General features: G+C 71.8%; 105 protein-coding genes, 1 rRNA gene, 3 pseudogenes and 1 riboswitch. Of the genes and pseudogenes, 47 read left to right on the top strand and 62 right to left on the bottom strand.

The annotated features are described in order from the left end of the window. Positions 1–91: 91 nt before the first annotated feature. Positions 92–564 (top strand): annotated as a pseudogene (locus ACIHAA_RS29425) (DUF6891 domain-containing protein); the annotation flags it as partial. Between the two features lie 130 nt (positions 565–694). Here ACIHAA_RS29425 and ACIHAA_RS29420 read toward each other — a convergent pair. Further along, the gene (locus ACIHAA_RS29420) at positions 695–1069 is read right to left on the bottom strand and encodes a fic family toxin-antitoxin system, toxin component (RefSeq protein WP_399822441.1); all 375 of its coding nucleotides are present in this window, start codon (positions 1067–1069) and stop codon (positions 695–697) included. Between the two features lie 4 nt (positions 1070–1073). Then, positions 1074–1337 carry an antitoxin gene (locus ACIHAA_RS29415; protein ID WP_399822439.1) on the bottom strand — a complete coding sequence of 88 codons (264 nt, stop codon included), beginning with the start codon at positions 1335–1337 and terminating at the stop codon, positions 1074–1076. A 275-nt stretch (positions 1338–1612) separates the two neighbouring features. Between ACIHAA_RS29415 and ACIHAA_RS29410 the strand changes: the two genes are divergently transcribed. From ACIHAA_RS29410 to mug, 7 genes are all read left to right on the top strand, one after another. Further along, positions 1613–2452 carry an ABC transporter ATP-binding protein gene (locus ACIHAA_RS29410; RefSeq protein WP_399822437.1) on the top strand — a complete coding sequence of 280 codons (840 nt, stop codon included), beginning with the start codon at positions 1613–1615 and terminating at the stop codon, positions 2450–2452. A 7-nt stretch (positions 2453–2459) separates the two neighbouring features. Next, positions 2460–5042, top strand: coding sequence for an ABC transporter permease (locus tag ACIHAA_RS29405; RefSeq protein ID WP_399822435.1), 2583 nt, complete (start codon positions 2460–2462; stop codon positions 5040–5042). Between the two features lie 287 nt (positions 5043–5329). Next, positions 5330–6655, top strand: a complete 1326-nt coding sequence (locus ACIHAA_RS29400) for a hemolysin family protein (RefSeq protein WP_399822433.1) — start codon at positions 5330–5332, stop codon at positions 6653–6655. Further along, positions 6652–7665, top strand: coding sequence for a hemolysin family protein (locus ACIHAA_RS29395; protein ID WP_399822431.1), 1014 nt, complete (start codon positions 6652–6654; stop codon positions 7663–7665). Before ACIHAA_RS29400 ends, ACIHAA_RS29395 begins: the two co-directional genes overlap by 4 nt. 61 nt (positions 7666–7726) lie before the next feature. Next, complete coding sequence (locus ACIHAA_RS29390; RefSeq protein WP_399822429.1) at positions 7727–8545, top strand: SGNH/GDSL hydrolase family protein; 819 nt, start codon at positions 7727–7729, stop codon at positions 8543–8545. A 73-nt stretch (positions 8546–8618) separates the two neighbouring features. After that, positions 8619–10061, top strand: coding sequence for an adenylosuccinate lyase (gene purB / locus ACIHAA_RS29385; RefSeq protein ID WP_399822427.1), 1443 nt, complete (start codon positions 8619–8621; stop codon positions 10059–10061). Next, positions 10058–10639, top strand: a complete 582-nt coding sequence (gene mug / locus ACIHAA_RS29380) for a G/U mismatch-specific DNA glycosylase (RefSeq protein ID WP_399822451.1) — start codon at positions 10058–10060, stop codon at positions 10637–10639. Before purB ends, mug begins: the two co-directional genes overlap by 4 nt. Here mug and ACIHAA_RS29375 read toward each other — a convergent pair. After that, positions 10617–11060: a hypothetical protein gene (locus ACIHAA_RS29375; protein WP_399822425.1), complete on the bottom strand. Its 444-nt coding sequence runs from the start codon at positions 11058–11060 to the stop codon at positions 10617–10619. The genes mug and ACIHAA_RS29375 overlap by 23 nt on opposite strands. 257 nt (positions 11061–11317) lie before the next feature. On the opposite strand from ACIHAA_RS29375, the gene ACIHAA_RS29370 reads away from it, so the two are divergent. Beyond that, positions 11318–12475: an ROK family transcriptional regulator gene (locus ACIHAA_RS29370; RefSeq protein ID WP_399822423.1), complete on the top strand. Its 1158-nt coding sequence runs from the start codon at positions 11318–11320 to the stop codon at positions 12473–12475. 59 nt (positions 12476–12534) lie between these two features. Here ACIHAA_RS29370 and ACIHAA_RS29365 read toward each other — a convergent pair whose 3' ends face one another. Together ACIHAA_RS29365 and ACIHAA_RS29360 are read right to left on the bottom strand one after the other, a co-directional pair. After that, positions 12535–13296, bottom strand: coding sequence for a GntR family transcriptional regulator (locus tag ACIHAA_RS29365; protein WP_399822421.1), 762 nt, complete (start codon positions 13294–13296; stop codon positions 12535–12537). Between the two features lie 715 nt (positions 13297–14011). Next, the gene (locus ACIHAA_RS29360; protein ID WP_399822419.1) at positions 14012–14383 is read right to left on the bottom strand and encodes a Scr1 family TA system antitoxin-like transcriptional regulator; all 372 of its coding nucleotides are present in this window, start codon (positions 14381–14383) and stop codon (positions 14012–14014) included. A 370-nt stretch (positions 14384–14753) separates the two neighbouring features. Here ACIHAA_RS29360 and ACIHAA_RS29355 point away from each other — a divergent pair, with 370 nt between their 5' ends. Further along, the gene (locus tag ACIHAA_RS29355; protein ID WP_399822417.1) at positions 14754–16178 is read left to right on the top strand and encodes a GNAT family N-acetyltransferase; all 1425 of its coding nucleotides are present in this window, start codon (positions 14754–14756) and stop codon (positions 16176–16178) included. A 140-nt stretch (positions 16179–16318) separates the two neighbouring features. Here ACIHAA_RS29355 and ACIHAA_RS29350 read toward each other — a convergent pair whose 3' ends face one another. Continuing rightward, positions 16319–17536 (bottom strand): trans-sulfuration enzyme family protein, encoded by a 1218-nt coding sequence (locus tag ACIHAA_RS29350; protein WP_399822415.1) that lies wholly within the window; start codon positions 17534–17536, stop codon positions 16319–16321. 60 nt (positions 17537–17596) lie between these two features. On the opposite strand from ACIHAA_RS29350, the gene ACIHAA_RS29345 reads away from it, so the two are divergent. Next, positions 17597–18100 (top strand): Lrp/AsnC family transcriptional regulator, encoded by a 504-nt coding sequence (locus ACIHAA_RS29345; RefSeq protein ID WP_399822413.1) that lies wholly within the window; start codon positions 17597–17599, stop codon positions 18098–18100. Between the two features lie 55 nt (positions 18101–18155). After that, on the top strand, positions 18156–19850 hold the full coding sequence (locus tag ACIHAA_RS29340; RefSeq protein WP_399822411.1) for a DUF885 domain-containing protein: 1695 nt from the start codon (positions 18156–18158) through the stop codon (positions 19848–19850). 87 nt (positions 19851–19937) lie between these two features. Here the strand turns inward: ACIHAA_RS29340 and ACIHAA_RS29335 are convergent, their stop codons facing one another. From ACIHAA_RS29335 to ACIHAA_RS29325, 3 genes are all read right to left on the bottom strand, one after another. Continuing rightward, positions 19938–22931: an AAA family ATPase gene (locus ACIHAA_RS29335; RefSeq protein WP_399822409.1), complete on the bottom strand. Its 2994-nt coding sequence runs from the start codon at positions 22929–22931 to the stop codon at positions 19938–19940. A gap of 31 nt (positions 22932–22962) precedes the next feature. Beyond that, entirely contained in the window at positions 22963–24123 is a 1161-nt protein-coding gene (locus ACIHAA_RS29330; RefSeq protein WP_399822407.1) for an exonuclease SbcCD subunit D, read from the bottom strand. 122 nt (positions 24124–24245) lie between these two features. Beyond that, entirely contained in the window at positions 24246–24884 is a 639-nt protein-coding gene (locus ACIHAA_RS29325) for a YigZ family protein (RefSeq protein WP_399822405.1), read from the bottom strand. Between the two features lie 259 nt (positions 24885–25143). On the opposite strand from ACIHAA_RS29325, the gene ACIHAA_RS29320 reads away from it, so the two are divergent. Continuing rightward, positions 25144–27135 carry an amino acid transporter gene (locus ACIHAA_RS29320; protein WP_399822403.1) on the top strand — a complete coding sequence of 664 codons (1992 nt, stop codon included), beginning with the start codon at positions 25144–25146 and terminating at the stop codon, positions 27133–27135. A 3-nt stretch (positions 27136–27138) separates the two neighbouring features. On the opposite strand, the gene ACIHAA_RS29315 is transcribed toward ACIHAA_RS29320, so the two are convergent. Together ACIHAA_RS29315 and ACIHAA_RS29310 are read right to left on the bottom strand one after the other, a co-directional pair. Then, the gene (locus ACIHAA_RS29315) at positions 27139–27681 is read right to left on the bottom strand and encodes a SixA phosphatase family protein (protein ID WP_399822401.1); all 543 of its coding nucleotides are present in this window, start codon (positions 27679–27681) and stop codon (positions 27139–27141) included. After that, positions 27678–28370 carry a hypothetical protein gene (locus ACIHAA_RS29310; RefSeq protein ID WP_399822399.1) on the bottom strand — a complete coding sequence of 231 codons (693 nt, stop codon included), beginning with the start codon at positions 28368–28370 and terminating at the stop codon, positions 27678–27680. Before ACIHAA_RS29310 ends, ACIHAA_RS29315 begins: the two co-directional genes overlap by 4 nt. A 184-nt stretch (positions 28371–28554) precedes the next feature. Here ACIHAA_RS29310 and ACIHAA_RS29305 point away from each other — a divergent pair, with 184 nt between their 5' ends. Further along, positions 28555–28962, top strand: a complete 408-nt coding sequence (locus ACIHAA_RS29305) for a CoA-binding protein (RefSeq protein ID WP_399822397.1) — start codon at positions 28555–28557, stop codon at positions 28960–28962. A gap of 433 nt (positions 28963–29395) precedes the next feature. Next, positions 29396–29578, top strand: coding sequence for a hypothetical protein (locus ACIHAA_RS29300; protein WP_399822395.1), 183 nt, complete (start codon positions 29396–29398; stop codon positions 29576–29578). Positions 29579–29656: 78 nt separating this feature from the next. Here the strand turns inward: ACIHAA_RS29300 and ACIHAA_RS29295 are convergent, their stop codons facing one another. The 5 genes from ACIHAA_RS29295 to ACIHAA_RS29275 all read right to left on the bottom strand — a co-directional run bounded on the left by ACIHAA_RS29295 (position 29657) and on the right by ACIHAA_RS29275 (position 33845). Next, positions 29657–30517: an ABC transporter permease gene (locus ACIHAA_RS29295; protein WP_399822393.1), complete on the bottom strand. Its 861-nt coding sequence runs from the start codon at positions 30515–30517 to the stop codon at positions 29657–29659. After that, entirely contained in the window at positions 30477–31331 is an 855-nt protein-coding gene (locus tag ACIHAA_RS29290) for an ABC transporter ATP-binding protein (protein ID WP_399822391.1), read from the bottom strand. Before ACIHAA_RS29290 ends, ACIHAA_RS29295 begins: the two co-directional genes overlap by 41 nt. Then, positions 31328–31783, bottom strand: coding sequence for a MarR family winged helix-turn-helix transcriptional regulator (locus tag ACIHAA_RS29285; protein ID WP_399822389.1), 456 nt, complete (start codon positions 31781–31783; stop codon positions 31328–31330). The genes ACIHAA_RS29290 and ACIHAA_RS29285 overlap by 4 nt, the downstream gene beginning before the upstream one ends. 197 nt (positions 31784–31980) lie before the next feature. Further along, positions 31981–32991, bottom strand: a complete 1011-nt coding sequence (locus ACIHAA_RS29280) for a cation diffusion facilitator family transporter (RefSeq protein WP_399822387.1) — start codon at positions 32989–32991, stop codon at positions 31981–31983. Between the two features lie 179 nt (positions 32992–33170). After that, on the bottom strand, positions 33171–33845 hold the full coding sequence (locus ACIHAA_RS29275) for a TetR/AcrR family transcriptional regulator (protein ID WP_399822385.1): 675 nt from the start codon (positions 33843–33845) through the stop codon (positions 33171–33173). 169 nt (positions 33846–34014) lie between these two features. On the opposite strand from ACIHAA_RS29275, the gene ACIHAA_RS29270 reads away from it, so the two are divergent. The 4 genes from ACIHAA_RS29270 (at position 34015) to ppk2 (ending at position 37148) form a co-directional block, all read left to right on the top strand. Next, positions 34015–34569 carry an NAD(P)H-dependent oxidoreductase gene (locus ACIHAA_RS29270; protein ID WP_399822383.1) on the top strand — a complete coding sequence of 185 codons (555 nt, stop codon included), beginning with the start codon at positions 34015–34017 and terminating at the stop codon, positions 34567–34569. A 262-nt stretch (positions 34570–34831) separates the two neighbouring features. Continuing rightward, on the top strand, positions 34832–35986 hold the full coding sequence (locus tag ACIHAA_RS29265; RefSeq protein WP_399822381.1) for an anion permease: 1155 nt from the start codon (positions 34832–34834) through the stop codon (positions 35984–35986). 19 nt (positions 35987–36005) lie between these two features. Further along, the gene (locus tag ACIHAA_RS29260; RefSeq protein ID WP_399822379.1) at positions 36006–36239 is read left to right on the top strand and encodes a hypothetical protein; all 234 of its coding nucleotides are present in this window, start codon (positions 36006–36008) and stop codon (positions 36237–36239) included. Positions 36240–36260: 21 nt separating this feature from the next. After that, complete coding sequence (ppk2, locus tag ACIHAA_RS29255) at positions 36261–37148, top strand: polyphosphate kinase 2 (RefSeq protein WP_399822377.1); 888 nt, start codon at positions 36261–36263, stop codon at positions 37146–37148. Positions 37149–37198: 50 nt separating this feature from the next. Here ppk2 and ACIHAA_RS29250 read toward each other — a convergent pair whose 3' ends face one another. Further along, positions 37199–37564, bottom strand: a complete 366-nt coding sequence (locus ACIHAA_RS29250; RefSeq protein ID WP_399822375.1) for a hypothetical protein — start codon at positions 37562–37564, stop codon at positions 37199–37201. Positions 37565–37596: 32 nt separating this feature from the next. Here ACIHAA_RS29250 and ACIHAA_RS29245 point away from each other — a divergent pair, with 32 nt between their 5' ends. Beyond that, positions 37597–37851, top strand: coding sequence for a TetR/AcrR family transcriptional regulator C-terminal domain-containing protein (locus tag ACIHAA_RS29245; RefSeq protein WP_399822373.1), 255 nt, complete (start codon positions 37597–37599; stop codon positions 37849–37851). A 99-nt stretch (positions 37852–37950) separates the two neighbouring features. Here ACIHAA_RS29245 and ACIHAA_RS29240 read toward each other — a convergent pair whose 3' ends face one another. Both ACIHAA_RS29240 and ACIHAA_RS29235 read right to left on the bottom strand, forming a co-directional pair. Beyond that, complete coding sequence (locus tag ACIHAA_RS29240; protein ID WP_399822371.1) at positions 37951–38523, bottom strand: helix-turn-helix domain-containing protein; 573 nt, start codon at positions 38521–38523, stop codon at positions 37951–37953. 124 nt (positions 38524–38647) lie between these two features. After that, positions 38648–39412 (bottom strand): acyltransferase, encoded by a 765-nt coding sequence (locus tag ACIHAA_RS29235; protein ID WP_399822368.1) that lies wholly within the window; start codon positions 39410–39412, stop codon positions 38648–38650. Positions 39413–39519: 107 nt separating this feature from the next. On the opposite strand from ACIHAA_RS29235, the gene ACIHAA_RS29230 reads away from it, so the two are divergent. After that, entirely contained in the window at positions 39520–40053 is a 534-nt protein-coding gene (locus ACIHAA_RS29230) for a gamma carbonic anhydrase family protein (protein ID WP_399822366.1), read from the top strand. Positions 40054–40075: 22 nt separating this feature from the next. Here the strand turns inward: ACIHAA_RS29230 and ACIHAA_RS29225 are convergent, their stop codons facing one another. The 4 genes from ACIHAA_RS29225 to tuf all read right to left on the bottom strand — a co-directional run bounded on the left by ACIHAA_RS29225 (position 40076) and on the right by tuf (position 43585). Next, positions 40076–40726 (bottom strand): DedA family protein, encoded by a 651-nt coding sequence (locus ACIHAA_RS29225; RefSeq protein WP_399822364.1) that lies wholly within the window; start codon positions 40724–40726, stop codon positions 40076–40078. Positions 40727–40932: 206 nt separating this feature from the next. Further along, positions 40933–41385: a DUF4442 domain-containing protein gene (locus tag ACIHAA_RS29220; RefSeq protein WP_399822362.1), complete on the bottom strand. Its 453-nt coding sequence runs from the start codon at positions 41383–41385 to the stop codon at positions 40933–40935. A gap of 88 nt (positions 41386–41473) precedes the next feature. Continuing rightward, entirely contained in the window at positions 41474–42319 is an 846-nt protein-coding gene (locus ACIHAA_RS29215; protein ID WP_399822360.1) for a spermidine synthase, read from the bottom strand. A gap of 96 nt (positions 42320–42415) precedes the next feature. Next, entirely contained in the window at positions 42416–43585 is a 1170-nt protein-coding gene (gene tuf / locus ACIHAA_RS29210; RefSeq protein ID WP_399822358.1) for an elongation factor Tu, read from the bottom strand. Between the two features lie 404 nt (positions 43586–43989). Here tuf and ACIHAA_RS29205 point away from each other — a divergent pair, with 404 nt between their 5' ends. After that, a complete protein-coding gene (locus tag ACIHAA_RS29205; RefSeq protein ID WP_399822356.1) occupies positions 43990–44823 on the top strand; it encodes a TVP38/TMEM64 family protein in 834 nt (277 codons plus the stop codon). Here the strand turns inward: ACIHAA_RS29205 and ACIHAA_RS29200 are convergent. Next, positions 44820–45989 carry a thiolase family protein gene (locus tag ACIHAA_RS29200; protein WP_399822354.1) on the bottom strand — a complete coding sequence of 390 codons (1170 nt, stop codon included), beginning with the start codon at positions 45987–45989 and terminating at the stop codon, positions 44820–44822. The two genes, ACIHAA_RS29205 and ACIHAA_RS29200, sit on opposite strands and share 4 nt — an antisense overlap. A gap of 109 nt (positions 45990–46098) precedes the next feature. Here ACIHAA_RS29200 and ACIHAA_RS29195 point away from each other — a divergent pair. Then, positions 46099–46563 (top strand): annotated as a pseudogene (locus ACIHAA_RS29195) (winged helix-turn-helix transcriptional regulator); the annotation flags it as partial. Between the two features lie 149 nt (positions 46564–46712). Further along, positions 46713–47591, top strand: a complete 879-nt coding sequence (locus tag ACIHAA_RS29190; protein ID WP_399822352.1) for an undecaprenyl-diphosphate phosphatase — start codon at positions 46713–46715, stop codon at positions 47589–47591. Positions 47592–47709: 118 nt separating this feature from the next. Here ACIHAA_RS29190 and ACIHAA_RS29185 read toward each other — a convergent pair whose 3' ends face one another. After that, complete coding sequence (locus ACIHAA_RS29185; protein WP_399822350.1) at positions 47710–48507, bottom strand: SAM-dependent methyltransferase; 798 nt, start codon at positions 48505–48507, stop codon at positions 47710–47712. A gap of 238 nt (positions 48508–48745) precedes the next feature. Between ACIHAA_RS29185 and ACIHAA_RS29180 the strand changes: the two genes are divergently transcribed. The 3 genes from ACIHAA_RS29180 to lnt all read left to right on the top strand — a co-directional run bounded on the left by ACIHAA_RS29180 (position 48746) and on the right by lnt (position 51422). Beyond that, positions 48746–48925, top strand: coding sequence for a hypothetical protein (locus tag ACIHAA_RS29180; RefSeq protein WP_399822348.1), 180 nt, complete (start codon positions 48746–48748; stop codon positions 48923–48925). 181 nt (positions 48926–49106) lie between these two features. Next, positions 49107–49733 carry a hypothetical protein gene (locus ACIHAA_RS29175; RefSeq protein WP_399822346.1) on the top strand — a complete coding sequence of 209 codons (627 nt, stop codon included), beginning with the start codon at positions 49107–49109 and terminating at the stop codon, positions 49731–49733. Positions 49734–49823: 90 nt separating this feature from the next. Further along, entirely contained in the window at positions 49824–51422 is a 1599-nt protein-coding gene (gene lnt / locus ACIHAA_RS29170) for an apolipoprotein N-acyltransferase (protein WP_399822344.1), read from the top strand. On the opposite strand, the gene ACIHAA_RS29165 is transcribed toward lnt, so the two are convergent. Beyond that, on the bottom strand, positions 51340–52251 hold the full coding sequence (locus tag ACIHAA_RS29165; RefSeq protein WP_399822342.1) for a Gfo/Idh/MocA family protein: 912 nt from the start codon (positions 52249–52251) through the stop codon (positions 51340–51342). The genes lnt and ACIHAA_RS29165 overlap by 83 nt on opposite strands. Before the next feature lie 175 nt (positions 52252–52426). On the opposite strand from ACIHAA_RS29165, the gene ACIHAA_RS29160 reads away from it, so the two are divergent. Beyond that, a complete protein-coding gene (locus ACIHAA_RS29160; protein ID WP_399822340.1) occupies positions 52427–52939 on the top strand; it encodes a DinB family protein in 513 nt (170 codons plus the stop codon). Between the two features lie 601 nt (positions 52940–53540). On the opposite strand, the gene ACIHAA_RS29155 is transcribed toward ACIHAA_RS29160, so the two are convergent. The 8 genes from ACIHAA_RS29155 to ACIHAA_RS29120 form a co-directional block, all read right to left on the bottom strand. Beyond that, positions 53541–54098, bottom strand: coding sequence for a hypothetical protein (locus ACIHAA_RS29155; RefSeq protein WP_399822338.1), 558 nt, complete (start codon positions 54096–54098; stop codon positions 53541–53543). Between the two features lie 195 nt (positions 54099–54293). Beyond that, complete coding sequence (ung, locus tag ACIHAA_RS29150; protein WP_399822336.1) at positions 54294–54977, bottom strand: uracil-DNA glycosylase; 684 nt, start codon at positions 54975–54977, stop codon at positions 54294–54296. A gap of 90 nt (positions 54978–55067) precedes the next feature. Further along, entirely contained in the window at positions 55068–56654 is a 1587-nt protein-coding gene (locus ACIHAA_RS29145) for an ABC transporter substrate-binding protein (RefSeq protein ID WP_399822334.1), read from the bottom strand. Positions 56655–56839: 185 nt separating this feature from the next. Next, positions 56840–57598 carry an SDR family oxidoreductase gene (locus ACIHAA_RS29140; protein ID WP_399822332.1) on the bottom strand — a complete coding sequence of 253 codons (759 nt, stop codon included), beginning with the start codon at positions 57596–57598 and terminating at the stop codon, positions 56840–56842. Between the two features lie 18 nt (positions 57599–57616). Then, a complete protein-coding gene (gene fabG / locus ACIHAA_RS29135) occupies positions 57617–58378 on the bottom strand; it encodes a 3-oxoacyl-ACP reductase FabG (RefSeq protein ID WP_399822330.1) in 762 nt (253 codons plus the stop codon). Positions 58379–58539: 161 nt separating this feature from the next. Continuing rightward, a complete protein-coding gene (locus ACIHAA_RS29130) occupies positions 58540–58923 on the bottom strand; it encodes a DUF3037 domain-containing protein (protein WP_399822449.1) in 384 nt (127 codons plus the stop codon). A gap of 11 nt (positions 58924–58934) precedes the next feature. Then, entirely contained in the window at positions 58935–59708 is a 774-nt protein-coding gene (locus tag ACIHAA_RS29125) for a HipA family kinase (protein WP_399822328.1), read from the bottom strand. A gap of 138 nt (positions 59709–59846) precedes the next feature. Beyond that, a complete protein-coding gene (locus tag ACIHAA_RS29120; RefSeq protein ID WP_399822326.1) occupies positions 59847–60500 on the bottom strand; it encodes a TetR/AcrR family transcriptional regulator in 654 nt (217 codons plus the stop codon). A gap of 222 nt (positions 60501–60722) precedes the next feature. Between ACIHAA_RS29120 and ACIHAA_RS29115 the strand changes: the two genes are divergently transcribed. From ACIHAA_RS29115 to ACIHAA_RS29105, 3 genes are all read left to right on the top strand, one after another. After that, complete coding sequence (locus ACIHAA_RS29115) at positions 60723–63953, top strand: bifunctional cytochrome P450/NADPH--P450 reductase (protein ID WP_399822324.1); 3231 nt, start codon at positions 60723–60725, stop codon at positions 63951–63953. Positions 63954–64301: 348 nt separating this feature from the next. Then, entirely contained in the window at positions 64302–65075 is a 774-nt protein-coding gene (locus ACIHAA_RS29110) for a peptidoglycan-binding protein (protein ID WP_399822322.1), read from the top strand. Then, the gene (locus tag ACIHAA_RS29105) at positions 65072–65887 is read left to right on the top strand and encodes a helix-turn-helix domain-containing protein (protein WP_399822320.1); all 816 of its coding nucleotides are present in this window, start codon (positions 65072–65074) and stop codon (positions 65885–65887) included. The genes ACIHAA_RS29110 and ACIHAA_RS29105 overlap by 4 nt, the downstream gene beginning before the upstream one ends. A gap of 56 nt (positions 65888–65943) precedes the next feature. Here ACIHAA_RS29105 and ACIHAA_RS29100 read toward each other — a convergent pair whose 3' ends face one another. Beyond that, positions 65944–66999, bottom strand: coding sequence for a collagen-like protein (locus tag ACIHAA_RS29100; protein ID WP_399822318.1), 1056 nt, complete (start codon positions 66997–66999; stop codon positions 65944–65946). Between the two features lie 643 nt (positions 67000–67642). On the opposite strand from ACIHAA_RS29100, the gene ACIHAA_RS29095 reads away from it, so the two are divergent. Beyond that, positions 67643–68158 carry a Rieske 2Fe-2S domain-containing protein gene (locus ACIHAA_RS29095; RefSeq protein ID WP_399822316.1) on the top strand — a complete coding sequence of 172 codons (516 nt, stop codon included), beginning with the start codon at positions 67643–67645 and terminating at the stop codon, positions 68156–68158. Positions 68159–68171: 13 nt separating this feature from the next. On the opposite strand, the gene ACIHAA_RS29090 is transcribed toward ACIHAA_RS29095, so the two are convergent. Next, positions 68172–68822 carry a cysteine hydrolase gene (locus ACIHAA_RS29090; protein ID WP_399822314.1) on the bottom strand — a complete coding sequence of 217 codons (651 nt, stop codon included), beginning with the start codon at positions 68820–68822 and terminating at the stop codon, positions 68172–68174. 163 nt (positions 68823–68985) lie between these two features. Between ACIHAA_RS29090 and ACIHAA_RS29085 the strand changes: the two genes are divergently transcribed. Next, complete coding sequence (locus ACIHAA_RS29085) at positions 68986–69465, top strand: pyridoxamine 5'-phosphate oxidase family protein (RefSeq protein ID WP_399822312.1); 480 nt, start codon at positions 68986–68988, stop codon at positions 69463–69465. Positions 69466–69563: 98 nt separating this feature from the next. On the opposite strand, the gene ACIHAA_RS29080 is transcribed toward ACIHAA_RS29085, so the two are convergent. Beyond that, positions 69564–70826, bottom strand: coding sequence for an MFS transporter (locus tag ACIHAA_RS29080; protein ID WP_399822310.1), 1263 nt, complete (start codon positions 70824–70826; stop codon positions 69564–69566). 126 nt (positions 70827–70952) lie between these two features. On the opposite strand from ACIHAA_RS29080, the gene ACIHAA_RS29075 reads away from it, so the two are divergent. Then, positions 70953–71891, top strand: a complete 939-nt coding sequence (locus ACIHAA_RS29075) for a LysR family transcriptional regulator (protein WP_399822309.1) — start codon at positions 70953–70955, stop codon at positions 71889–71891. 51 nt (positions 71892–71942) lie between these two features. On the opposite strand, the gene ACIHAA_RS29070 is transcribed toward ACIHAA_RS29075, so the two are convergent. Beyond that, positions 71943–73274 (bottom strand): aminotransferase class I/II-fold pyridoxal phosphate-dependent enzyme, encoded by a 1332-nt coding sequence (locus ACIHAA_RS29070; RefSeq protein ID WP_399822307.1) that lies wholly within the window; start codon positions 73272–73274, stop codon positions 71943–71945. Between the two features lie 36 nt (positions 73275–73310). On the opposite strand from ACIHAA_RS29070, the gene ACIHAA_RS29065 reads away from it, so the two are divergent. The 4 genes from ACIHAA_RS29065 to ACIHAA_RS29050 all read left to right on the top strand — a co-directional run bounded on the left by ACIHAA_RS29065 (position 73311) and on the right by ACIHAA_RS29050 (position 78239). After that, positions 73311–74003: a pyridoxamine 5'-phosphate oxidase family protein gene (locus ACIHAA_RS29065; protein ID WP_399822305.1), complete on the top strand. Its 693-nt coding sequence runs from the start codon at positions 73311–73313 to the stop codon at positions 74001–74003. A gap of 178 nt (positions 74004–74181) precedes the next feature. After that, positions 74182–75333 carry a tyrosine-type recombinase/integrase gene (locus tag ACIHAA_RS29060; RefSeq protein ID WP_399822302.1) on the top strand — a complete coding sequence of 384 codons (1152 nt, stop codon included), beginning with the start codon at positions 74182–74184 and terminating at the stop codon, positions 75331–75333. After that, a complete protein-coding gene (locus ACIHAA_RS29055) occupies positions 75320–77554 on the top strand; it encodes a tyrosine-type recombinase/integrase (protein ID WP_399822300.1) in 2235 nt (744 codons plus the stop codon). The genes ACIHAA_RS29060 and ACIHAA_RS29055 overlap by 14 nt, the downstream gene beginning before the upstream one ends. Positions 77555–77648: 94 nt before the next feature. Further along, positions 77649–78239 (top strand): hypothetical protein, encoded by a 591-nt coding sequence (locus tag ACIHAA_RS29050; protein WP_399822298.1) that lies wholly within the window; start codon positions 77649–77651, stop codon positions 78237–78239. Positions 78240–78260: 21 nt separating this feature from the next. Here the strand turns inward: ACIHAA_RS29050 and ACIHAA_RS29045 are convergent, their stop codons facing one another. Together ACIHAA_RS29045 and ACIHAA_RS29040 are read right to left on the bottom strand one after the other, a co-directional pair. Then, positions 78261–80750 (bottom strand): tyrosine-type recombinase/integrase, encoded by a 2490-nt coding sequence (locus tag ACIHAA_RS29045; RefSeq protein WP_399822296.1) that lies wholly within the window; start codon positions 80748–80750, stop codon positions 78261–78263. Beyond that, complete coding sequence (locus tag ACIHAA_RS29040; protein ID WP_399822295.1) at positions 80747–81928, bottom strand: tyrosine-type recombinase/integrase; 1182 nt, start codon at positions 81926–81928, stop codon at positions 80747–80749. The genes ACIHAA_RS29045 and ACIHAA_RS29040 overlap by 4 nt, the downstream gene beginning before the upstream one ends. 154 nt (positions 81929–82082) lie before the next feature. On the opposite strand from ACIHAA_RS29040, the gene ACIHAA_RS29035 reads away from it, so the two are divergent. Then, positions 82083–82319, top strand: coding sequence for a recombinase (locus ACIHAA_RS29035; RefSeq protein ID WP_399822293.1), 237 nt, complete (start codon positions 82083–82085; stop codon positions 82317–82319). Here the strand turns inward: ACIHAA_RS29035 and ACIHAA_RS29030 are convergent. Continuing rightward, a complete protein-coding gene (locus tag ACIHAA_RS29030) occupies positions 82306–82782 on the bottom strand; it encodes a DUF3307 domain-containing protein (protein WP_399822291.1) in 477 nt (158 codons plus the stop codon). The two genes, ACIHAA_RS29035 and ACIHAA_RS29030, sit on opposite strands and share 14 nt — an antisense overlap. A 47-nt stretch (positions 82783–82829) precedes the next feature. Here ACIHAA_RS29030 and ACIHAA_RS29025 point away from each other — a divergent pair, with 47 nt between their 5' ends. Both ACIHAA_RS29025 and ACIHAA_RS29020 read left to right on the top strand, forming a co-directional pair. After that, on the top strand, positions 82830–83288 hold the full coding sequence (locus ACIHAA_RS29025) for a hypothetical protein (protein ID WP_399822289.1): 459 nt from the start codon (positions 82830–82832) through the stop codon (positions 83286–83288). A 22-nt stretch (positions 83289–83310) separates the two neighbouring features. Next, a complete protein-coding gene (locus tag ACIHAA_RS29020) occupies positions 83311–83904 on the top strand; it encodes an FMN-binding negative transcriptional regulator (RefSeq protein ID WP_399822287.1) in 594 nt (197 codons plus the stop codon). Positions 83905–84050: 146 nt separating this feature from the next. Here the strand turns inward: ACIHAA_RS29020 and ACIHAA_RS29015 are convergent, their stop codons facing one another. From ACIHAA_RS29015 to ACIHAA_RS29005, 3 genes are all read right to left on the bottom strand, one after another. Next, the gene (locus tag ACIHAA_RS29015) at positions 84051–85001 is read right to left on the bottom strand and encodes a DMT family transporter (RefSeq protein ID WP_399822285.1); all 951 of its coding nucleotides are present in this window, start codon (positions 84999–85001) and stop codon (positions 84051–84053) included. A gap of 175 nt (positions 85002–85176) precedes the next feature. Then, the gene (locus tag ACIHAA_RS29010; protein ID WP_399822283.1) at positions 85177–86181 is read right to left on the bottom strand and encodes an EamA family transporter; all 1005 of its coding nucleotides are present in this window, start codon (positions 86179–86181) and stop codon (positions 85177–85179) included. Between the two features lie 303 nt (positions 86182–86484). After that, positions 86485–87054 carry a Clp protease N-terminal domain-containing protein gene (locus ACIHAA_RS29005; RefSeq protein WP_399822447.1) on the bottom strand — a complete coding sequence of 190 codons (570 nt, stop codon included), beginning with the start codon at positions 87052–87054 and terminating at the stop codon, positions 86485–86487. Positions 87055–87308: 254 nt separating this feature from the next. Between ACIHAA_RS29005 and ACIHAA_RS29000 the strand changes: the two genes are divergently transcribed. Next, positions 87309–87737: an SRPBCC family protein gene (locus ACIHAA_RS29000; RefSeq protein WP_399822281.1), complete on the top strand. Its 429-nt coding sequence runs from the start codon at positions 87309–87311 to the stop codon at positions 87735–87737. A gap of 225 nt (positions 87738–87962) precedes the next feature. On the opposite strand, the gene ACIHAA_RS28995 is transcribed toward ACIHAA_RS29000, so the two are convergent. The 4 genes from ACIHAA_RS28995 to ACIHAA_RS28980 all read right to left on the bottom strand — a co-directional run bounded on the left by ACIHAA_RS28995 (position 87963) and on the right by ACIHAA_RS28980 (position 90404). Further along, complete coding sequence (locus tag ACIHAA_RS28995) at positions 87963–88607, bottom strand: PadR family transcriptional regulator (RefSeq protein WP_399822279.1); 645 nt, start codon at positions 88605–88607, stop codon at positions 87963–87965. A gap of 150 nt (positions 88608–88757) precedes the next feature. Continuing rightward, positions 88758–88982: a helix-turn-helix domain-containing protein gene (locus ACIHAA_RS28990; RefSeq protein ID WP_399822277.1), complete on the bottom strand. Its 225-nt coding sequence runs from the start codon at positions 88980–88982 to the stop codon at positions 88758–88760. Beyond that, positions 88982–89410, bottom strand: coding sequence for a DUF2975 domain-containing protein (locus tag ACIHAA_RS28985; protein WP_399822445.1), 429 nt, complete (start codon positions 89408–89410; stop codon positions 88982–88984). The genes ACIHAA_RS28990 and ACIHAA_RS28985 overlap by 1 nt, the downstream gene beginning before the upstream one ends. Further along, positions 89403–90404 carry a helix-turn-helix transcriptional regulator gene (locus tag ACIHAA_RS28980; protein ID WP_399822275.1) on the bottom strand — a complete coding sequence of 334 codons (1002 nt, stop codon included), beginning with the start codon at positions 90402–90404 and terminating at the stop codon, positions 89403–89405. Before ACIHAA_RS28980 ends, ACIHAA_RS28985 begins: the two co-directional genes overlap by 8 nt. 93 nt (positions 90405–90497) lie before the next feature. On the opposite strand from ACIHAA_RS28980, the gene ACIHAA_RS28975 reads away from it, so the two are divergent. After that, positions 90498–90896 (top strand): VOC family protein, encoded by a 399-nt coding sequence (locus ACIHAA_RS28975; protein WP_399822273.1) that lies wholly within the window; start codon positions 90498–90500, stop codon positions 90894–90896. Positions 90897–91227: 331 nt separating this feature from the next. Next, the gene (locus tag ACIHAA_RS28970; protein WP_399822271.1) at positions 91228–92037 is read left to right on the top strand and encodes a PhzF family phenazine biosynthesis protein; all 810 of its coding nucleotides are present in this window, start codon (positions 91228–91230) and stop codon (positions 92035–92037) included. 65 nt (positions 92038–92102) lie between these two features. Here ACIHAA_RS28970 and ACIHAA_RS28965 read toward each other — a convergent pair whose 3' ends face one another. Together ACIHAA_RS28965 and ACIHAA_RS28960 are read right to left on the bottom strand one after the other, a co-directional pair. Further along, the gene (locus ACIHAA_RS28965) at positions 92103–92903 is read right to left on the bottom strand and encodes a CPBP family intramembrane glutamic endopeptidase (RefSeq protein WP_399822443.1); all 801 of its coding nucleotides are present in this window, start codon (positions 92901–92903) and stop codon (positions 92103–92105) included. Positions 92904–93119: 216 nt separating this feature from the next. Next, positions 93120–94637: a glutamate-cysteine ligase family protein gene (locus ACIHAA_RS28960; RefSeq protein ID WP_399822269.1), complete on the bottom strand. Its 1518-nt coding sequence runs from the start codon at positions 94635–94637 to the stop codon at positions 93120–93122. Between the two features lie 545 nt (positions 94638–95182). Between ACIHAA_RS28960 and ACIHAA_RS28955 the strand changes: the two genes are divergently transcribed. Further along, complete coding sequence (locus ACIHAA_RS28955; RefSeq protein WP_399822267.1) at positions 95183–95767, top strand: hypothetical protein; 585 nt, start codon at positions 95183–95185, stop codon at positions 95765–95767. Positions 95768–96173: 406 nt separating this feature from the next. Then, positions 96174–96368 carry a DUF5999 family protein gene (locus ACIHAA_RS28950; protein WP_399822265.1) on the top strand — a complete coding sequence of 65 codons (195 nt, stop codon included), beginning with the start codon at positions 96174–96176 and terminating at the stop codon, positions 96366–96368. A gap of 120 nt (positions 96369–96488) precedes the next feature. Here the strand turns inward: ACIHAA_RS28950 and gcvP are convergent, their stop codons facing one another. Beyond that, entirely contained in the window at positions 96489–99374 is a 2886-nt protein-coding gene (gcvP, locus tag ACIHAA_RS28945) for an aminomethyl-transferring glycine dehydrogenase (protein WP_399822263.1), read from the bottom strand. 177 nt (positions 99375–99551) lie between these two features. Next, positions 99552–99647: riboswitch (glycine riboswitch) on the bottom strand. A gap of 114 nt (positions 99648–99761) precedes the next feature. On the opposite strand from gcvP, the gene ACIHAA_RS28940 reads away from it, so the two are divergent. Then, positions 99762–100133, top strand: a complete 372-nt coding sequence (locus tag ACIHAA_RS28940) for a PRC-barrel domain-containing protein (protein ID WP_399822262.1) — start codon at positions 99762–99764, stop codon at positions 100131–100133. Here the strand turns inward: ACIHAA_RS28940 and ACIHAA_RS28935 are convergent. The 11 genes and pseudogenes from ACIHAA_RS28935 to rrf form a co-directional block, all read right to left on the bottom strand. After that, positions 100055–101521: pseudogene (locus ACIHAA_RS28935) on the bottom strand (DNA polymerase IV). The gene ACIHAA_RS28940 and the pseudogene ACIHAA_RS28935 sit on opposite strands and share 79 nt — an antisense overlap. Before the next feature lie 54 nt (positions 101522–101575). Then, positions 101576–102247 carry a MerR family transcriptional regulator gene (locus ACIHAA_RS28930; RefSeq protein WP_399822260.1) on the bottom strand — a complete coding sequence of 224 codons (672 nt, stop codon included), beginning with the start codon at positions 102245–102247 and terminating at the stop codon, positions 101576–101578. A gap of 259 nt (positions 102248–102506) precedes the next feature. Beyond that, positions 102507–102980 (bottom strand): bifunctional nuclease family protein, encoded by a 474-nt coding sequence (locus tag ACIHAA_RS28925; RefSeq protein WP_067026588.1) that lies wholly within the window; start codon positions 102978–102980, stop codon positions 102507–102509. An 84-nt stretch (positions 102981–103064) separates the two neighbouring features. Continuing rightward, complete coding sequence (locus tag ACIHAA_RS28920) at positions 103065–103820, bottom strand: MerR family transcriptional regulator (protein ID WP_399822258.1); 756 nt, start codon at positions 103818–103820, stop codon at positions 103065–103067. Between the two features lie 43 nt (positions 103821–103863). After that, positions 103864–104733 carry an FHA domain-containing protein gene (locus tag ACIHAA_RS28915; RefSeq protein ID WP_399822256.1) on the bottom strand — a complete coding sequence of 290 codons (870 nt, stop codon included), beginning with the start codon at positions 104731–104733 and terminating at the stop codon, positions 103864–103866. A gap of 61 nt (positions 104734–104794) precedes the next feature. Then, on the bottom strand, positions 104795–105850 hold the full coding sequence (locus tag ACIHAA_RS28910) for a DUF881 domain-containing protein (RefSeq protein WP_399822254.1): 1056 nt from the start codon (positions 105848–105850) through the stop codon (positions 104795–104797). Between the two features lie 5 nt (positions 105851–105855). Continuing rightward, complete coding sequence (locus ACIHAA_RS28905) at positions 105856–106188, bottom strand: small basic family protein (protein ID WP_003988855.1); 333 nt, start codon at positions 106186–106188, stop codon at positions 105856–105858. After that, positions 106185–107084, bottom strand: a complete 900-nt coding sequence (locus tag ACIHAA_RS28900) for a DUF881 domain-containing protein (RefSeq protein WP_399822251.1) — start codon at positions 107082–107084, stop codon at positions 106185–106187. Before ACIHAA_RS28900 ends, ACIHAA_RS28905 begins: the two co-directional genes overlap by 4 nt. Positions 107085–107181: 97 nt before the next feature. After that, positions 107182–109677, bottom strand: coding sequence for a sugar phosphate nucleotidyltransferase (locus ACIHAA_RS28895; RefSeq protein ID WP_399822249.1), 2496 nt, complete (start codon positions 109675–109677; stop codon positions 107182–107184). 113 nt (positions 109678–109790) lie between these two features. Next, positions 109791–110399: a CDP-alcohol phosphatidyltransferase family protein gene (locus ACIHAA_RS28890; protein WP_399822247.1), complete on the bottom strand. Its 609-nt coding sequence runs from the start codon at positions 110397–110399 to the stop codon at positions 109791–109793. A 143-nt stretch (positions 110400–110542) separates the two neighbouring features. Then, positions 110543–110637: ribosomal RNA gene (rrf, locus tag ACIHAA_RS28885) — 5S ribosomal RNA — on the bottom strand; the annotation flags it as partial.

Genomic DNA, 110637 nt, shown 5'->3' with positions numbered 1-110637 from the left:
CCGCACCGACAAGCTGGCGATCGCCTACCAGGCCGCACTCCACCTCGCGGGCATCCTCATCTGGACCCGGCGCTGACCAAAGAGACAGAACCTAGCCGAGGAGTACCTGGTCACCAAGGACCGACGGCCCGTTTCGCGCGAGCAGGCACAGGCGCTCGCCGACCGGCTGTGGCTGGAAAGGGTCGCGGAGCGGGCCGCCTGGCAGGGTGAGACCGACTCCGAGCGGCTCACTCGCGCGTTCACGGCCCTGCGGGCGGCCGGTGTCACCGCCCGCGAGAACCTCACCTGCTGCCGCAGCTGCGGTGAGTCCGAGATCGGCGGGGAGGGCGGCCCCGGCGCCCGCGGCTTCGTCTACTTCCACGCCAGTGCACCGACTCCGCCGCGTCCGGCCGCGGACTGACGCTCCTCCACGGCGGCTTCGACGGCTCACCCGGGACCACCGCGGCCGTCGGCCATGAGGTCGTGGCCGCTCTCGCATCGGTCGGCCTCCCCACCGAGTGGGACGGCGACCCCGGCCACGCCATCACCGTCACCCCCCTGGACTGGCGCCGCCGCCTGGTCGGTTGGGGACCAGCGACCGGGGCGGGGACTGCGGGCGCGGGGAGTGGAGGGCGCGGGGAGTGGAGGGCGCGGGGAGTGGAGGGCGCGGGGAGTGGAGGGCGCGGGTGCGGGCCCCTTACAGGCTCCAGGCCCATCACAGGCTCCACTGCCGCAGTTCCCGTGCGATGTCGTCCACCGAGGCCGCGCCGCTCTTGACCAGTCGGGCCAGGTCGCGGACCTGTTCCGGGGAGGTGACGACCTTGACTCCGCTGGCGACGAGGTAGGCGTAGGCGACCGCGGAGGCGAACAGCGCGTTGGAGCGCTCCAGGGCCGGTATGTGGAGCAGGAGTTGGAGCAGGGCGGCGGCGCGGGTGTGCGGGGTGTCGTAGACGGGGAGGCCGAAGATCTCCGCCTCGTGCCGGCTGACCGCGGCGACCAGTGCTCCCCAGTCGGTGACCTGGGGGTCTCCGGGTGTCTTCTGTTCGGCGACCATCAGCAGCCAGGCGAGGTCGATTCTGAGGTGGCTCAACGGCTCAGTGGCGACCTTCGCTCCGGACCTCCCGCGGGCCCCCGGGCCGCCCGTCGGGGGCGGAGCCGAACTCCTCGGCGAAGACGGACTCGTACTGCTTCATGAAGTCGGCGGCGGCCTCGACGAAGGTGTGGCCGACCTCGCCGGTGTCCTGGCGGACCAGTTCCTCGATATAGCGATTGACGCTCATACCGCGCTCCAGGGCCCGTTCGCGGGCGGCACGGGCGGTGCCCTCGTCCACTCTCACGTTCAGCTGGGTCTTGGCCATGTCTCGACGCTAGCGCCGTGTCGCTAGCACCGGCAAGGGGGCGCGGGGTCGCACGCGAGGCAGGGCGGGCGCCCCCCGTGAGCCGGTGCCCCGGGCACGGGCGCCCGGCCTCCCTGGTCGGAGCCGCCCGAGTCGCCGGGGCCGACGGAATCGCCGGAGAAAGCAGACCCGGCCACCCGAGGGGATACCGGGTGTGCCGTGCGTCACACTACGCTCGTGCGGGACAGGACGGGACGGGCGAAGGCGCCGGGACGTCCACGACCGAGGAGGCGGCCTTGTCCACTGCTGCTGCGGAGCGCTCCCCGGGCCGCGGGGGTGCGGACGGCACCGCCGCCCGGGCCCGGGGGCTGACGAAGGCGTACGGCTCGGGCGAGACGACGGTGCTCGCCCTCGACTCGGTCGATGTGGACATCGCCCGGGGCCGCTTCACCGCGGTCATGGGCCCCTCGGGCTCCGGGAAGTCGACCCTGATGCACTGCCTGGCGGGGCTCGACACCGTCTCGGCGGGTCAGGTGTGGCTCGGCGACACCGAGATCACGGGGTTGAGGGACCGCGAGCTGACCAGGCTGCGCCGGGACCGGGTGGGCTTCATGTTCCAGTCCTTCAATCTGATCCCGACGCTGAGCGCGGCGGAGAACATCACGCTGCCGATGGACATCGCGGGCCGCAAGCCCGACCGGGAGTGGCTGGACCGGGTGATCGACACCCTCGGGCTGCGCGACCGCCTGGCGCACCGGCCCGCGCAGCTCTCCGGCGGCCAGCAGCAGCGGGTCGCCTGCGCCCGGGCGCTCGCCTCCCGCCCGGAGCTGATCTTCGCGGACGAACCGACGGGCAACCTGGACTCGCGGGCGGGCCTGGAGGTGCTGGGCTTTCTGCGGGAGGCGGTCGACGAACTGGGTCAGACCGTCGTCATGGTGACGCACGACCCGGGCGCGGCGGCCCACTCCGACCTGGTGCTGTTCCTGGCCGACGGGCGGATCGTGGACCGGATGGAGCGACCCACGGCGGAAGCGGTGCTGGAACGCCTGCGTCTCTTCGCGGGCGGGCCCCGCCCGGAGCCCGCCCCCGGTGCGGTCCCGGCGGGCGCGGACGACACGGGTCTGCGCGAGGGCTGAGGCTGCCGTGCTGAAGGCGACACTGCGCAGTTTTCTGGCGCACAAGGGGCGGCTGGCGCTCTCGGCCCTGGCCGTGGTGCTGTCCGTGGCGTTCGTGGCGGGAAGCCTGATCTTCTCGGACACGGTCCGCCGTACGTTCGACCAGCTGTTCGCCTCCACAGCGGCCGATGTGACCGTGAGCCCCCGGCAGGACCTGTCCTCGCCGATCGCGTCCGGAGCCGTCCCGACCCTGCCCGCCTCGCTCGCCGGGCGGATCTCCCGGGTCGACGGGGTCGCCGCGGCCCATGTGGACGTGGCCGTCCGGAACATCACGGTGGTGGACCGCCACAACCAGCCGGTGGGCCCGACCAGCGGCGCGCCCACACTCGCCGAGAACTGGTACGTCACCGGACGCACCCCCGTGAAGCTGGCCTCGGGGCACGCTCCGCACGGCCCCGGCGAGGCACTGATCGACGCGGACACGGCGCGGCACAAGCGGGTGCGGATCGGCGACCCGCTGCGTGTGCTCGCCCCGCCCGGCTCCTTCACGGTCCGGGTGGCCGGGATCGCCGCCTTCACCACCACCAATCCGGGATCCGCCCTGGTCTTCCTGGACACCCCGACCGCCCAGACCCGGCTGCTGGGCCGCCCCGGCACGGCCACCGCCATCTCCGTCGACGCGGCGCCCGGTGTGACCGACGCCCAGCTCAAGCAGCGGATCGCGGCCGCGCTGCACTCCCCCTCCGGCGGCCCCGCGCCCTACGAGCTGCGGACGGCGGGCGAGCAGGCGAAGTCCGACACCGACCGGCTCGGCACGTTCCTCGCCGTGATCAAGTACGTGATGCTGGGATTTGCCGGGATCGCCGTACTCGTCGGTGTGTTCCTCATCGTCAACACGTTCTCGATGCTCATCGCGCAGCGCACCCGGGAACTGGGGCTGCTGCGGGCGCTGGGCGCCGACCGGCGGCAGGTGCGCCGGTCGGTGCTGACGGAGGCGGTGCTGCTGGGCCTGGTGTCCTCGACGCTCGGCCTTGCCGCGGGGATCGGGCTCGCGGCGGGGCTGATCCGGCTGATGGGCGCCTTCGGCATGAACCTGAAGTCCACGGAGATGGTGATCGGCCCGGCGACACCGCTCGCGGCCTATGCCGTCGGGGTCGGGGTCACCTTCGTCGCCGCGTATCTCCCGGCCCGGCGGGCCGCCGCCGTCTCCCCCATGGCCGCTCTCGTGGACGCCGAGGTCGCCGGTGCGGGGCGGCCGCTGAGGGTCCGCGCGGCGGCGGGCACGGCCGTCGGCACGCTCGGCCTGGCCGCGCTGGGCGGCTGTGCGGGATCGGACCGCACCGCGACCGCCACCGCCCTGCTCGGTCTGGGAGTGGTCCTCACCCTCGTCGCCACCGTGATCGCGGGCCCGCTGCTGGTGCGTCCCGTGATCCGGGTGCTGGGCGGGGCCTTCCCCGCACTGTTCGGCTCCGTGGGGCGGATGGGGCAGCGCAACGCCCTGCGCAACCCGCGCCGTACCGGTGCCACCGCCTCCGCCCTGATGGTCGGCATCGCCCTCGTCACCGGGATGTCGGTGGCGAGCGCCTCCCTGTCGAAGTCGTTCGACCAGCAGATCGACAAGACCCTGGGCGCCGACTTCGTGGTGCAGAACGCCAACTTCCAGCCCTTCCCCGCGGAGATCACCGACCGGGTCCGGGCGACGGACGGCGCGGGGCTGGTGGTGCGTCAGCGGCTCACCGCCGTGGCGGTGCGGCTGCCGGACGGGAAGACCGTCCGGACCACGGCCGGGGGCTACGACCCCGGCCTGGACGCCGTGGCCCACATCAACTACGTCCGCGGAGACACCGCCTCCGCGCTCGCGGCCGGTGCCATGGCCATGGACGCGACCTTCGCCCGGGAGCACGGGGTGCGGGTGGGCGGGGCGCTTCCGGTCCGCTTCCCGGACGGCAGCGGGGCGGACCTGAGGGTCGGCGCGCTCACCGACCAGGGCACCTCGGGCGGATTCGGCACGGAGGGCGGACTCTTCTTCGGGATGGCCGCCTTCGAGAAGCACGTGCCCGGCGCGCAGGACTCCGCGCTGTATGTGAACGCCGCCTCCGGCACACCCAAGGACCTGCTCAGATCGCGTCTGGACCGGACGCTCGGCCCCTACCCCCAGGTCCAGGTCCGGGACCAGGCCGACTACAAGAAGCTCGTCCACGACCAGATCGCGGTGCTGCTCTACCTGGTCTCGGCGCTGCTCGGGCTTGCGATCGTCATCGCCGTGCTGGGAGTGGTCAACACCCTGGCGCTCTCGGTGGTGGAGCGCACCCGGGAGATCGGGCTGCTACGGGCCATCGGGCTGTCCCGGCGGCAGCTGCGCCGGATGATCCGGCTGGAGTCGGTGGTGATCGCCGTGTTCGGGGCGGTCCTCGGGCTGGCGCTGGGGCTGGTGTGGGGGCTGTGCGTCCAGCGGGTGCTGGCCTTGCAGGGCGTCAAGGCGCTGGCGATCCCCTGGACCGTCGTCGGAGCGGTGGTGGCGGGCTCGGCGGTCGTGGGCGTGGTGGCCGCGCTGCTGCCCGCCCTGCGCGCCTCGCGGATGAATGTGCTGGCGGCGATCGCGCACGAGTGACCCGCACGCATGACCGGGGCACCGTCAAGGCCGGGCGGGCCGGGTCCGGCGTGATGTGATCGCGGGATGAGCGAGCAGCGGATCCGCGAGGCCGGACCCGGGTCCGCGACACCGCCCACCGAGGGACTTTGCCGATCCTTTACCATGGAGGGGATGAACGGTTCCTCCCCGGGGTCAACCCGTCCCACCATGGAGAAGTGTGAGCATCCACCGCCGGGTGAGCCCGGCCGTACCCGCCCCCGCGCGGCCGTCGCGCCCCCCGACGGTCCCGGGACGGAGGTGACCCGATGACCGAGGTCCTCCTCCTGGTGGTGGCGATCCTGCTCTCGCTCGCCTGCGGTGTCTTCGTCGCCGCGGAGTTCTCCCTGACCACCGTCGAGCACAGCGAGCTGGAGCAGGCCGTACGGCGCGGTGAGCGCGGCGCGTCCGGCGCCCGCAGGGCCGTACGCAATCTGACCTTCCAGCTCTCCGGCGCCCAGCTCGGCATCACGGTCACCAATCTGGTGGTCGGCATGCTCTCCGAGCCGTCCATCGCCAAACTGATCGCGGGGCCGCTCGCCTCGCTGGGACTGTCCCCCTCCGTGTCCCGGTCCGTGGCCCTGGTCATCGGCACGGCCCTGTCGACGGTGTTCCTGATGGTGGTCGGCGAGCTGGTGCCCAAGAACTGGGCGATCTCCTCGCCGCTGGCGGTGGCCAAGCGGGTGGGCACCCCGCTGCGCTGGTTCAGCTCCGCCTTCCGCCCCTTCATCACCCATCTCAACGACACGGCCAACCACATGGTCCGCCGCCTCGGCCTGGAACCGGCCGAGGAGCTGGCCTCCGCGCGCAGCCCCCAGGAGCTGGTGGCCCTCGCCCGGCACTCCGCCAAGGCGGGCGCCCTGGAGGCGGACACCGCCGAGCTGTTCGTCCGCACCCTCAATCTCGCCGACCTGAGCGCCGAGAACGTGATGACACCCCGGGTCCAGGTGATCGCCCTGGACCTCCAGGCCACCTGCGAGGACGTGGCCAACGCGACCCGCGCCACGGGCCTGTCCCGCTTCCCCGTCTACCGCGGCAGCCTGGACTCGGTCGTCGGCATCGCCCACATCAAGGACGTCGTGTCGGTGCCCGCCGACGCCCGGCCGCACCGCTCGGTCACGCAGGTGATGCGCGAGCCGCTCTTCGCCCCGGAGTCGCTGACCGTCGACCGGCTGCTCGACCGGCTCTCCGGCAAGAACACCATGGCCGTCGTCATCGACGAGTACGGCGGCACCGCCGGGGTCGCCACCCTGGAGGACATCGTCGAGGAGGTCGTCGGTGAGGTGCGGGACGAGCACGACCCGCACGAGACGCCCGACCTGGCCCCGGCGGGCACGGACACCGCCGGGCGCGCGCTGTACTCGGCGGACGGCTCGGCCCGCATGGACCAGCTCGCCCGGGTCGGACTGCGGGTGCCGGACGGCCCGTACGAGACGGTCGCCGGGCTGATCGCCGCGGAACTGGGCCGCATACCGGCCGAGGGCGACAGCGTCGAGGTGGCCGGATGGCGCCTCGACGTGGTGGACGCGACGGGACGCCGGGCCGCCCGGGTGCTGCTGCACGCCCCGGCCGCCGGACGGGAGGAGGAGCGATGACCCTGGTCCAGCTGCTGATCGGCCTGCTGACGCTGGTCGCGAACGCCTTCTTCGTGGGCGCCGAGTTCGCGCTGATCTCCGTGCGGCGCAGCCAGATCGAGCCGCACGCCGAGGCCGGCGACCGGCGGGCCCGGAGCGTGGTGTGGGGTCTGGAGCATGTGTCGGCGCTGCTCGCGGCCGCGCAGCTCGGGATCACCCTGTGCACCCTGGTCCTCGGTGTCGTCGCCGAGCCCGCCATCGAGCATCTGCTCGAACCGCTGTTCCATCTGGTCGGCGTCCCGCCCAGCGCGGGCCGGGTGGTGTCGTTCGTGATCGCGCTGGCCCTGGCGACATATCTGCACATGCTGCTCGGCGAGATGGTGCCGAAGAACGTCGCGCTGGCCGAGCCGGTGCGCCTGGCCCTGCTGCTCGGGCCGCCCCTGGTCGCGCTGGCACGGGCCCTGCGGCCGGTGATCTTCACGGTGAACACCTTCGCCAACGGGCTGCTCGCGCTGCTGCACGTGGAGACCAAGAACGAGGTCACCGCCACCTTCTCGGACGACGAACTGGCGCGGCTGGTCACGGACTCCGGCGAGGCCGGGCTCCTCGACGACCGCGCCCGGGAGCGGCTGCACGACGCGCTGGAACTGGGCCGACGGCCCGTGCGCGATGTGGTGGTGCCGCTGGAGCAGGTGGTGTACGCGCGCCTGGGCATCACTCCGGAGCAGTTGGAGCGCCTCTCGGCCGAGTCCGGGTTCTCGCGGTTCCCGGTGGTGGACGAGGGGCGGAGGATCGCCGGATATCTGCATGTCAAGGACGCCCTGGACGCCTCTCCGCGCCGTGAGCCGTTCCGGCAGCAGGACATGCGGCCCATCGCGCGGGTGCGGGAGAGCACACCGCTGGACGACGTCCTCACGGCGATGCGCGGCAGCCGTACGCATCTGGCGGCGGTCCAGGGCGCCGACGGCCGCCTGGCGGGCCTGGTCACGATGGAGGACGTGCTGCGGGAGCTGTTCGGCAGGCGCCCCTAGACGGGGAAGGGGCGGCCCGACCGACCGGCGGGTATGTCCGCGGGATACCATCGTCGGCGCCATGCAGACGAATCCCACCCACACCAGCCTGGTCGCGGTCGGCGACTCCTTCACCGAGGGCATGTCGGATCTGCTGCCCGACGGCTCCTACCGCGGCTGGGCCGATGTCCTCGCGGCCCGGATGGCCGCCCGCACCCCCGGGTTCCGGTACGCCAATCTGGCGGTGCGCGGCAAGCTGATCGGGCAGATCGTCGAGGAGCAGGTGGAGCTCGCCGCCGCGATGCGGCCCGATGTCATCACCCTGGTCGGCGGTCTCAACGACACCCTGCGGCCCAAGTGCGACATGGACCGGGTGCGGGGTCTGCTGACCGAGGCCGTGGAGCGCCTGGCCCCCGCCTGCACACAGCTCGTCCTGATGCGCAGCCCGGGCCGCCAGGGCCCGGTGCTGGAACGCTTCCGGCCGCGCATGGAGGAGCTGTTCGCCTGTGTCGACGAGCTCGCCGAACGGCACGGCGCCCTGGTGGTCGACCTCTACGGCGCGCCCTCGCTGGCCGATCCGCGGCTGTGGGGCGTGGACCGGCTGCATCTGACGGCCGAGGGACACCGCCGGGTGGCGGAGGCCGTGTGGCAGACACTCGGCTACGAGGCCGAGGACGCCGAGTGGCGTACGCCGCTGCCGCCGGGCGCGCCCCCCGGCTGGCTCGCCCGGCGCACCGCGGACGCCCGCTTCACCCGGCAGTATCTGCTGCCCTGGATAGGGCGGCGGCTGACGGGCCGCTCCTCGGGCGACGGCCGCCCGGCCAAGCGTCCGGAACTGCTCCCGTACGAGGGACCGGTCGGCCGGGCACCGGAGCCCGAGTTCGGGCGCCGCCCCGCCTGACGGCCCTCTCGTAGGTTCCGCCGAACCACCCGGTGGCACCGGCCTGCACAAACCGCCAGTAAACTCGGTGCACGTGACTGCTGCGCCCGCAAAGCCCCGTATCCCGAACGTCCTCGCCGGACGCTACGCCTCCGCCGAGCTCGCCACGCTCTGGTCCCCCGAGCAGAAGGTGAGGCTGGAGCGGCAGCTCTGGCTCGCCGTGCTCCGGGCCCAGCGGGACCTGGGGGTCGAGGTGCCGGACGCGGCCATCGCCGACTACGAGCGGGTGCTCGACCAGGTCGACCTGGCCTCGATCGCCGAGCGCGAGAAGGTCACCCGGCACGATGTGAAGGCGCGGATCGAGGAGTTCAACGCCCTCGCCGGACATGAGCACGTGCACAAGGGCATGACCTCCCGCGATCTGACGGAGAACGTCGAGCAGCTTCAGATCCGGCTCTCCCTGGAGCTGATGCGCGACCGCACGGTGGCCGTGCTGGCGCGCCTCGGAAGGCTCGCGGCCGAGTACGGCGAGCTGGTCATGGCGGGCCGCTCCCACAATGTGGCCGCGCAGGCCACCACCCTCGGGAAGCGCTTCGCGACGGCCGCCGACGAGCTGCTGGTGGCCCACGGCCGGGTCGAGGAACTGCTCGGACGCTACCCGCTGCGCGGCATCAAGGGCCCCGTCGGCACCGCGCAGGACATGCTCGACCTGCTGGGCGGGGACGCGGCGAAGCTCGCGGAGCTGGAGCAGCGGATCGCGGGCCACCTCGGCTTCGGGCAGGCCTTCACCTCGGTCGGCCAGGTCTACCCGCGCTCGCTCGACTACGAGGTGGTCACCGCGCTGGTGCAGCTGGCCGCGGCGCCCTCGTCGCTCGCGAAGACCGTCCGGCTGATGGCCGGGCACGAGCTGGTGACCGAGGGCTTCAAGCCCGGGCAGGTCGGCTCGTCCGCGATGCCGCACAAGATGAACACCCGTTCCTGCGAGCGTGTCAACGGCCTGATGGTCATCCTGCGCGGCTATGCCTCGATGACCGGCGAGCTGGCGGGCGACCAGTGGAACGAGGGCGATGTGTCCTGCTCGGTGGTGCGCCGGGTCGCGCTGCCGGACGCGTTCTTCGCGCTGGACGGCCTGCTGGAGACGTTTCTGACGGTGCTCGACGAGTTCGGCGCCTTCCCCGCCGTGGTGGCGCGTGAACTGGACCGCTATCTGCCGTTCCTCGCCACCACCAAGGTGCTGATGGCGTCGGTGCGGGCGGGCGTCGGCCGGGAGGTGGCCCACGAGGCCATCAAGGAGAACGCGGTGGCCTGCGCGCTCGCGATGCGCGAGCAGGGCGGCGAGCGCAACGAACTGCTGGACCGGCTGGCCGCCGACGAGCGCATTCCGCTGGACCGCGCGCAGCTCGACGCGCTGATGGCGGACAAGCTGTCCTTCACGGGTGCCGCGGCCGACCAGGTCACCGCCGTCGTGGGCCGTATCCAGGAGATCGCCAAGCAGTACCCGGAGGCCGCCGGCTACACCCCGGGGGCGATCCTCTGACCCGGTTCACCCCGGCGGAGCTGGAGGCCGCCCGCGACCGTCTGGTGCCGGACGTGGTCGCGGACGGCCTCGAGGTCCTGTTCTGCGGCATCAACCCGGGTCTGCTGACGGCGGCGAGGGGCCATCACTTCGCCCGCCCCGGCAACCGCTTCTGGCCCGTGCTGCACCGGTCCGGTTTCACCCCGAGGCTGCTGAAGCCGTCGGAGCAGCGGGAGTTGCTCGCGTACGGGCTCGGCATCACCAATGTGGTGGCGCGGGCGACCGCGCGGGCCGACGAGCTGAGCGCCGAGGAGTACCGGGAGGGCGGGCGGATCCTCACGGCCAAGGTGGAGCGGCTGCGGCCCCGGTGGCTGGCGGTGGTAGGGGTGACCGCGTACCGAACGGCCTTCGGTGAGCGGAAGGCGGCCGTGGGCCCGCAGCAGCGGACGATCGGTTCGAGCCGGGTGTGGGTGCTGCCCAACCCCAGTGGTCTGAACGCCCATTGGACGGCGGCCACGATGGCGGAGGAGTTCGCACGGCTGCGGACGGCCGCGGGGGTTCCGGCGGCCGGGGACGTCACGGCGGATCCGACTCCGTGACGACCGCGAGGAGCTGGAACGGCAGCTCCTTGTCCCACTGGGAGACCCCGAGGGCCACCCAGCGGCCCGTCCCGGCCCCCCGCCACAGCTGAAGGTCGGGCACATGACCGCAGAGGGCGGCCCAGGGCTCCTCCACGGCCTCCCCGCCCAGGGTCCGGTCCAGGACGCTGTACAGGCTGAAGACCTGGGGCTGCCCCCAGCGTTCGGTCAGCCGCTCGCCGAGGCCGTCGCGGTCGGCCTCGTACTGTATGCCGGTCTCCTCCCGCCCGGTCCCGTCGTCCTCCCAGAACTCGCCACTCGCCTGTAACACGGCTATGTGATAACCGGGCCCGCTCTCGCCGTGCTCGGTCCTGCCGTGCGCCGCGGGGAACTCCCGGGCGCACAGCAGGTCTATGACGGAGAGACTCCTCGCGATGTCCATGGACCCCAGTAAAGCGGTCACCACTGACAATTGGCGTGGTGTCAGGATGCTCGACGAACCCCGCGGCCCCACCGCCGCCGAACGCCGAGGCCCTCCGCCGCCGAACGCCGCGGGCCGCGCCGCCGGGCGGCCGGGCGCGGGGCCGGGGCCCCTCCCGCCGGGCAGGGCGGCCCGCTCGGATGCCGCCCGCCCCTCGCGGGTGAGCGCGGCGCCGAGTACGATCCGGCCAACACGCGCACGAGCTGGGAGGACGGACGTTGGGGCGGCTGACCGGCGGGGACCCCTCTCTGCTCAGAAGGATCAACTCCACGGTGGTGCTGCATGCGCTGCGCGCCACCGACTGCGCGACCCTCACCGAGATCACCCGGGTCACCGGGCTGTCCCGGCCGACCGTCGAGGGCGTGGTCGAGGGGCTGATCGAGGCCGGGCTCGTGGTGGAGCAGGCCGCCGAGGAGGGTGCCGCCCGACGGCAGGGGCGGCCCGCGCGACGGTTCCGTTTCCGGGCGGAGGCGGGTCATCTGCTGGGCCTGGACGTCGGCGCGCACCGGGTGACCGCCCTGCTCACCGACCTCGACGGCCGGGAGCTGGGCTCGCTGTCCAAGGAGATCTCCGAGGCGGCGTCGGCGGACGAACGCCTGGAGCGGCTGCGGATCACGGTGGCCGAACTGCTGCGCCGCGCCGGTGTGGCCCGTGGTTCGCTGCGTGCGGTGGGGGTGGCCAGCCCCGGGATCGTGGAGGCGGACGGCACCGTCCGCCTGGGCACGGCCCTGCCGGAGTGGACCGGTCTGAAGCTGGGCGAGCGGCTGGGCCGCTCCTTCAAGTGCCCGGTCCTCGTCGAGAACGACGCCAACGCGGCCGCCGTAGCCGAGCACTGGAAGGGCGCCGCCACCGAGTCCGACGATGTGGTGTTCGTGCTGGCGGGGCTGAGTCCCGGCGCGGGCGCGCTGATCGGCGGACGGCTGCACCGCGGCTTCGGCGGGGCGGCCGGAGAGATCGGCGCCCTGCATCTGCTGGGCCGCGAGGCGGCTCCGGAGCGGCTGCTGTCGACCACGGACCGGCCGCTTCAGCCGCTGGACGAGCAGCAGGTCGCCGATGTGTTCGCGCTGGCCCGCGAAGGCGACCTGCGGGCCCGGGCGGCCGTGGACCGCTTCATCCAGCGGCTGGTGCACGATGTGGCGGCGCTCGTCCTCGCCCTGGACCCGGAGCTGGTGGTCGTCGGCGGCTGGGCGGCGGGCCTGGACGGCGTGCTGGAGCCGCTGCGCCGCGAACTGGAGCGCTACTGTCTGCGTCCGCCGAGGGTGACGCTGTCCCGGCTCGGGGAGGCTGCGGTGGCGACCGGGGCGCTGCGGCTGGCGCTGGACCATGTCGAGGAGCAGTTGTTCGCGGTGGACGGCACGGTCACGGCGCGGCACTGATCCGGGTCACGACGGCCGGGCACCGATCCCCGACGCGGTCGGCCACCGGGGCCGGGCCGTCAGGGGGCGTGGGGATCCGGATCGTGGTGGATCTCGACCCGGCCCGAGGCACCGAAGGTCAGCCGACAGGTGTCGGCGCGGTAGGTGGCCACGGACACCGCGGCCGTCCGGCCCCCGGCGTAGTAGCGGGTGGTGACGACGAGGACGGGCGCGCCCGGCAGCCGGTCCAGCTCCCTGGCGTCCTCGGCGCTCGCGGAGCCCAGCTCCACGGCCTGGTCCTGGTACTCCAGCTCCCGGTACTGAAGCTCGCGCAGCACCTCGCGTGCCCCTGCCGCCCCGGAGGGCGCGTCGGTCCCGGACAGGTCGGGCACCGAGGAGCCCGGGACATAGAGCAGTTCCGCGGCGACGGGCTGACTGTGGGTCGTCCGGGAGCGGCGCACCGTGTGCACCTCTTCGTCCCGGGCGGTCTCCAGGAGCCCGGCCACGGCGGCGGGCGGCACGGCCGATGCGCAGTCCAGAGCCTGCCAGGCGTCACCGGCGGCGCCGGGCCACAGATGCTTCTCGGCTCCGACGGCGATCCCCATGCGCGGCGGGGCGACGGTCGTTCCGACGCCGCGGCGGCGCTGGAGCCTGCCTTCCAGTTCGAGTTGTTCCAGTGCCTGGCGGAGCGTGGCACGGGCGACACCGAAGCGGGCCGCGAGGTCGCGTTCGTTGGGCAGGATCTCGCCAACCGAGAACTCCGAGTCGAGTGCCTCGGTGAGTACGGTCTTCAGATGCCAGTACTTGGGTTCCGGCACCGGATCCAGCTGCGTGGTCCCCACCCTGTCCTCCGCAATCGCCGTGGTGCGGCGGCTTTTTAGCGCCCTTGTTTATTAAAGGTTGTTGCACTTGTCTGCGACCATAGGACGGCCTCCCCCCTTGGTCAAGACCAATCCTCGGACCCTTGCGCCGCCCGGACGCACGGCGCCGCGGGGCGTTCACACGGCGTTCGCGCGGCGCGACCTGCACGACACCGGGGAGAACCCTTTGTCCACGTGTATTCACAGACGGCGACGCCGAGTGGGTCTGCTTCCCTGTCCCCTCCCCGCAGGGAGCGCGGTCCGTCTCCCACTCGCGGGCGAGTCGCGGCGAGCCGCTCCTGCGATGTGATCACGGTCGGCCTCCGGGCTCCGGTGCCTCCCCACCCGTTCCGGATCGGTTCTACGACCTGTCGACTGTGGCGCCCGTCCTCAGCGTGCTCTGCGAGGCGCCGGGCATCGGGCGCCCACATAAGGTGGCAGCTCCCCGAGCGGCCTGCTGACCCTGGAGCCGGGGCACCGAGGGCTCGTACGGTCCGTCACCGCCCTGTCGGCCGCCGGGTTCTGGAGCCCGGCCGAACGGCGCCACGCGTTCACACTGCTGCTCGCAATGCGGCGGGACGCCGCCAGGGCGTCCGCACCAAGGGGTTCATCCCCCGGGCCCGCGACCCGCACCTTCCGCGCCACCCAACGGGCGCCGCCGCTGGATGCGACGCCAGCGGGGGCCGGTCGGCCGAGTTCAAGGGCCACCCGTCGCCGCCCTCCGCGGGCTCACGGAGCGGCAGACGTCGGTTCGAGGACACCAACGGCGACACATAGGCCGTTGGCGCCCTGCGGGAATGACGCCGATCGAGACGGCCGGCAGCGCCATCACGGACAGGAGATGGCCGAGTTGACCCGCCATGACGGCTGGCTCCCCGACCACATGGCGGAGCACGGACTCCTCAAGCAGGAAGGCAATCCGGTGCCCTCCGGCACGGATGATGCGCGAGCGCTCCACTCGCACGGCTGCCGCGTCCTCGACGTCGTCCGGCGCCCCATGCACACGTGCGACGTTCCCGAGCAGGCAAGCTGCGTACTCGTAGGTCTGGCCGACGGGCAGCGACGTCAAAAGCGCCTTGGGCCGAGAAGCCGAGCGCCCTCACGCGCTGCCGGTACGCCTGCCGTGACCGCCGCAGCACAACGTCCGGATCAGTCCCGCGCCCACGCTTCAGCGACCGAGGCGAACAGCCCCTCCGGAAGGGCCGGTTGAGGGGCGTCGGGTGCGGTGGACGGCGTACCCTCGATGACCGGACCGCGCACCGGAGTCATCCCCCGGTGCGCGGCGCCGAGGGAGCCGCGGGAGGGGCCGCCCCGACCGGCCCGATCAGTGTGCACCCCTTGCTTCGTCAAAAGAACAACAAAAAGGGGCAGAAGCACACTTTACTCATCGGACACAGAGCGTTTGTGATCACGCAACACCCTTGCTCCACAGTGATTGCATGACTCCTGAGATGTCCGATGTGACGCGTGCCCGGCACGGCCGCCCGGTCCACCACTGGCGGCGGGACCTGGTCGAACTCGCCGCGCTGTTCACCGCGGTCGCGGTGGCCGATGTGACGGCGAACCTGGTCGGGCACGGGCCCGACGGTCCCGCCCTGCTCGGGCTGTCGGCCGTGGCGCTGGTCGCCACGTCCGGCTTCCACACCTGGTGGACACGGCGCCACGGGCACGCGCCCCCGACGAGTGATACCGGCGCCCGGCCGCTCGCCGAGGAGCAGCAGGCCGGGCCCGCCGAGGACGACGCGGCCGCCGGGGCGACCGCGCTGTGGCGCATGCGGACCACGGTGAAGGACGAGCTGGGCACCCTGGCCGCGCTGTGCACGACGCTGGCCCGGATGCGGATCGACATCCTGAGCCTTCAGACCCACCCGCTGGCCGACGGCACGGTCGACGAGTTCCTGGTGCGCGCCCCGGCCGCGCTGGACAGCGGCGCGATCACCCGGGCCGTCGCGCACTCCGGCGGCTCCGAGACCTGGATCGAGCGGGCCGACGCCCACGACCTGGTGGACGCCCCGACCCGGGTCCTGGGCCTGGCCACGCGCACCGCGCTGGACGCGGCCGAACTGCCGCTGGCACTGCGCCAGTTGCTCGGCCGGTGCACCATCCGTTCGCTGCCCGCCGTCTCCCCCTGCTCCGGCCGCCCGGAGGGGGACGCTCCCGTCGAGGGGGCCCTGGAGGACACGGTGATGCGGCTGCGGGCGCCGGAGGGCGGGGTGATCACGGTCGAGCGGCCGTATCTGCCCTTCACCCCCACGGAGTTCGCCCGCGCCCGCGCACTGGTCGAGCTGGACGCCCGGCTGGGCCCGCGCATCCCCCGCGGCCAGGACGTGCTGACCCTGCCCAAGGGCACCGCGATCACCGTACGGCGGGCCGACACCTCGGACCTCGACGCGGCGAAGGAGATGCACGAGCGGTGCTCGGCCCGCACCCTGGGCATGCGCTACCACGGCCCGGTCGGCGACGCGGACCGCTATCTCACCCATCTGCTCAGCCCCCGCTTCGGCCGGACCCTCGCCGTGCAGACGCCGTCCGGACGCGTCGTCGGCCTCGGGCATCTGCTGTGGGACGGCGACGAGACGGAGGTCGCCCTGCTGGTCGAGGACGAGTGGCAGCGGCGCGGCATCGGCGGCGAACTCCTTGGACGGCTGGTCGCGATGGCCGTGGAGGCGGGCTGCGAGAGCGTCTACGCGGTCACGCAGGCGTCCAACACCGGCATGGTCGCCGCGATGCGCGGCCTCGGGCTGCCCCTCGACTACCAGATCGAGGAGGGCACCCTCGTCATCACGGCCCGCCTGCACACCGCCCCGGCCCCCGCGGCCCCGCCCCACGGCCACGCCTACGAGCAGCAGGGCGCCCGGGACTGACGCGCCGGCAGCCGGAGGTATCGAACCGACGGCCGCGGCAGCCCGGCGTACCGGAACGACAGCCGGCGCACCGAACGGCCCGGCGATGAGCGCCGGGCCGTCCGGCCGTCCCGGGACGGCCGGTGCGTGCCCCGGACGGCCTACCGTCCCGCGAGCACCTCCCTGGGCCGGGCCGCCTCGGCCGCGCCCGCTCCCAGGGCCGCGTCCAGGTCGGCCCAGAGGTCCTCGGCGTCCTCCAGACCCACCGACAGCCGCAGCAGCCGGTCGCTCACCCCGGCCCCATGGCGGTCGCTCTCGTCGACGATGCGGTGACTGATGGAGGCCGGGTGCTGGATCAGGGTGTCCACGCTGCCGAGGCTCACCGCGGGGGTGATCAGCCGGACCCCGGCGATCACCGCGTGCGGATCGCCGTGCACCTCGAAGGCGATCATCGCGCCCCCGATCCGCGGATAGTGCACCCGGGCGATCCGCGGATCGGCGGCGAGCCGGCGGACCAGTTCGGCCGCGGTGGCGGACGCGGCCCGGACCCGTACCGGAAGCGTCGACAGACCGCGCAGCAGCAGATATCCGGCGAGCGGGTGCAGCACCCCGCCGGTCGCGAAGCGCACCTGCCGCAGCCGCCGCGCCAGCTCCTCGTCGCAGGCCACCACGCCGCCCATCACATCCCCGTGGCCGCCGAGGTACTTGGTGGCGCTGTGCAGCACCAGCCGGGCGCCCTCCTCGGCGGGCCGTTGCAGCACGGGCGTCGCGAAGGTGTTGTCCGCCAGCAGCGGCACCGAACCGCAGGCGTGCGCGATCGCGCGCAGGTCGACCTCAGCGAGCGTCGGATTGGCCGGGGACTCGACCATGACGAGACCGGTGTCGGGGCGCAGCGCCTCCGCTATGCCCGCCGGATCGGTCCAGGTCACCTCGGAGCCCAGCAGTCCGGCGTTCAGCAGATGGTCGCTGCATCCGTACAGCGGCCGTACGGCCACCACATGGCGCAGCCCGAGGGCGCTCCGGGCCAGCAGGACGGCGCTCAGCGCGGCCATCCCGCTGGCAAAGGCGACCGCGCTCTCGGTGCCCTCCAGACGGGCGAGCGCGGTCTCGAAGCGGCCCACGGTCGGGTTGCCGAGGCGGGCGTAGACGGGCGGCCCGGTCAGCTCCCCGCCGTCGGCCGCGAAGGCGTCGAGGCGAGCCGCCTCGGCCCGGCTGTCCCGGCTGGGGTAGGTGGTGGAGAGGTCGAGGGGCGGGGCGTGCAGCCCCAGGGCGACGAGGTCCTCCCGTCCGGCGTGCACGGCCTCGGTGGCCAGTGCGCGGCGGCCGGGCAGCGGGCCTGCGGGACATCCGTTCTGCGTGCTCTGAGTACGGGAATCCATGGGCCGCAGCCTGAACACCGGGCGGGGTCCCGGCGGCGACTGCCGTGTTACGTTCGAGACATGGCCGAATCTGTCGTACTGGACCCGGTGGATCTCCATCTGCTGCGTCTGTTGCAGAACGACGCCCGGGCGACCTACCGCGACCTGGCGGCGCAGATCGGGGTGGCTCCTTCGACCTGCCTCGACCGGGTGGCCCGGCTGCGCCGCTCTGGAGTGATTCTCGGCCATCAGCTGCGCCTGGACCCGGCGCGGCTCGGACGGGGGCTCCAGGCGTTGCTCTCGGTGCAGGTCAGGCCGCACCGGCGGGAGCTGGTGGGGCCCTTCGTGGAACGCATCCGGGCACTGCCCGAGTCCCGTACGGTCTTTCATCTCACCGGGCCCGACGACTATCTGGTGCTGGTCGCGGTGGCGGACATGGCCGATCTTCAGCGGCTGGTCCTGGACGAGTTCACCTCCCGGCGCGAAGTGGCGCGGGTGGAGACCCGGTTGATCTTCCAGCAGTGGGACTGCGGTCCCCTGCTCCCACCCGGCTCTCCCGTGCCGAAACCCGCTGAGCAGGCCTAAGCCGAGCGCGGAATCCCCGTGACGCGGACCACGTCACCGTATGAGGATGGTCCGCATGTCAGACACCACCAGGAGACTCCTGCCCCGGGAGGTCGCGGACGCCTATGTCGACGACCTCGTCACCCTCGACCCGGTCACCGGCACCTACCTCGGTGTGCGGGACAGCGCGGGCAAGCTGCCCGACACCTCACCCGCGGGCCAGGAGGCACTCGCCGGGCTGGCGCGGGCGACCCTCGCGCGGCTGGACGAGGCGGAGCGCCTGCCCGGCGCGGACCGCGACATCGAGCGCCGCTGCGCGCGGCTGCTCCGCGAGCGGCTGACCGCGGAGCTCGCCGTGCACGAGGCGGACGAGGGTCTGCGGACCGTGGGCAATATGCACACCCCGGTGCACTCGGTGCGTGACGTCTTCACCATCACTCCCACCGCGACGGACGAGGACTGGGCCGCGGTGGTCGAGCGGCTGCGGGCCGTGCCGGCCGCCCTGCGCGGTTACCGCGATTCCCTCGCCCTGGGTCTGGAGCGCAAGCTGTACGGGGGCCCGCGCGCCACCGCCACCTTCGTCGAGCAGCTCTCCGAGTGGTCGGACCTGGACGGCCGGGGCCGGGGCTGGTTCGAGGACTTCGCCTCGCAGGGGCCCGATGTGCTGCGCACGGAGCTGGACGAGTCCGGACGTGCGGCGTCCGCGGCCGTCGTCGAACTGCGCGACTGGCTGCGCGATGTGTACGCCCCGGCGGTAGAGGGCGCACCGGACACGGTGGGCCGCGAGCGCTACGCCCGCTGGGCCCGCTATTTCAACGGCACGGACCTGGACCTCGACGAGGCGTACGCCTACGGCTGGTCCGAGTACCACCGCATCCTCGGCGAGATGAAGCAGGAGGCCGGGAAGGTCCTGCCCGGCGCCGCGACCCCGTGGGTGGCGCTGGCGCACCTCGACGAGCACGGTGCCCATGTCGAGGGCGTCGACGAGACCCGCGACTGGCTCCAGGGTCTGATGGACGAGGCGATCGAGGCACTGGACGGCACCCACTTCGAACTGGCGGAGCGGGTGCGGAAGGTGGAGTCGCGGATCGCGCCGCCCGGCAGTGCCGCCGCTCCGTACTACACCTCGCCGTCCGCGGACTTCTCCCGCCCCGGCCGGACCTGGCTGCCGACGATGGGACAGACCCGGTTCCCGGTGTACGACCTGGTGTCGACCTGGTACCACGAGGGCGTGCCCGGCCATCACCTCCAGCTCGCCCAGTGGGTGCACGTGGCGGAGGACCTCTCGCGCTACCAGGCGACGGTGGGCGGGGTCAGCGCCAATGTGGAGGGCTGGGCGCTGTATGCGGAGCGCCTCATGGACGAGCTGGGCTTCCTGTCGGACCCGGAGCGGCGGCTCGGCTATCTGGACGCGCAGATGATGCGGGCGGTCCGCGTGATCATCGACATCGGGATGCATCTGGAGCTGGAGATCCCGGCGGACTCCCCGTTCCATCCGGGCGAGCGCTGGACGCCGGAGCTGGCGCAGGAGTTCTTCGGCGCGCACAGCAGCCGCCCGGCGGACTTCGTGGAGAGCGAACTGATCCGCTATCTCTCCATGCCCGGCCAGGCGATCGGCTACAAGCTCGGCGAGCGTGCCTGGCTGCTGGGCCGGGAGAACGCCAGGAAGCGCCACGGCGAGGCTTTCGACGCGAAGGCCTGGCACATGGCGGCACTGTCGCAGGGCTCGCTGGGCCTGGACGACCTGGTGGACGAGCTGTCCCGGCTCTGACCGCACCACGCGGCAGGTCCGTCGCCGCCCGGCACGTCTGACGGAGCGATCCCCGGCACACCCGTTGGTGCGCCGGGGATCCCCGTCTCAGCCGGTTCCCCGCTGCCGTACGGCCGATCCCGTCCTGCCCTTGACCAGCTCCAGCTGTGCGTGGATCCGCCGCCGCAGGTCCCCGACATGGCTGACGATGCCCACGCTGCGGTCCCGCTCCCGCAGCGAGTCCAGCACGTCCAGCACCTCGTCCAGGGTCTGGTCGTCGAGGCTGCCGAAGCCCTCGTCGATGAAGAGGGTGTCCAGACGGACCCCGCCCGTCTCGTCGGTGACCACGTCCGCGAGGCCCAGGGCGAGCGCGAGGGAGGCGAAGAAGGTCTCGCCGCCGGAGAGGGTCGCGGTGTCCCGTTCGCGGCCGGTCCAGGCGTCGACGACATGGAGGCCGAGCCCGCTGCGGCCGCGTCCGGAGCGGTCGTCGGAATGGACGAGGGTGTAGCGGTCGGCGGACATCCGCCGCAGCCGTACGGTCGCGGCGGCCGCGACCTGTTCGAGCCGGGCGGCGAGCACATACGACTCCAGGCGCATTCTGCGCTCGTTGTCGGCGGAGGTCCCGGCCGTCAGGGACGCAAGCCGGGCCACCCTGCCGTGCTCCTCGCGCAGCGGCGCGAGCCGCCGCACCGAGGCGGTGGCCCGGGCGGACAGCCGGTCGAGTTCGGCGCAGCGGCGGTTCGCCGCGTCGAGTGCGGAGGCTGCTTCCTGGAGCCGCCGGGCCGCGTCGGCGGCGGTGTGCTCGGCCGCGGCGAGGTCGGCGCGCGGCTGCTGTGCGGCGGCGGCCGTGTCCTCCTCGGCCAGCACCGCGCGTACGGCGGCCTGTTCCTGCTGCCAGGCGTCCAGCCGTCGTTGCAGCTCGCGGTGGGCCGCGTCGTCCAGGAGCGCGGCGGCCGCGGCCGCCGGGGTGTCGAACCCGGCGCGGAAGGCGGCATCGGCGAGGCGCGCGTCCGCCTCCTTGAGCCGCTGGGCGGCGTCCTCGGCCACGCGGGCCGCGTCGGCCGCCCCGGTGAGCAGGGCGGCCCGGCGCTCCAGCTGTGCGGCGCGCGCCGCCACGCTCTCGGCGTCACCCCGGGCGCGCGTCAACTCCTCTTCCAGTGAAGCCCGTTCACGCTCCAGGGTGTCCCGCCGTGAAGCCCGGGCGGCGGCGCGCACGGCGGCGTCCTGACGGGCCGCAGCGCGCCGCTCCCGCTCCTGTCCGGCCCGGCGCAGGTCCTCCTGCGCCGGGTGCAGCCGGGAGGCGCCCTCCCGGGCGGCGGCATAGCGCCGTTCCGTCTCCTGGGCGCGGGAGGCCAGTTCGGCGACCGGTGCGTCACCGGCCTCGGCGGTGGCGGCGGCCAGTGCCTCCCGTACGGAACCCAGGTGCCGTTCGTCCTCGGCGCGTTGCTCCTCGGCCCGGCGGTGGGCGGCGAGGGCGCGCTCCTCGGCCTCCCGGCCGACATGTCCGGCGACCTTGCGCGCGGGCGCGGGGTGGTCCGTCGCTCCGCAGACGGCGCAGGGCTCGCCCTCGGTGAGCCGCCCGGCGAGTTCGGCGGCGATGCCCGTGAGGCGCTGCTCCTTGAGGTCGAGCCAGTGTTCATGGGCCGCGGTCGCGTGCTCCCGGGCGGCGAGTGCGCGGTCCCGGGCGGCGTCGGCCTCCTGGGCCAGCCGGTCCCGCTCGCGGGCCGCGTCCAGCCGCGCGCGGGCGGGTTCGCGCTGCACCGCCAGCTGTTCGGCGCGGGCGGCGTCCTCCTGGGCGGCGTCGATCGCGGCCTGGAGGCCCGCGCGGGTCTCCTCCCACTCGGCGAGCCAGTCCCCGGCGTCCTGGCGGACCGCCTCGTCGGCGCGCTCCTCGCGGTCCAGAGCGGCGCGTTCGGCGGTGATCGCGGCCAGGCGGCGTTCGGCGCGGCGGGCCGACTCCAGACCGCCCAGTTCCTCGGCGGCCCGGCGGGCGGCGGCGGCGAGTCCGGGCGGGCCCGCGTCGCCGTAGGTGTCCGGGAGCAGGCCCCGGGTCTGCGCCTCGGCCGCGGCGGCGCGCCGGTGCCCGGCCTCTGCGGCCTCCCGCAGTTCCAGGGCGGGTGCCACCGCCTCGGCCTTCCGGGAACGCTCCATGCGGGCCAGCGCCTCCCGGTGGGCTTCGGCCCGCTGTTCGAGCTGGGCCGCACGCTCCCGGGCCTCGGCGAACCGGCGCTGGAGCCGGGCCCGTTCGCGTACGGCGCCGAGGGCGCGCTCGGCGGCGGCCCGCGCCGACTCGGCGGCGCTCCGGGCGCAGTCCGCGACGGTCAGCCGCTCACGGGCGGAGCTGCGGGCGACGGCGGCCCAGCCGAGGACCGCGGCGGCCAGGCCCGGGTCGCCCGGCGCGAGGCTCGGCAGGGGCACGGCCTCGCCCGCGGCCTGCTGCATCCGGTGTGCGTCGGCGAGCAGCTCGGCGTCACCCGAGCGCACTTCGGCCTCGGTGGTCCGGCGCCGCTCGGCGAGGCGCTTCTCGACCTCGGCGAAGCGGCGGGTGTCGAAGAGGCGGCCGAGCAGTTTGCCGCGGGCCTCGGCGTCGGCGCGCAGAAAGCGGGCGAAGTCGCCCTGGGGCAGAAGGACGACCTGGCAGAACTGCTCCCGGCTCATCCCGAGCAGTTGGGTGATCTCCTCGCCGATCTCCTGGTGGGAGCGGCTGAGGTCCTTCCAGGCGCCGACGGCGGCGTCGTACTCGCGCAGCCAGGTCTGTGCCTTGTCGGTCGTCGTACCGGTGCCGCGCTTCTTGGGGCGCTCCCACGGCGGCTGCCGGGTGATCTCCAACCGGCGCCCGGCGACGGTGAGTTCGAGCCGGACGCCGGTGCGGGTGCCCGGTGCGGCGTGGTCACTGCGCAGGGTGAGGCCCTGGCCGTTCTGCCGGGCGCCGGGGACGGCGCCGTAGAGCGCGTAGCACACGGCGTCCAGGACCGAGGTCTTGCCCGCTCCGGTGGGTCCGTGCAGCAGGAACAGCCCGGCGGCGGACAGCGCGTCGAAATCCACGCGCTGGGTGTCGCCGAAGGGCCCGAAGGCGGTGATGTCGAGCCGGTGCAGCCTCACAGGGCGCCCTCCGTGTCCCGGGTGTGCGGGGTCATACGGCCTCCCGCACGGTGTCGTCGGCGCGCACCGCGTCGAAGGCGTCGTGCAGCACCGCCCGCTCCCGGTCGTCGGGGCCCGCGCCGCGCACATGGGCCACGAAGTCCTCGGCGATCTGCTGCTCGGAGCGGCCCGCCAGCCTCCGCGCATACGACGCGGCGGGGTCCTCGGGGGCGCGCTCGGGGTCGAAGACCAGGCTGAGGGTGTGCGGGAAGCGCGCGGAGAGCCGGGCCATCGGCTCGGCGGGACGCACCGGGTCGGTGAGCGTCGCCTCCACCCAGGCCTCCTCGTGCACCGCCAGCTCCGGGTCCGCGAGGAGCTCCTCCAGCGCGCCGCGGATCCGGGCGAGCGGGCGCGGCACCGGGCAGTCGACGCGGTCCGCGGTCACCGAGCCGTCGGCGCCGAGGTCGACGAGCCACATGCTCTTGCGGTGACGGGCTTCGGAGAAGGAGTACGGCAGCGGGGAGCCGGAGTAGCGCACCCGTTCGGTGATGGTCTGGCAGCCGTGCAGATGGCCCAGGGCCGCGTAGTCCACCCCGGCGAAGACGGCCGCGGGCACCGCGGCGACCCCGCCGACGGTGATGTCCCGCTCGCTGTCGCTGGGTTCGCCGCCGGTGACGAAGGCATGGGCGAGGACGACGGAGCGGGTGCCGGCCGGGCGGGCGGCGAGGTCGGCGCGCACCCGGTCCATGGCGGCCGCGAGGACCGCCTCGTGGCCCGCTCCGGTCACACAGAACTCGTCCTTGACCAGGGCCGGTTCAAGATAGGGCAGCCCGTAGAAGGCGACGTCCCCTTGGGCGTCCGCAAGCACCACCGGGGTCCCGCAGGCGGCGGGCTCGGTCCGCAGGTGGATGCCCGCGCGGTCGAGGAGGCCCGCCCCGACGCCGAGGCGGCGCGCCGAGTCGTGGTTCCCGGAGATCATCACCGTGGGCACGCCGAGGTCGGCGAGGCGGTGCAGGGCGTCGTCGAACAGCTCGACCGCGGCCAGCGGCGGCACCGCCCGGTCGTAGACGTCCCCCGACACGACCACGGCGTCGGCCTCGCGCTCGCGGACGGTCGCGACGAGGTGGTCGACGAAGGCGGCCTGGGCGTCGAGCATGTTCACCCGGTGGAACGCCCGGCCCAGGTGCCAGTCGGAAGTGTGCAGCAGCCTCATGATCCCCGAGACTAACGGCCGGGTCCGACAGTACGGGCGGCCATGCCCGTTCCGGCCGGCCCCTCGCCCTCCGCCCGTGTCACCGTGTGGTCGACGGACCGTGTGTCCATGTCCCGTGCCCCTCAGCGGCCCGTGTCCGCGTCGCCGTACGCCTCGCCGCCCGGTTCGAAGGCGGCGGTGCCCGCGGTGAGGTCCGCGAGCCAGGCCCGGAAGGCGTCGACCTCGGTGTCGGGCAGGGCGACCTCCAGGGTGACGGCCTCGCCGTAGCGCACGCCGCGCACCTCACGGCCGGTCGCCCTGAGGTCGTTCTGCACCTTGCCCGCACGCTGGTGGTCCACGGTCACCGTGGCGAGCCGGTAGCGGCGGCGGGTGAGGGTGCCGACGGTGTCCAGGGCCTCGCCGACCGCTCCCCCGTAGGCCCTGATCAGTCCGCCCGCGCCGAGCTTCACGCCGCCGTAGTAGCGGGTGACGACGGCGACGACGTACCGCATGTCGCGGCGCAGCAGCATCTGGAGCATGGGGACGCCCGCGGTGCCGCCCGGTTCGCCGTCGTCGCTCGCCTTCTGGACCGCGGCGTCGGCTCCGATGACGTAGGCGTAGCAGTTGTGGGTGGCGGCGGCGTGCTCCCGGCGGACGGCGGCGACGAAGTCCTGCGCCTCCTGCTCGGTGGCGGCCGGGGCGAGGGCGCACAGGAAACGGGAGCGGTTGACCTCGGTCTCGTGCACGCCCGCGCGGGCGACGGTGCGGTACTCGTCCTGCATCACGCCAGCCTATGCGGCCCTCGGACCCGCGCCGTACGCGGGCGGCGAAGGCCCCGCGGGACAGCCGGGGGCAGGGAGGCAGGTGTGCCGTACGTCTCATCCGGTTCGTCCTCGCCGCGGCGCGTCCGGGCCCGAGCGCCCGGGCACACTGCCCTTTGTTGGATACTCGCTGGTCGTTGCCGAGTTCCGGGCCGTCCGGGACCGTGGCCGCAGCAGCGGCCCCCCAGAGCCACCCGAGCACACATCAGGAGAGCGAAGTATGACCGGCACCCAGGTGGAGAGTCCGGACGCCGCCGACCCCGGCCATGGGCCGCCCTCCGCCGCCACGGTCCGCTGGCGGGCCTGGCTTCTGGACGGCCTGAGCGAACGGACCGCCCGGCATCCCGGCCCGCACGCCACCCCGGACGCCGAGCACCAGGGGCACACCTGGTGGCGCGTCATGTGCCTGACGGGCGTGGACTACTTCTCCACCCTCGGCTACCAGCCCGGTATCGCCGCCCTCGCCGCCGGTCTGCTGTCACCGCTCGCGACGCTCGTGCTGATCGCGCTGACCCTGCTCGGCGCCCTCCCCGTCTACCGCCGGGTGGCGCACGAGAGCCCGCACGGCGAGGGCTCGATCGCCATGCTGGAGCGGCTGTTGCCGTGGTGGGCGGGGAAGATCCTGGTGCTGGTGCTCCTGGGCTTCGCGGCCACGGACTTCATGATCACGATGACCCTGTCGGCCGCGGACGCCGCCGCGCACGTCGTGGAGAACCCGTTCGCCCCGCACTGGGCGGACGGCGCCAACACCTGGATCACGCTGTTTCTGCTCGCCGCGCTCGGCGCCGTCTTCCTGAAGGGCTTCAAGGAGGCCATCGGCATCGCGGTGACGCTGGTCGCCACCTATCTGAGCCTCAATCTGGTCGTGCTGGCGGTCGCCGTCTGGGAGGTGCTCAGCCACCCGGTGAAGATCGGCGACTGGACGGACGCCATGACCACCCAGCACTCCTCGCCCCTCGCGATGATCGGGGTGGCGCTGCTGGTCTTCCCCAAGCTGGCGCTCGGCATGTCCGGCTTCGAGACGGGTGTGGCGGTGATGCCGCAGATCAGGGGCGACGCGTCGGACACCTACCGGGACCCGGCCGGGCGGGTGCGCGACACCCGCAAGCTGCTCACCACGGCGGCCGTGATCATGAGCTGCCTGCTGCTGCTGTCGAGCCTGGCGACCACGATCCTGATCCCCCAGAGCGCCTTCAAGAACGGCGGGCCCGCCAACGGGCGCGCGCTGGCGTATCTCGCCCATGAGCACCTGGGCGGCGCCTTCGGCACCGTCTACGACGTGGCGACCATCGCGATCCTCTGGTTCGCGGGCGCCTCCGCCATGGCCGGGCTGCTCAACCTGGTGCCCCGCTATCTGCCGCGCTACGGCATGGCCCCGGAGTGGACGCGGGCCGTCCGCCCGCTGGTCCTGGTCTTCATGGTGGCCGCCGTGCTGATCACCCTGTGGTTCCACGCCGATGTCGACGCCCAGAGCGGCGCGTATGCGACGGGCGTGCTGGTGCTGATGCTCTCCGCGGCCTTCGCCTCCACGGTCGCCGTGCACCGGCGCGGCCACCGGGCCGCTGCCGTGGGCTTCGGGGCGATCACCGCCGTCTTCACCTACACCCTCATCACCAATGTGATCGAGCGCCCCGACGGCCTCAAGATCGCGCTGATCTTCATCCTGGCGATCCTGGTCACCTCGTTCGCCTCCCGGGTGCACCGCGCCTTCGAGCTGCGGGCCGCGACCGTCACCTTCGACGAGGCGGCGACCCGCTTCATCGAGGAGGCGGCCGCGCACGGCCCGCTGCGGCTGATCGCCAACGAGCCCCAGGAGCACAGCCGCCGGGAGTACCGCGCCAAGGAGTACAGCCAGCGCGAGCAGACCCATATCCCGGACGGGCGCCCGGTGCTCTTCCTGGAGGCCTTCGTCCACGACTCCTCGGACTTCACCACCGATCTGACGGTGCACGGCGACGAGAAGTACGGGGTGCGCAGGCTGCGGGTGTCGGGAGCCACCGTGCCCAACACCCTCGCGGCCGTGCTGATGGAGCTGCGCGAGCGCACCGGCGAGGTGCCGCACGCCTACTTCAACTGGACCGAGGGCGCCCCCTTCAGCCATCTGCTGCGCTTCCTGGTGTTCGGCGACGGGGAGGTCGCCCCGGTCACCCGCGAGGTGCTGCGGCGCGCCGAACCCGACCCGGAGCGCCGCCCGCGGGTCCACGTCGGATAGCGGTCAGCCCTTCACACCCCTCGGCACGGTCATCTCCGTCAGGAGGGCCCGGCCGGGGGCGAGGGCCTGCCAGGTGGCGCCGTGGGCGGCGAGCACGGCGATCGCCGCGGTGGGGAACTTGGTGCCGACCCGCTCCAGGGTGTCGTCGAGCCCCTGTCCGGCGAGGGCGAGCACCAGATCGGCGAGTTCCGGGTTGTGTCCGACCAGCAGCAGCGTCTCCACCTCGGCGGCCACCTCGTGGACGACCTCCAGCAGTCCGGGCACATCGGCGGCGTAGAGCCGGGGGTCGAACCGCACGGGCGGCGGGGTGCCCCACTGGGCCGAGGCGAGCTGCCAGGTCTGGCGGGCGCGCAGAGCGGTGGAACACAGCGCGAGGTCGGGCAGGCAGTCGGCCTCGGCGAGGGCGTGGCCGACGGCCGGGGCGTCCCGGCGGCCGCGGGGCGCGAGGGGCCGGTCGTGGTCGTCGACGTCCTCGGGCCAGGCGGACTTGGCGTGCCGCAGGACCACCAGTCTGCGCAGCGGGCCCGTTCCCGCGCGGGTGATCACGCCAGGGTCCCGATCTCGCGGGCGAGGCCCAGTCCGAGCAGGCGGTCGGCGTAGGCGTAGGTCTCGAAGCGTGCCCCCTCGGGCAGGCCGTCGTCGAGCTCCACCCGCTCCAGCACCCTCAGGACGGCCGGTACGTCGAGGTCGTTCTCCCAGGCGGCGCGCAGCTCCTGCCGTACGTCCTCGGGCACGGGCCGCGAAGGGTGGGTCGCCCACCCGGCCACGGCCGCGCGCCAGCGGCCGAGCGTATCGCGCGCCTCGCTCAGGGCGACCGGGTCGAGGGCGAGGGGCCTGCCGCGGGGGCGCCAGAGCAGGGCCAGGCGCAGTGCGGACGGCGAGCAGGGGGCGTCCGCGGTCTCGGCGGGTCCGCCCGCCGGGGCGACCTCGATGCGCGCGCCCTCGGGTGCGGCGTGCTCCGTTCCGACGACATGCAGGGCCCGGCCGGGGCCGGGGCTGTCCGGTTCCGCCGGGCGGATGCCGAGGGCCTGGGCGCGTTCCTGGAGCGCGGCACACGGGGCGGCGACCGTGACCACGGGCATTCCCGCCATCTCCAGGGCGCGGGCCAGCACATCGGCCACGAGCAGCACCCGCAGGGCCGAGGTCCCGGCCCCGGTGACATGGACGTGGACACGGACCAGGCCGGGGCGGACGTCGATGGGCTCGCCGGTGCGGGCGTCGATGATACGGAGCACGGGGCGAGCGTAGGCGGACACGGGGCCCGTGGCGGGGAGGTGGGGCCCGTTCCGGATGCGGGGCGCCGCCCGCGGTACGGCCGTTGGGGGCCGTCCCGGACGGGGAATCCCCCCGTCCGCCCCGCTGTTGCCCCTCAGCAGACGGCGCGGGGTCACCGTGTCGCGCGACCCGAGGGAGACGGCCGTGTACGGCGACTCAGCAACGATCCGCACGATCCTCACCGAGCTGGGCGACACCTGGGCGATCGTCGGCCTGTCCGGGAACGAGGGCCGTGCCGCGTACCGGGTCGCCGAGGTCCTCCAGCGCTACGGCAAGCGGATCGTGCCGGTCCATCCCAAGGCGGAGACGGTCCACGGCGAGCAGGGGTACCCCTCCCTGGACGCGATTCCCTTCCCGGTCGATGTCGTCGACGTCTTCGTCAACAGCGAGCTGGCGGGACCGGTGGCCGATCAGGCCGCCGCGATCGGCGCCCAGGCCGTCTGGTTCCAGCTGGGCGTGATCGACGAGGAGGCGTACGTGCGCACCCGGACGGCCGGTCTGGAGATGGTGATGGACCGCTGCCCGGCCATCGAGATTCCGTCCCTGGGGTGAACGTATGCGCGGGTCAGGCGTGTTCGCGTGCGCCTCGCGGATACCGTTGATACCGACAAGTAACTGGTCAGGCGGCGACGAGGATTCCGCCCCGTCGCCGTCGGCATCGACGAGACGGCAGCCGAACCGGGCGCCGAACTCGCCGGACTCGATGACGCCGTCCCCGCCGAACGCGCGGAGCAGCACAGCACGGTAGTGGCGCCGGGCCTCTCGATGGACGGGCGCCGCCCCACACCGTGCCGACCGGGCAGCGGAAGGCGCCCTCGGTCCGGATCCCCCGGTTCGGGTCCGCCTTCCCCTCCCGGTACCACGCGGTCATGGTTCGCAGTCGGCGGGCGCTGCGTGATGACAGGCGTCCGCCTGCTTCCGTGGAGGTCCTCGCACTGCGGTGACGTCTCCCGGAAACAGCGGCCGGGACCGTCCGGGAGGCACTATGTGGGCCGTGGTCGAGCAGATGGCCGGAGTTGCTCCGCAGCTCTTCCTCTATGTCGTCGCCCTTTTCGTGATCATGATCCTCCTGGCGCTCGTGATCAGTCTGCGCCAGGCGGCGGCGTCGGAGCGTCCGGAGATCATCAGGGCCCTGGCGGATCTGATGGCGTTCTGGAAGAGGAGATGAAACGGCCCCTTGAGTACGCCGGGTAGGCCCCGGCCCCCCTGGGGAGAGGGGGCCGGGGCCCGTCGGCGGTGGTGAGGGTCAGCGGGCCAGCCGCGCCAGCAGCGAGGAGGCCGAGGTGATGCCCAGGGCCGCGGCCACCACCAGCACGCCGAAGTCGAGCGGCAGATGGGAGGGCGTGCCGAGGAGCAGGCCGCGCAGGGCGTCGACCTGGTAGCTCAGGGGGTTGATCCGGCTGACCGTCTGGAGCCAGCCGGGCATGACGGCCACCGGGTAGAGGGCGTTGGAGCCGAAGAAGAGCGGCATGGTGATCGCCTGGCCGATGCCCATCAGCCGGTCGCGGGTGAGGACGATGCCCGCGATGGTCATGGACAGGCAGGAGAAGAAGGCCGAGCCGAGGACGACGGCCACCGCCACACCGAGGAGCTTGAGCGGGTTCCAGGTCAGCGCGACGCCGAGCAGCGCCGCGATCACGACCACCACCAGCGCCTGGATCAGCGCCTTCACCCCGGCGGCGAACGCCTTGCCGGTGATGAGTGCCGTCCGTGGCGTGGGGGTGACCAGCAGCTTCGTCAGGATGCCCGCGTCCCGCTCCCAGATGATCATGATGCCGTAGAAGATGGCGATGAACATCGCGGACTGGGCGATGATGCCGGGCGCGAGATAGTCGAGATACGGGACGTTGCCGGTCGGGATCGCCTTGATACGGGTGAACGTCTCGCCGAAGATCAGCAGCCACAGCGCGGGCTGGACCGCGCGGGTGTACAGCTCGGTGCGGTCGTGGCGCAGCTTCTGCAACTCGACCGCGCACATCGCCACGACCCTGGCGGGCAGCACCTTCCAGCCGGTGCGTGCCCGGGGCGGGGTCAGCAGCAGACCGAGGTCCGGCCGGGCGGTGCGGTCAGCCGACGCGGGACGCGGTGCGGCGGGTGCTTCGGACATCGCGGAAGTCTCCTGACTGGTCGTCGAGGCCGCTGCCGGCGACGTCGCGGAAGACGTCCTCCAGCGTCGGCAGCGGTCCATCGGCGCCGAGCCGCTCGCGCAGACCGTTCCGCAGTTCGGCGGGGGTGCCGAGGGCGCGGATACGGCCGCGGTGCATCAGGGCGACCCGGTCGCAGTACTGGTCGGCCTCGTCCATGTAGTGGGTGGTGACGAGGACGGTCATGCCGGTGGCGGCGCGGACGGCGTTGATGTGCTCCCAGACATTGGTCCGGGCGATCGGGTCGAGGCCGATGGTCGGCTCGTCCAGGATCAGCAGCCGGGGAGCGCTGACCAGCGCCTGGGCCAGCTCCAGCCGCCGGACCATGCCGCCGGAGTACGTCTTCGCCAGCCGGTCGGCCGCGTCGGTCAGGTCGACGGCCGCGAGGGCCTGCTCGACCCGCTGGGCCCGCTCGCGGCGGGAGACATCGAAGACCCGGGCGAACAGGGCCACGTTCTCCCGGCCGGTGAGCCCGGAGTCGGCGGAGAGCTGCTGCGGCACATAGCCCAGCAGTCGCCGCACCGACATGCGCTCACGGGCGGTGTCATGGCCGAAGACATGGACCATGCCCGCCGGGACCGGGAGCAGCGTGGTGATACAGCGGATCGCGGTGGTCTTGCCCGCGCCGTTCGGCCCGAGCAGCCCGAACACCTCACCGTCGCGGACCGCGAGGTCCAGCCCGTCGACCGCGGTGGTCTCCCCGAAGGAGTAGTGGAGTCCCGCGCAGCTGACGGCGTCCACCGCGGGCGCCTCGCCGACCGTCGTCTTGCCCGTCATGTCTCCTCGGCCTCCTCGTGCAGGTTCTCCGCCAGCTTGCGCAGGGCCGGAAGGGCCGCTTCCAGTGCCTTGCGGTCCTCGTCGTCGAGGTGGGCGATCTGACGCCGTACGAGCGCCGCGCGCCGCTCGCGCCAGTCCCGCAGCCGTGCCTCGGCCGCCTCGGTGGGCAGCAGCCGCGCGGCCCGCCGGTCGGCCGGATCCGTCTCGCGGACCAGGTAGCCGTTCCGCACCAGCTGGTTGACCAGCGTGGAGACCGAGTTCCCCGCCAGATACAACTCCTTGGCGGCGTCCGACACACCGATGCCCGGCCGCGCCGTGACCAGGCGCAACAGCTCGACCTCGGCGCCGCGCAGACGCGGGGCGCCGGTCCCCCTGCGCAGCCGTCGGCGGATCAGCCGCTGCACCGCCACCAGGGCGGCGGCCAGCTCGTCGGCGAACTTCTCGGATTCCACACCACGAGATTAGCTCTGTGTCAGAGGTATCGGGGAAAGGGACGGTCAAGAGGGGTGCTGCACGGGATAAAGGTCTTGCGGCGCAGGTCCGCACGGCTGGGCGGCATACGTCCGGGACGGCAGGGGACGACGTACGCCCGCCGTCCCTGCCACGTCCTCTGCCGTTCGCGCGGAGCGCGCCCGCCCGGCCCGCCGCCTCAGTGGTGGTGCGGCTCCTCGCGGTGCACCGGGCCGTGCGGGGCCTCGCAGTGCCCGGAGCCGTCCGCCGGCCGGAGGTCGCCCGGCAGCGCCACCTGGAGGACCCGCTCGGGGGCGTGGTCGACCTGGAGGGTGGTGTGGGTGATGGCGTACTCGTGGTGCAGCACGTCCTCCAGGTCCCGGCGGACCGCGTGGCAGTCGCCGCCGGGCTCCACCAGGATGTGCGCGGACAGCGCGGCCTGACCGGAAGTGATCTGCCAGACGTGCAGGTCGTGGACCTCGACGACCTCGGGCCGGGCGACGAGCCGGTCACCGAGGGCATCGGGGTCGACATCGGCCGGTGCGGCCTCCAGGAAGATGCGGCCCGAGTCCCGCAGCAGCCCGTACCCGGCCTTCGCCATCAGCGCGACGACCACCAGGGTGGCGATGGGGTCGGCGCGTTCGAAGCCGGTCAGCAGGACCACGAGCGCGGCGACGGCGGTGCCGATGAAGGCGAACAGGTCGTTCAGAACATGCTGGTAGGCGCCCTCCACATTGAGGGAGGTGCGGTTGGCCCGGGAGATGCACCAGGCGGCGGCCACGTTCACCAGGATTCCGGCGAGCGCGGTGATCAGCATGGGGCCGCCCGCGACCTCGGACGGGGTGATCAGCCGCCGTACGGCCTCGAAGGCCAGCCAGGCTCCGAGCAGCAGCAGGGTGAGCCCGTTCACCTGGGCGGAGAGGATCTCGGCGCGCTTGAGGCCGTAGGTGTAGCCACCGCGGGCCGGGCGGGCGGCGAGCCGCATCGCGACCAGGGCCAGCACGATGGACGCGGCATCGGTGAGCATATGGGCCGCGTCGGAGATCAGGGCCAGGGACCGCGCGAGGATGCCGACTGTCACCTCGGCCGCCATGAACACGGTGATCAGGGTGAGTGCCGCACCCAGCCAGCGGCGGTCGGCGTCCGCCGACACACCGTGGGAGTGTCCCGCGTGGCCCCCCGGGCCGTGCTCATGACCGTGGTCGCTCATCTGCTCCGCCTTCCCCCGCGCATCGGGTGCCTCACCGCAGTGAAACGCATTGCGGCACTCTGGGGCAAAGGCTGCATCGGTGACCGTTGTCATCTCCGATAGTACGCCTCTGACCTGCATAAACGCCGGAGCGCCGAAGACCGGGCCCAGCCGCCCGGCTCGGCGGTCACTGCGGTCGTTCAGCTGTCGCGGTGATCGCACCGGGCCGTGTAGCGATCGACCAGATCGCGCCATCCCGCCTCCACCCGCTCCAGGGGCATCCCATGGGTGGTGAGCAGATGGTCGACCAGCACCGTCTCCAGATAGCCGAGCAGCAGATGGGCGACCAGCTCGCCGTCCCCGCCCGCGCGGGCCTCGCGGAGCAGCATGCGGACATGGGCGAGCCGGAAGCGGTACGCGGGGGCGGACCGGCGGCGCCCCGGCTCCATGTGGGCCGCCAGATAGAGGTCCCGGTGGGCGTGCTCGTGACGGAGAACGGCGGGGCCGAAGGCGTGCAGCCGCTCCGCCGGGGGCGCCCCGGGACCGAGCGGTGCGGGCCCGGAGAGGAAGGCGGTCTGGAGCCGCTGCTCATGGTGGCTGAGCAGCTCCACGAGCAGACCCGTGCGGTCGCCGAAGCGGCGGAAGACGGTGCCCTTGCCGACCCCGGCCCCGCAGGCGATGTCATCCATGGTCACGTTGGCGATGCCGCGCTCGCCGGCGAGCCGGGCGGCGACCTCCAGCAGCCGGGTGCGGTTGCGGGCGGCGTCCGCGCGCAGCGGGGGCGCCCCGCCCGTCGGCAGCAGGGCGAGGTCCGCGGGGCCTCCCGGGACCTCCGGGTCCCGGGGCACGGAAGAAGGCGCGAACGGCTCGGTCATGGCTCCAGATTAGCGCCCGGGGAAGACAAACGGACCCTGGTCCGTTTACGGTGATGCAGCAAGTGGACCGCAGTCCGGTTAAAGTGGTACAACATTCAACGGATTGAGGTCGCGGTCCGCTTGTGACCCGATCACTCTTACCGATCGTTTCACCCCGGGAGTTTTCACCATGTCCGTACGCATCCTCGCCCTGGTCGGCAGCCTTCGCGCCGGCTCCCACAACCGCCAGCTCGCCGAGGCGGCCGCCAAGCACGCCCCCGAAGGCGTCGAGGTCGTGCTGCACGAAGGCCTGGGCCAGGTGCCCTTCTACAACGAGGACATCGACGTCGAGGGCAGCACCCCGGAGGCCGCCGCCGCGCTGCGCACCGCCGCCGCCCAGGCCGACGCCCTGCTGCTCTTCTCGCCCGAGTACAACGGCACCATGCCGGCCGTCCTGAAGAACGCCATCGACTGGCTGTCCCGCCCCTACGGCTCGGGCGCCCTGACCGGCAAGCCGGTCGCCGTGGTCGGCACCGCCTTCGGCCAGTACGGCGGCGTGTGGGCGCAGGACGACACCCGCAAGGCCGCGGGCATCGCCGGTGCCGCGGTCGTCGAGGAAGCCAAGCTCTCCATCCCCGGCTCCGTGACCCGCTTCGCCGAGACCCACCCGGCGGACGACACCGAGGTCGTCGAGGGCCTGACCAAGGTCATCGAGCAGCTCTCCCAGGCGGCTCCCGCCGCCTGACCCCCCGGGGCGCCGCGCCGGAACACGTCCGCGGCGAAGACGGACGGTGGGTCAGGACCGAAGTGTCCTGACCCACCGTCATGTTCACACCGTTGCGCGGCAGTCGGGGCATTCTCCGGCGGTCCGCCCCTCGGTCGCACCGGCTCCGCACCCCGTCGGCACGCGGATCAAGGGAGTTCGGGACCGGCGTGCCCACGCGACGCACGCACCGCCGTTGCCCGGCTGTCTCCGGGAATACGCCTTCGGTTGCTTTGATCGGGGGATGGACCACATCACGTTCCTCGTGGCCGCCGTGATCGTCACGGCACTGGCCTTCGACTTCACGAACGGATTCCATGACACCGCCAACGCGATGGCGACCTCCATCGCCACCGGCGCCCTCAGGCCGAGAACCGCAGTCCTGATCAGCGGTGTGCTCAACATCGTGGGCGCCTTCCTGTCCACCGAGGTCGCCAGGACCATTTCGGGCGGCATCGTGGACGACACCCTGGTGACCCCGGGAATGATCTTCGCGGGGCTGGTGGGCGCGATCCTGTGGAATCTGGTGACCTGGCTCGTGGGGCTCCCGTCGAGTTCCTCGCACGCGCTGTTCGGCGGCCTGGTCGGCGCCGTCTGGGTCGGCGCCGGCAGTCATGGAGTGCACTTCGACCAGGTGGTCGAGAAGATCCTCGTCCCGGCGTTCGCCTCGCCCGTGGTGGCGGGCCTCGCGGCCTTGCTGGCCACGTATCTCGCGTACCGGATCACCGCCCGGGCCCCCAGGGAGTCGGTGAACCGGAGCTTCCGGCTCGGCCAGATCGCCTCCGCCTCGCTGGTCTCGCTCGCCCACGGCACCAACGACGCCCAGAAGACGATGGGTGTGATCACACTGACGCTGATCTCGGCGGGCGCACTCGGCCATGACGCGGGGCCTCCCGTATGGGTGATCGCGTCGGCCGGTCTGGCCATCGGCCTCGGCACCTATCTGGGCGGCTGGCGGATCATCCGCACCATGGGCAAGGGCCTGACGGACATTCAGTCGCCGCAGGGCTTCGCCGCCGAGGCGGCGTCGACCGCCGTCATCCTGACCTCCGCCCACCTCGGCTTCGCGCTCTCCACCACCCAGGTCTGCTCGGGCGGCATCCTCGGTGCGGGACTCGGCCGCAGGCTCGCCGAGGTGCGCTGGGGCACCGCGGGCCGCATGGTGATCGCCTGGCTGATCACGCTTCCGTCCGCGGCCCTGGTCGGCGGGGTCTCCGCGGGCGTCGTGAAGCACGGCGGAACCGTGGGCACCGTGGTGATCGCCCTGGTCGCCGCCGCCGTGGCCGCCGTCATCGTGGCCGCCTCACGCCGCAACCCGGTCCACGCGAACAATGTGAACGAGACCCACGAGGTCACCATCCGCGCCACCCCGCCCACCCGCGTCGGCAGCGCCGCCTGAGCCAGGGAGATTATGAGCCATGCACCTTGACTGGACCGCCCTCGGCCGGGTCACCGGGGTCAGCATCGGCGCCACCGTCGCCGTGGTCGTCGTCTTCGCGCTCGGAGTCCTCGGCCTGGCCCGGGCCGAGACCGCCCACGAGCGGGACGGCGGCGGCCAGGGCCTTGCCGTCGCTCAGGCCGGGGCCTGCTTCCTGGCCTGTGCGGCCGTGGTCGCGTACGGGATCTATCTGATCGTGCCCCAGTTCCACTGAGGAGCGGGGAGAAGGACGGCTATGACACCTCTGGTGACCGACGGCCTGCGGGTCGACCACACCGACCATGACGACCCCGTACTGCTCGGGCCCGACGGCAGCCCGGTGGACACCTGGCGGGAGAACTACCCCTACGACCACCGGATGGAGCGCAAGGAGTACGAGTGGCACAAACGGCTCCAGCAGATCGAACTGCTGAAGCTCCAGAGCTGGATCAAGGAGACCGGCCGTCGGCTCGTCATAGTCTTCGAGGGACGTGACGCGGCCGGGAAGGGCGGCACGATCAAGCGCTTCACCGAGCACCTCAATCCGCGTGGCGCCCGGGTGGTGGCCCTGGAGAAGCCCACCGAACGCGAGCGCGGCCAGTGGTACTTCCAGCGCTATGTGGAACATCTGCCGACCGCGGGCGAGATCGTCATGTTCGACCGGTCCTGGTACAACCGGGCGGGCGTGGAGCGGGTGATGGGCTTCTGCTCGGACGACGAGTACCGCCGCTTCATGCGCCAGGCGCCGCTGTTCGAGCGGATGCTCGTGGACGACGGCGTGGATCTGGTGAAGTTCTGGTTCTCGGTCTCGCAGGGCGAGCAGCGCACCCGCTTCACGATCCGTCAGGTGGACCCCGTACGGCAGTGGAAGCTCAGCCCGATGGACCTGGCCTCCCTGGACCGCTGGGAGGACTACACCGCCGCCAAGGTCGACATGTTCCGCGCCACGGACACCGGTTACGCCCCCTGGACCGTGGTGAAGAGCAACGACAAGAAGCGGGCGCGCGTCGAGGCCATGCGCAGCGTTCTGGCCCGCTTCGACTACACCGACAAGGACACCGGTGTCGTCGGCACCGCCGATCCCCGCATCGTGGGCGCGGCGGCCACTCTCCTGGAGGCGGGCGAGGACGACAGCGCCCCCTGAGGGGGCCCGGCGGCCTGGGGTCGAGAGGCCCTGGCCCCCGGGAGGCGGTGTCAGCGGTGCGTGGCGGCCAGGGCCGCGCGCGCCGCCGCGCCCAGCGCCGCGTCGTCGCTCTCGTCGCTCGCCCAGGCCACATGGCCGTCGGGCCGGACGAGCGCGGCGCGCACCCCCGCCCATTCGGCGCGCCCGGTGTCCGGCGCCGCCCGGTGGCCGGGCGCGTCCAGGACCGTGCGGCCGGTCAGATCCAGCAGCACATGGCGGCCCGGGCGCAGGAGGCCGAAGAGTCCGCTCCGCCCCTCCACTGGAAGGTCCGGGGCACGCCGTCCGGTCAGCGGGTGGCGCTCGGCGGCCGGGTAGGCCACCGAGAGGCCGGACTGCCGTCGGGCCAGTTCGAGGGAGCACTCCGGCCACCTACGCACCCGAACCGGCCACCCTGCGCTTCGCCGAGGCCATGGTCGGGGCACTGCTGGAGGGCGGCCTGCCGGAGCGCGAGGCCGCCTGGGCCTGCTGGACCGTCCTGTATTTCGTGCTGGGCCTGACCCAGGAGGAGCAGGCGCTGCCGACCGCCGACGGAGAGCGGTTCGAGCGGGCACTCGCCACCGGCGTCCACCCCTCACTCGTCCGCGTCGCGGAGCACCTGGGCGACGCCTCCTTCGACGACCGCTTCCACTACGGCCTCGGCCGCATCCTGCGCTCACTGCGTTGACCCGGGCGGCGAGACCGGCCCCCCGCGGGCCCCGCAGGCGTCGGCCCGGGCGGCCACACCGGCGGTCCGCGGACCGCCGCGGGCGGCGAAGGCGGCGCCTCAGCGCACGGGCGGCACCGAGACCGCCATCACCATCTCCATGGGCACCGCGCCGTCATTGGCGTAGAGGTGCGGGGTGTCGGCCTCGAAGGACGCGCTGGCTCCGGTCGGGACGTCGTACGCCACCCCGTCCACGGTGATGGTCAGCCGGCCCGCGGTGACATGGACGAGTTCCACCGTGCCGACGGGGTGCGGATCGGAGGGGCTGCGCTCCCCCGGCATCAGCCGCCAGTCCCACATCTCCAGCGGGCCGGGGGCCTCGGTGCCCGCGAGGAGGCGGTTGTAGCTGCCCGCCTCGGTGTGCCACAGGCGTACGGCCCGGTCGGCGGGGACGATCCGGACCCGGGGGCCCTGTTCGTAGTCGAGCAGGGTGGTGACGGAGACGCCGAGCGCGTCGCCGACCTTGACGATCGTGCCGATGCTGGGGTTGGTGCGGGCCTGCTCTATCTGGATGAGCATGCCGCGGCTGACTCCGGCGCGGGCGGCGAGGGCGTCCAGGGTGAAGCCGCGCTCGGCACGCCAGCGCTTCACATTGCGTGCCAGCGACTGGGTCAGCAGGTCGAGATCCGACACGTGGGGTCCAAGGGGCTGGGGTGGGCGAACTACGGTGTGGTGCACCTGATTGTTCACCGAACTGTACTGCGGAGCGGCCCGTACCTCCTACGCGAACCCGTCCCCGCCGCGCGCTTCCAGCCGGTCAGGACTCGGCGTCCAGCTCCGCGAGCCGGTCGACGTCCTCCTCGGTCAGCTCGGCCAGTGCTCGCAGCTGATCGGGGGTGACCCCGTCCGGTATCGGCACCGGGGCCGGGGTCCTGAGCGGCGGCTGCCAGCCGTCCTCGGGCGTCCAGCGCCGTACGACACGGGCCGGTGCCCCGGCGACCACCGCATGGTCCGGCACCGTTCCCCGCACCACCGCACCGGCGGCCACCACCACGTTCCGCCCGATCCGCGCACCGGGCAGGATCACCGCGCCGGTCCCGATCCAGCAGCCCGGTCCGATCTCCACCGCCTCCATCCGCGGCCACTGCCTGCCGATGGGCTCGTGCGGGTCGTCGTAGGAGTGGTTGGTGGAGGTGACATAGACATACGGCCCGAAGTAGCAGTCGCTGCCGATGGTGACCGAGGTGTCGGCGATCACATGGCTCCCGCGGCCGAGGACCACACCGTCACCGAGGCGCAGGATGGGGTCGGGGCCGAGGTCGAGACCGGGCATCAGTCCGGCCGTCAGGGTGACCTGTTCGCCGATGATGCAGTGGGAACCGACATGGATCCACGGTTCACCGAAGACGGTGCCCAGCGGGAAGGCCAGCCTGGTGCCCGTTCCCATCGCGCCGAAGCGGAAGCGCCCGGGGTGCTCGGCGGTCACCGAGCCCGCGCGCTGCGCCCAGCCCCAGCCCGCGTGGACGGCGCGCTGCGCCAGGCCGCGGCGCCATGACGAGAACGTGTTCTTGCTCCAGGACACCTGCCCACGGTACTCAGCGAGGGGTCCGTCCAAGAGCCCGTACCGCTGTGATCTTCGCCCCACCGGGTGGCGTACGGTGCCGGGGAACCGACCACGAGGAGACGGCAATGGCGCACAGGGCACTGATCGCGGGCATCGGCGGCAGGGACCCGAAGGTGGACGGGGAGGCCTTTGTGTCCCCCACGTCCGTGGTGATCGGCGATGTCACCCTGCACGCCGGGGCGAGCGTCTGGTACGGCGCGGTGCTGCGCGGCGACGTCGAGCGGATCACCGTCGGGGCGCGCAGCAATGTTCAGGACAACTGCACCCTGCATGCCGACCCGGGCTTCCCGGTGAGCGTCGGCGAGCGGGTCTCCATCGGGCACAACGCCGTGGTGCACGGTGCGACCGTCGAGGACGACAGCCTGATCGGGATGGGCGCCACGGTGCTCAACGGCGCGGTGATCGGCGCAGGCTCCCTGGTCGCCGCCCAGGCGCTGGTGCCGCAGGGCATGGTGGTGCCGCCGGGTTCCCTGGTCGCCGGTGTGCCCGCCAAGGTGCGGCGCGAGCTGACCGCAGAGGAGCGCGAGGGCATCACGCTGAACGGCACCATGTACGCGGAGCTGGCGAAGACCCACCGCGAAGCGCACCGGCAGGACTGACCGGGCCGAGGGGGCGGCGCGCTCAGTCGGCGGCGGGAACCGCCTCCGGCTCGGCCGCCTCCCGCTGCGCGGCCGCCTTCGCGGCCTTGCGCCTGACCACCAGCATCGAGGCAAGGCCGATGAGGACCGCCGCGACCAGCCCCAGCCAGGAGAACTTCTTCAGCCAGGACTCGGCGACGACACCGACGTAGTAGATGACCGCGGTGGTGCCGCCCGCCCAGACCACGCCGCCCAGGAAGTTGGCGGTCAGGAACTTCCAGTAGGGCATCCGCAGCACACCGGCCAGCGGCCCGGCGAAGATCCGCAGCAGGGCGACGAAGCGGCCGAAGAAGACCGCCCACATGCCCCACTTCTCGAAGGACCGCTCGGCCGTCGCGACATGGCTCTCGCCGAAGTGGCGGGGGAACTTCGCGCCGAGCCACGCGAGCAGCGGACGTCCGCCCTTGCGTCCGATGGCGTAGCCGATGGAGTCACCGACCACGGCTCCGACGCTGGCGCAGGCCCCGAGGACCACCGGGTTGATCCCGCCGTGCTGGGAGGAGAGCAGCGCCGCCGACACCAGGACGATCTCGCCCGGTAGCGGCACACCCAGGCTCTCCACCCCGATGACCAGCGCCACCACGGCATAGACCGCGACCGCGGGTACCGTGTCGAGCCATTCCTGGACGTGCAACGTCCCATCCTCCCCGCTTCGCGTCCGCATCGTGACGGGCTCACCCACCCGGACGGGCCCCCAGGCAGGGTACCTGCTCCCCCACCCCGGCCGCCGAGCCCGGCGAGCGCATCAAGCCCCGGCGCTCCCCACCCCCGCCATGGCCGTGCCGCATCCGGGGAGGCGGTGGCAGCGGGCCGGGGAGCGCCGTGGATCGGACGGGTGCGTCAGCTGTTCGGGCGGAGGGTCCAGACCACCGTCATTTCGCCGGTGACCGCGCCGTCCGCGCGCTGGATCGCGATCTCGACGGGGAACTCGGGGCGCTGCCCGGCGTCCAGTTCGGCGACGACCTCGGCGGCCGGGCGGCCGAGGGTGGCGGTCGCGGTGACCGGTCCCATCGCCAGCTTCTTGTAGGCGATCTCGGCGCGGACCGCGAGCGGGACGGCCCGCTGGAGCTGGTCCCCGAACGCGGCCAGCACGATGGCACCGCTCGCCGACTCGCCCAGCGTGAACATCGCTCCGGCGTGCGGGCCGCCGACGTGGTTGTGGTAGTCGCTCTGGTCGGGCAGGGCCACCACGGCCTTCTCCTGGGTGGTCTCCAGGAACTCCAGGTTGAGGGTCCTGGCCATCGGCACCGTGGCGGCGAGCATCTCGCCGATCGACATCTGGTCTGCGCTCATGCGCGTCATGTTACCCACGAGTAGCGACCGGGGGCCAGGGGTGGGCGGTGATCCGATCGCGCGGGACCGAAGAGCGTCTTTGCCGTGCTCAGCCGATGGTGAAGGTGCCCCCGGGCGGCGCGGGGGAGGCTACGGCGTCCTCGTCGTGGACCGGCCGCGCGGCACCGGTGAACGCCCGCAGCGCGTCGCCCTGCTGGACCCTGGCCGGGAACGCGTCCGCGGACACCCGGCGGGCCAGGGCCGCGGTGTCCAGGGGGCGGTGGGCAGCGGCGAGGACGGCGTTGCCGAAGCGCCGGCCGCGCAGCACACCCGGCTCGGCGATCAGCGCCACCTCCTCGAACACCGAGGAGAGCGTGGCAAGTTGGGAGCGGAGGAAGGCAAAGGGAGCGGCATCCGCGAGGTTGACGAGATGGACACCGTCCGCGCGCAGCACCCGCTCTGCGGCCCGGGCGCAGGCGACGGTCGTCAGATGGGCGGGCACCCGGGACCCTCCGAAGACGTCCGCGATCACGATGTCCGCGGAGTCCGGCGGCGCGGCCTCCAGCCAGGCCCGGGCGTCGGCCGTGTGCAGGGTGATACCGGCGTCCCCGGGCAGCGGGAGGTGCTCCACGACGAGGTCCAGCAGAGCGCCGTCGGCGTCGACCACGTGCTGCCGCGAGCCCGGCCGGGTCGCGGTGACATAGCGCGGCAGGGTGAGCGCACCCGCGCCGAGGTGCAGCACATCCAGCGGACGGCCCGGCTCGGCCAGCGTGTCCAGCGCATGTCCGAGCCGTCGGACGTACTCGAACTCCAGATGCGTGGGCGCGTCCAGGTCCACGTACGACTGCGGTGCCCCGTCGACCGTCAGCAGCCAGGCACGCTCGCGGTCCACATCGGGCATCAGCTTGGCGGTCCCGTGGTCCACGGCACGCGTCACGGGTATCGGCTCGGTCACGCAACCATTGTGCCGGGATGCCCGGGGACGGACGGCCCGGGCGGGCCGTTTGTCCCCGGGCATCCCTGCCATGGCCGCCGGTCCGGACATCTCCGGTCACTCCACGGTCGTCACCGTGCCCGCGCCGACGGTCCGCCCGCCCTCGCGGATCGCGAAGCCGAGGCCGGGCTCCAACGGGATCTCCCGGCCCAGTTCCACCGTCATGGTGACCGTGTCGCCGGGCCGGGCGACCGCCGTCCCGCCGAGGTCGACGTCACCGACCACGTCCGCGGTGCGGATGTAGAACTGGGGCCGGTAGCCGGTCGTCACCGGGGTCGTGCGGCCGCCCTCGCGCGCCGACAGCACATACACCTGCGCCGTGAAGCGCCGTCTCGGCACCACGCTGCCGGGCGCCGCCACGATGTGACCGCGCCGGACCGCGTCGCGCGGCACCCCCCGCAGCAGCAGGGCGACATTGTCCCCGGCCTGCGCCTCCGCCATGGGCCTGCCGAAGGTCTCCAGACCCGTGACCACGGTCTCCGTCCCCGCGCCGAGCACCTCGACCCGGTCTCCGACCCGGACCGTGCCGCGCTCGACCGCGCCCGTGACGACGGTGCCGCGCCCGGTGATGGTGAGCACGTTCTCCACCGGCAGCAGGAACGGCGCGTCCACATACCGCTCGGGCATGGGCACATAGGTGTCCACCGCGTCGAGCAGCGCGTCGATCGCCGCGGTCCAACGCGGTTCGCCCGCCAGGGCCTTGAGCCCGGAGACCCTGACCACCGGGACGGAGTCGCCGGGATAGCCCTGCGCGCTCAGCAGCTCGCGGACCTCCAGCTCGACCAGGTCGGTGAGTTCCTCGTCGCCCGCGTCGGCCTTGTTGAGGGCCACCACGATGTGGTCGACCCCCACCTGCCGGGCCAGCAGCACATGTTCGGCGGTCTGCGGCATGATCCCGTCGAGCGCCGACACGACCAGGATCGCCCCGTCGAGCTGGGCGGCCCCGGTGACCATGTTCTTGACGTAGTCGGCGTGGCCGGGCATGTCCACATGCGCGTAGTGCCGGGTGTCCGTCTCGTACTCGACGTGCGCGATGTTGATCGTGATGCCGCGGGCGGCCTCCTCGGGGGCCCGGTCGATGCGGTCGAACGGCACAAAGGTGCCGCTGCCGCGGTCGGCCAGGACCTTGGTGATCGCGGCGGTCAGGGTGGTCTTGCCGTGGTCGACGTGCCCCATCGTGCCGATGTTCAGATGCGGTTTGGTGCGCACATACGCCGTCTTGGGCATGGCTGTACCTCGAAGCCTTGGGTGGTGCCGAGTGATGGCCCCGGCGGCGGGTGACGCGGCCGGGACGGGGACCCCGAGGACTTTCCGACCCTCCCCCTGCGGGGTCCGCCGGACGATCCGGGAAGGGTCAGCTTCGGGCGCCGTCGACGGCGGCCGGGAGGTGCGGCGCGGCAGCCTTCGGCGCAGCCGCGGCGGCGGATGCTGCGAGGAGGAAGGCGTACCGGAACATGTCGTAGAGCATCGTCGACGCGGTCCCCGGTGTCGAACGGTTTTTCCGCCGGGGGAAGTTGGGGCAGTTACCGGTGCGTGCCCGGCGGCGCGGGGCGCCCGCCGTTCCGGAACCTGTGACCTGCGTGAGACGAACCATACGGCGATCACACACATCGGTTGGTTAGGGTCGTCGGATGCCCGACGCCACCCCCCGCTCCGGCGGCACCGCCACGGCGCCTCCCCCGGCTGCCGTGACGGCTCTCGCCGAGACGGTCTCCTCCCCCGCCGCCCGGTCTGCCGTGGTGCCGGGCTCCGCGCCGGTCGGTCTCGGTGGGCTGTGCGCCAGAGTGCTGGTGTCGCCCTGGTCCCGGCTGGTCCTGCTCGTGGTCCTACTGACGGGGGCCGGTGCCGGTGTACTGGCATACCAGCCCCAGAAGCTGCTGACACAGGGCTGGCCTCCGCAGCTCGGGGGTGCCGCGGCGGCCGTCGTCTTCGCGGTGGCGTACGGGCTGTGCACGGTCGCGTTCGTGCCGCGGCCGCTGCTGAATCTGGCGGGGGGCGCGCTGTTCGGCTCGGTGCTGGGCACGGGGACGGCCGCGGCCGGTACGGTGCTGGGGGCCGGGATCGCCTTCGGACTGGGCCGGGTGCTGGGGCAGGACGCCCTGCGCCCGCTGCTGCGGGGCCGCTGGCTGAAGGCGGCGGACGGCCAGCTCAGCCGGCACGGCTTCCGCTCGATGATGGCGGCCCGGCTGTTCCCCGGTGTGCCGTTCTGGGCGGTCAACTACTGTGCCGCGGTGTCCCGGATGCGCTGGGCGCCGTTCCTGCTCGCGACCGCGCTCGGTTCGATCCCCAACACCGCCGCCTACGCCGTCGCGGGCGCCCGCGCCGCGCAGCCGACCTCACCGGCCTTTCTGATCGCGCTGGCCTGCATCACGGTCCCCGCGATGGCCGGTACGGCGGTGGCCTGGCACAAACGCCACCACCTCAGGGACGGCCGCGTCACCGACCTCTCCCAAGAACGCACCTAGACCGCTTCCAGGATCATCGCGTTGGCGAGGCCGCCCGCCTCGCACATCGTCTGGAGGCCGTAGCGCGCGCCCCGTGCCCGGAGTGCGTGCACCAGTGTGGTCGTCAGGCGGGTGCCGCTCGCGCCCAGCGGGTGGCCGATGGCGATGGCGCCGCCGTGGACGTTGACCCTGGCGAGGTCGGCTCCCGTCTCCTGCTGCCAGGCCAGGACGACGCTGGAGAAGGCCTCGTTCACCTCGAAGAGGTCGATCTCGTCGAGGGTCAGCCCCGCCCTGTGCAGCACCTTCTCGGTGGCGGGGACGACTCCGGTGAGCATGAGGAGGGGGTCGGAGCCGGTGACCGCGAAGCTGTGCAGCCGGGCGAGCGGGCGCAGTCCGAGGCGGGCCGCGGTCTCGCCGGTGGTGATGAGCACCGCCGAGGCGCCGTCGTTGACCGGGCTCGCGTTGCCCGCGGTGACGTTCCACTCGATCTGCGGGAAGCGCTCGGCGAAGCCGGGGTCGTAGTAGGCGGGCTTCAGCCCGGCGAGGATCCCGGTGGTGCTGGCGGGCCGCAGGGACTCGTCGCGCGCGAGGCCGTCCAGCGGGGCGGTCTCGGCGTCGAACAGTCCCGCGTCCCAGGCGGCCGCGGCCTTGCGGTGGGAGGACACCGCGAAGGCGTCCATCTGCTCGCGGGTGATCGACCACTTGGCGGCGATCAGCTCGGCGCTGATGCCCTGCGGGACGAGGCCCTCCGGATAGCGCGCGGCGACCCCGGGCCCGAAGGGGTCCTTCCCGGCGGGCACGTTGGACCACATGGGCACCCGGCTCATGGACTCCACACCGCAGGCCACGACCATGTCGTAGGCGCCCGACAGCACGCCCTGGGCGGCGAAGTGCACGGCCTGCTGGGAGGAGCCGCACTGGCGGTCCACGGTGGTCGCGGGCACGGTCTCCGGGAAGCCCGCGGACAGGACGGCGTAGCGGGTGGTGTTCATGGCCTGCTCGCCGACCTGGTCGACGGTGCCTCCGATGACGTCGTCGATGAGCGCCGGGTCCACTCCGGAGCGCTCCACGAGGGCGCGCAGAGTGTGCGCGAGCAGTTCCACGGGATGAGTCCGGGCGAGGGCGCCATCGGGCCTGCCCTTGCCCACGGGGGTCCGTACGGCTTCCACGATCACGGCGTCGCGCATGGTGGGCCTCCTTGCCCGGGCGCCTCAGCGGCGTTACCGGTGAGTAGGAAATCTGGACCCACCATAACTCCGGGAGTTTGAAAAACAAACCCTCACCTAGACTGGACCCATGGCCGCCTCCGGAGATCCGCGCCCCTGCTCCATCGCCGACACCCTGGCCCTGGTCGGGGAGAAGTACTCGCTGCTGGTGCTGCGCGAGGTCTTTCTCGGCAATGGGCGCTTCGACCAGCTCGTACGCAATATCGGAGCCCCGCGCGACGTCCTCGCCGCCCGGCTGAAGCGCCTGGTCGAGGGCGGGGTCCTGACGAAGCGGAAGTACAGCGAGCGTCCGCAGCGCTTCGAGTACCGGGCGACGGCGGCGGGCCTGGAGCTGGAGGGGGTCCTGATGACCCTCATGGCGTGGGGCGACCGCCACCTCCGGGAGGACGGCGACCGCCCCATGGTGATCGAGCACGACTGCGGCCACCGGCTGACCCCGCGCGTCGTCTGCTCCGCCTGCGGCGAGGAGGCGGGACACAGCCGCCTGACGGCGCACCCCCAGGCGCCGGGCTGGACCGTTTCCGGGCCGGTCGCCCCAAGCGGAGGTAAAGCCCCGGTGATGGGATCGTCATCCCGGAGCGTTACGCTGCCGTCCGACACCTGATCGCCGGCCGCCGCACGGCATGCCGCGAACCGGTGTGCCCGACGCCGCTTCCACGATCAGCGCTTGGACCCGATCACTCCATGTCTTGGCTTGAATCCCTCGTCCTCGGACTCGTCCAGGGGCTGACCGAGTTCCTCCCCGTCTCCTCCAGTGCCCATCTGCGGCTGACCGCGGCCTTCGCGGGCTGGACGGACCCCGGAGCGGCCTTCACCGCGATCACCCAGATCGGCACGGAGGCCGCTGTGCTGATCTACTTCCGCAAGGACATCGCGAACATCCTGTCCGCCTGGTTCCGCTCGTTGTTCGACAAGCGGATGCGGCAGGACCACGACGCCCGGACGGGCTGGCTGGTGATCATCGGGTCCCTTCCGATCGGTGTGCTCGGGGTGACCCTGAAGGACCAGATCGAGGGGCCGTTCCGCGATCTGCGGATCACGGCGACCATGCTGATCGTGATGGGGGTGATCCTCGGCTTCGCGGACCGGCTGGCGGCGCGCGACGAGGCCGGAGGCAGGCACCGGCTGCCCAAGCAGCGCAAGGCGCTCACCGATCTCAACGTCAAGGACGGCCTGGTCTTCGGCATCTGCCAGGCGATGGCCCTGATCCCCGGCGTCTCCCGCTCCGGCGCCACGATCAGCGGCGGCCTCTTCCTCGGCTACCGGCGCGAGGCCGCCGCGCGCTACTCGTTCCTGCTCGCCATTCCGGCCGTGCTGGCGTCCGGCGTGTTCGAACTGAAGGACGCGGCGGAGTCGGGGCATGTGAGCTGGGGGCCGACGCTGTTCGCGACGGTCATCGCGTTCGCGTCCGGCTATGCCGTGATCGCCTGGTTCATGAAGTGGATCTCCAACAAGAGCTTCATGCCGTTCGTCTGGTACCGGATCGCGCTGGGGATCGTCATCATCGCCCTGGTGGGCGCGGGCGTACTGAGCCCGCACGCGGCGGAGTCGGCGGGCTCCTGAGCACCGGCAGGACCCCGGGGACCAGCCGTACCTCCGGGGATCAGCCGTCGCTCCCGGGGATCACCCGTGAGCCCGGGACTCAGCCGCGCCCCCCGGGGATCACCCGTGACTCCCGGCCTCAGCCGGACTTCCGGGCCACTCCGCCGTAGAAACCGATCTCGGCGGAGCCGCTCGGCACCGGGGTGTCCGGGCGCCAGAAGGGGACCTGCGCCAGGCCCGGCTCGATCAGGTCGAAGCCGTCGAAGAAGCGCTCGATCTCGGACCGGGACCGCAGGTTCAGGGTGGCGCTGGCCTTGCGGTAGACGAGCTTGGCCGCGCTGCGGTCGGCGAAGTCGTCCGTGGCGTGGGAGAGCACCAGGAAGCTCCCGGTCGGCAGTGCGTCACGCAGGGCCGCGACGGTCCGGCCGGGCTGCTCCGCGTCGGTGAGGAAGTGGAGTACGGCTACCAGGAGCAGGGCGACCGGCTGACCGAAGTCGATGACCCGGCGGACGTCGGGGTGGTCCAGGATGGCGTCCGGCTCGCGCAGGTCGGCGAGCACGATGCTGGTCGCGCCGTCGCGGCTGAGCAGCGCGTCGGCGTGCGCCTTGACGATGGGATCGTTGTCGACGTAGACGACCCGTACGTCCGGGGCCGCCTCATGGGCGATCTCGTGGACGTTGGGCGAGGTCGGCAGGCCGGTGCCGATGTCCAGGATCTGCCGGACGCCGCCGTGCACGACATGGCGGACCGCGCGTTGCAGGAAAGCGCGATTGGCCCGAAGTCCGGGCCGCGCCTCGGGTGCCGCGGCGGCGAGTTCGTCGCCCGCCCGCTGGTCCACCTCGTAGTTGTTCTTGCCCCCCAGCAGATAGTCGTAGATCCGCGCGGGATGCGGCCTGCTGGTGTCGATCTCCTCGGCGCGGAAGCCGCCCTGTTTCACGCTGCACTCCTCTCGGCGGCCGCCACGGCCCCACCCGTGACCGGCCGGCCCCAGCTTCCCACACCAACTCCGCTTCCTGCGCCCCCAGTTGCGCCCCCGAACCGGGGCGTGGGCACCGCCCCGCACCCCCTCCCCGACCTGTCAACTCCCCTCCGCTGAACGGATCGTGACCAACCACATATCGTTTGCGCAGTCACGCGGTGGCGCGCTGTCACCGCTTACCCCTAGGCTTGTCCGCATGTCCCCCGATTCCCGACGCCCTGGTTCCGTGCGGTCTGCCGACGACTTAAACGAGCGGATCCGCGCCCTGTGGACGCGCACGGGCGGCTCACTGTCGCCCCAGGAGCGCGCGGAGTACGAGCTGCTGGTCGTGGAATGGGCCGCGGCGATACGCGGCGCGGTCATCGAGGCGGCCTGAGCGGACCGGGACCCGCGGACGCACAACGGCAGCCTGTCGACGCGACACGCCGATGATGCGCCCGATCGGCCCTTCAGGATCACACGTGGAACATGTCCGATATGACAGTTATGAGGGGCTGTCAGTACGTTCATCGCAGATCGGCTGCCCGGCCGACGCCTCTGCGACAGAGAGAAGTGACATGCCCACGCGCACCTTCGCCGTGACCGCCGCCGGAGTGGCAGCAGCGGTCCTGGCTACCACCGGCATCACCTACGCCTCGTCCGTCGAGTCCACCGAGGCGGCCCCGCCCGCGAAGCACGTGGTGGCCAAGAAGGCCGCGCACCTCACCCGTCCGGCCAAGAAGGCCCCCACGGCACAGCATGCCGCCCCGGCGGCCCCCGTCGGCGCGGCCCGCGGCGGCGGCAACGAAGGACGCGGTGGGCGGGACGAGGGCGGTGCGGAGAAGGGCCGCGACCACGGGGGCGGCCACGGCGGCGGCCACCATGGGCCGGGCTGGATCCACTTCAACGAGCGCACGTACTCCGCCGCCGCGGAGGGCTGCATCACCGCGGCGAGCGGTCCGGGGTCCACCAGCTTCAGCATCGACAACGACAGCGACAAGTACGTCGAGGTGTACCGCGGTTTCACCTGTGACAACGGCTCTCCGGTCGCCACCGTCGGGCCACACGGCAGCACCTTCGGCGTCGTGCCCAGCACCTCCAACCAGGGCGACCCCTTCCGCGGCGACGGCTTCTTCCCCGGAGGCATGTTCGACGACGGTGTGGTGGGCAGCTTCCGGGTGGTCTGCCGCGACGACGCCTGGTGAGACGACGCCTGGGGACCTGACACGCGTGGTCCCGTCCCGGGGGCCCCATGCCCTCTGTCGTAGATCGTCGGCGGCGCGCACACTGGAGGCATGCACCGGGGAGGAATACGCCGTACGAGGACGCCCCACGACTGGCTCGCCTCCCGCTGGTGGCGCGGCGCCGCCGCGGTGCTCGCGGGCGCACTGCCGGTGTTCGCCTTCCCCGCGCCGTCCTGGTGGTGGTTCGCCTACGTCGCGCTGGTCCCCTGGCTTCTGCTGACCCGCACCGCGCCGACCGCGCGGCGGGCCGCGTACGACGGCTGGCTCGGCGGCTTCGGCTTCATGACCGCGGTCCACCACTGGCTGATACCGAGCCTGAACGTCTTCACCTTTGTCATCGCGGCCCTGCTCGGGGCCCTGTGGGCACCCTGGGGCGTGCTGGTGCGGTGCTTCCTGGGCGGGGTGCCCTCGGCGCGGCGGCTGGGTGCCGCCCTGCTCGTACTCCCCTCCGGCTGGCTGGTGGTCGAACTCGTCCGCTCCTGGCAGGGGCTCGGCGGCCCCTGGGGGCTGCTCGGTTCGAGCCAGTGGCAGGTGGCTCCCGCGCTGCGGCTGGCCTCGGTGGGCGGGGTGTGGCTGCTGAGCTTCCTCGTCGTGGGCGTCAATGTCGCCGTGGCGATGCTGGTGGCGGTGCGGTCGTCGCGCATCCCGGCCGTGGCCGGACTCGTGGTGACGGCTGCGGCGGCCTCGGCGGCCTGGACCTGGGCGCCGCGCCCGGACACCGACGGACGGGTGCGGATCGCCGTCGTCCAGCCGGGAATCGTGGACGGCGCGGACAGCGGCGACCGGCGGTTCGACCGCGAGGAGCAGCTCACCCGGCGTCTCGCCGGGCAGGACGTGGACCTGGTCGTCTGGGGTGAGAGCAGTGTCGGTTTCGACCTCGCGCGGCGGCCCGATCTGGCGGACCGGATCGCCGCGTTGTCGCGGCTGGTGAAGGCCGATGTCCTGGTCAATGTCGACGCCCGCCGCTCCGACCGGCCCGGCATCTACAAGAGTTCCGTGCTCATCGGCCCGGGCGGCCCGACGGGCGACCGCTACGACAAGATGCGGCTGGTGCCGTTCGGCGAGTACATACCCGCGCGGTCGCTGCTGGGCTGGGCCACCTCCGTCGGCAAGGCGGCCCCCGAGGACCGCAGGCGCGGTACCGAACAGGTGATCATGAACGTGGGCCGTGGGCTGCGGGTGGGCCCGATGGTCTGCTTCGAATCCGCGTTCCCGGACATGAGCCGCCATCTCGCCGAGAACGGCGCCGGGCTGCTGCTCGCGCAGTCCTCGACCTCGACGTTCCAGCACAGCTGGGCACCGGAGCAGCATGCCTCGCTGGCCGCGCTGCGCGCCGCGGAGACCGGCCGCCCGATGGTGCACGCCACCCTGACCGGCGTCTCCGCCGTCTACGGCCCGAGCGGTGAGCGCGTGGGCTCCTGGCTGGGCACCGGTGAGAGCACCTCGGCGGTCTACGAGGTCCCGCTCGCCCACGGTCTCACCCTCTACGACCGCTACGGCGACTGGACGGTGCACGGGTCGCTGCTGGTGATCGCCGCGCTGGGGGCGACGGAGGGCGTCCGGGCGCTCAGAGCACGACGGGGCGCTCCTGCACCGCGGCCACCACGCGCTCGCACAGTTCATGGGTCGCCAGTGCGTCACGGGCGCTGAGCACCCGGCCCGCGCGTACGGCGTCGAGAAAGGCGAGCACGGCCTGCTCGGTGCCGCGCTGCCGGGCCACCGGCACCCAGTCCCCGCGGCGTCGCACGGTCGGCTGGCCCTTGTGGTCGACGACCTCGGCGAGGTTGAGGACCTGGCGCTTGGTGTCCTGCCCCGAGACCTCGAGGATCTCCTCGGCCGAGCCGCTGAGCCGGTTCATCACGCCGATCGCGGTGAATCCGTCGCCGGCCAGCTGAAGCACCACATGATGCAGCAGACCGTCCTGGAGGCGGCCCCGCACCGTCACGTCGTCGACCGGTCCCGGGACCAGGAACCGCAGGGTGTCGGCGACATGGATGAAGTCGTCGAGGATCATGCTGCGGGGCTCCTCGGGCAGCCCCACCCGGTTCTTCTGCATCAGGATCAGCTCGCGCGGGTGGTCGAGGCACTGCGCGTAGCAGGGTGCGTAGCGCCGGTTGAAGCCCACCGCCAGGCCGACGCTCCGCTCCTCCGCGAGCCGCACCAGCCGCTCGGAGTCGGCGAGGTCGAAGGCGAGGGGCTTGTCCACATAGGTGGGCACACCCGCCTCCAGGAGCCGGGTGACGATCTCGGGGTGGGCGAGGGTGGGCGCGTGCACGAACGCCGCGTCGAGGTTCTGCTCCAGGAGCGCGTCCAGCCCGACGTGCCGCTGCGTCCGCGGCAGATGGAGGCTGTCGGCGACCCGGTGCAGGGTGGCGGGGGTGCGGGTCTGGAGGTGCAGTTCGACCCCCGGCTGTGTCGCCAGCACCGGCAGATATGCCTTTTGCGCGATGTCACCGAGTCCGATGCAGCCGACCTTCACGGGGTGTCTCCTGGGATTGCCTGCGAACACGTCGAGTTGCCTGCGGGCAGGGGGAATTGCCCGCGGACACTCCGCCGGAAGCATACGACCGCGGGGCCGGGCGACGGCCGGGCACCGCCCCCGGCCCCGCGGAAATGGCTCGCGGTGGCCGACGGGAGTGCAGCAGAATGCGGGCATGACCGACGAGCGCTCCGCCCCCGCCCAGAACGCCGGTGAACGAGCCATGCTAGAAGGCTGGCTCGACTACCATCGCCGCACCCTCGCCTGGAAGTGCGAGGGGCTCAGCGACGCACAGCTGAGAACCGCCGCGGTGGAGCCCTCCGCCCTGTCCCTGCTGGGACTTGTGCGGCACATGGCGGACGTGGAGCGCAGCTGGTTCCGCAGGGTGCTCGTCGGTGACGACGCGGGACCGATCTATTACAGCGACGACGACCGGGACGGCGAGTTCCACCTCACCGAGCACGACACCTGGCAGGCGGCGTACGACACCTGGCAGGGCGAGATCGCGATCGCCCGGCGCCACGCCGCCGGATTCGGCCTGGACGACCTCTCCCGGGGGCGGAGCCGCTTCACCGACGAGCCCTTCAACCTGCGCTGGATCTACACCCACATGATCGAGGAGTACGCCCGCCACAACGGGCACGCCGATCTGCTCCGCGAGCGGCTCGACGGGGCCACCGGGGAGTGAGGTCACCCGTGCGGGGCATCCTGCCGCGATCCCGGTTCCACAGCGCGCCGGAGCGAGCAGAGTTGCCCGGGTGCATCGAACGACGACGGCAGCGCTCCTGATCGCCCTGTCCGCTTCGGCGCTCTCCGGGTGTGTGAGCGTCCAGCGGCCGTCCGCCCCGCCTCCGCCGCGGGCGCCCGCCCGGTCCTCGGTGCCGCGGGCCGACGGCGGCGCGGTGCAGGCCCCGGCGCGGGAGGCGCTGGGGAGGGTCGGTCCCTCCGGTCCTCCGTCGGCGGGGAGGGTCGGTCCCTCCGGTCCTCCGTCGGCCCCGGACACCGGCGGACGGGGCCTGCCCGGCGCGGCACCCGCTGCCCCGCGCACGAGCGACCCCCGCACGACCGCCCCGCACCCTCGCCCCCCGGCCCCGCACCGCACCACCGGGCGGCCGCATGACGGGCACCGGGGTGAGACGCCGCCGAGTGCGCCCAAGGCGCTGCCGCGGTATCCGGATGTGTGCGCGCTCGGCCGGGGCTATGGAGGGTGGCGACCGGGCAGCCCGGAGTCGGCCATCTGCGACAGCACCTACGGGCGGTGAACGAACCCCGCTGAGCGAGGCCTCGGGTCAGGACCGCCGTCGGGGCGGGCCCAGAGTCTCCCCGCCCGGCCCCCTGGGGGGTCCCGGCTCCGGAGTGCTGCCGGTCGGCGGGTCCGCGGCGAGCCGCAGCTCCAGGCGGGCGATGGCCGTTCTGATGCCCTTGCCGTAGCCGTCGTCGCCGAGGGTTCCGGCGGCCCGGCGGGCACTGCTCAGATGGGAGTACGCGGCTTCGGAGCGGCCGAGTTTCACATAGTCCGCGGCCAGGTTCAGATGGAGGGAGGGGAAGAACGCACGGACGGCGAGCACCCCGTCGTGCCCGGCCGGACGCTCGTCGCTGAGTTCCTCGGCGGCCGACAGCGCCCTGAGGTCCCAGGCGAGCTCGTCCTCCGGGTTGTCCTGGGTGTCCGCCAGATAGTGCGCCACCGTGCAGCGGTGCAGCGGATCGCCGTCCTCGCCGATCTCGGCCCACAGCCCCAGGAAGCGGTCGCGGGCCTCCTCGCGGTCGCCGCCGTGGTGCAGGATGACGACCTGACCGATCCGGCTCATCACGGGGTCCGGCGCTGCCTGCCCCTGTCGCTCCGCCACCGCGTCCTCCACGCTCGTCGCCCGTCCTCATGACGCTAGCCCTCCCCGTCGGCAATCACGCTCAGGCGGCTCCGCAGGACGCTGGGCCAAGCCGGTGACGACGCGGGAGAAGCGGTGGCGGGGCGGGTCCCGGAGCGCTGCCGGGCCCGCCCCGCCCGGGCTCGGCCGAGGCCCGGGATCCCGCCCCGCCCGGGCTCAGCCCAGGTCCGGGATCGTCCAGTCGATGGGCTCGTGGCCCTGCCGGGCCACCGCCTCGTTGATCTGGGTGAAGGGGCGCGAGCCGAAGAACTTCTTCGCCGACAGCGGCGAGGGGTGCGCGCCCTTGACGACGGTGTGCCGCTGCTCGTCGATGAGCGGCAGCTTCTTCTGCGCGTAGTTGCCCCACAGCACGAACACCGCCGGGTCCGGCCGCCCGGCCACCGCGCGGATGACCGCGTCGGTGAACTTCTCCCAGCCCTTGCCCTTGTGCGAGTTCGCCTCCCCGGCCCGCACGGTGAGCACCGCGTTCAGCAGCAGCACGCCCTGCTCGGCCCACGGCATCAGATAGCCGTTGTCCGGGATCGGCGTGCCCAGCTCCGCCTGCATCTCCTTGTAGATGTTCCGCAGCGAGGGCGGGGTCTTCACCCCGGGGCGCACCGAGAAGCACAGGCCGTGTCCCTGGCCCTCGCCGTGGTACGGATCCTGGCCGAGGACGAGGACCTTCACCTTGTCGTACGGAGTGGCGTCGAGGGCGGCGAAGACCTCCTCGCGCGGAGGGTAGACGGGCCCCTTGGCCCGCTCCTCCTCGACGAACTCCGTCAGCTCCTTGAAGTAGGGCTGTTGCAGCTCCTCGCCCAGAACGCCCCGCCAGGACTCCGGCAGCATGGCGATGTCGGTCACGTCAACTTCCTCCGATGTGCGGTCACTTCCAGGTCACGAACCTACAGGCGACCACTGACAACGGGGGCCCGGCCCTGCCCGGGGGCCGTTCTACCAGCTGGTTTTCCGGGACAGCTGCCACATCATCATGATCGTCGAGGGGTCCAGCGCCTGTTCCCCGCCCGCGATGTCGTCGCTGGCGGCGATGTACTGCTTGCCCTGCCACAGCGGCAGCAGCCGGGCGTCGTCGACGAGGATCTGCTGAGCCTGCTGGAACTGCCCGACCACTTTCGCGCGGTCGCTCTCGCGCCGGGACCGCGGCAGCAGTACCCCGGTGATCCTCGGCGCGGGGTAGGGCGTGCCGAGCGCGTTCTGTTCGCCCACGAAGGGTGCGATGAAGTTCTCGGCGTCCGGGAAGTCGGGGAACCAGCCGCGTCCGAACACCGGGTACTCGCCCTTGCGGTAGCCCTCCTCGTAGGTCTTCCAGGGGCGGCTTTCGAGGGTGACGGTGAACAGACCCGAGCCCTCCAGCTGTCGCTTCAGCTCCCGGAACTCCGGGGCGGTCTCGGAGCCGTAGCGGTCGGTGGTGTACCAGAGGGTGAGGGGGACCCGGCCGGTGATGCCCGCGTGCCTCAGGATGGTGCGCGCCTTGGCGGCGCTGGGGTCCCCGTAGTCGTCGAAGAAGCCCGTGGTGTGTCCGGTGAGGCCCTTGGGCACCATCGAGTACAGCGGGTCCACGGTGTCCTTGTACACCGTGTGGGCGATGGCCGGGCGGTCGACGATCTGGGCGACGGCGCGGCGCACGGCGAGCCGACCCGCCCAGGGGTCCTTAGGGTTGAAGACCAGATAGCTGATCTCGGTGCCCACTCCCTCGATCAGCTGGAGCGATCTGCCGGACGTCCTGTTCTGGAGGGAGACGATGTCGGAGGCGGCCAGCCCCCGGTAGGTGACGTCGATGCGCTTCTTGCGCAGCGCGGAGACCATCTCGCCCGAGTCCTGGAAGTAGCGGATGGTGACCGCGTCGTTGTGCGGTTCGGCGAAGCCCTGGTAGCGGGTGTTGCGGACGAGTTCGGCCCGCTCGCCCTCCTGGTAGGACGTGAGGGTGTAGGGGCCGGAGCCGAGGACCTTGCCGTCCTTGCGCGGTGAGCGGGCCGGGTAGGCGTCGGGGTCGACGATCGACAGGGCGGGGGTGGCCAGGACGAAGGGGAAGGTGGCGTCGGGTCTGCCGAGGTGGAAGACGATCTCCCGGTCGCCCCGCGTGGTGACCCGGTCGAGGCTGCCCAGCAGGCCCGCGGGGCCGCCCGGCAGGCCGATCGCGCGGATCCGGTCGACGGAGTACTTCACGGCGCGCGCATCCAGCGGTCTGCCGTCGGAGAAGGTCAGACCCTTGCGCAGCACGCAGTGGTAGACCAGGTTCGTCCCGTCGGTGAAGGAGCAGAAGTCCGCGGCGTCCGGGCCGGGCACCGAGGCGCCGGTCGGATAGCTCAGCAGGGTCTGGTAGACGTTGCGGAACAGCTCCCAGGAACCGTCCCAGGAGGCGGCGGGATCCAGGGTGCTGGGGGCGCTGGTGGTGCCCACGACGATCGGCGCGTGGTCGGCGGAGGAATCCGAGGGGAGCGCGCCGCAGCCGACCGCCAGGAAGAGGGACGCGATCGCCGCCGGCCCACGCAGACAACGGTTCCGGTTGAACACGCGCACACTCCTCGATCAGCCGTACCAGGGGTCGGCGCCAGACCCTACCGCAGCCCCGGCCGCCGGGACCGGGTTCGCGAAGGGCTGTGATCAGCGCGTATGTGACGACGTTGTCATCCGTCTGTGTGTCTCGTGTACGGCGGTGCGGGCGCCCATTGTGTCAACGGGCGCCCGCTGCGGGGCTCGCCGTGTCAGACCCCGGCGTTGAGGAACATGCCGCCGTCGACGACGAGCGTCTGACCGGTGATCCAGTCGGACTGGCCCGACGTCAGGAAGGCTGCGGTACCACCGATGTCCGCGGGCACCCCGAGGCGGCCGAGCGGGTAGGCCGCGGCGGCCTCCTCCTCCCGGCCCTCGTACAGGGCCTGCGCGAACTTCGTCTTCACCACGGCCGGGGCGATGGCGTTGACCCGCACCAGGGGCGCGTACTCGTGCGCCAGCTGCATGGTCAGATTGATCATGGCGGCCTTGCTGATGCCGTAGGCCCCTATGAACGGCGAGGCGGAAAGGCCCGCCACCGAAGCGATGTTGACGATCGCGCCGCCGTTGTCCTTCTGCCAGGCGTGCCAGGTCCGCTGGGCCAGGCCGAGCGCCGAGACCACATTGGTCTCGAACACCTTGCGGGCCACATTCAGGTCGAGGTCGGCGATCGGTCCGAAGACCGGGTTGGTTCCGGCGTTGTTGACCAGGAAGTCGACCCGGCCGAAGGCTTCCATGGTGCGTTCCACGGCGATCGCCTGGTGGTTCTCGTCGTGCGCCTTGCCTGCGACGCCGATGACCCGGTCGGCGCCGAGCCGTTCGACGGCCTCCTTGAGCGGCTCCTCGGAGCGTCCGGTGATGCAGACCCGGTCGCCGCGGGCGACGAACGCCTCGGCGACGCCGTAGCCGATACCGCGGCTGGCGCCCGTGATCAGGGCGACCTTGCCGGAGAGCGGGGGCAGTTCGGTCATGTCCGTGTTCTCCCGGCCCTAGTCGAGCGGCCCGCCGGCCACGTACAGCACCTGTCCGGAGACGAAGCCCGCCGCCTCGCCGGTGAAGAAGGCGATCGCGTTGGCGATGTCCTCGGGCTCGCCGACGCGGTGCACCGGGATCTGGGTGGCGGCCGCAGCCTTGAAGTCCTCGAAGCCCATGCCGACCCGCTCCGCGGTGGTCTTGGTCATCTCGGTGGCGATGAAGCCGGGGGCGACGGCGTTGGCGGTGACGCCGAACTTGCCCAGTTCCTTGGCCAGGGTCTTGGTGAAGCCCTGGAGACCGGCCTTGGCGGCGGAGTAGTTGACCTGGCCGCGGTTGCCGAGCGCGGAGGAGGAGGAGAGGTTGACGATCCGGCCGAAGCCGGCGTCGACCATGTGCTTCTGGCAGGCCCGCGACATCAGGAAGGCGCCGCGCAGATGCACGTTCATGACGGTGTCCCAGTCCGAGACGCTCATCTTGAACAGCAGGTTGTCGCGGAGCACGCCTGCGTTGTTGACGAGGATCGTCGGCGCGCCCAGCTCCTCGGCGATCCGGGCCACGGCCGCCTCGACCTGCGCCTCGTCCGAGACGTCGCAGCCGACGGCGATGGCCTTGCCGCCCGCGGAGGTGATCTTCTCCACGGTGTCCTTGCACGCGGCCTCGTCGAGGTCGATCACCGCGACGGCGCGGCCCTCGGCGGCCAGTCGTACGGCGGTGGCGGCGCCGATGCCGCGCGCGCCGCCGGTCACGACGGCGACCCGCTGCTCAGTGGTGGACATTGCTGGTTCTCCTCGCCCTTGGAAAGCCTGGAACACCTTGGGAACGTCTGCGGCTCCCGCGGTCCGCCCCGCTGGTGAGCGACCGCTTAGTACCTTCAGCAGACGTGACGCTAGAAGCCCTGGCACCCGGTGTCAACGCCACACCGGGTGCGTGTGATCCATTACCTCACCAGGAGGTCCAGCAACCGTTCGGTCTCGGCCGCCGGGTCGGCGGTCAGCCCGGTGTGGACGGGGCCGGGTTGGACGACCGTCGAGCGGGGCGCGATCAGCCAGCGGAAGCGGCGCCCGGCGTCGTCGCCCTCCGCCTGTCCGGCCGCCGCGCCGCCCGCGCACACGCTCTCGACGGCGCCGAGCGCCGCGCGCACCCCGGCCAGGTCCGCGGCGGGGTCCAGCGCCAGCAGCCGAGCCTCGTCCAGGTGGGTCCGGGCGGCGACGAAGGACTTGGCGCGGCAGTAGACCAGGACACCCGCGTTGATGCACTCCCCGCGTTCGACGCGCGGCACGACCCGCACCACCGCGTACTCGAAGACATGGCGTGCGCCCACTTCTCCCCCGTTCACTTCGTCCCCCCGAGGGACCCGAGGCCCTGGATGCGTTCATGGATACCGGCGGCGCGGGCGAGCAGCGGCCGGGCGTAGGCGCGGCGCAGCGCGTCCGGGGTGCCGAAGCCGGGCTCGCCGGTGAGCCACTCGTCGGGGATCTGCGCGGTCACCTCGGTCAGCAGCTCCTCGGTGACCAGGGGCGCCAGCGCGGCGGCGGCGCCCGCGACATCGGGCGCGAAGGCGGCCAGGGCGTGGTCGGAGGCGTCGTAGGGCCGGGCGGAAGAGGTCTCGGAGCCGGGCCAGTTGTGGTGCCAGATCATGGTGGCGCCGTGGTCGATGAGCCACAGCTCCCCCTGCCGGATCAGCAGGTTGGGATTGCGCCAGGAGCGGTCGACATTTCCCACCAGCGCGTCGAACCAGACGATCCGCCCGGCCTCCTCCGGCTCGGCCGGGAAGGCCAGCGGGTCGTAGCCGAGGGCGCCGCTGAGGAAGTCCATGCCGAGGTTGAGGCCGCCGCTCGACTTGAGCAGTTCCTGCACCTCCGGGTCGGGCTCGCCGAGGCCGAGCACCGGATCGAGGCCGACCGTCACCAGCCGGGGCACCCGGAAGCCCAGACGGCGGGCGAGTTCACCGCAGACGACCTCGGCGACGAGGGTCTTGCGGCCCTGTCCCGCGCCGGTGAACTTCAGGACGTACATGCCGAGGTCGTCGGCCTCGACGAGCCCCGGCAGGGAACCGCCCTCCCGCAGGGGCGTGATGTAGCGGGTTGCGGTGACCCCATTCAACATGTCCCAGGCCATCCGTATCTTCAGCCTTGCAACGCAAGATCAACCGTGGAGGGGTGTGAAGGGAGCATAGTAACCGAGGGTGATCGCGCACGAGGAGTGCCCGGAACCCGGCAGGGAACGTGACGGCCGACCGCGCGCTCAGCGCTCCGCGTTGCGGCCGTCCGGACCGGCGGCGGACAGACGCTCCACGCCCGCGACGGCCGTGTCCAGCGCCAGGTCGAAGATGCGGTCGGCCTCGGGGCCCGGAGCCGGGGGCCCGTCACCGCCGCGCGGTTCGAGACCGGTCCACTGGCTCAGCGAGCCGTTGAGTTCGGCGGTGAGTACGCCGATGACGACGGCGCACAACAGCGCCGCCGCCCGCGGGATCTCCGGCCGCGGTACCCCCGCGGCAGCCAGGATCGCGGTGAGCCCGGTCCAGAAGGGGTCTTCGGGCTGGATGAAGTCCGGCTGTCCGAACGAGTAGGTCATCAGCTTCGGATGACGGTGCGCCAGGGTCCTGAAGTCCGCGGCGAGCAGCCGGAGGCGCTGCTGCCAGGGCGCGTCCTCGGGTGCCTCGGTGCGGAACCGGGCGCCGACGGTCCGCGCCACGCCGTGCAGCAGTGCCTCCTTGTTCGGCACGTGGTGGTACAGCGACATCGGGTTGGCGTCCAGCGCGGCCGCGAGTCTGCGCATGGTGAGCGCCTCGACCCCGTCCGCGTCGATGAGCCGGAGGGCGGCGGCACAGATCCCGCCCTCGGACAGGGGCACATCCCTCTTCCTGGTCCCCCGCGGGGCGCGCCTCACCTTTTCCATACGCCGTACGGTACCAGGCTCGCACCGCGCGCAACAGTGCACTCCGCCGCAGGTCGACCGCCTTCCGGACCTCGGATCACCCAGGTTGCAAGGAGCTTTCCATACGCCGTACGGTAACAATTCCATACAGCGTATGTTTCCTGCTGCGCCGCGGCATCGGCCGACGCCCATGCCCGCCGTTGCCCGCCCCTGCCCGCCCTGCCCGGCCCGAAGGAGCACGTCATGACCACACCCCCCACCCGCGATCCGCGCAGCACCCTGCCCCCCGGCGGCATCCCGGCCCTCGGCCACCCGCCGCGGATCCCCGACACCCACCCCGTCGCGTACTTCGGCGAACTCTCCGAACAGTTCCCCGAGGGCATCTTCAGCGTGGACATCGCCGGGCAGCAGAACGTCTTCGTCTACGACCCCGATCTGGTCACCGAGGTGTGCGACGAGACCCGCTTCGGCAAGCCGATCCTGGCGCCGCTGACCCATGTCCGCGACTGCACGGGGGCGGGCCTGTTCACGGCCGGTGACGAGGAGGAGGTCTGGGGCATGGCACACCGGATCCTCATGCCGGCCTTCGGCCAGCGGGCCATGAAGGGCTACTTCGGGCAGATGCTGGAGGTCGCCCAGAACCTGGTGGGCAAGTGGGAGGGCGAGCAGGGGCGGCCGGTGAACATCACCGACGACTGCACCCGGCTCACCCTGGACACCATCGCCCTGTCGGGCTTCGGCCACCGGTTCGACTCCTTCGCCGCGGGGGAACTCCATCCTTTTCTCCAGGCGTTGCTGGAGGCGCTGGTGGAATCCATGCGGCGCACCCAGGAGCTGCCGTCGACGACCGCGGAGCGCGGGGACGACGACCGGCGGTACCGCGCGAACATCCGCCTGATGCGGGATCTGGTCGAGCGGGTGATCGCGGAGCGCCGCCGGGGAAGGAGCGGCGGCGAGGACGATCTGCTGGGGCTGATGCTCCGGGCCACCGACCCGGAGACGGGCAGGCCCCTGGACGACGAGAACGTCCGCGACCAGGTGGTCACCTTTCTGATCGCCGGTCACGAGACCACCAGCGGCCTGCTGTCCTTCGCCGTGTACTCGCTGATGCGCAACCCGCATGTGCTGGCCCGGGCATACGCCGAGGTCGACCGGATGCTGCCGGGCGACACCGTGCCCGACTACGACACCCTCATGAAGCTGGACGTCATTCCGCGGATCCTGGAGGAGACCCTGCGTCTGTGGGCCCCCATTCCGCAGATCATGAAGGCGCCGCTGGAGGACACCGTCATCGGCGGCCGCTACGAGCTGAAGCGGGGCACCAAGACGAACCTGCTGATGGGCCCGCTGCACACGCACCCCGCGGCATGGGACCGCCCGCACGAGTTCGACATCGACCGCTGGCTGCCGGAGAACCGGGCCCGCCACCACGCGCACGCCTACAAGCCCTTCGGCAACGGCCGACGCGCCTGTATCGGACGCCAGTTCGCCCTTACCGAGGCCCGTCTGGCTCTCGCCCTGATCCTTCAGAAGTTCCGGTTCTCCGACACCGCCGACTACCGGATGGACGTACGGGAGGCGCTGACGCGCAAGCCCGGCGACTTCGAACTGGTCGTGCGCCGCCGCCAGGAGCATGAGCGGACGGTCTTCGCCCCCGCCGAGACGGGGACAGAGCCCGATGCCGACAGCACCGGGCAGCGGGCCGCGGTCAGCGGCGCAGGGGTGCCCCTGACCGTCGCCCACGGCTCCAGCCTGGGTTCCTGCGAGGACCTCGCCCGCGCGATCGCCGACCGCGGTGAGCGCTCCGGGTTCGACACCACCCTGATGAGCCTGGACGAGCTGGGCGACGGCCTGCCCGCCGAGGGACTCCTCGTCGTCGTCGCCGCCAGCTACAACGGCAGGGCGCCCGACAACGCGCGGCGGTTCGACGACCTGCTCACCACCGGGCTGCCCGAGGGCTCCTTGCAGCGTGTGCGGTTCGCGCTGCTGGGCGCAGGCAACAGCCAGTGGGTGACGACCTATCAGGCCTTTCCCCTGCGCATCGAGGAGGGCCTGCTGGGCGCCGGTGCCACCCCGGTGGTCGGGCGCGGCACCGCCGACGCCGCCGGTGACTTCGACGGCATGGCCACCCGCTGGACGGACACCCTGTGGGCGGGCCTGGCCGAGGAGTACGCGGCCGACACCTCCGACGACGGGGAGCCCCGCTACCAAGTGCGGCTGCTGACCGAGGCGGAGGTGCGGCCCGGGATCGTCTCCGAGCAGGCGTATCCGCTGACCGTGGTGGCCAACGAGGAACTCGTGGGCGATCCGGCCGGGCTGTGGGACTTCGGCATCGAACCGCCACGCCCGTCCGCGAAGTCGCTGACCCTCCGGCTCCCGGAGGGTGTCACCTACGGCACCGGCAACCACCTCGCCCTCTTCGCCAAGAACGAGCGGCCGTTGGTGGACCGCGCGCTCGGGCGGTTCGGTCTCGCGCGCGACCAGGTGCTCCGGCTCGACCGGCCCGGCGGGGGCAGGACACACCTTCCGGTCGGCACCCCCCTCACCGCCGGGCTGCTGTTCACCGAGTTTCTGGAACTCCAGGACGTGGCCACCCGGTCCCAGATACGGACCCTGGCCGAGCACACCCGGTGTCCCTGGACCAGGCCGCAGCTCCAGGCGTTCACGGCCGACACCGAGGAGGCCGAGGAGCGCTACCGGACGGAGATCCTCGGCAGGCGGGTCTCCGTGCTGTGCCTGCTGGAACGCTTCCCGGCGGTCGAACTGCCCCTCGCGCGCTTCCTGGAGACGACGGGGCCCATCCGGCCCCGCTTCTACTCCGCCTCCTCCAGCCCGCTGGCCGACCCGCGCCAGGTGCGCCTGACCGTCGGCCTCCTGGAAGGGCCCGCGCTGTCCGGCGACGGACAGTACCGCGGCGTGTGCTCTTCCTACCTCGCGGGCCTTGCGCCCGGAGACGTGGTCTTCGGCTATGTCCGGGTGCCCTCCCCGGCGTTCGCGCCCCCGGCCGACCCCGGCACACCGCTGATCCTCATCGGCCCCGGCACCGGCATCGCCCCGCTGCGGGGCTTCCTGGAAGAACGCGCCCGACAGCACGGGAACGGCACCGCCGTCGGACTGTCCCAGGTCTTCGTCGGCTGTCGGCACCCGGAGCACGACTACTTCTACCGCCAGGAGATGCGGGACTGGGAGCAGGCCGCCATCGCCCGGGTCCACACCGCCTTCTCGGCGGTCCCGGGCCACCCCACCCGGTTCGTCCAGGACGCCGTCACCGCCGCCTCCGCCACCGTGTGGGAGGCGCTGGAGAACGGCGCGTACGTCTATGTCTGCGGCGACGGCCGCCGGATGGCGCCCGCCGTGCGCAAGGCCCTTGTCGCGGTCCACCGCCGCCACACCGGCAGCGACGACGCAACCGCTCAGCAGTGGCTCGCACAGCTCGAAGCCGATGAGCGCTACCAGCAGGACGTCTTCGCCTGACACGGCCGTCAGCAGCCGCCGTTCACTGGGCGGCGCGGGGTTGCCGCGCCACCCCGTGGGTGGACCGTTGCCGCCCGGCCCGCCATCGAGCCTGCACGGCAGTCCCGGAACCGGGCCAGGAACCGCGCCCCGATGAGCAGTTGACGGGACGGGGGGCCGTTCACCTGCCGGGATGCCGTGGCGCGTGACACCGGGGCGGGACGGGAGGAGGCGGTGCGCGCGGCGGGCAGCGGACCGCCCCGGCGCGGCCGTGGGGCGAGCGCCGGGAAAACAGATCTTCAAGCCGCGGACCGGAGCACCCAGGAGAGGGATACTGGGCACGGGTGGCCTGACGCGAGTGGGGTGGACATGTCGCGTTGGAACGAAGTACCGGACTCTCTCGACGAGCCGGGGCGGCAGCTGGTGATCCAGCTGCGCCGACTCAAGGACCGCAGTGGTCTGAGCCTGATGTCGTTGCAGTCCAGGACCGGTTGCAGCAGGTCCTCCTGGAAGCGCTATCTCAACGGGCAGGCGCTGCCGCCGCGGCAGGCGGTGAAGGAGCTGGCGCGGGCGGCGAACGTGGAACCGACCCAGCTGCTGGTCCTGCACGACGTGGCCGGGGAGTCCTGGCGGAGAGCCGCCGAGGAACCGGCGGCCGCGGACGGAACGGCGCCGGGCGGCCCCCTGCGGAGGGGGCCGAGGGGCCTGCGCCGGGCGGTGCCGGTCGGTGTCTTCGCGGCCGCGGTCCTCGGCGCGCTGCTCATCGGTCTGCTGGTCGTGGCGCCCTGGATGGACGACGAGAGCGGCGGATCGGGCCCGGTGGGGGCGGCACACACGATGGCCGATCCGTCCGGGCAGAGCTTCGCCTACGCACCCGGCAGGACCTACCCCTGCACGGTCAGAAGGGAGAAGGGACTGCTCTACGCGGGCTACAGCAGCACCCGCAGCGCCGTTCTCTCCCAGTCCGGCTGGGAGGTCGTGGAGGCCCAGTGCCTGCTGCGCCACCGGGGCTTCGATCCGGGCGGCGCGGACGGTGTCTACGGGGAGAACACCACCCGGGCCGTGAAGCGGCTCCAGCAGCGGGCGGGCCTTCCCGCCGACGGCATCGTGGGCCCCCACACCTGGCAGGTGCTGCGGGGATGAGCGGGCCCCAGCCGGGTGCGGGCGCGCCCGCATGCGCCCGGCTGGCCGGGGAGTTGCGCGGCCTCCGGGCACGGACCGGCCTGAGTCTGGCTGAGCTGGCCGCGCGCAGCCCGTACAGCACGTCCTCCTGGGAGCGTTACCTGAGCGGCAGGCAACTCCCGCCGCGCGAGGCCGTCGTGGCCCTGTGCACGCTGGCGGCCGAGCCACCGGAACGTCTGACGGCGCTGTGGGAGCCGGCCGACCTGGAGGGGACCGGCCGCGCCCGGAGCGCGACACGCCCCGCGTCTCCCCTGTCGGCGGCACGGCCCGGCACCGGTGACGTCCGCGACCGCACCCCGCCCGACGGGGCGGACACCCCGCACCGCACCTGGGCGCTCATCGCCGCCGCCTGCGCGGCAGGTGTCCTGGCAGCAGTGGGGGGCGTCGCCGCGTGGGCCCATGAAGCCACCGGGGATCCCGTCGTACGGGCCACCAGCACGGCACCGCCCGCCCCCGGCTGCACGGCTGAGGACCCCGGCCTCATGGGCCGCGGCACGCCCGGAGAAGCCCGGGCGCTCGGCCCGGCGCAGCGCACGTCCACCGGTGCACGGCCGGAGATCCGGTACAACCCGCGGTGCGCCGCCGCCTGGGCCCGGCTGTGGCACGCCCGCATCGGGGACGCCCTCGACATCGCGGCCCCCGGCGGGGGACCCCAACGCGCCGCCGTCGCCGACAGGTACGTGCTTCGAACCGGCGGGCGGTGCGCGCGGGGAGTGCTTCCGCCGGTGACCGCGCGGGGGACACAGGTCAGCCGTCGGGCACGAAACCGCTGAGCCCCCTCCGGGCGGAGGGGGCTCAGCGGTTCGTACGGGTTGTCGGCCCGGGGAGGCTACGACCGGCAGATCACGTACACCACCGTGTTGTCGCCGCCGCCCGTCGCGCTCGAAAGCTGGGACTGGAACCCGGTGGGGGGCGAGCCGACCGGGCGGGAGCCACCGGGCAGTGCCGCGAGCCGCCCATTCGCCGTGGTGACGTCGTAGGCACCGCCGCCCGTGGCGAACGTGCCCGCCGGACAGACGACCGTGTTGAACACACCGGCGGCCTGCGGTCCGGCGAGGGTGTTGGACACCACGACGCTCTGGGATCCGTTCGCACCGCTGGTCCCCTGTGATCCCTGAGACCCGGTGGAGCCCTGCGGACCGGCCGTCCCCTGCACTCCCTGGGAGCCCTGGGCACCGGTCGTACCCTGTGCCCCATTGGCGCCCTGAGCGCCCGCGGCTCCCTGGGAGCCCGTCGCACCCTGGGAGCCCGTCGCACCCTGGGTACCGGTCGCACCCTGGGTGCCCTGCGAGCCCTGGAAGCCCTGGGTGCCCTGGGTGCCGGTCGTGCCCTGGGCACCCGTGGAGCCCTGCGGCCCGTTGCCCCCCTGGGCGCCGACCGCTCCCTGGACACCCTGGGAGCCCTGAGAACCGGTGGCGCCCTGCGTACCCGCGGCTCCCTGGGAGCCCGTCGCACCCTGGACGCCGGATGTGCCCTGGAAGCCCTGCGGGCCGTTGACGCCCGTCGCGCCCTGGAAGCCCTGCGTCCCCTGGGTGCCCGCGGCGCCCTGGGTCCCGGCCACGCCCTGAACACCCTGGGAGCCCTGGGAACCCGTGGAGCCCTGGGTGCCGGTCGCGCCCTGGGTACCCATCGCGCCCTGGGAGCCCTGCGGGCCGGTACCGCCCTGGCTGCCCGAGATGCCCTGGAAGCCCTGGGCCCCCTGCACACCCGTGTCACCCGTGAGACCCGTGGCGCCCTGCGCACCTGTCCCACCCTGGGCACCGGTCGTGCCCTGGAAGCCCTGCGACCCCTGGTTACCGTCCGAGCCCTGCGCGCCCGTGGCACCCGTCGCGCCCGTCCCGCCCTGGGCACCCGTGGTGCCCTGGAAGCCCTGCGACCAGGGCACTCGCGACCGACAGAAGACCGACGGTCTTGAGGCGAGCCCTGCGAAGTGAAGTCCTCATGCGCGAAATTCTCCTGTACCATAATTAGGAAAAATGCCGAGCTGGAGTGTTCATATACGGAACACAATCGCACCGTTCCGCCATGAAATGTCAATATCGAGGCATGGCGGGATTCGTGCGAACACCACCGATATGCGTCCCCCGAATGTCACCCAGCCAGCCCGCTTCCCCGTGGTCAGCCCGGTTCAGTGCTACTTTCAGAGCCGCACCCGGCCGCCCGGATTAGCAGCCAGCAACAAATCCGTGACCATCACAAAAAGCCATCATCGCGCTATTTGCCGCGCATTCCGCGGCACGGCTCCCCAGCCGCTTTCAACCGTACGGTCAGACGTATTCCGGAGGCCGGCAGGAATTCTCCCGGTCCGGGCCGGACCCGTCGGCGCCCCCGTACTGCCCCAGCGGGGCCCCGGCGGCGGCCGGACGCCGTACGACGCACCCGGTGTCCCTCTGACAGCGGAACGACGGCCGTGTCTGACGCCCGCCTGATCCCCGAACGGTCAAGTTCTCGGCACCATCTGAACAGCGACTGTCCACAGGCCGTACCACCCAGCAGTTCCAGGCAATTCCGTGGAAGGGAAAGTCAGCATGACCAGCGAATCGCTCCACCCCGTCTCGGGACCGGGCCGCCGCACGATGGTGGCGGCGGTCGGCGCGACGGGACTCGCCGTCGCGCTGACCGCGTGCGGGGGATCGAAGGACACCTCCTCCCGTGCCACCGGCACACCGATGGACCCCGCCGCCACCGGCGGAAGCAGCAGCACACCCTCCGGCGACGGCAGTACGGGCGGCGACAGCGCCGTGAGCGGTTCCGGCGGCACGGTCCTGGCCAAGACCTCGGACATCCCCGAGGGCGGCGGCAAGGTCTTCAGCGAGCAGGGCGTGGTGGTCACCCAGCCGTCCGCGGGCACCTTCAAGGCGTTCTCGTCCAAGTGCACCCACCAGGGCTGCGCCGTGAAGGACGTGTCGGACGGCATGATCATCTGCCCGTGCCACGACAGCGAGTTCTCCGCGACCGACGGCAGCGTGCAGAAAGGTCCGGCGCGGCAGGCGCTCCCCGCCGCGAAGATCATGGTGTCCGGGAGCGACATCAAGCTCGTCTGACCGGCCGCCCGCTTCAGTCCCGCGTCCCGCGGCGCCGGGGGTCGAGGGCGGCCAGCACCTCGTCCGTGGTCGCGACCGTGGCGACCAGAGCGAGGGTGTTGCGGACCATCGCAAGGGTGTAGTCGGGAGGCACCCCGGCGATGGCGTCCGTGGGCACCACCACGGTGTAGCCGCGGTTGACGGCGTCGAAGACCGTGTTGGGGACGGCCACATTGGCCGAGACCCCGGCGACGATCAGGGTGCGGCAGCCGAGGTTGCGCAGCAGCGTGTCCACCTCGGTGCCGGTCAGCGGCGACAGCCCGTGCAGTCTGCGTACGACGAAGTCCTCCTCCGCCACCTCGATCGGCGGCGCGACACGGACCGCCGTGGTGCCGGAGAGCTGTCGCACCGGGAGCCGCTCGGCCGCGCGGAAGAGGCGGGCGTTGCGGTTCGCGCCCCGGCCGTCGGGGCGACGCTCGGCGATCGCGTGGATCACCTGGACCCCGCCCCGGTGGGCGGCCTCGACCAGCAGGGCCACCCGGGTCAGCATGCCCGAGGAGCGCGCCTGCCGGGCCAGTTCGGGCAGCGCGCCGTCCGGGCCCACGACACCCTGCTGGCACTCGACGGTGAGCAGGACCGTGCTCTGCGGGTCGAGGAGTGCGCTGAGCTGTTCGTACGACGGCATGGCTCCCCCGGGCGTCGGCGGTCGGGCGGGCGAGGGTAGCGGCGGGCGCGGGCGAACGGAAGAAGGACGGCTCTTGCAGGCAGGCCGGGGACGTCCCATTCTTTTCTGACGTGATGTCAGAGGATCTCTCTGGCACGACGTGGGAGAAGAAGAGGGGGACCGTATGGCGGCCGACACTCAGCGCCGGGGCCGGAAGATCATGATGACGCCCGTCGAACTGGACGCGTTTCTCGCCGCCCAGCGCACCTGCCGGGTGGCGACCGTCTCGGCCGACGGCACTCCGCATGTGAGTGCCCTGTGGTTCGCCTGGGACGGCGCCTCACTGTGGCTGTACTCCGTGGTGCGCAGCAGGCGCTGGACCGATCTGCGGCGCAATCCGCGGGTCGCGGTGGTGGTGGACACGGGCGAGGAGTACGAGCAGCTGAGAGGCGCCGAGCTGTCCGGCACGATGGATTTCGTGGGCGAGAGCCCCCGCACCGGGGAGCTGCACGCCGAACTGGACCTGCCCGAGACCCTGTTCGCCCGCAAGTACTTCGGGCTGGAGGAGATGCCGTACGACGGCCGCCACGCCTGGCTGCGCCTGACCCCGGCGAAGGTCGTCTCCTGGGACTTCCGCAAGCTGGGGGTGGAGCGGGCCGCCTGAAGGGCCCTCGGTGCCGGGTTCGCCTCTCGGGTCGGGGGCCGGCCCCGGAGCGGCGGTGGGAAGCGGAACGCCGCGGCTGAGCGGAACCGGCCCCGCTCTCAGACGCCCTCCACGGCCTCCTGGACCGCGGCACCGGATGCCTGCCCGGTCCGGAGTGCGCCCTTGCGGCGCGGGAGCAGCAGCGGGGTGGCCAGCAGGAGGACCCCGGCGCCCGCGATCGCGGCACGGGGGCCGACGGCGGCGGCAAGCAGGCCCCACCCGGCGGTCATGGCCGCGATCGAGGCGCTACTGCTCACCGACCAGGAGGACAGGGTGCGGGCCAGTCGGTCCGGGGCGGTGTGCTCCATCCGGTAGGTGGCCAGAAGGGGGTTGAACACCCCGCAGCAGGTCACCAGGCCGAACTGGAGGACGATGACCAGGGCGATCCCGGGGACGCCGGGCGGCACGAACGCCAGCCCGACCGACCAGCAGGCGCGCAGCACCCCGGAGGTCAGGAGCACCCGGTGCTGCCCGTACCGCGCCGCCAGCGGGCGCGCCAGGCGGGAGCCGACGAAACCGCCGACGCAGGGGGCCGCGAACGCCAGGCCGTACTGCCAGGGTGCGAGGCCGAGGCGGCCCAGCAGGAGGACGGCGAGCAGGGGTTCGGAGGCCATGATCAGGCCGTTGACCGCGAGGGTGTTGAAGAACAGCGGGCGCAGCAGGGGGTGGGCGAGGATGTGCCGCCATCCCGCGAGCAGATCCCCCGCGCGCAGCCGCGGTGTGCCGGTGCCGGGAGGGTGCGGTTCCGTTCCGCCGACGGCGCGGAGGCCCAGCGCCGAGAGCAGATAGCTGGCCGCGTCGGCGACCACGGTGGCGACCGGTCCGAACAGCCCGATCGCCGCTCCGCCGAGCGGTGGCCCGATCACGGTCGCGCTCCAGGTCGTGGATTCGAAGCGGCTGTTGGCCACGAGCAGGTCCGCCGGTTCCACCAGCGACTTCAGATAGGCGCCGCAGGCCGCCTTGAAGGTGATGTCGGCCGCGGCGGTGACCACGGAGACGACGAGGAGCTGGGCGAAGCCGAGGCGTCCGAACGCGAAGGCGGCGGGCACGCTCAGCAGCACCGCGCACCGGGTCAGATCCGCGGCGATCATGACCGGCCGCTTGCGGCGGAACTCCATCCAGGGGCCGAGCGGCACCGCGAGCACGGCCCCCACGGCCCGCCCCGCCGCCGCCAGCGCGGCCACCTGGGCCGGACCGGAGTGCAGCACCAGGACCGCGATCAGGGGGAACGCGCCGAACCCGAGCCCGGTGCCGTACGCGCTGACCGCGTACGCCCCCCAGAGCCACCCGAAGCGCCGCCCGAGCGCCCGCCCACCCGCCATTGCCCTGTGCACCCCGCGACCGAATCCGTACCGTCCTGCTGCCGACCCCGGCATCCAAGCGAGTCGTGCGCACCGGATCAAACAACCGATCGGCCTCGACCTACAACCACCGGTTGTGTCGTTAGTATGCGCGACGTGGATCTGGACGCCGTACGCACCTTCGTGGCCGCCGCCGACGCGGGGCGGTTCCAGGACGCCGCGGCCGAGCTGTCGATCACCCAGCAGGCCGTCTCCAAGCGTGTCGCCGCGCTGGAGAGGAAGCTGGGCGTACGGCTGTTCACGCGCACCGCGCGGGGAGCGGTCCCGTCCGCCGACGGCCAGGCGTTCCTGCCGCACGCCCGCGCCCTGCTGCGCGCCGAGGAGCGGGCGCTCGCCTCCATCGGTCCCGGCCGCCGCGCGCTGCGGGTGGATGTGATCGGCCGACGGCTCGGGCCCGCCGCCGTGCTGCGCGACTTCCACCGGGCCCACCCCGGGGCGGACCTCGACGTGGTGACCTTCCCGGACGCCGACACGGCCGTGGACGCCGTGCGCTCCGGCACCGTGGACGCGTCCTTCCGCGCCGTCACCATGCCCGGCCGACGGCTGCCGGGCGAGGTGGGCGCCGTCCGGGCCTTCGACGAACCGGTGCAGCTGCTCACCGGACCGTCCCACCCGCTGGCCGCCGCCCGCGCGGTCACCCCCGCCGAGCTGGCCGGGCACCGCCTCTGGATGCCGGGGCTCGTCACCGGCACCGAGTCGGCCGCCTACTACGACGCCCTGGCCGCCGCGTTCGGACTCACCATCGAGATCACCGGCCCCGACTTCGGCGCCGAACCCCTGCTGGACGCCCTCGCCGGGTCAGCGTCCCTGGCCACCTTCGTCGGCGACCGCACCCGGCTGGTCTGGCCCGTCGACCACGATCTGCGCCGTATCCCGCTGCGCGATCCGGAGCCGGTCTACCCGCACTCACTGCTGTGGCACCGCGCCAACCCCCACCCGGCACTCACCGCACTCCGCGCCCACCTCCACTCCGCGCACCCCGCCCGCACGGACACCGGGACCTGGGTACCTGCCTGGGCCCGGTGACCGGGACACGGCAGCGACGGTGAACGCACCTTCCGGATCCGGATCCGGCCGCTAGACGTAGCTGCGCGCCGGACCCGGGCCGCGCGCCGAGGCGACCGCGTCCGCCAGGGGGCCGGTCTCGTCCTCCGTCAGCCCCGAGACGGTGATCCGGATGCCCGGTGGCGCGCTCATCCGGTAGCGGGCGCCGGGGGCGACGGCCCAGCCCGCGTGCAGCAGCCTCGCCACCACGGCGGTCTCGTCCGGCACCGGAACCCATACGTTCATACCGCTGACCCCATGAGCCTCCACCCCGCGTGCCGCCAGCGCGGTGAGCAGCCCGTCGCGGCGTCTTCCGTACGCCGCCGCGACCGCCCCCGCGTCCACCGCGCCGTCGGACCACAGCCGCACCAGGGCCCGCTGGAGGAGGCGGCTCACCCAGCCGGGCCCCAGCCGCTGCCGCCCCCGGACCCGGTCCACGGTGACGCCGTCGCCGGTGAGCACGGCGAGTCGCAGATCGGGGCCGTACGCCTTGGCGGCCGAGCGGACGAAGGCCCAGTGCCGGGTGACCCCGGCGAGCGAGTGCAGGGGCACATCGACGATCCCGTGGCCGTGGTCGTCCTCGATCAGCAGGGTCCCGGGATGATCGCTCAGCACCGCGCGCAGGGCGTGCGCCCGCGCGGCGCTCACCGCGGCGCCGGTCGGGTTCTGCGCGCGGTCCGTGACGATGAGCGCCCGCGCCCCGGCGCGCAGCGCGTCGCGCAGACCGTCCGGGAGCGGTCCCTCGTCGTCGACGGGGACGGGGGCCGTGCGCAGCCCGAGCGCGGGGACCAGGTCGAGGGTCCTGCCCCAGCCCGGGTCCTCGACGGCGACCGTGTCCCCGGGCCTGAGATGGGCGGTGAGCACCCGTTCCACGGCGTCCAGGGATCCGGAGACCACGGCGAGCGGTCCGTCGGGGACTCCGTCGGCGTGGAGCGCGGCCCGGGCCAGGCGGGCGAGTTCCGGGTCCACGGCGACATCTCCGTAGAGGACCGGCGCCCGGTCGCCCCGGGCCGCGGCGGCCGCGAACGCCCGCTCCAGCGAGGGCAGCAGCGCGGGGTCGGGGTTGCCGTGCGACACATCGCGCACCCCGTCGGGCACCTCCACATGGATGTGGTCCCGGCCCGTCGTGGCCGGAACGGACCGCACCCGGCTGCCCCGGCGCCCCGCGGTCTCGATGACCCCGCGCTCACGCAGCACCCGGTACGCGGCGGCGACGGTGTTGGGATTCACCCCCAGCTCGTCCGCCAACTTCCGCAGCGGCGGGAGCAGTTGCCCCGGCTCCAGCCCTCCGGCGCCCACCGCGCGCTCGATGCCGGCCGCGATCTCTGCTGCACCCCGGCCTTCGATCAGATATTCTCCTAGCACAAACACCATTATGCACTAGTGCAATCAGGAGCACCCATGCGAGGGACCGGGCAGCCGACGCCAGCACGCGCCGATCACGCGGACTACCCGCCGACCGACCGCACCGTCCCCACCCGCTCCGCGGAGCGGGCCTCCTACGACCGGGAGTTGGTGCACGCGATCCTCGACGAGGGATACGTCTGCCATCTCGGCTTCGTCCGCGACGGCGCGCCCGTGGTGCTGCCCACGCTGTACGGGCGGGTCGGCGAGCGGCTCTATGTCCACGGCTCGACGGGGTCGCGCCCGCTGCGCATGTCGGGCGGGAGCGACGAGGGGCTCAGGGTCTGTCTCACGGTGACGCATGTGGACGGTCTGGTCCTGGCCCGCTCGGCCTTCCACCACTCGGTCAACTACCGGTCGGTGGTGGTGCACGGCATCGCCCGCCAGGTGACCGACCCCGAGGAGCGGCGCACCGCCCTGGACGCCCTGGTCGACCATGTGGTGCCGGGCCGCTCGGCGGACTCCCGCCCGGCCAACAAGAAGGAGCTGGCCGCCACCGCCGTGATCAGGCTCGACCTGGACGAGGTCTCCGCCAAGGTGCGCACGGGCGGAGTGGACGACGAGCCCGAGGACCTCGCGCTTGCGCACTGGGCGGGTGTGGTCCCGGTCCACAGGACGTACGGCGCCCCGCAGCCCGACGGGGACCTCCCGCCCGGCGTCGCGCTGCCGGACTATCTGACGGCGCTGTGATGCTGATCCACCCCTGGGACGCACCCCGCGAGGACGCCGAGTGGCACACCTGGTCCGTTGACTGCACTAACTCCTTGATCGGTTCGACGGGGGTGCTGCGTCTCGGGAGAGTTCCGGTGTGCATGAAGCTCCTTCGATTCATCGAGACCTGATTGACGGGCGGGCTCAACTGCCCCGCGTGGGTGCGGTGGTGGCGGGTATGACGCCGTCATTGCCGTGGTACGTCGTGGATGCCGCTGACCGGGAGATCCAGCCGGTCAGCAGCTATCTGCGGGACCTGACGCTCGGCGACGTCAGTCCGCTCACCTGCCGCAGCTATGGCTACGACTTGCTGCGCTGGTACCGGGTGCTCTGGGCCCTGGACGTCGGCTGGGAACAGGCCACGGAGGCAGAGGTCGCCGCGCTCGTGGGGTGGCTCCGCTGCGCCCGGAACCCCCAGCGGAAGCGTCGGCCGGGAAGCCTCCCGGCCGGGTCGGTCAACCCGCAGACCGGGAAACCGACGCTGCGGCCGGGGTATGCGCCGGCGACGATCGCCCACAACCTGTCGGCGGTCTACGGCTTCTACTCCTTTCACCAGCCCTTCGGCCGTGGTCCAGCGGTCAATCCCGTGCCGGAGAACCGGGCTCGCCGGGCGGCGTTGGCTCACCGGTCGCCGATCGAGGCCCGTGCCCAGCACCGTCGTGGCCGTCTGCGGCCGAAGGTTCCGCTCCGGCAGCCGCGGGCGATGCCCGATCAGCAGTGGGACAAGTTGTTCGCGCAGATGAACTGCGCCCGGGATCGCGCCCTGTTGTCCTGCTACATCTCGTCGGGGGCACGGGCCTCGGAACTGCTCGGCGTCCAGCTCGGGGATGTCGAGTGGCAGAAGGGCCAGCTCTGGGTGATCTCCAAGGGCACACGCGCCCGGCAGCCCGTTCCGCTCTCCCCGGAGTCCCTCGCTCACCTGGCCTGCTACCTCGACGAGGCCGGTCTGCCAGAGACTGACACGCCGCTTTGGCGAACCCGGCGAGGCGATCCACGGCCCTTGACCTACTGGGCAGCCCGCCGCGTCATCCAGCGCGCCGACGAGAGAATCGGAGCGAGCTGGACGCTGCATGACCTGCGGCACACCGCCGCCACCCGGCTCGCTCGCGACCCGAAGCTGACGCTGGTGGAAGTTCAGTCGATCCTGCGCCACGCGCATATCACCACCACCAGCCTCTACACCGCGGTCCGCCTGGACGACCTGGTCGACAAGCTCGCCGAGCACTACGCCCGGCCCGTCCAGCCGGTGACATGGCCGCAGCAGTACGCCGCCGACGACATCGAGGCGGTGTTCGGTGCCGGGAAGTAAGGTCGGCGACAGCCTGCGCACGAAGGGCGACACCACCAGCCGAGTACGGCGGCACGATCCCGACACTCAGGTGCCGGTCGGCCAGTTCACACCGACCGCGATCAAGCCCGCGCCGCCTCCGGCGCCCCGCAGACCGCCCCGCTCGCTGGGCGAGCTGGGCAGCGCGCCGGTGAACGAAGTCGCTGCCGTCAGCGCCCGCCACTTCGCCGCCCGGCCTGGTGTCGAGTGGAGCCATCGCCGGGACATGACCGACTTCCTGCTGCAGCTCGAACGATTCCCCGGGGCCACCTGGCAGGAGCGCTGGGAGGCGTCCGGGTTCGATGAGGGCGGTCGGCCCATCAGTGACCTCGGTGGCGACGATGCACGAGCCCGCAACCGGGTCAATGCGGGAGGGGGCCGCGCCTTTGCGATGCGGCTGATCCGCCCCACGCTGCTGGGCTTCCGCTCCAACCGCTTCTACAACTACCCGGCCTGGTTCCGCAGCGTCGCCGACGACCCCCTGCTGGAGGAGTTCTGCCGACGCGTGGAGGAAATGTCGGTCTCCAAGAACAGCAAGAACACGGCGAAGTTCGATCTGTGCTGCGCGCTGACCGTCTTCGGCATCGACCTGGCGGACCTGACCCCCGAGGCCCTGCTGCACTACGCGGTCGAATGCCGCTCCCACGGCCTGGCCGACTCCCGACCGCGCTCGGGCACCTTCGCTGCCACGCTGGCCTGGCCTGTCCTCCACGACATGGGTGTGTTCCCGGCGTCCGCACCGCGCACCCTGCGGGCCGCAGTGACCCGCGGGCAGTTGACCATCGAGGAGATCGTCGACCGACACCAGCTGCGCAACCGCGCTGTCCGTGACCTGCTGGTGGACTACCTCCAGCGACGCTGCGTGGGAATCGACTACTCCTCGGTGCGAGGAATCGCCAGCAACCTGGTCAAGAACTTCTGGAAGATCATCGAGGACATCAACCCCGGTCAGGCCGATCTGCGGCTGAGCGAGGAGACTTTCACTGCTTGGAAAGAGCGGCTGCTGGTTCTGCCCAACGGCAAGCCGCGCCTCGATGTTGACAGCCCCCTGCTCGCAGTCCGCTCCCTCTACCTGGACATGCAGTCCTGGGCGATCTCCGAACCGGAACGCTGGTCCCAGTGGGTCGCCCCCTGCCCGATCCGCGACAACGACCTGCGCTGGTTCCACCTGCGCCGTCGGCGTCTGCAGGAACGCATGGCCAACCGCACCCGCGACCGCCAGCCGCTGCTGCCGGTCCTGAGCAGGCACGTCAACGACTCCTGGCAACAGGCTCGTGCACTGCTCGAAGCCGCCGAGTCGGTTACTCCCGGCGAGGAATTCACCCACGACGGAGACACCTGGCTGAAGGTCGCCCACACTCAAAACCGCCACCAAGGGCCGGTGCGAGCCGTCAACCGCACCACTGGCGAGTTGGTACGCGTCTCGCACCGGGAGAACCTGGCCTTCTGGCAGTGGGCCGTTGTTGAGACGCTTCGGCTGGCCGGCCTGCGCGCCGAGGAACTGGCCGAACTCACCCACCTCAGCGTCCGCCAATACCAGCGGCCCAGCGGCGAGGTCGTCGCACTGCTCGTGATCACACCCTCGAAAACCGACCGCGAGCGCGTCATCCCGATGTCCGCCGAGCTGTTCCACGTGATCGCCCAGATCATCCGGCGCCACCGCGATGTCCACGGCACCGTTCCCATCTGTGCTCGCTACGACCTGAACGAGAAGGTGTGGAGCGAGGACATGCCGTTCCTGTTCCAGACTCGGCACAGCGGCAGCCAGCGCGGCATGTCGTCCACCACCGTCTGGCGAGTCATCCGCCGCGCCTGCGAGGAACTCGCCGTCACTCGCCCCGAGTTCGAAAACGTGAAGTTCGCGCCCCACGACTTCCGTCGGCTCTTCGCCACCGAGCTGGTCAACAACGGCCTGCCGATCCACATCGGGGCCGCTCTGCTCGGGCATCTCGACATCCGAACCACGCGTGGCTACGTCGCTGTCTTCGAAGAAGACGTCATCACCCACTACCAGCAGTTCCTCGCGCAGCGCCGGTCCGTGCGCCCGGCGGAGGAGTACCGCGAACCCACCGCCGAGGAGTGGTCCGACTTCCAAGACCACTTCGACAAGCGGCGCGTCGAACTCGGCTCCTGCGGACGCCCCTACGGGACGCCCTGCGCCCACGAACACGCCTGCTTCTCTGAACTAAGGTCCAGCCTCTGAGTGAGGGACCGACGCTCGCATTCCGTTCATGGCGAGGTGCCCATTTCGCTTCCGCGGCGGTCTGCTGTCAGCCCCTCTTGTTATCGTCCCCGCCGTGACTTCAGCCGATCATGTACTCGACCTGATCCGGAGCAATCCGGATGTTTCCAACCTCCTTGAAGGCGTCCTCGACTTCGACATCTCGCGCGGTGATCACGGGGAGAACATCCGCCTGTCCTCGGGCGCTCCGCTGAAGGGTTTCGCTGGTGATGCTGCTGGTGGGACGTACTTCCTGTGCGGCGAACCCGGCGGCCGACAGCCCGTGGTGTATGCCAGCTCCGAGGGGCAGGCCGGCCTGATAGCTGACGACCTGACAGCGGCCTTGGAGATCATCATTGGTCTTCCCTGCTGGCACGACTGCCTGAAGTTCTCGGGTGGGGGCGATGTGGAGGCCATGCAGATTGCGGCAGGGCACCTAGAACGGGACCTTGCGGAGTACGAGCCCGACATTGATGAGCATCGCGCCCGTCTGGCCGACGCCTTGTCTCTCGACTTGACGTCCACAGCAGAACTGGTCTCAAAGCTCCGAGAAGCGGTTGCGAGAACCGAGCCCGATCATGTGCTGCTCGGCGACGAAGGGGAGGGCGACGCCTATGAGTCGCTGTTCGGAACCTTCCTGCCGAACGACAATCCGGGCTGGCGCTGACCAGCAACGTCATGCATCGCCTCAGCCCTTCTCATCGGTCGGTCCTGGCCAGGTGATGGTGTCAGAGACGATGCGGCTGAGGTCTGGCATGCCCAGGTGGATGGTGGGTCGGCTGTCGAGCTGGGCGAGTTTGGCCTCTGCGCCAGCGAGGCTGACCTTGAGCCCCTCAACCTCCCCGAGCCAGCCTTCGCGCTCGGCTTCGGCGATACGGGCGATGAGGTTGTCGTGGATCTCGGCAAGCCGTTCCCGCTGGGCCGGATCTGGTCGGAGGAGCGAGCATCTGACACAAGCGTGCTCATGGACGCAGGGGGATCCGAAGGCGCGTGCGCAGGTGCCGAGGGACACCTTCCGCTTCTCGAAGTGGGCGAGGAAGGCGTCCCACTCCTCCTCTGTCGGGATCCGGTACTCCTCGCCGGGACGGGAGGCCCGTCGGCGGGCGATGAACGCCCGGTGGGCCTCGATCGTCTCGGCAGGGTAGACCGCCTTGTATCCGATCGTGGTGTCGATGCTCTTGTGACCGCAGATGACCTGGGCAATGTGTGGGGGCAGTCCGTTCATGATGGCGTCGGTGACGAAGATCCTTCGAAAGTCGTGGGGAGAGAAGGACAGTGCCTCACCTTCGGCGTTGGTCAGCCCCGTCGCGGCCAGCGCATTGATCAGCAGTTTGCGGATCGCGGTCGGCGTGAAAGCGCGGTGCTCGGAGCCGATGCCGCGCTGGAACAGCAGCGGCATCGGCGGGTTCCAGACCTTCTCGCGGACGTCATAAGCGGCCACCAGCGGAACCATCCCGCCGGGGCCGCGCAGTCGACTGATGATGGCGCTGAGGACGTCGGCGAGTTCCGGGCTGACCAACAGGAGTCGCTCGGTGTCGGTCTTGGACGGAGCGATCTGCAGCAGCGGGACGACCTCGCCGGTGACTGGGAGCCGGTACTGGGTGACGCTGTGGTGCGTAAGTTCCAGGAGTTCCTCGTTGCGAACGCCGGTCAGACGCAGGACCTCGATCGCGGCGAAGGCCCAGAAGGCTTCCTCTTCTTCATAGGACAGGTTCCGTCGGCGCCCGCTGGAGGTCTCTTCGGCCCACGTGAGGTGGCCTGCGGCCTTCGGAGCGATGGCTCTGCGCAGGGCCCCGCCGGTGCCGGGGATCAGTTCTCCGGACTCGGTGTCTCCCGCCGCCTGGAGCAGGCCGGCGGCTTCACGGCGCCGCCGGTCGGTGGTGCCGACCAAGATTGGAAGGACGGGAAGCCGCTCGCGGGTGCGCTGATCCATCCGGGCTTTGCGTCTCTTGCGTTCCTTTGCCTTGTGGATCTCGTCGTCGCTGATCGGACAGGGCACGGCCCATGTCCCCCAGCGGGCCGGTTCCTCGGCCGCCCATTGCGCGATGTCGAGGTAGAACGCTCGGACGCGCATGAGTTCGTCCTTGGCGTTGAGTCGCGGGCTGGAGACCTCGACGCTCTTGCCGTCGGGGCCAACGACGTTGCGCTTCTTGACTTTCAGGTCGTTCTTCCAGGCGCGAGCCACCGCCGGGGGCAGCCGCAGTGAGTCGATTCCCGGCGCCAGAGCTTCGATCCGGGCCCAGAACAGGCCCGCGAGCGTGCGCGAGATCGCGTCCAGGCTGGCGAAGTCCAGCGATGGTTGGCGCTCGCGCAGATAGTCCACGATCACGTCGCGTACCGGTTGGCACCGGATCCGGTAGCGGTCCACCAACTCTTCGATGCTCAACTGGCCCAGAGCGAGCCCGAAGGCACGAATCGTGGCCGGGGCATCCTCGGGGAAGATGCCCATGGCCCGCAGCCGCAGGTAGAAGTCGACCTTCTTCTGCCCGCCGCGGGCGTGCACCCGGCGCTGGGTATCGACGAGCTCCACGCAGTCGCCGACGGTGATGTCGCCGATCCGTCCGCCCTTGCAGGCCAGCAGAGTGGCGATCCGCGTCGCGGCGATCTGCGCATCCTTGCGCGAGCTCGCTGGCCCGGCGGCGGCCAGCTGGTGCAGGCGCGCGAATCCGTCCGGGTCTCGAACCTCGGCCATCACAGAGGCGAGATACCGGTGCGTGCGGGTGAGCATCCACGGCAGAGCAGGACGGACGACGTCTCCGCAGATCAGCATGAGCAGCCCAGAGGTCAGGTCTTCCCGGTCATGCGACGGTGAGGGCCCGCGCTCGCTCAACCACCGCTGTGGGAGCTCCACCCAGGCGGCTCCGCACAAGTCCTCGGCCCCCGTAGCCATCCAGCGCTGCTGCCACGTATCCCCGGGCTGGCTCGACAGCCAGTGCAGCAGCTTGGTCACCCCACGGCGGCGTCCGGCTCGGGTGCCGTTCGCCGCAGGGAGGAACGGCGGCGCCGTCAGGCGTCGCAGCGTCTCCTCAGACGACTGCGCGGTCTGGGACCACCACCGTTCCGCGGTCCGGGCCGGGAACTGCTCCCGCAGCCGGCTGTTCCGCGCCTGTGCCTGCTCCGCGGTCGCGTTCGTGATCTCCAACGTCTTGCGCGTCGCGTGCTTGACGACGGCCGTCATGACGAGCGCCCGAACAGGACGTCCAGCGCCGCCGGGTCGTAGCCCGGTGCCGGCGGCGGAGGCGCCGGCTGGACGTTCTCGCGGGTCTGACGTGCGTGGTGCGCCAGCACGCCGGCCACGACCTCGTCCTTGTGCGGCGTCAGATATACCTCCGTGGCAGACAGGTGAGCGTGTCCGAGCACCCACTGCACGTCGGACAGCGTCAACTTCGGGTCGCGCACCATGCGGGCGGCCGCGCTGTGCCGCAGGTCATGAAGGGTCCAGTCGGCGCCGAGCGAGGCGTTGACGCGCTCGAACATCCGGTGGGCACCGTGATAGGTCAGGGGTCGGATCGGGTATTGCCGTGTCCACCACACCGGCTGGGTGCGGCCTCGCGCGACCTGGCCTTGTACCTCCTGCTGGTAGAGGCGCAACCATACGAATGCGTCCGCCGACGCCGGCACCTGCTGGACCGCCCGCGAGCCCTTGCGCACCACGCTGATCAACTGCTGGCCAGGGTCGACATCGCGCTGACGCATGCCGATCAGTTCCGAAGCCCGCACCCCGGTGGAGATCCAGAAGGCGACCAAGGCCCGGTCGCGGTTGGAGGGCAGCGCCGCGAACAGCTTTTTGAACCATGCCTCCGGAATCGATCGCGGGATCCGCCGCGGCAGGCTCGGCCGGTAGCGGCCCACCCGCTCGGGCCTCCAGCCGTCCATCGGATTGTGGTGCGCGTGAGCCCGCCCAGAGCGGCGGGACAGATCCAGCGGGAACGGGTTGAGCAGCGGGCCGGTCCCCGCATCGCGGTGCACATCGTAGAACCGGCGCAGGACTGTCTCGCTGTGCACGACGGTGGCCGGAGCGTACCCGGATCCGGTCGACGGCTTCCCGGTCACCGGGTTCGCAGCACCGGCTCCCCGTACCGCTCGTGGGCCCTGGGCCTTGATTTTCCTGGGTTTGACGGTCTCTTGGATCCAGCAGCTGAAGTCCCGGGCCTCCCGACGGGTCGCCCGGTCCCAGGAAACGTCCACGGCCTGCAGGAACCGCCACCACCGCAAAAGATCCATCCCGTAGGAACGAACCGTTGACGGCGCTTTCCCCGCGGCCAGCAACTCCTGGAAATAGACGGCGACTGCCTCGACGGCCGCTCCGTCGGGATCGATCAGCCGGTACGGCTCGTACCGGTTGCCGGTCTCCATCAGCCGACCCCACCGGGGAACCACCAGGGCCGCCAAATCTCGTCGGGGAGCATCGTTCATCACGACCGGTGACCGTAGTGCTCGATGACTCCATCCGCCCACTGAACTGGGCAATCTCTAGGGTTCGTTCAGTCAACGGGGCATCCGCTGCCCGATGCTCAGCATCAACCCGAAGATGCTGCCCCGCCTCGACGAACTGGAGGAGGACCTCGTCGCCCGCCGCAAACGCGCTGTCGAGGAGGACTGGCGAGGTGAGATCGAAGGACTCGACCTCACCCTCACCTTCCTGCGGAGCAAGCGCGAGCAAGCCCGTCGGTTCCAGCGAAGCAATCCGGTCTCGCTCGGGATGCCTGTGATTCCTCATCAGAATCCCCAGGTCACAGACGTGTAATCAGCAGTGCGGACACCAGAAGCGCGGTCTGGTGCAGGGCCTGATCGGTCAGATACATGCCGTTCATCCCGGCCGCCTTCAGCTCCGCGAAGCCCTTGGAGCCGATGTGCTCCAGAAGCCAGCGGACCGGCCACCGGCGATCGAAGAAGGCGTGCGTGACCACCGAGACGGCGAGCCCCGCCGCCAGGCCGGTCCAGGACATCTGAAGCGGAAGGACGGCCCACACCAGGGCCAGCATCGCGGCCATCACCAGGTGGTACTGGGCGACGTGCCTCAGGCACGCACCCCAGCCCCGCCGCGGGCTCACGCCGTCGGCGATCTCAATCGTCGACGGCGCCGCCTTGCCCGCCGCCTGGTGGTCGGTCTGCCCGATCACGTGATCAGCGAGATTGTGAGCGACAGAGAGCACCGCCCACGCCGTCCCGAACGTCGCCAGCGTCGCAACCTGATCGATGGAGGTCATCAGAAACCACCTGCGAATGCGAGGCTGCGACCAGTAGCGTCTGCGGAATGCGCCGCTTTGTGCTCGACTCCAACGCCATCGACCCGATAGCTGACAGCCCGGGTGCCTACGAGGCCACCAGGTCCGCGATCGACGACGGCAAGATCGAACTTCTGATCACGCACGTCAACATCGACGAGCTCGCAGCAATCCCGGACCTGGATCGCCGCTCGTTCCTGCTCTTGCTCCTTTGTGACCTCGGCACCCTTGTCCCCACTGGCGCGGCTGCTCTGGACTACTCGCGACTGGACTTCTGCCGCTTCCACGACGACGTGGAAGTCACCGAGGCGCTGCGGTCCGGCAACATCGACCACACCCGCGACGCTCTGATCGCTGTCACGGCGGACTTCGAAAAGTGCGCACTCGTCACGAACGAGAAGCGCCTCACCAATCGATCGCGAGACCGCGGGATCGAAGTCCTCACTACACGCGACCTGCTTGCTGAGATCGGGTTCCAGATGCCCTAACCGCCCAGCCTGAGTCCAGGACATGGTGCAGAGAAGGCTGGCCGCCCACGACTTCGGGCAGCTCGCCGTCAACGGACTCCCGGGCGAGCCGCCGTACGTCCAGCCGCTGCACTTCGCCTACGACGCGGCGGCCGGCGAGGCGGTCGGTCATCTGGCCCGGCCGAACCCGCTCTGGGCGGCCCTGGAAACCGACCCCGATGTGCTGCTGAGTGTGGTCGACGACTATGTGTACGTCCCGGGCCCCTGGCAGGCGCCCCCCGGTGTTCCCGCCGAACACGGGACGCCCACCAGCTTCTACGCGGCGGTCCAGCTCAGATGCACCGCCCATGTCGTGGACGGCCCCGAGGAGAAGGCGGACCTGCTCAACCGCCAACTCGGCCATTTCCAGCCGGAAGGGGGGTCGGCCCGCGCGGCGGCGGGCGAGGACCCGTACGGCCGGATGCTGGCGGGCATCCGCGGTCTACGGCTCGAAGTGACGGGCGTCCGGGCGAAGTTCAAGTACGCGGGGAGCAAGGCGGATCCGGTGCGGGAGCGCATCGCGGAGGGGCTGGCGGAGCGGGGCGGCCCGGGGGACGCGGCGGCCCGCGAGCACCTGCTGCGCAGAGGCGGAGCCTGAGCCCCCGACTCCTGGGGCCCGCCACCGGCACGGGCCCGCCACTGAGCGGGGCTCCGGCTCCGGTGCGCATCCTGCCGCCCGGATGCCGCCGTCCGACCCCGCCGCCACTCCTTCCGCCTCTCCGCCTCTCCGTCTCTCCGCCTCCGTCACACGGTGACCGCGTCCCCTTCCGGCGTCCGCGTCCCCCGCGCCTCGGTCAGCGCGAGACCCGCGACCGAGCCGAGCATCAGCGCGGTGCCCGCCGCGGTCGCCGCCGTGAGGTGCTCGCCGAGCAGGGCGACGGCGAGTACCGCCGCGCTGACCGGCTCCAGCAGCATCACCACGGACACCGTGGCGGACCGTACGACGGCGGCGCCCGCGAAGTAGAGGGCGTAGGCCAGGGCCGTGGGAACCGCCGCGATGTAGGCGACCAGCCAGCCGAGGCGCACCGCGTCGGCGGTGTGCGGCACCAGCCCCTCGGCCAGCGCGAACGGCAGCAGGACCAGGGCGGTGACCGTGAACGCGCCCACCGTGGTGCCCGACGCGTCGGCAGCACCGTCGCGGCCCCACCGGCGGGTGAGCAGCGTCATCGCCGAGTAGGCGGCCGCCGAGACGAGCGCGAGCAGCACACCCCATGGGCGTACGGTCGCTTCGCCGCTGCCGAGGACCAGCACACCGAGCCCCGCGAGCGCTCCGACGACGGCGGTCGCGCCGCCCCGGCCGAGCCGCTCCCCCAGGGTCAGCCGGGCGCCGAGCGCGATGAGCACGGGCCCGGCGCCGAGGGTGACGACGGTCGCCACGGCAAGGCCGGTGGCAGAGACCGCCGCGAAGTAGGCGGTCTGGAAGACGGCGAGCCCGAGACCGGTCGCGGTGGCCCGCAGCGCCCTCGGCCCCAGCGGCCCCGGCGCGGCGGGGCGGGAGCGCGGGCGCAGCGGGCGGACGGCGAGCAGCAGTACGAGCCCGGCCGCGCAGCGCCAGAAGGAGAGGGCGACGGGGCCCAGGTCGCTGGTCCGGTAGACCAGTGAGGCGGCCGCGCCCGCGGTGCCCCAGGCGACACCGGCGACGATCAGATAGAGCAGGCCTCGCCCGACGGGCAGGCCGGAGGTTGCCTTCGGCATGTTGTGGTCTCCGCAGATGCAAAAGAAGTTCGGAAGGGCCCGGTCGGTCGGGCCGTGGACTTCATCTGCGGGCAGCACCGTTCCGCCCGGCGGTGTGCCGGGCGTGGATTCCGGGGCCCGCCGTCAGGCGGCCGGGGGCGGAAGAACGAGTGCGTCCGAATGCATGACCCGTACCCTAGGCGGCCGTACCGCGGGCCGACAACTCCCTTTCCGCGCCCCCGCTCGCCACCGGTTCCGCCCGTCCCTCGGCGGGTGCCGAGGACTGGGCGATGAACGCCCCGACCAGCACGACCGCCCCACCGGCCAGCTGCGGCGCCGAGAGGTGCTCGCCGAGCAGCACCCAGGCGAGGACGGTGGCGACGATCGCCTCCAGGCAGGCCACGACCCCGGCCACCTGGGGCGAGAGCCGCCGCACGGACCGCACCCCGGTGACATAGGCGAGGACGGTGGCGATCAGCACGATCCAGGCCAGCAGCAGGGCGGCCGGGACCGGGGTGCCGTCCAGGTCCGCGTCGGCGGCCAGGACGGACCAGTCCAGGGTCCAGGGGCGGGCGACGGCGGTCAGGACCACGGCCCCGACGAGCAGCCCGTGCGCGATGACCCCGAGCGGGTCGGGGGCTTCCCGGCCCGCCGTGCCGCCCTGGTCGGCGAGGACGAAGTAGCCGACCTGGCAGCAGGCCGCACCGAGCGCGAGCAGTACTCCGACGGGGTCGAAGCGAAGCCCCGACCACGCCTGGACGACGCAGGCGAGACCGCCGACCGCGAGCACCACGCCGATCGCCGCGGCGCGGGTGACGGGCCGCCGCTGCACCAGGCGCACCCAGCCGAGGACCAGCGCGGGTGCGAGGTACTCGATCAGCAGGGCGACTCCGACGGGGATACGGGAGAGCGCGGCGAAGTAGCAGGCCTGGACACCGGCCACGGCGAGCAGCCCGAAGCCGACGAGCAGGGCGGGCCGCTCCCGCAGCAGCGCACGGTGGCGCACGGCGAGCGGCAGCGCCACCAGGGCGGCGCCCACGACCCGCAGCCACACCACATGGAGCGGGTCAAGGCCTGCCTCGATCAGCGGCTTGGCCGCGACACCCGACCCCCCGAAGGCGACCGCGGACACCAGGGCGAGCCCCAGCCCGGCGCCCCGGCCGCGGTCTGCCCGCGCCCTCTGAGACGTATGCATCGGCACAGAATGGCAGGCGGCGACATGAGCGTCACCCCTGATTGCACCTGTCCCTGAAACGTCTCAGGGAGTGGACGCGCCGCCGCCGGACCCGGGCCGACGGCCGCCCCCGGGGCTACGCGAGAGGCTGCCCCCGGTCCGCCACCCGCGGCGCCGGGAATACCTCCGGCAGCACTTCGCCCCCCGCACCCGCCAAGGCACTGTCCCCCGCACTCGGCAACGCACCGTCCCCGGCACCCGGCAGCGCAGCGTCCCCCACACCCGGGAGCGCGTCCCCCGCCTCCGCGAACCCCGCGTCGTACTCCCCCGTCACGCCCCGATCCGCTCCCCCGTCGTGCCCGCGATCCGCTCCCCCAGACTCAGGACGTCGACGCCCGCGCGGCCGAGGACCTCGACGGCCCGGGACCCGGAGTCCATCAGGATCGCCGCGAGCAGGTCCAGGCCCCGGACATGTGCGGCGCCCCGCCGGGCCGCACGGCCGCGGGCCGCGTTCAGGGCACCGGCCGCGGCCGGGGACCAGCGCTCCGGTTCGCCGAACACCGGCAGGGCGCCGGAGTCCTCCACCGTGCCCTGCCAGCGCAGGCCGTAGCCGATGGACCGCTGGACCAGATAGCCGAGCAGGCGCGCGGTCTGCGGTCCGTCGAACACGGCCCGCACCTCGGGGTCCGACTCCAGGAGCGTGTGCAGCACATGCGCCGTGTCGGTCTGCCGGTCGCCGTCCCGTACCGCTCTTCTGCGGGCAGCCGCGACCACCGCTGCCAGTTCGGCGGTGAGCCGGACATCGGGAACCGGGGGTGGGGCGCCGGACTCCGCGACCGGCCGCCGGGAAGGACAGGGTGGCACAACTCCTACCTCATCAGCCCCGGTGGACCGGGGCATCCCCGGCGGGGGCCATCTTCGCATCCGACACAGGGTGGGGACGGTTGACCGACTTCTCCTCCTTACGGATGAGATCGGGCCGTTTCCCCCGGCGCGCCACGCGTCCCCCGCCCGAACGCAGGGGGCGCACCGCGCCCTTACCTCCGACCGCGCCCCAACTCCCGACCGCGCCTGGAGAATTCGACCTCCCGGGGCTACTCTCCGCGGCACCGCAGCTGCGCCCACCGCAGCAGCCGACGCCAAGGGGTAGTCGCATGGCCGCAGTCAGCGTGGAAGGTTATGTCGGGGCGCCCACCGGGAAGGTGTGGGCCCGGCTCGTCGACTGGCCCGCGTACGGCGAGTGGAACGCGACCCACACCGGCTTCCCGAACGGCGGCCCGTCGGCCCTGGAGGTGGGCGGGACCTTCGAGGAGAACATGAAGCTGATGGGCTTCCCCGCCGAGGTCGCCTGGACCATCGAGGAGTTGGAACCCGGCCGCCTCCTGGCCATTCGCGGAAAGGGTCCGATGGCCGTGACCGTGGCCACCCGCTACACACTGACACCGGACGGCGAGGGCACCTCGGTACGTATCGACGGCGAGTTCACCGGAGCTGCGGTCTCACTCATGGCGGCCAGGCTGAAGGACTCGGCCACGACGGCACTGCACGAGTCACTGCGCCGCCTCGGCACGCTGGCCTACTGAGTCACGCCGACCCCACCTCGATGCGGCACGCGCAGAGCCACCCGGCAGGCGAGCACACGCACAGGCACCCTGGCCGCCGGGCCCCGGGCGGCCGAGCGCACGCACACCCACCCGGCCGCCCGCGCGCACACGCAAATGCACCGGCGCCCGCGCCCAGCCAGCGGCGCCCGGCGCCCGAAGACCGCCGGGCGCCTCCCCGGGCCGCGGCCCGCGGCCCGCCCCCCGTCAGCTTTCGTCGGCGAGGATCAGATACAGCTTCTTGCGGGCCTCGTTGATGATCGCGAGGGCCTTCTCGCGCTGCTCCTTGCTGCCGGTCTTCCAGACCTGGCCGAAGGCCTCCATCAGACCGAATCCGGCCTGCCGGATCTCGTGCAGCGCCTCCCAGTCGACACCGCGCGAGGCCTCCTCCCAGGGAGCCTCCGGGCCGTCCTCGGCCGCGGTACGACCCGCCTCGGTAAGCGAGAAGAGCTTCTTGCCGCCCTCACTCTCGCTGGCGATCAGCCCCTCGTCCTCCAGCAGCTGAAGGGTCGGGTAGACCGACCCCGGGCTGGGCTTCCACGCCCCGCCGCTGCGCTCGGCGATCTCCTGGATCATCTCGTAGCCGTGCATGGGCCGATCCTTGAGGAGGGCCAGGATCGAGGCCCGTACATCGCCTCGCCGTGCCCTGCCCCGCGGTCCGCCCCGCCCCCGCCCGCCCCAGGGGCCGCCCGGCCCGAAGAACCCGGGCCCGCCGAAACCGGGGCCGCCGGGACCCCCATGACCACCCGGCCCGAAGGGCCCAAAGGCCTCACGCCGCTCCCCGCGGGACCTCCGGCCACCGCCGTGGTGTCCGTGCCGTTCGAATCCGTAGTCCTCTCCACGGGTACGCATCGCCATCACTCCATTCCATCGTCGATCTGTCGCGATGCGTCAACGATATATCGGTACTATCGGCATGGCAACCCCCGGACTTCCCTGCGGTCCCGATACGGCGCCACGGACTGACGGGGCCAAAGGTCATCGCGCCGACCCCGGGGCGAGTCATCCGCCCGTGGCGTCCTCAGCGGCCTCCCGGCGCAGCAGGTCGCCAGGCTGACACTCGAGCACCTCGCAGAGCGCGGCGAGCGTCGAGAAGCGCACCGCCTTGGCGCGGCCGTTCTTGAGTACCGCCAGATTGGCGGGGGTGATCCCCATCCGGGCCGCGAGTTCGCCCACGGACGTTTTGCGCCTGGCCGGCATCACGTCGATGTCGACGGCGATCGGCATCAGACGACCTCGTCCAACTCGGCCTGCATCCGCGTCGCTTCGCCGTCGCGCGCGACGGCTTGGGCGAGCAGCATCCGCAACACGAGCACCATGAGCGCGACCCCGAGGATGGCCACGCCCACGCCGCCCACGATGACGGTGACGCCCGGGTCGGCCCGCTGACCCGGCGCATTGACGACCGTCACCGCGAACCACAACAAGGCGGCCGCCACGATGGCGCCGATGACGACGTCCACATACCGGAAGGCGGCGTGGGAGAACACGGTTCCGCGGCGCACCATGGCCACCAGCCGCCATACGCAGACCAGGGCCCTCCGGGCCGACACCATGCCCAGGATCGTGATCACGCGCAGCGCGGACTGCGGGAGCGACCCGCCCTCCGGGTCGCTCCCGCTGACCAGGGCGGCCGCCACCGAGCCCTCACCCAGGCGGGCTCCGGCGGGCGGAGTCCGCGAGGCGTTCGGCGAAAGCTTCGACGAGGCCGCGGAGTTCAGCCGGGCGTTCGATGACGAAGGGGCGGTCCAGCGAGGCGAGTACGGCGGGCAGCCAGTCGAGTCGTTCCGCGCGCAGTTCGACACGGGACCAGCGCTCCGCCTCCGGGTCCGCGCCGCCCGGGGAGGGCAGTTCCGACACGATCGCGACGCTGGCGGGGAGCCGGGTGTGGATCTGCTCGGCCGTCCCCTGGATGCGCAGGGTCACCTCATGCCGGTACGGAACCGTGGCGAGCCCCGTCAGGACGCGCTGCGCCGGGTCGATTCCCGGGGGCGGTTCGAAGGAGCCGGACAGGGTCCGCACGCCGGAGATGCGGTCCAGTCTGAAGGTGCGGTCCTCACCTGCCGAGAGATCCGCGGCTGTCACGTACCACCTGCCCGCGTGGGCGACGACCCCGTACGGGTGCAGGGTGCGTTCGCTGCGGCGGCCGTCACCGGCGGTGTAGCGGATCGAGACCGGCCGGTGGTGGTGCACCGCGTCGGCCATCGGCAGCAGGACCGCGGGTTCCGGGACGGCCGCCGGTCTCTCCGGCGGATCCGTGAAGGCGAGTGAGCCGAGCAGGGCGTCGAGCCTGCGGCGCAGCCGTTCGGGCAGCACTCGCCGGATCTTGGCCGCCGCCGTCTCACTCGCCGTGTCCGTGCCCGCCGTCAGGCCCGAGCGCCGACCGGCGACCAGGCCCAGCAGCACGGCGAGCGCCTCGTCGTCGGTCAGCATCAGCGGGGGCAGGCGGTATCCGGGGGCGAGCCGATAGCCCCCGTAGCGGCCGCGTACCGACTCGACCGGCACATCGAGGTCGATGAGCTGCTGCGCATAGCGCCGCACGGTGCGTTCGTCGACGTCGAGCCGGTCGGCGAGTTCGGACACGGTCCGGATGCCACCCGACTGAAGAAGCTCCAGAAGGGTGAGGACGCGGGCAAGGGGGCGGGCCATGTCCGTCATTCTCCCGCGGATACCGGACCGGTTCCGCCCGGTATTGGTCGTAGCGTGCAGTCACTGGCACCGACCAACCGGAGGAGAATCCCCATGCAGTTCGTCTCGGTCCGCATCATCACGGGCGACATGGCCCGCCTTGTCGACTTCTACGAGCGCGTCACCGGTATGTCCGCGGTCTGGGCGAACGAGGACTTCGCCGAGTTGCGGGCCGCCTCGGCCACCCTCGCGATCGGCAGCACCCGCACCGTCCCGCTGTTTGCGCCCGGCTCCGCCCACCCGGCCGACAACCGCAGTGCCATCCTCGAATTCCTCGTGGACGACGTGGACAGCGTGTACAAGAACCTCAGCGGCTTCGTGGAGGACTTCGTCAACGAGCCGACCACGATGCCCTGGGGGAACCGCGCGCTCCTGTTCCGCGACCCCGATGGCAACCTCGTCAACTTCTTCACCCCGGTCACCCCGGCCGCCATCGAGAAGTTCGCCCGCTGAGCACAGCGCCACGATCGGGTGATGCTGCGATCCCTCGGTGCGCACCCGGAGTGTTGCGGCAACGCCTTCGCCATCGACCACGACCAGTGCGTGGGCGGCGAAAACTTCCTGGCACGACATCACCTTCCCGAACCGTCCCCCGAAGGTCGTCGCCATCCAGATCGCGTGATCCCTCGGATCGTGTGATTGCTCGGATCCTGTGATTCCTGCGGCAGCCGGACCGGCATCCGGGTGTTCGCGGCGGCCGCCGGACGGGGGCCGCCCGCGCAGCAGACCACGAACCCCGTATTGGCCTTGGCCGAGTCCCTTTCACGGGGTCTAGCGTCGGCCCATGCGGATTCGAATCGTCGACGCCTTCACCGACCGTCCCTTCGCCGGCAACCCGGCCGGTGTCCTCCTCCTCGACACGTTCCCCGAGGACGACTGGCTCCAGAACGTGGCGCGCGAGGTCAACCACGCCGAGACCGCCTTCGCCCACCGTCTGCCCAACGGCGGCGAGGCGGACTGGGCGCTGCGCTGGTTCACCCCGGCCACCGAGGTCGCGCTGTGCGGCCATGCGACCCTGGCCACGGCCCATGTGCTGCACACCACGGGCGCCCACCGGGGTCCCGTCCGCTTCTCCACCCTCGGCGGCGTGCTGAGCGCCGTACCGCACGAGGACGGGTCCATCACCCTGGACTTCCCCACCGCCCCGCTCACCCGGGCCGAGATCCCCGGGGGCCTGAGCGAGTCGCTCGGGGCCGAGCCGCTGACGGCGTTCGACACCGGCCCGGACGTCGGGGATCTGCTGGTCGAACTCGCCGACGAGAAGACCGTCCTGGGGCTCGCTCCCGATCACCGAGCGCTGGGCCGCCACTCCGCACGCGGCATCATCGCGACCGCCCGTGCCGAGGATCCCGCCCGGGGCTACGACTTCGTCTCGCGCTGCTTCTTCCCGAACGTGGGCATCGACGAGGACCCGGTCACCGGCAGCGCCCACACCGCCCTGGCCCCCTACTGGTCCGAGCGTCTCGGCCGTCCGGACCTCGTCGGGCTCCAGGCCTCGGCCCGCTCCGGCCGGATCCGCACCGCACTCCGCGGCGACCGCACCCGGCTCACCGGCCGCGCGGTCACCGTCATCGAGGGCGAACTGCTCGGCTGACACCAAGGCGGACACGCCAGGGGGCGTACGGCAGTTCCGTACGCCCCCTCTCCCGTCCCGCGCGCCTATGCGGTGGGCAGCCAGCCCACCTTGCCCGCGAGCAGCGCATATCCGACGAACGCCCCGATGTCGAGCAGGGAATGGGCGACCACCAGCGGTCCGACCCGGCCCCAGCGCCGGTACAGAAAGACGAAGACCACGCCCATCGCCATATTGCCCAGGAAGCCGCCGATGCCCTGGTAGAGGTGGTACGAACCGCGCAGCACCGCGCTGGCCACCAGGGCCGTACCGGCGGTCCAGCCCAGCCGGTCCAGTCGGCGCAGCAGATAGCCGACCACGATGACCTCTTCCAGGACCGCGTTCTGCACCGCCGACAGAACGAGGACCGGAAACCTCCACCAGACATCGGGCAGCGCCTCCGGCACCACCGTGAGATTGGCGCCGAAGCCGCGGGCCGCGAGGTAGAACGCGATGCCGGTGGAGCCGATCACCGCGGCGATCACCGCGCCGCGCCCGAGGTCCGGCCACGGCCGGGTACGGTCGAAGCCGAGGGTGCGCAGCGACGCGCCCTCGCGCATCAGGAAGTGCGCGACGAGCGCGACCGGCACGAGCGCCGTGGTGATGCCGAAGAGCTGCCAGGCCAGATCGAGCCAGGGACGGCCGGGCGCGGCCGAGGCGTTGAGGGTGGCCGCCTGGTCCTTGAGCCCGCCCGCCCTGGTGACCGAGCCGACAAAGCTGATCAGCGCGGACACGGCACTGGCGCCGAGTGACAGCGCCAGCACCAGCAGCGTTTCATCACGGAGAATCCGCCGCGTCGGCCGCTCCGCCGGATAGGAATCGGCCACCGACCCTGCCTCCACCTGCACTCCCGCCTCCTGTTGCGCCATGGGCGATTCCGCCGCGTACCATCTTCGCCCCGTCAGGGTCTCGAAAGAAGTTGCGAAGATCGTGCGCGACAGGCCGCGGGGGCGGCACGCCGTACGGAGCACGGACACCGTACGGGACGCACCGCCCCCTCTGTCCTACGGCTGCCTCGCGGCACGGGCTCAAAAGAAGTCGGAGGAAACTACGGCAGGTGCCGCTCAGCCCAGCGGCACCGGCTCCGGTAACCCGACCGGCCAGGTGTGCACCGGCTCGCCCACATGCATCAGCCGGCCGTACCGCTGCGTGGTCGCGGCCAGGGCGGCGTCCCGGTCGAGGCCCTGCTCCAGGGCCCGGTGGAAGGTGGCCGCCTGCCAGGTCGCGCCGTTGGCCCTCAGCCGGCACCGCTCCTCGATCACCCCGAGGTAGAGGTCCCGGTCGGCCCGTTCGACACCCCAGGCGTCGAGCCCCGCCTCGGCCAGCGGCAGCAGCTCGTCGCGCACCAGGTCCACGGCGTCCAGCTCGACGACCCCGCCGTAGCGGCCGCGGCGCGGCCAGCGCAGCCGTGCGTCGATGCCGTAGCGGCAGGCGTTGTCGAAGTTGGCGGCGGCGTCCTCGAACGGCAGTCGGGTCCACACCGGCCGCGCGTCCTCGGCGAGGGCGCGGACGACGCCGTAGTAGAAGGCCGCGTTGGCCACCACGTCGACGACGGTGGGTCCGGCGGGCAGTACCCGGTTCTCCACCCGCAGATGCGGGACGCCGTCGGCGACTCCGTACACCGGCCGGTTCCAGCGGTACACCGTGCCGTTGTGCAGGACGAGTTCGGCGAGCTTGGGGGTGCCGCCCCGGTCGAGGACGCCGAGCGGGTCCTCCTCGTCGCAGATCGGCAGCAGCGCCGGGAAGTAGCGCAGATTCTCCTCGAACAGTTCGTAGGCGGAGCTGATCCAGCGCTCCCCGAACCAGGTGCGCGGCCGTACTCCCTGTGCCTGGAGTTCGGGCGGCCGGGTGTCTGTGGACTGCTGGAACAGCGGCGGCCGGGACTCCCGCCACAGTTCGCGGCCGAAGAGGAAGGGCGAGTTGGCACCGAGGGCGATCTGCACCCCGGCGACCGCCTGTGCCGCGTTCCAGACGTCGGCGAAGCGCCCGGGGGTCACCTGGAGGTGCAGCTGCACGGAGGTGCAGGCGGCCTCGGGCGCGATCGAGCGCGAGGTGCACACGAGCCGCTCGACCCCGTCGATGTCGAGGGTGAAGTCCTCGCCCCTGGCGGCCACGATCTGGTCGTTGAGCAGGGTGTAGCGGTCGACCTCGGAAAGGTTGGACGAGACCAGGTCGTCGCGGCCGAGCGTCGGCAGAATGCCGATCATCACAATCCCGGCGTCCACCTCGTTCGCTTTCCGGTGGGCATAGGCGAGCGAGGTGCGCAACTCCTCCGCAAGCCGGTCGAATACCCGGCCGCCCAGCCGGTGCGGAGCTATGTTGACCTCCAGGTTGAACATGGCGAGTTCTGTTTGGAAGTCCCTGCTGGCGATCCTTTCCAGTACTTGTCCATTCATCATCTTCGGCATGCCGTCCGGTCCGGCGAGATTCAATTCGATCTCCAGACCCATGAGGTTCTTCGGGCGATCGAACCTCTCCTCCTCCAGCAGCCGCGCAAGTCCCGTCAGACACTGCCTGAGCTTGTCGCGGTAGCGCTGCCGATCGGACAGGTCGAATGCCCCTGCCGCGACCTTCTCTCCCATCGAGTACGTCCTTCCTGAGATGGGCAGGCCGACGTCCGGCGCTGCTGTCCTGGGTCACGGTGGATGATGCCCCGGCAACGCGATCGATAACGTCCCCGTCCCGGGTCGCCACCCGCTAGGCTGGTGTGGACAGGGCTCCAGGCACATTCCGGGGGCACGCGGCCCGGCGCAATTTCAAGGCGCAACCTCCTGGTAAAAAACGTCGGCGAGAATCAGCCGACCGTTACGGGGAGGTAATGCGAGGTGGCGGCCGGTGGACGCACTCGATATCGGGACGAATCCCGCCGGTAAGGCGTCCGGATATCCCCTTGTCCGTCATGCGCGGGACGACTAGACGAAACATTGCATGAACATGTGTCGTATAAACTTTCCGCACGTGGGCAGAGAGTTGGCGCACGGTGCTGAGCCCTGTCGTCACAGCGCCTCCATTCGTACGGGCACAGTTTCCCCGCACCTCTGACCCCAGAGCTGACAGCGACGTCCGCCCGCCCCTTGCCGCCCCGCCCCCCGCGTCACTGTGCCTGTCGAATGAGAGGCGACCCACCATGCTGCTGCATGTCCCCCCGGCACCCGCGCCCGCTCTCCGTTCCGTCCTCATGGCACTCGGTTCCCCCACCGCGGTCCAGGAGGCTCGTACCCCCTCCCTGCGGGCCGCCGAGGGGCCCACCACCCCCGATCTCCCGCTGCCCGTGCACGTACTGGACCGGATCACCCCCGCGGACGCCTGGGCCACCCGGCTCGCGGGGTGGCGCTTCCTCATCCGCTGCCAGGACCGCCATGTGGCCGCGGCCGAGACCATGCTGACCCCCGACGGGTGGGCGTTCTCGCACTTCTTCGAAGGGCCCTACATCGCCGCCACCGAACGCGCGCTGCGCCAGGCGGAGGCGGCGGCCCAGCCGTACCAGGCCCGGCTGCTGTCCGTGCCGCAGCTGTACATGCTCACCCTGTGGCTCCACGGCGACTGCTCGGCCGACGGCGCTTCGGGCTCCCTGGCCGCGACCGACCTCCTGGTCCCGCTCGCCCCGGCCCCGCCCGGTATCGCGGCCCACCGCCCGCACCGCGTCGCCGACCTCCTGCCGGTGCTCACCCTGCGGATGGCCCCGGCGCCCCTGCTCGGCACCCCCGCATAGGACGGCACCCCCACCCGCAGAAGACGGGCCCCGCGGCCCAGGACCGGCGCCGCGGGGCCCGTCTCCGTGTGCGCGTCAGGCACCTTCACTCCCCCGCCCGCTCGTCCGGGCGCCACCCTGCTCGTACGAGGGATCAGCCCCGGTCCGACCTGCATGGACTAGCCCCATCCGGCCATGGCAAACCATCCGAAGTGACCGGGGAGTTGAGCCGAACCGCCCGCCCGGGTGACGCGTCATGAACCTGTGAGGACCGGTACCGCGAAATGCCTGCGGATTGACTTCCGTGGGGCAACACTGGGTCCGGAAGACATCGCCAACGGGGGGCGGCATGAACGATTCGACAAGCCGCAGGACAGACACGACAGCCATTCCAGCCATCACGTCAGAGCGAAAGACGGCATCCACCATGTGCCAGCACCAGCCACCGTGCCCGACCGCCGAATCCGCCGACCGGGAATCCGCCCGCCTCGTGGCGCACCACCCGGAACAGGGGTGGAGCCTGCTGTGCAACGGCGTGCTGCTCTTCGAGGACACCGGTGAGCTTCTGCCCGACGGGCAGATCATCGCCCCGCACCGCCCGCTGGCGATGACCGCCGCCTGAGCGGCACGCCCGGGGCGGACACCGCTCCGCGCGGCGAGGGGCGCACGCCGCCCCCGGAACAGCAGGGGCCGGCCGGAGACAACACGCTCCGCACCGGCCCCGACGCATACCCCCTGCCGACTACTCCTCGTAGGCGTCCAGCGGCGGGCAGGAGCAGACCAGGTTGCGGTCGCCGAAGGCCTGGTCGATCCGGCGCACCGGCGGCCAGTACTTGTCGGCGGCCGACACACCGGCCGGGAAGACGGCCTCCTGACGGGAGTACGCGTGCTCCCAGGCCCCGCCGAGCGCCTCGGCGGTGTGCGGGGCACCCCGCAGCGGGTTGTCCTCGGCGGGCCACTCGCCCGAACCGACCTTCTCGATCTCGGCGCGGATGGCGATCATCGCCTCGCAGAACCGGTCGAGCTCGATGAGGTCCTCGGACTCGGTGGGCTCGATCATCAGCGTGCCGGCCACCGGGAACGACATGGTCGGCGCGTGGAAGCCGTAGTCGATCAGGCGCTTGGCCACGTCGTCGACGCTCACGCCGGTCGCCTTGGTCAGCGGGCGCAGGTCGATGATGCACTCGTGCGCGACCAGACCGCCCGGGCCGGTGTAGAGCACCGGGTAGTGCGGCTCCAGGCGCTTGGCGACGTAGTTCGCGGAGAGGACCGCGATCTGCGTGGCCCGCTTGAGGCCCTCGCCGCCCATGAGCCGCACATACGCCCAGGAGATCGGCAGGATGCCCGCGGAGCCCCAGGGGGCGGCCGAGATGGGTCCGACGCCCGTCTCGGGACCGGCAGCGGGCTGGAGCGGGTGGTTCGGCAGATACGGGGCGAGATGCGCCCGCACCCCGACCGGGCCGACACCGGGGCCGCCGCCGCCGTGCGGGATGCAGAACGTCTTGTGCAGGTTGAGGTGCGAGACGTCGCCGCCGAAGTGGCCCGGCTTGGCCAGGCCGACCAGGGCGTTGAGGTTGGCGCCGTCCACGTACACCTGGCCGCCCGCCTCGTGCACCGCGGCGCAGATGTCGGCGACGTGCTCCTCGAACACACCGTGCGTGGACGGGTACGTGATCATCAGGACGGCCAGCTCGTCACGGTACTGCTCGATCTTGGCACGCAGGTCCTGGACGTCGATCTCACCGTCGTCCGCGGTCTTCACGACCACGACCTTCATCCCGGCCATGACGGCGCTGGCGGCGTTGGTGCCGTGCGCCGAGGAGGGGATCAGGCACACGGTGCGCTGGTCGTCGCCGTTGGCGCGGTGGTAGCCGCGCACCGCGAGCAGACCGGCCAGTTCGCCCTGCGATCCCGCGTTGGGCTGGAGCGAGACCTTGTCGTAGCCGGTGACCTCGGCGAGCCGCTGCTCCAGCTCGCCGATGAGCGTGAGGTAGCCCTGGACCTGCTCGGCGGGCGCGAAGGGGTGCAGCTGCCCGAACTCGGGCCAGGTGACCGGCTCCATCTCGGTGGTCGCGTTGAGCTTCATGGTGCAGGAGCCCAGCGGGATCATGCCCCGGTCGAGCGCGTAGTCCCGGTCGGCCAGGCGGCGCAGATAGCGCAGCATCGCGGTCTCGGAACGGTGCTGGTGGAAGACCGGGTGGGTGAGGTACTCGTCGGAGCGCAGCAGCGTCCCCGGCAGCGCGTCCCCGGTCGTGGCGTCCAGCGCCGCGACATCGCCCTCGACGCCGAACGCGGCCCAGACGGCGCCCAGCTGAGCCCGCCCGGTCGTCTCGTCACAGGCGATCGACACCTGGTCGGCGTCGACCAGGTGCAGGTTCACACCGCGCTCCCGGGCGGCGGTGACGATCTCCGCGGCCCGCCCCGGCACCCGCACGGTCAGCGTGTCGAAGTAGGAGCCGTGGACGACCTCGACCCCGCCCGCGGTGAGCCCCGCGGCCAGGATCGCGGCGTACCGGTGGGTGCGCCGGGCGACGGTCCGCAGGCCCTCGGGGCCGTGGTAGACGGCGTACATCCCGGCCATCACGGCGAGCAGCACCTGAGCGGTGCAGATGTTGCTGGTCGCCTTCTCCCGGCGGATGTGCTGCTCCCGCGTCTGGAGCGCCAGCCGGTACGCCTTGTTGCCGTCCGCGTCCACGGAGACACCGACGAGCCGTCCGGGCAGGCTGCGGGCGAACTTCTCGTGCACCGCCATGTATCCGGCGTGCGGTCCGCCGAAGCCCATCGGCACACCGAAGCGCTGGGTGGTGCCGACCGCGATGTCCGCGCCCAGCTCACCGGGGGAGGTCAGCAGCGTGAGGGCGAGCAGGTCGGCCGCGACGGTGACCAGGGCGCCCCGCGCGTGGGCCTGCTCGATGACGGGCCGGATGTCGCGTACGGCACCGGAGGCGCCCGGGTACTGGACCAGGACGCCGTTGATGTCCCGCTCGGCGAGCTCGGCCGGGATGCCGTCGCTGAGGTCGGCGACGACGACCTCGACGCCCGTGGGTTCGGCGCGGGTCCGGATCACCGCGATGGTCTGCGGCAGCGCGTCCGCGTCGACCAGGAAGAGACCCTTCTTGTTCTTGCCCATGCGCAGCGACAGGGCCATCGCCTCGGCGGCGGCCGTGCCCTCGTCGAGCAGGGAGGCACCCGAGGTCGGCAGGCCGGTGAGGTCGGCGACCATGGTCTGGAAGTTGAGCAGCGCCTCTAGGCGGCCCTGCGAGATCTCCGGCTGGTACGGGGTGTACGCGGTGTACCAGGCGGGGTTCTCCATGACGTTGCGCAGGATCACCGTGGGCGTGAAGGTGCCGTAGTACCCGAGGCCGATCATGGAGTCGAGGACCTGGTTGCGGTCGGCCAGCGAGCGCAGCTCGGCCAGCACCTCGGGCTCGGTGCGCGCGCCCGGCAGATCCAGGGCGTCGGCGTTCTTGATCACGTCCGGCACCGCTGCGGCCGTCAGTTCGTCGAGCGAGCCGTAGCCGACCTGCGCGAGCATCTTGGCCCGCGCCTCCTGGTCGGGCCCGATGTGGCGCAGCTCGAAGGGTGTTCCCTGTTCGAGCTCGGAGAGCGGAATGCGGTGGGCGGTCATTGCGGAGGCCTCCTGGTCTGACGCGACCTTCGAGGGGCACCCCGGCACGGGTACCCCGACGGCCTCCCCCTCTGTCATCTCGACCTGAGAGCTTCACCGGTCCGCCCGAAGGCGGTCCGGTTTTCACCGTCGGTGAGAGCGGGAGCCATCGACACCCGCTCTGCTTTCCAGAGTGACCTCGTCCGTGCGGTACGTGGGCCTGAGAGATTCCGGGGAGGGTTTGCTCCTTCGGCGCCCCCGGATCGCTCCGGAGGACTCTCCCGCACAGGGTCGACAGCCGATTGCCAGATTACCAGCGGGCGCAAGGAGGCTGCCTTCGAGTGGCCGCAGTGCTGAATGTGCTCTTTTGTGGTGCTGACGGATGTGTTGCGACCAGTTGGAGGGACCGTGCAGACCGATATCGATCCGCGGAATCTGATAGGCCGCAAGGCGTTCGACCGCAATGGCGTCAAGATCGGCACGATCGACGAGGTCTATCTCGACGACGCGACCGGGGTGCCGGAGTGGGCGGCCATCCGCACGGGTCTGTTCAGCCGGGACGCCTTCGTACCGCTGGAACCCAGCCGGCTGGTCGAGGGCGCGCTCTATGTGCCCTTCGAACGTTCGCTGATCAAGGAGGCACCCGACTTCGGCGTCGGCCGCCACCTCTCCCCCGAGCAGGAACTCCAGCTCTATCACCACTACGGCCTGGACGTGGCCCCGCCGCCCGCGGCACCGGACCGCGACTTCGGGCGGCTCGCGGAGCCCGACGGGAGCTGAGCCCCTCATCCCCCGCTGCCCGCCGCCGACCGCTCCTCGGCGGCCGCCACCAGGGGCAGCGGATCCGCCGCCGCCAGCCCGGGGTCGTCGACACGGAAGGTGCGCACCCGCCCCGGCTCCGAGTCGGGGGTCTCGAACCGTATCGTCACCCTGCCCAGACCGCTGCCCTGCACCCACCCCGGCCCGTAGTCGGTGTGCCGCACGTCCTGCCCCGCCCGCCAGACCGGCCCGGCCGCCGCGGGGGGCTCCTCCCGCACGGGCTCGACCGCCGCGTCCGGCTCCTGGTGCTCCTCGGCCGGAGCCGCCCCGGCCGCCAGATGCGCCTGGGCGAACAGGTCCTCCTGGGTGTAGTCGGCGAGCCCGGTGACACCGACGCCGAGCAGCCGGACCCCACCGGTGGTGTCAACCGAGTCCAGCAGCCGGGCGGCGGCCTCGCGCACCACCGACGGGTCGTCCGTGGGTCCGCGCAGGGTCTCGGACCGGGTCAGGGTGGAGAAGTCGTACCGGCGCACCTTCAGCACGATGGTCCGGCCCGACAGGCCCGCGTCCCGCAGCCGCCGCACACACCGGTCCGCGAGCCGCTGCACCTCGGTGCCGACCCGGACCCGGTCGTGGATGTCGATGTCGTAGGTGTCCTCCACCGACACCGACTTGGCCCCGCGCTCCGCCACCACCGGCCGCTCGTCCCGGGCGAGGGCCATGGTGTACAGCGCCTGCCCATGGGCCTTGCCGAGCAGCCTGACCAGCTCGTCCTCACCGGCTTCGGCGATCTCGCCGACCGTGGTGATCCCGGCCCGCCGCAGATGGTCCCCGGTGGCGGGCCCGACGCCCGGCAGGGTGCGCACCGTGAGCGGGGCGAGCAGTGCCCGCTCGGTGCCCGGCCGGATCAGCACCAGGCCGTCCGGCTTGGCCTGCTCGGAGGCGATCTTGGCGAGCATCTTGGAAGCGGCCAGGCCCACCGAGCCGGTCAATCCCGTGACCGAGCGGATGTCCGCGCGCAGGGCGACGCCCACGAGCCGCGCGGACTCCTCGTCCCGGGCGGCTCCCCCGGCCTCCAGGTCCACGAAGGCCTCATCGAGGCTGAGCGGCTCCACCAGCGGTGACAGGGCCCTCAGCAGCGCCATGACCTGCTCGCTGATGCCCCGGTAGAAGCCGAAGCGCGGTGTCAGACAGGCGGCGTTGGGCGCGAGCCGGCGTGCCTGGGCCATCGGCATCGCGGAGTGGACGCCAAAGACACGTGCCTCGTAGGACGCCGTCGCCACCACCCCGCGCGGCCCGAGCCCGCCCACGATGACGGCCTTCCCGCGCAGGCTCGGCTTGGCCGCCTGCTCCGCCGAGGCGTAGAAGGCATCCATGTCGAGATGCAGGATGGTGGGCGCGGTTCTCACATCTCTGATGCTGCCCTACGCCAATGACAATGCGACCGGACGCCGCCCCGTGTCTCAGACGGCCCGGTTGCGCCGCCGGGCCAGCTCGTCCGTCGGGTTGTGGCCGACGATGGTCTCGCCGGTGTCCACCCGCTCCCCGTGCAGCTGCGACAGCGCGCTCTCCACGTCCCGCCATACGACGCCCACGGCGATGCCGAAGATGCCCTGGCCGCCCTGGAGCAGTTCGTGCACCTCCCCGGGCGAGGTGCACTCGTAGACCGTCGCGCCGTCGCTCATCAGCGTCATCCGCTCCAGGTCGCTGAAGCCGCGCTCCCTGAGGTGCTGGACCGCGCTGCGGATGTTCTGGAGGGACACCCCGGTGTCGAGGAAACGCTTCACGATCTTGAGGACGACGACGTCCCGGAAGCTGTACAGCCGCTGCGTCCCCGACCCGTAGGCGGGCCGCACACTGGGCTCGACCAGGCCCGTCCGCGCCCAGTAGTCCAGCTGGCGGTAGGTGATGCCCGCGGCGGCGCACGCCGTGGGGCCCCGGTAGCCGAGCTGCTCGGACTCCGGTTCCGCGTCGGCGGTCACGGGCGTCGGCCCAGTGGTGGAGGCGGCCGTGGGGCCGTGCTGGGGATACCCCCCGCTCGCGCGGAGTCGAGAGCCTGGGGGAGGGTACGGACCGCTTTCTCCCAGACTGTGTCCGGGAGCCCCCCCTGCGGTACCGCCGCCGCTGCTTCTCACGCCGACCTCCGTCCTTGACCTGCCTTCTCGACGGTAGGCAGTCACCAGGGGTGCGTCAACGATCGCCACACTCGGCACGCCGAGTGATAATCACCCTAGGAGTGGTTTCCCGTGCCCCACCGCGGGGAAAGGCTAGCCGAATGCTTCGGCGACGGACGGTGAGACGTCGTACACGCCATCGACCGGAGCGTCGGCATGGAGTCTCGCCCCCTGATCGCACCGCACAGCCCGAGTGCCCATGCGTCCCGTCCGGGACACCTCACTGGTTGCTCGTACCGAAGTCCTCCGGAGAGATCTGGTCGAGGAACTCGCGGAACTTCTCGACCTCGTCCTCCTGCTCGTCCGGGATCGCGATCCCCGCGTCGTCCAGCACCCCGTCACTGCCGTAGATCGGCGTCCCGGTGCGCAGCGCCAGCGCTATGGCATCGGAGGGGCGGGCACTGACCTCGACGCCGCTGGCGAAGACCAGCTCGGCGTAGAAGACGCCTTCCCGCAGATCCGTGATGCGCACTTCGGTGAGCTCCTGGCCGACGGCCTCCAGCACATCCTTGAACAGGTCGTGCGTCAGCGGTCTTGCGGGGGCCATGCCCTGCTGGGCGAACGCGATCGCCGTCGCCTCCCCGGGGCCGATCCAGATGGGGAGGTAGCGGTCGCCTCCCACTTCGCGCAGGAGCACGATCGGCTGGTTGGAGGGCATCTCGACCCGGACACCTACGACATCGAGCTCGTTCACACAGTAACCCTAGGCCGTGGTCGGGACGTTTGGGTAGTCGGGCACAGAAGGGCGGGCCGATCCGCCGACGGCGAACGCCCCGCGTCAGGGCAGTCGCACACCCAGCGCGGACTGCACCAGTGCCGCGTGCAGCTTCACCGCGAGCCCGGCCAGCTCCTTGGTACGGGCTTCGGCGTGCGCCCTCGTCTGCGGGTTGCGGTGGCGGCGCAGCGGGGCCACCACCTGGTCCACCAGGCCCGCCTCGCGGTCCGCGGCGGCCTTCATCACCCGCAGATGGCGCGGTTCGATGCCATGGCGTCCCAGTTCGGCCAGCAGAGTGGCCACCGTGACGGCCTCGGCGTCGTACATCCCCTCCATCAGCGGCGTGACCAGGCCGTACGCCTCCCAGTCCGCCAGCTGCTCGGCACGGATCCCGGCAGCCGTCATCAGGTCCTCACGGCCGATCCGCGCCGCGGGGGCCACCTCCGCATCGCCGAGCAGGCTCCCCAGCGCCTCCCCGTCGCCGCCCTCACGGGGACGGCCCAGGGAGGGCACCCGCACCTCCTCACCCCGCTCCAGGGCGTCCAGGTACTCGCGGATGACCTTCAGCGGAAGATAGTGGTCCCGCTGCATCCTCAGCACCTGGCCGAGGCGCTCCACATCGTGCGGGCTGAACTTGCGGTACCCGGAGGGGGTGCGCTGCGGCTCGATGAGCCCCTCGGACTCCAGGAAACGGATCTTGGAGACGGTGACTTCGGGAAATTCCTCGCGCAGCACGTTCAGCACGGTGCCGATGCTCATCAGCCCGCTGCCCGCGGCGGCGGTGCCGCTGTCGGCACCGCCGCTCGGTGTGTGAAGCATGGGACCTTCCCTGGGTTCCCCCCGGACCGGGTCCGGGGGAGGGTCAGATGCCCCGCTGGTTGGCGTAGAAGACCAGCCGGTACTTGCCGATCTGCACCTCGTCGCCGTTGTGGAGCAGGACCTGGTCGATGCGCTCACGGTTGACGTAGGTGCCGTTGAGGCTGCCGACGTCGGCCACCGAGAACGAGCCGTCCGGGCCGCGGCGGAACTCCACATGGCGGCGCGACACCGTCACATCGTCCAGGAAGATGTCACTCTGCGGATGACGCCCCGCCGTGGTCAGATCGCTGTCCAGCAGGAAGCGGCTGCCCGAGTTGGGACCGCGGCGCACCACCAGCAGCGCCGAGCCGAACGGCAGCGCGTCGACCGCCGCCTGCGCCTCCGGGGAGAGCGTGGGCACCGCCGTCTGGCCGGTCACCTCCGCGTCGTACGCCTCCAGTCCGGAGATGGAGATCGTGGACGTGGTCTCGGACGCGCGCTCCGGGACCGCCCCGGGCCGCAGCGGCGCGCCGCAGTTGGAGCAGAAGCGGCTGTTCTCCGCGTTGCGGTGGCCGCACCTCGTACACACCAGGGCCGACATGTCCCCGAAACCTATGGGCCCGGACGCGCCAGGGTCAACAGACGGCGCGCCCTGACCTCCGGAAATGCCACCACCCGGACCAGCGACCTGGTCCCGGAAGAGCGGGCGCTGGCTCTCCGCGTCTTGCGGCTGTGCGCGATGGCGGGGCGCATTGTCGCTGCCCTCTCGCGCGCTCTTGCCGAACAACTTCGCAAACAACTTCACGGGCGATTCCCCTTGACCGAAACAGACCCGCCCGTGGGGCAGGACGAACCCTGATTGCATACACCGGCCGACCCGGACATCCTCACAACGTCCGTATCCACCAGACAGTTTCCACCACGCACCACCCAATCGGTGCGTCGACCCCCCGCAACCTGATGCCCTCGGCGGATGGGCTCCATGCACCCCCGGTTCACTGGGAGGACGACCGAGCGTAGTCAGGCTGCTTCGCCGCTCGCAAGGCGTCGACGACGATCTTCGTCGATCGCTCCACGGTGACCGTGGCCTGCTCCTTCTCCAGGGTCTGCACCACGCCTCCGGGGATGTTGAGCGCCGGTTCGAGGTCCTGCGGCTTGCCGATGACCTTGAAACGATAGGGCTGGGTGATCTTGTTCCCGTCGACGCTCACGCTCTTCCCGGAGTCCGACAGATAGGTGCCGGCGACGACGCGTACGCCGTTCACCTCTATGGCCTCCGCACCGGCCGCGCGCAGCTCCTGGATCGAGTCGAGCAGCATGTCCGCCTGGACCGTTCCCTTCGTGTCGCCGATGGTCATCGTGATCCCGGGCCCCTGTGCCGCCACGGTGCCCGCGAGAATGCCGAGTTGCTTCTCCTTCTCGGCGGTCTGCTTGCGGGCCTCCGCGGCACGGTTCGAGCTGTTCTCCAGCTCGGCCCGCTGATCCACGAGACCCTGCTTCTCGTCCTGAAGACGCTGGGTGCGGTTGTCCAGTTCATCGAGGATGCGGACAAGATCTTCCTGGCGCGCGCCGCGCAGGGCGCTCCCCCCGTCGCTGTTCGAGGCGACCTGTACGGCCAGGCCGAATCCCAGGCCGAACAGCAGCAGGGCGACGATGAGTTGGGCCCGGCTGACCCGCGGCGGCCACAGCCCCTGCACCAGGCGCTGACGGCCGGTCGGCGCGGCCCCGGAATCTTCGGCTCCGCCGGGTGCCTGTGCGGTCGCGGGGGCCGCGGCGGGCACCTCCCGCGGGAGTTCCCGGCGCAGCCGGTGCTCGGGATCCGCCTCGCCCTCGGGGGCCCGCTCGTGCCGGGGTCCCTCGTCTCCGGGGCTCGGCTGGTGCCGGGGTCCCTTGGCGTGTCCGGGGTGGTGCCGGTGGCCGGGACCCACCTCGGGGGCGGGGCCCCGCTCGGGACCGGGGCTCTGTTCGGGGCCCGGGCCCTGCTCGGGCCTGGGGTCCTGCTCGGGCCGCGGGTCCTGCCCGGGCCCAGGGGTGCCGTCCTCGTTGCTCATCGGCCTCACGCCCGGAACACGTGCCGGCGGATCGCCGCGGCGTTGGAGAAGATACGGATGCCGAGGACGACCACCACACCGGTCGACAGCTGCGCGCCCACGCCCAGCTTGTCCCCGAGGAAGACGATCAGGGCCGCCACCACCACGTTCGACAGGAACGACACGACGAAGACCTTGTCGTCGAAGATGCCGTCGAGCATGGCCCGGAGGCCGCCGAACACGGCGTCCAGCGCCGCCACGACGGCGATCGGGAGATAAGGCTCGACGACGGCCGGAACCTCGGGCCGGACCAGCAGGCCCGCCACGACTCCGACGACGAGGCCCAGTACGGCGATCACGATGTGCCCTTCCCTGTGCTCTGTTGTGCTGTACGTACGATCACACTCGGTGCGGCGGGCAGCCGGACATCGGCCTCGGTGGAAATGGCCGTCCGGATCCCGTAGTTCTCCTGAAGCGCGTGCAGATACAGGCCGTCGGCGCTGTTCTGGAAGCTGGTGCTCAGCCGCTGGCCGTCCCCCACGGCGAGCACCGTGTACGGCGGCACCAGCGGTCTGTTGTCGACCAGTATCGCGTCACCCGCGGCCCGGATCGCCGACAGGGCGGTCAGCCGCTGCCCGTTGATCGAGACCGCTTCGGCGCCCGACTCCCACAGCCCGTTGACGACACGCTGCATGTCGCGGTCACGGACACGCCCCGTGTCGGAGAAACCGGAGGTCTCTCGAGGGTTGCCGTCACCACCGGTGGTGGCTTCCTTCGCGTCGTTGACGACGAGCTTCACTCCCGGGCCGTGCACGGCGACCGCACCCGACAGGATGTCCACGAGGTCGTTCCCGTGTCCGTCACCCTTGAGGGCCTCGCGCTGCCGCGCGCCGACGTCGTCGCGCAGATCGTCGACCTTGGCCTCGAGCTTGTCCGCGGCCGCGGTCTCCCCCTGGATGCGGTCGATCAGCTCCTGGCGCTCCTTGGCCACCGTCGGGGCCGCTATCCGGGCCTGCGCCGCGCCCACGGTCACCACCAGCGCGGCGAGCACCAGCCCTGCGGCCAGCCCCAGCTTGGCCCGCACGGTCCTGGGCATGCCACCGGCGCCCTCGGCCTTCTTCCGGGCGGCTGCCTCGGCGTATCCGTCGTCGAGGCTGTGGTCCATGACGTTGGTGAGCAACGACATGGACGCGTCCGGACGCCGGGGGCGCGTCGGTGTGCTCCGAACGGGGGGCGGCTGCGGCATGCCGCACATCGTCGCACGTCGTGCGCTATACCTCCGAATGGCCCCACCGGCGTGCCGGACAGGCCCCCTTGGGGACACACGTCCGGCACGCACGCCTGGGAGTGCTCTACCGGCCGGCGCTGTCCACGACCGCCGACCATTCGTCCAGCAGGGCCTGCGCGGAGGCGTCGTCGGGACCCTCGGCCCAGAGATGGGTGACCGCCTCGGCCGGGTCGGGCAGCACCAGGACCCACCGGCCGTCCGCCTCCACGACCCGCACACCGTCGGTGGTGTCCACGAAGCGGTCTCCGGCCGCCTCCACGACGCGGCGCATCACGAGCCCCTTGACCGCCCACGGGGTCGCGAGATCACGCTTGAGGACGTGCGCCCGCGGAATCCGCGCATCGATCTGGCTCAGGGTGAGCTGTGTGCGCGCCACCAGCCCGATCAGCCGTACGAAGGCGGCCGCCCCGTCGAAGACGCTGCTGAACTCCGGCACGATGAAGCCGCCGCGCCCGTCCCCGCCGAAGATGGTCGACTCGTCCCGGCCCACGCGTGTCAGGTCGTCGGGCGAGGTGGTGGTCCACTCCACCTGCGTCCCGTGGTAGGCCGCCACCTGCTCGGCGATCCTGGTGGTCGTCACCGGCAGCGCGACCCGCCCGCTGCGCCGCTCGGCCGCCACCAGGTCGAGCAGGACCAGCAGGGCCCGGTCGTCCTCGACGATCCGCCCCTTCTCGTCGACGAGCGACAGCCGCTCGCCCACGGGGTCGAACCGCACGCCGAAGGCCGCACGCGACGACGCCACGATCTCACCGAGCCGCACCAGCCCCGCCCGCCGTGTCTCGACCGACTCGGTGGGCCGCGCCTCGTCGAGCCCGGGGTTGATCGTCAGCGAGTCCACACCCAGCTTGCCGAGCAGGCTGGGCAGCACGAGACCCGCACTGCCGTTCGATGCATCCACGACGACCTTGAGACCCGACTCGGCGATCCCCGAGGTGTCGACACTGCGCAGCAGCGAACCGGTGTACGAGTCGAAGACACTGGACGGGAAGTACAGGTCGCCGATCTCCCCGGGGAACGCCCGTCGGTACTCCTGACGGGCGAACACCCGGTCCAGCTTCCGCTGACCGCCCTGCGAGAGGTCTGCGCCCTGTTCGTCGAAGAACATGATGTCGACGGAGTCCGGCACACCGGGAGAAGTTCTGATCATGATGCCGCCGGCGCTGCCCCGGGCGGTCTGCTGCCGGGCGACGGGCAACGGTACGTTCTCCAGGTCGCGTACGTCGATGGCGCTCGCCTGGAGGGCCGAGATGACCGCACGCTTCAGCGCACGCGCACCGCGGGAGTGGTCGCGGGCCGTGGTGACCGTGGACCCCTTCTTCAGCGTGGTCGCATAGGCGCCGGCCAGCCGCACGGCCAGCTCCGGGGTGATCTCCACATTCAGGATGCCGGACACGCCGCGGGCACCGAACAGGTGCGCCTGGCTCCGCGACTCCCAGATGACCGAGGTGTTGACGAACGCACCGGCCTCGATCGTCTTGAAGGGGTAGACGCGGACATTGCCCTGCACGATCGACTCTTCACCGATGAGGCATTCGTCGCCGATCACGGCGCCGTCCTCGATCCGCGCGGCGCGCATGATGTCGGTGTTCTTGCCGACCACACAGCCCCGGAGATTGCTGTGCTGGCCGATGTACACGTTGTCGTGGACCACGGCCTTGTGCAGAAAGGCACCGCTCTTGACGACGACATTCGAGCCGACGACGGTGTGCTCCCTGATTTCTGCCCCGGCCTCGACCTTGGCGTAGTCACCGATGTAGAGCGGCCCGCGCAGCACGGCATCAGGATGCACCTCGGCGCCCTCGGCGACCCAGACGCCGGGAGAGATCTCGAAGCCGTCGATCTCGACGTCGACCTTGCCTTCCAGGACGTCGGCCTGTGCCTTCACATAGCTCTCGTGGGTACCGACGTCCTCCCAGTAGCCTTCGGCGACATAGCCGTAGACCGGCTTGCCTTCCTTCATCAGCTGCGGAAAGACATCGCCGGACCAGTCGACGGGGACATCGGGGTCCACGTAGTCGAAGACCTCGGGCTCCATGACGTAGATGCCCGTGTTCACGGTGTCGGAGAAGACCTGGCCCCAGGTCGGCTTTTCGAGGAAGCGCTCGACCTTGCCCTCTTCGTCGACGATCGTGATGCCGAATTCCAGCGGGTTGGGCACCCGGGTCAGGCAGACGGTGACCAGAGCGCCCTTTTCCTTGTGGAAGTTGATCAGGTCGGTGAGGTCGAAGTCGGTCAGGGCATCACCGGAGATGACGAGGAACGCGTCGTCCTTGAGTGCTTCCTCTGCGTTCTTGACGCTTCCGGCGGTACCGAGTGGCTTCTCCTCGTTGGCATAGGTGAGCTCCATTCCGAGCTCCTCGCCGTCACCGAAGTAGTTCTTGACCAGCGAGGCCAGGAATTGAACGGTGACTACGGTTTCGTTGAGCCCATGCCTTTTGAGCAGCCGCAGCACATGCTCCATGATCGGCCGGTTGACGACCGGCAGGAGCGGCTTGGGCATGCTCGAGGTCATCGGGCGAAGACGCGTGCCTTCGCCCCCGGCCATAACGACGGCCTTCATGTCGGAAGCGTCCTCCTCTAAGAGACGACGGTCCAGCCGACTTCACCCGTCTAGATTGTCCCGCAGTTTCCCGACGCAGGCCATCGATCCACTGGGGCCGCCTATCGGCGAGCTCAATCGGCCACGGCATCCGCTCGGACAAGGCGGCGGACTTGGACCACGTAGAGAACTCCTGCCCACCAGTACAGGGTTGTACCCCATCCGGCGAACGCCCATCCGAAAATAGCAGCGAGTGACGCGATCCAACCACTGCCGTCACTGAGAAGCAGCAGCGGGAAGGCGTACATCAGGTTGAAGGTGGCGGCCTTGCCCAGGAAGTTCACCTGGGGTGGCGGATAGCCGTGCCGCCTGAGGATGCCCACCATCACCAGCAGGATCAGCTCGCGGGCCACGAGGAGGCCGGTCAGCCACAGGGGCAGGATCTCTCGCCAGGTGAGGCCGACCAGTGTCGAGGCGATGTAGAGCCGGTCGGCCGCGGGGTCGAGGAGTCGGCCTAGGCTGCTGATCTGGTTCCAGCGCCGGGCGAGCTTGCCGTCGAGGTAGTCGCTGACTCCGCTGAGCACGAGCACCAGCAGCGCCCAGCCGTCGCTCTTGGGCCCGCCGAACTCCGGCCTGAGGATCAACCACAGGAAGATGGGCACGCCGACGAGACGGGCCATACTGAGGATGTTCGGGATGGTGAGGACCCGGTCGGTCTGAACACGGGTCTCCTGGACCTCCACCCGGGGGCCTCCTGCGGAAACGAGCCAACGATGCCCCCTGACCTTACCCGCACCCTCACCTTCCACGTGCAGGGGGTCCGGACATGGCTCTTGAACGCAGAAAACCCCCGTGCCTGAGGGCACGGGGGTTTCCCACACAATTAGTTCGGCGGCGTCCTACTCTCCCACAGGGTCCCCCCTGCAGTACCATCGGCGCTGTAAGGCTTAGCTTCCGGGTTCGGAATGTAACCGGGCGTTT

Origin of the sequence: Streptomyces sp. NPDC052040, assembly GCF_044548405.1 — a bacterium.
Classification (GTDB): domain Bacteria; phylum Actinomycetota; class Actinomycetes; order Streptomycetales; family Streptomycetaceae; genus Streptomyces.
The sequence above is the reverse complement of the archived record's forward strand: the minus strand, read 5'-3'. Positions and strand labels throughout refer to the sequence as shown.

Excerpts from the sequence above, each read along its gene's own strand:
- ACIHAA_RS29295 (WP_399822393.1), bottom strand. The coding sequence starts at position 30,517 with ATGTCCGAAGCACCCGCCGCACCGCGTCCCGCGTCGGCTGACCGCACC.
- ACIHAA_RS29040 (WP_399822295.1), bottom strand. The coding sequence starts at position 81,928 with ATGGAGACCGGCAACCGGTACGAGCCGTACCGGCTGATCGATCCCGAC.
- ACIHAA_RS29075 (WP_399822309.1), top strand. The coding sequence starts at position 70,953 with ATGCGCGACGTGGATCTGGACGCCGTACGCACCTTCGTGGCCGCCGCC.
- ppk2 (WP_399822377.1), top strand. The coding sequence starts at position 36,261 with ATGACACCTCTGGTGACCGACGGCCTGCGGGTCGACCACACCGACCAT.
- gcvP (WP_399822263.1), bottom strand. The coding sequence starts at position 99,374 with ATGACCGCCCACCGCATTCCGCTCTCCGAGCTCGAACAGGGAACACCC.
- ACIHAA_RS29345 (WP_399822413.1), top strand. The coding sequence starts at position 17,597 with ATGGCCGAATCTGTCGTACTGGACCCGGTGGATCTCCATCTGCTGCGT.
- ACIHAA_RS29095 (WP_399822316.1), top strand. The coding sequence starts at position 67,643 with ATGACCAGCGAATCGCTCCACCCCGTCTCGGGACCGGGCCGCCGCACG.
- ACIHAA_RS29030 (WP_399822291.1), bottom strand. The coding sequence starts at position 82,782 with ATGACCTCCATCGATCAGGTTGCGACGCTGGCGACGTTCGGGACGGCG.
- ACIHAA_RS28970 (WP_399822271.1), top strand. The coding sequence starts at position 91,228 with ATGCGGATTCGAATCGTCGACGCCTTCACCGACCGTCCCTTCGCCGGC.
- ACIHAA_RS29190 (WP_399822352.1), top strand. The coding sequence starts at position 46,713 with ATGTCTTGGCTTGAATCCCTCGTCCTCGGACTCGTCCAGGGGCTGACC.
- fabG (WP_399822330.1), bottom strand. The coding sequence starts at position 58,378 with ATGTCCACCACTGAGCAGCGGGTCGCCGTCGTGACCGGCGGCGCGCGC.
- ACIHAA_RS28950 (WP_399822265.1), top strand. The coding sequence starts at position 96,174 with ATGTGCCAGCACCAGCCACCGTGCCCGACCGCCGAATCCGCCGACCGG.
- ACIHAA_RS29355 (WP_399822417.1), top strand. The coding sequence starts at position 14,754 with ATGACTCCTGAGATGTCCGATGTGACGCGTGCCCGGCACGGCCGCCCG.
- ACIHAA_RS29105 (WP_399822320.1), top strand. The coding sequence starts at position 65,072 with ATGAGCGGGCCCCAGCCGGGTGCGGGCGCGCCCGCATGCGCCCGGCTG.
- ACIHAA_RS29340 (WP_399822411.1), top strand. The coding sequence starts at position 18,156 with ATGTCAGACACCACCAGGAGACTCCTGCCCCGGGAGGTCGCGGACGCC.
- ACIHAA_RS29110 (WP_399822322.1), top strand. The coding sequence starts at position 64,302 with ATGTCGCGTTGGAACGAAGTACCGGACTCTCTCGACGAGCCGGGGCGG.
- ACIHAA_RS29015 (WP_399822285.1), bottom strand. The coding sequence starts at position 85,001 with ATGCCGAAGGCAACCTCCGGCCTGCCCGTCGGGCGAGGCCTGCTCTAT.
- ACIHAA_RS29035 (WP_399822293.1), top strand. The coding sequence starts at position 82,083 with ATGCTCAGCATCAACCCGAAGATGCTGCCCCGCCTCGACGAACTGGAG.
- ACIHAA_RS29325 (WP_399822405.1), bottom strand. The coding sequence starts at position 24,884 with ATGCAGGACGAGTACCGCACCGTCGCCCGCGCGGGCGTGCACGAGACC.
- ACIHAA_RS28895 (WP_399822249.1), bottom strand. The coding sequence starts at position 109,677 with ATGAAGGCCGTCGTTATGGCCGGGGGCGAAGGCACGCGTCTTCGCCCG.
- ACIHAA_RS28995 (WP_399822279.1), bottom strand. The coding sequence starts at position 88,607 with ATGCGTACCCGTGGAGAGGACTACGGATTCGAACGGCACGGACACCAC.
- ACIHAA_RS29375 (WP_399822425.1), bottom strand. The coding sequence starts at position 11,060 with ATGGACATCGCGAGGAGTCTCTCCGTCATAGACCTGCTGTGCGCCCGG.
- ACIHAA_RS29320 (WP_399822403.1), top strand. The coding sequence starts at position 25,144 with ATGACCGGCACCCAGGTGGAGAGTCCGGACGCCGCCGACCCCGGCCAT.
- ACIHAA_RS29120 (WP_399822326.1), bottom strand. The coding sequence starts at position 60,500 with ATGGAAAAGGTGAGGCGCGCCCCGCGGGGGACCAGGAAGAGGGATGTG.
- ACIHAA_RS29140 (WP_399822332.1), bottom strand. The coding sequence starts at position 57,598 with ATGACCGAACTGCCCCCGCTCTCCGGCAAGGTCGCCCTGATCACGGGC.
- ACIHAA_RS29390 (WP_399822429.1), top strand. The coding sequence starts at position 7,727 with ATGCAGACGAATCCCACCCACACCAGCCTGGTCGCGGTCGGCGACTCC.
- ACIHAA_RS28955 (WP_399822267.1), top strand. The coding sequence starts at position 95,183 with ATGCTGCTGCATGTCCCCCCGGCACCCGCGCCCGCTCTCCGTTCCGTC.
- ACIHAA_RS29395 (WP_399822431.1), top strand. The coding sequence starts at position 6,652 with ATGACCCTGGTCCAGCTGCTGATCGGCCTGCTGACGCTGGTCGCGAAC.
- ACIHAA_RS29065 (WP_399822305.1), top strand. The coding sequence starts at position 73,311 with ATGCGAGGGACCGGGCAGCCGACGCCAGCACGCGCCGATCACGCGGAC.
- ACIHAA_RS29230 (WP_399822366.1), top strand. The coding sequence starts at position 39,520 with ATGGCGCACAGGGCACTGATCGCGGGCATCGGCGGCAGGGACCCGAAG.
- ACIHAA_RS29200 (WP_399822354.1), bottom strand. The coding sequence starts at position 45,989 with ATGCGCGACGCCGTGATCGTGGAAGCCGTACGGACCCCCGTGGGCAAG.
- ACIHAA_RS28900 (WP_399822251.1), bottom strand. The coding sequence starts at position 107,084 with ATGTGCGGCATGCCGCAGCCGCCCCCCGTTCGGAGCACACCGACGCGC.
- ACIHAA_RS29415 (WP_399822439.1), bottom strand. The coding sequence starts at position 1,337 with ATGGCCAAGACCCAGCTGAACGTGAGAGTGGACGAGGGCACCGCCCGT.
- ACIHAA_RS28980 (WP_399822275.1), bottom strand. The coding sequence starts at position 90,404 with ATGGCCCGCCCCCTTGCCCGCGTCCTCACCCTTCTGGAGCTTCTTCAG.
- ACIHAA_RS29080 (WP_399822310.1), bottom strand. The coding sequence starts at position 70,826 with ATGGCGGGTGGGCGGGCGCTCGGGCGGCGCTTCGGGTGGCTCTGGGGG.
- ACIHAA_RS29260 (WP_399822379.1), top strand. The coding sequence starts at position 36,006 with ATGCACCTTGACTGGACCGCCCTCGGCCGGGTCACCGGGGTCAGCATC.
- ACIHAA_RS28910 (WP_399822254.1), bottom strand. The coding sequence starts at position 105,850 with ATGAGCAACGAGGACGGCACCCCTGGGCCCGGGCAGGACCCGCGGCCC.
- ACIHAA_RS29025 (WP_399822289.1), top strand. The coding sequence starts at position 82,830 with ATGCGCCGCTTTGTGCTCGACTCCAACGCCATCGACCCGATAGCTGAC.
- ACIHAA_RS28990 (WP_399822277.1), bottom strand. The coding sequence starts at position 88,982 with ATGCCGATCGCCGTCGACATCGACGTGATGCCGGCCAGGCGCAAAACG.
- ACIHAA_RS29280 (WP_399822387.1), bottom strand. The coding sequence starts at position 32,991 with ATGAGCGACCACGGTCATGAGCACGGCCCGGGGGGCCACGCGGGACAC.
- ACIHAA_RS29270 (WP_399822383.1), top strand. The coding sequence starts at position 34,015 with ATGTCCGTACGCATCCTCGCCCTGGTCGGCAGCCTTCGCGCCGGCTCC.
- ACIHAA_RS29000 (WP_399822281.1), top strand. The coding sequence starts at position 87,309 with ATGGCCGCAGTCAGCGTGGAAGGTTATGTCGGGGCGCCCACCGGGAAG.
- ACIHAA_RS29265 (WP_399822381.1), top strand. The coding sequence starts at position 34,832 with ATGGACCACATCACGTTCCTCGTGGCCGCCGTGATCGTCACGGCACTG.
- ACIHAA_RS29125 (WP_399822328.1), bottom strand. The coding sequence starts at position 59,708 with ATGTTGAATGGGGTCACCGCAACCCGCTACATCACGCCCCTGCGGGAG.
- ACIHAA_RS29275 (WP_399822385.1), bottom strand. The coding sequence starts at position 33,845 with ATGACCGAGCCGTTCGCGCCTTCTTCCGTGCCCCGGGACCCGGAGGTC.
- ACIHAA_RS29330 (WP_399822407.1), bottom strand. The coding sequence starts at position 24,123 with ATGAGGCTGCTGCACACTTCCGACTGGCACCTGGGCCGGGCGTTCCAC.
- ACIHAA_RS29115 (WP_399822324.1), top strand. The coding sequence starts at position 60,723 with ATGACCACACCCCCCACCCGCGATCCGCGCAGCACCCTGCCCCCCGGC.
- ACIHAA_RS29350 (WP_399822415.1), bottom strand. The coding sequence starts at position 17,536 with ATGGATTCCCGTACTCAGAGCACGCAGAACGGATGTCCCGCAGGCCCG.
- ACIHAA_RS29180 (WP_399822348.1), top strand. The coding sequence starts at position 48,746 with ATGTCCCCCGATTCCCGACGCCCTGGTTCCGTGCGGTCTGCCGACGAC.
- ACIHAA_RS28920 (WP_399822258.1), bottom strand. The coding sequence starts at position 103,820 with ATGCTTCACACACCGAGCGGCGGTGCCGACAGCGGCACCGCCGCCGCG.
- ACIHAA_RS29205 (WP_399822356.1), top strand. The coding sequence starts at position 43,990 with ATGCCCGACGCCACCCCCCGCTCCGGCGGCACCGCCACGGCGCCTCCC.
- ACIHAA_RS29090 (WP_399822314.1), bottom strand. The coding sequence starts at position 68,822 with ATGCCGTCGTACGAACAGCTCAGCGCACTCCTCGACCCGCAGAGCACG.
- ACIHAA_RS29175 (WP_399822346.1), top strand. The coding sequence starts at position 49,107 with ATGCCCACGCGCACCTTCGCCGTGACCGCCGCCGGAGTGGCAGCAGCG.
- ACIHAA_RS29290 (WP_399822391.1), bottom strand. The coding sequence starts at position 31,331 with ATGACGGGCAAGACGACGGTCGGCGAGGCGCCCGCGGTGGACGCCGTC.
- ACIHAA_RS29020 (WP_399822287.1), top strand. The coding sequence starts at position 83,311 with ATGGTGCAGAGAAGGCTGGCCGCCCACGACTTCGGGCAGCTCGCCGTC.
- ACIHAA_RS29300 (WP_399822395.1), top strand. The coding sequence starts at position 29,396 with ATGTGGGCCGTGGTCGAGCAGATGGCCGGAGTTGCTCCGCAGCTCTTC.
- tuf (WP_399822358.1), bottom strand. The coding sequence starts at position 43,585 with ATGCCCAAGACGGCGTATGTGCGCACCAAACCGCATCTGAACATCGGC.
- ACIHAA_RS29400 (WP_399822433.1), top strand. The coding sequence starts at position 5,330 with ATGACCGAGGTCCTCCTCCTGGTGGTGGCGATCCTGCTCTCGCTCGCC.
- ACIHAA_RS28960 (WP_399822269.1), bottom strand. The coding sequence starts at position 94,637 with ATGGGAGAGAAGGTCGCGGCAGGGGCATTCGACCTGTCCGATCGGCAG.
- ACIHAA_RS29085 (WP_399822312.1), top strand. The coding sequence starts at position 68,986 with ATGGCGGCCGACACTCAGCGCCGGGGCCGGAAGATCATGATGACGCCC.
- ACIHAA_RS29245 (WP_399822373.1), top strand. The coding sequence starts at position 37,597 with ATGGTCGGGGCACTGCTGGAGGGCGGCCTGCCGGAGCGCGAGGCCGCC.
- lnt (WP_399822344.1), top strand. The coding sequence starts at position 49,824 with ATGCACCGGGGAGGAATACGCCGTACGAGGACGCCCCACGACTGGCTC.
- ACIHAA_RS29005 (WP_399822447.1), bottom strand. The coding sequence starts at position 87,054 with ATGCCCCGGTCCACCGGGGCTGATGAGGTAGGAGTTGTGCCACCCTGT.
- ACIHAA_RS29045 (WP_399822296.1), bottom strand. The coding sequence starts at position 80,750 with ATGACGGCCGTCGTCAAGCACGCGACGCGCAAGACGTTGGAGATCACG.
- ACIHAA_RS29160 (WP_399822340.1), top strand. The coding sequence starts at position 52,427 with ATGACCGACGAGCGCTCCGCCCCCGCCCAGAACGCCGGTGAACGAGCC.
- ACIHAA_RS28975 (WP_399822273.1), top strand. The coding sequence starts at position 90,498 with ATGCAGTTCGTCTCGGTCCGCATCATCACGGGCGACATGGCCCGCCTT.
- ACIHAA_RS29220 (WP_399822362.1), bottom strand. The coding sequence starts at position 41,385 with ATGAGCGCAGACCAGATGTCGATCGGCGAGATGCTCGCCGCCACGGTG.